Here is a 114834-nt window from a genome sequence, read left to right on the forward strand (position 1 = left end):
CTGTTGAAAAAGATCGGGATGAGGTGTGCCTAGGGGTGAAAGGCCAATCAAACTCGGAGATAGCTGGTTCTCTGCGAAATCTATTTAGGTAGAGCGTCATCCGAATACCCCGGGGGGTAGAGCACTGGATGGGTAATGGGGACTCACCGTCTTACTGATCCTAACCAAACTCCGAATACCCGGGAGTACTAGATGGCAGACACACTGCGGATGCTAACGTCCGTAGTGGAGAGGGAAACAACCCTAACCTACAGCTAAGGCCCCTAATTCATGGCTAAGTGGGAAAGCAGGTGGGACGACCAAAACAACCAGGAAGTTGGCTTAGAAGCAGCCATCTTTTAAAGATAGCGTAACAGCTCACTGGTCTAAATAAGTTGTCCTGCGGCGAAGATGTAACGGGGCTCAAGCCATGAGCCGAAGCTTAGGATGCACATAGTGCATGGTAGCAGAGCGTAGTGTGAAATAATTCCATGCGTCCTTAACTTCCTTCGGGAAGTATTGGACGCAAGGAATTTTCGATGAAGCCGGCCTGTGAGGGATCCGGTGGAGAGATCACTAGTGAGAATGATGACATGAGTAGCGACAAACAGGGTGAGAGACCCTGTCGCCGAAAGTCCAAGGGTTCCTGCTTAAAGCTAATCTGAGCAGGGTAAGCCGACCCCTAAGGCGAGGCCGAAAGGCGTAGTCGATGGGAACCTGGTTAATATTCCAGGGCCAGATGGTAGTGACGGATCTCGAGGGTAGTTCTTCCTTATTGGATTGAAAGGGCTGCTTAGAGGTTCCAGGAAATAGCTCCATCATTAGATCGTACCCTAAACCGACACAGGTGGACTGGTAGAGAATACCAAGGCGCTTGAGAGAACGATGTTGAAGGAACTCGGCAAAATACCTCCGTAAGTTCGCGAGAAGGAGGCCCAGTTTCTACGCAAGTATTGACTGGGGGCACAAACCAGGGGGTGGCGACTGTTTACTAAAAACACAGGGCTCTGCGAAGTCGCAAGACGACGTATAGGGTCTGACGCCTGCCCGGTGCCTGAAGGTTAAAAGGAGGAGTGCAAGCTCCGAATTGAAGCCCAGGTAAACGGCGGCCGTAACTATAACGGTCCTAAGGTAGCGAAATTCCTTGTCGGGTAAGTTCCGACCTGCACGAATGGCGTAACGACTTCCCCGCTGTCTCCAACATCGACTCAGCGAAATTGAATTACCTGTCAAGATGCAGGTTTCCCGCGGTTAGACGGAAAGACCCCGTGCACCTTTACTACAGCTTCGCATTGGTATTAGACACAACATGTGCAGAATAGGTGGTAGGCTTTGAAGCAGTAACGCTAGTTATTGTGGAGCCTCCTTTGAGATACCACCCTTGTTTTGTTTGATATCTAACCGCGGTCCGTTATCCGGATCCGGGACCCTGCGTGGTGGGTAGTTTGACTGGGGCGGTCGCCTCCTAAATAGTAACGGAGGCGCGCGAAGGTTGGCTCAGACCGGTCGGAAATCGGTCGTTGAGTGCAATGGCAGAAGCCAGCCTGACTGCGAGACTGACAAGTCGAGCAGAGACGAAAGTCGGTCATAGTGATCCGGTGGTCCCGAGTGGAAGGGCCATCGCTCAACGGATAAAAGGTACGCCGGGGATAACAGGCTGATACTGCCCAAGAGTCCATATCGACGGCAGTGTTTGGCACCTCGATGTCGGCTCATCTCATCCTGGGGCTGGAGCAGGTCCCAAGGGTATGGCTGTTCGCCATTTAAAGAGGTACGTGAGCTGGGTTTAGAACGTCGTGAGACAGTTCGGTCCCTATCTTCCGTGGGTGTAGGATATTTGAGAGGAGTTGCCCCTAGTACGAGAGGACCGGGGTGAACGTTCCACTGGTGGACCAGTTGTCGTGCCAACGGCAGTGCTGGGTAGCTATGAACGGACAGGATAACCGCTGAAGGCATCTAAGCGGGAAGCCCCCCTCAAAACAAGATATCCCTGAGGACCGAGGTAGACTACCTCGTCGATAGGCCAGAGATGTAAGTGCAGCAATGCATTCAGTTGACTGGTACTAATGGTCCGATAGGCTTGATTTGATCCAGTAGAAGCAAGGCATGCCTTGTCATACAGATTGATGAAAGTCACACATTACACACACAATAGTTCAGCGTACGCTGACTTGGACAACACTTGATTGTATCGAATTCCTTTTTTGGTTTGGTGGTCATAGCACGAGTGAAACACCTGGCTCCATTCCGAACCCAGCCGTTAAGCACCGTTGCGCTGATGGTACTGCGTCTTAAGGCGTGGGAGAGTAAGTCACTGCCAAACCTAATAAGGAATTCGCTCTATTGAGTGTATGTATCTCTCTTCGATGACAAAATTACGATTAGGTAGCGCGGGATGGAGCAGCCCGGTAGCTCGTCAGGCTCATAACCTGAAGGTCGTAGGTTCAAATCCTACTCCCGCAACCACTGACAACGAACGCCCCGCAGTTAACCTTGCGGGGCGTCGGTCGTTTTTACCTACCACTTCCATGATCGCACCCAATTCACCGTGCAATTCAATGTAAGCGTTGCATCTGACCCCTTATTTTGGGTGTTCCCTTAGTTCTGACCAACGCCCATATTGGCGGTACGCCAATACAAGAACACGAAATGTGGCACTAACGATACCTCGGGTCCTTGCAATTGTTACTATCTGAAAAACCCGAAACTGACGGCTCCTTACCCCAAATCTTGTTGCCCGCTCTTTTGGGGTTTTTCTGAAAATACTCATTTCGCTCAGAAAAATAACGATCTATTGCCGCCTTGGCCTCATCTTTTGAGGCATAGTTGCTGTTATGAATGACTGCGCGGGACATACCGCTGAATACGGCCTCGATGACATTTAGGAACTGTGCTCCCGCTGGCAGTGGTGCCAGTTCTACCTTCGGCCCACCCGCGTTTCGAGGACGCGAGTTTTCATGTTCTATGTTTTCAATCAACTTCTTTGAAACGTGCCAAGATGCAGCATCCCAAGAAAGAAAAATCCGACCAAGGTGGCTGTACTTCACTCTCAATAGGTTCAGCAGCTTGATCATCTCGTCTGTGTTCTTCTTCTTGGAGTAGAAGTGAGTAACTTGGTTAGTCGACAATTCCAAAGCTGCGGTCATTATTAGTGAACCTTTGGACTTCTGAAATTGCGGTACCGTGAACGGTTCACCAGGGGGAACAAGCTTTTTTCCTTGTCGTTGTTTTACAGCGAACGGACCGTATTCATCGATCGAGAAGAACCCCTGATCTCTTTTCAGAGCCCCCAGAATTTTTTGTATTTTTGAGAGCTTCTGACGGTATTCTGGATCATTGCTGGTCAAAACCTTGCGAGCCTTTAACCAACGATAGCCTGCATCTTTAACTATCCGTCGTATCGAATGTTTGCCAACCCGCACACCAGATTTTTCTACGGCTTCCTGAAGTTCGTCCATTTTCCATGTCGTTCGATTGAACCCAAAATTGGATGGGGGAGCATGCATGACCTGAAAGACAACCTTCTTGACGTCCGGCCTGTCCACAACGCAGCAATAGCCGGGTGCTCTCACACAGTTCTGAAGTGTGCCGGTATCGCTTAATTGTCGGACCCATCGGTAGTATGATGACCGAGGGATACCGATACGCTGAAGTGTTGCCCTAACTGAGACTTTTGACGTCCTTGTTAGCTTAATGACGGACATTTTTTCTTTCTCAGACAACCTATTTGGAAAGACATTCAACGCCTCTCGGGTGTTTACAAACAGTGCTTCCAACGCAACGAGTTCGGCGTTTTGACGCCGAACTGCCGACTGCGGTTTTCTTGGAGTTTGCTGACGGAGCGCCTTCCGCTTAAGACCCAATGTTCCCGCAAGAATAAAGCGCTTCCTCCAGTTGTAGTAAGAACTCTCCGGAATGTTCTCTCGTCTACAGAGCTCCGCAACACTGCAGGTGCCTGCTAACCCAGCTATAACAATCTGGGCTTTAAAGTGCGCGGTATGAGATCTCCTCGAATTTGCAATATCTGACATTGATCGCTCCAGCATTATCTCGATCTCTGAGAGCATAGCATACGTCGCCGATTGAGATCGGCATGGCCCAAACGCGTTGCGGAAGATTTCGTCGCTTGCTCCGCCTAAACCGGTGGTAGTTAGAAGCCCCAAGTCTTGAAAAATGGATCAGTAGCAAGAGCGGGGTGATTGCCGGCGATTGCTGAATAGGTTTTTGCAGCGGCTCCATTTTGCTTTGCGCTAAGTATCTGGATTGCCTTTGGAAAGAATACTTTGAGTGGGAAGGACCCATTATCATGTTTTAGATAATTCGAGGACTGCTTCAAAAAAGTTGAGTCGTTCATAAGGGCGAAGTGGTAGTCCAAGACCCGTTCGCATGCCGGACTATTTGCGGACCTCAGCAACTGTACGTATTCTCTCGCCGCATGGCCGGATGCCCCGTGCAATCTCGGATAAAGCCCTGCAATGGCTCGTCCTAGCCAGTAGTCATTCTTCCAAACCGGATACAGCTCCCTTGCGTGTTCCAACAACTGGTCTGGAGTTCCCACTCGCCCCAATAATAGCGAAGCCGCGTACGCACCAATCACGCCTTCTTTTTTTAAAATTGCGACGGCTTCTTCAAAACCAGTCAGCAACTTCGGAGTACGTCTTAGACGAGAATGAACACAGAAATTTGCGAACTCGATATGTGCAACATCATCTACGAACACGCCGCTCTTTAAGACTCGGAGTAACTTATTGAATGCGTCATTGGGTTTGTTCGTGTGCACCAATGTTCGAATGGCAGTCGCCCGCATACCCGGCTGCTGCTTAGTAAGCCAAATTAGGTCGTCAACTGGAGGATGGACATCGCATTTACGCATGAGCGTGAAAATGCGTTTTTGGATCTTTGATCCATTGCCTTGCACAAATGGGGAATTGTTCGAAGGTCCACCAGTAGCTCTGCGACTAAGCCAGCGCTCGTACAAGGCGGTGAGGGAAAGACCTATGCGCGGCTTAAGTACGTCAAAGAAAGATGTCAGTTCCATTAGTTTTGCATAACGATCCAGGTCGCTATTTTCTTTGACACAGAAGTGCTTAAACGCCTCGCGTTGCGTCAAGATTTTCGTCTTGGCCGAGTTCAGCCGGAGTTGCCGTGCTTGCAGCGTTAAGTCGATATCCCGGACAGCTTGCTTTGCTTCAACAATGGTTCGAACTCCGAAGTCAATGTCGTCCATAAAGCGAGCATAGTTGCGGTATGAGTGTTTCTCGACAACTCGGTCCAGCTCAAAAAGCATGGCGTTTGCAAGCACTCGTGGAGCCTCCGTTTCGATCTGGGGCATGCCCATTTCCTGTCTGGGCATATAATCAGGAACCCATGCAAGTTCGTTTAGAAGATAGATCAGAATGTCCAATACCGCCTCATCAACGTCGTCGCAAAGTGAAGCAACAATGTTGCGTAGGTGCTTGAAATTTATGAAGTCATAAAAATTTGCGACATCAGTAATTACGACGAATTTGTTCTCTCGTGAAAATTTGAGTACCTGCTTCTGAAATCGCTTCCAAGAAGCCACGGCACCATAGTCGTCATCGGAGATCGTCATCTTGCCAGCGGACCACTCCATGTCGCCAGGTTGAAAGAAGGCTGCCTTGGACGGGGAGTTGCGAATGATCTGAGAGTGTAATCGGGAGGATAGACACTGCAATATGATCAAGTCTTGCGGCCTCACTAGCGTCATCTGCCGGCACAACCCTCGAGATTTTTCCACAAGGTAAGTCTTTGGCTTGCTTACTTGATAGGCAGCCTCTGAAATCTCCTGAGACATTTGATGACTAAGCGTGCCGATGTCGTGATCGACGTCCCTGAATTCTATTAGATCCCAGAGTACCTGTTTTCGCAGTTGCGGCTTCACCTTCTTTTTCCATGCGGAAATCAGTTGGCTTGGGCCTGTGCAGCTTTTTATGCTTGGCTCAGAGAAAACAAACTTCGGGGACCGCATTTACTGGGCCTTTGCAAAAAAATCATTTCGGCACCTTGGCTTATAGTGCTCAATAGAATTTCACGATATCGGCAGAGATTAGTATTGGGAAGCTGTTCTTCTGCCGATATTGCAATGCATACAACCAGCTTAGCGTTGCGAACGTTGGTCCAGAAGAAACTGATGCAAGAAGCGGCGAGATGTTTGGTTTTCGCCCCCTCACCCACACAGCAGTAAGATACGAATGTTGCCCGCCCGGTAACTGCCGGACGAGGATTTGGAAACAATACGTCAGTTTCTATTCGATTCCAAAGCAACCACTTGGACAGTTCCAGGGAAGCAACTCGTCATACCGAGAACGGGGATGCCCTTTGGCCATCTGCTCGAAGACCCAGGTTAGATAAGCATACGGTTCCGCGCAGGCAGACTGGATTTCTTGCATTGGTTAGTTTCATCCCATGTTGTCCGCGAACGCGGCTTCATTGGTCGCGTCCGATTCATCAGACGCGTTTTCACTTGATTTCTTGGTGGTGTGATGGGATGAAGATAAGGAGATCGTAATACACAACGATTTTGAGGCCTTTGAGGATCGCCAAAATCCTCGAGGCCTTACTTATATCAAAGCCCAGCCGTCTTTAGTTCATTGCGCCTCCTGAGATGCTTCAGTTTGAGGATACCTATCTGGCCAAAGTGCCTCGGGGGTTGTTCCAAGTATCTCTGCAATGGCTGACTGTATTTTGTGAGATCGACGGTAACCTTGAGAAACAGTGCTCACCGAACTCTGCGCAACGCCGATGGACTTGCTGAGCGCGCTTAGGGACCATCCAGCAATCTCTAAGCGTGCTTTGATGAGAGCATGGCGCTCCAAATCAACCCGGAGTTCGCGTTTCTGTGTTCGGCTATGATTATCGACTATCACTTTCGAGAACCCGCATCTTGTCAATCTGACGATTCCCTCAAGAGGTTTCAGATTTTTGAGAACATTGCAATACCGGTATTTATATAAGTAATTGATGTGGAACGATAATTCTAACACATTTGCTAACAGGCGGGTTAACATTCGAGTGTTAGCTTGGGATTATCGGAGCTCTTTCAACGAATTACCCGACCGACTAGAAATTCGAAAACTTTGGCAAATGGCAGAAAACAATTTTGATTTATTTGCTGCGCTCTATGATGAGCCCATATTTCTATTAGAAATTTGGAGACAGAATGCGGTTTGTCGAACACGGCCCAAATATTCCTGATCAGCTTTTGGAAGCTAGAGATCGTGGTGAGGTGGTTTTTTTGTGTGGTGCTGGGGCTTCATACCCTGCAGGCATGCCAACATTCAGAGGACTCACTCAACATGTTCTTGATGAGTTAGGGACGCCGGAAGACGCGAAATCACGGCAACTCTTTAGTAAATGGTTGTTACCCAATGCAGACGAAAATTCTGCTCCCTCATTCGATGGTATTTTTAACCAACTTTATTCGGAATATCCTCATGGGGAAGTGGATTATTGCGTCGCACAGAAACTGAAGAGTAACCCAAAAGCCAACTTGAGCGCGCACGAGTGTCTGTTGAAACTTGCGACCGGGCCAGACGACAAGGTGAGGCTAGTCACAACCAACTTTGACCTACTTTTTGAAAAAGCCGCTTCTGGCAAGGTAGAAACACATATTGCACCCAAACTTCCTGACTTGGGTTTCGAAGAGAGCTTTTCCGGGATTGTATATCTTCATGGACGTCTCAACTATCGCATAAGGCGTCATGAGGGCAGACATGGGCTAGTTCTTTCCAGCTCAGATTTTGGCAGGGCATATTTGTCCCAGGGTTGGGCAACACGCTTTTTTCGCGGAATTCTTGAGAAATACACCGTTGTTTTGGTGGGTTACTCAGCAAGTGATCCGCCGGTTAAATATCTGCTGCAAGGCCTGCGCGCCGCTGATGGAACCAATACTGGGCGACTGTACGCCTTTGACTCTGGCGAACACCATGAGGTCGATGCCAAATGGAGGGACACGGGCGCAATACCGATTTCATATGTCACAAATAATCGAGAACACTCGGAACTTTGGGATTCGCTTAAAGGATGGTCCATTCGAGCTGAAGATCCCGGCAAGTGGTCCGCAGATGTCCTCAAATTAGCGTCACAGAGGCCGCAGGATTTGGATCCTATACAACGTGGCAATGTCGTTGCCCTTGTGAACACAGACCCTGGGGCGAAGCTATTCGCCGCCATGGAACCTCCCGCTCCGGCAGACTGGCTTTGCGTGTTTGATCGCGGACTACGTTTAGCGGACAAGGTTGTCAGCTACGACGGAAAAGAAGTCTTCGATCCTTGGGAGAACTTTCGCCTTGATGGTGATGTACGAAAAGACCCTGATGCGGCCAACAACGCTCCTATCATCGGTGATGACATTCTGTCTCAAGAGACAGGCACTTCAGACGGATCAGTGACACGTGTCGCAGGTTTCGATTTTGGAAGAACCATCCCTACACCCGCAAGAGTTATTCACCTTTCGAATTGGATTGGAAAACAGGTCGATAACCCAGTGACTGCATGGTGGGCTTCGAAATACCCAGCACTTCATCCAAATTTGCTGCATCAAGTCGAGTGGCAATTGCTTCGCGACAATTCGGTCCCAAACGAACGGGGTAAGAAAACATGGGAGAATTTACTAGATGTTTTTAGGGCTCGGCCAGTCGATGATCATGATGGTAGCTGGTTTGACTATCAGAGGGAGCTCAAGGCATTTGGCTGGTCACAGCGGATTGTCAAACTTTTCAAATCTTCAACAAAGCCAAAGTTGAAGGCGTCTTCTCAGTTGGGTATCGAAGCGATACGGCCACCAACTGATGTCTGGGATGATTACCCCAACGGCGTCGTTCGGTTTGAAGTGAAATTCGTTCAACGCCATGGCGTAGATGAAAGTATCCCTTCGGAATTCCTTCTTCCCGTCTATAGAGCCTTTCGGCAAAATTTGGAACTGGCAGCCAATCTGCTTAACCAAGTTGATACAAAATACTGGAAGACCAAATCGCTTTACCCTGATGAACACGAAGCGGATAGATACCTTGATGAGGCAGACAGCTACCTGCTTTGGTTCGTCGAGTACTTGGATATCGTGTGCGCTGAACATGCGGCCTATCTGATGGAGGATTTGAAGAATTGGCCTCAGAATGACCCCTATTTTTTTGACAAGCTCCGTCTTTATGTTTGGGCAAAGCCTGATCTAATTGAGCCGCTTGAAACCTTAGATGGAATACAACAACTGACTGATGAGTCTTTTTGGAATCCCTATCACCGTCGTGAATTACTACATCTGTTCAGGTTGCGATGGTCAGGGTTCCCAATAGATCGTCGAATGGCGTTAGAAGAGAGAATTGCCAAAGGATCGACACGCTTGTCGGCTGATCCGGAAGGGCAACGAGTCAGAGCCGTTACTTCAGCGTCGATGTTGGACTGGCTGCACCAAAATGGCTGCGATCTTGATGAGGCAACTCATCGAAAACTGTTGGCGCTTCGAGAAGCGGATAAGCGGTATAGACCCGAATGGGCCGCAGATGCTGACGATAGCCACGAAGGGCGATCCGGCATGGTTGTGACCAAAACTGACCCATCGGCGATCAAAGATTTGCCTGCAGCGAGTGTCATACAAGCAGCTACTGCATTGTCAGGACGACATTTCGAAGACTTCACAGAGTTGAGGCCATTTGCAGGACTTGTTGAAGAAAACCCGTTGAAAGCAATCACCGCGTTAAATCTGTCTGCGCGCGCTGAAGAGTTCCCCGAAGAGCATTGGCGAACAGCGATAGGTTCGTTCCCCAAGGAAGCGTCACTTCGACTACAGTTCCTATTTGTCGGTCGTCTAACCAAACTGCCTCCAGAGACGCTCTTTTCACTACGGCATGAGCTTTTCAGCTTTGTTGAGAACAGGTTCGTGCCGCTGATTGCCGAAAACGCTGATCGGACTTTTACACTTCTTGATCAGCTTTTGGATGTCCTGTTGCTCAACGGGCCCGCAGCTACCGAGAGTGCAATCGGAGAGGTCTCTGTCGCGGGGAGGACGGTAAAACGATCCCGTAGGACAACGGATCACGCAATCAACAGTCCAACTGGCAAGGTTACGGAGCTCCTATTCGCCTATCTGGATAGTCTCAAGTTGGGAAGAGCGGCGGGTATTCCTGACTGCATCAAGACAAGGTTAGAAAGGCTTTATGCGTCGCCAGGCGAGGGGTCTGACTACGCCGTTTGTGTTACAACGCGCAGATTGCGCTGGTTGTATTATCTTGATCCAAACTGGATTGAGAAACGAGTTATACCCTGGTTCAATCTCCAAAATCCGGCAGCTGAGCCCAGTTGGAACGGTTATCTCTATGATAACACATTGCCGGCACCAAACCTGTTCGCCCTCATCAAGGATAGTTTTTTGGAAGCCGCAGTTCACGTACACAGGTGGAATTGGGGAGATCGATTGCCGACCAAGATACATGAATTCTTGATCTTGGCTTGCTTCCGTCATGGTCGGCAACCTGCATACATTACGTTTGCAGAAGCTCGAGCCGTCCTTCAAAAGACCGATGATGCGGGACGATCCCATTCCATTTGGTTCCTGGCTCGATTGGTCAAGGACAAGAAGAAGTGGCGAACTCGGGGGAAGCCTTTTCTCGACAAAGCTTGGCCAAGGGAGGCTATCTGCCAAACGTCTGAAACTTCGCAGAGATTTTTGTCGTTGGCAGAAGAGGCCAGGGACAATTTTGACGAAATTGTCTATGCAATCTTGCCGTTTCTGGTGTCAATCAAACGTCTTGATATGCACCTCTATACTCTGAAGAAAGATGACACCGATAACCACTCGAACTTACCGGCGGTATACCCCGTGGCAACTCTTGATCTGCTGGACCGTGTCGTGCCAAGCGAGGCAGAATTTGCGCCATATGACCGTCAAAGTCTTTCCAGCGTTCTTGAAATGATAGGCACAGCAAAGCCAAATCTGCGTCAGACAGAAAAGTGGAGGCGTTTGAACCGGATAGCAATCCAAGTATAACGTTGTTCCCGCCGCCCTTAGATATAGGTGAAGCGGATCTTACGGCTTAGCGGGAACACCGGCGGGTAGGCATGAACCAATACAGGAAGGTTAAGCGTTGAGAACTATTAATGACATACTTAAAAAATACCGCCAGCCTCAGGTCATGACCGTGAGGTTCGACGATCAAAGTGGCTGGCTCACACCGTTCGCCGAGGAAGCTCAGGCCATATGTCAGGCCAATGGAGCAACTTTCGTTGTGTTGGAAAGTGGAGGCATGAATGCAGTCGCGATCCAAGATGAAATCGAAATCGTCGGTATGTATGCGGGGATGTTTTGGGTTTTATGCCGCGTTGCAGCGGTAGCGGCGGAACGCGGGGTTTTTCCTGCGATGAAAGGGGAAGCCGAACCAATCTGGGCCCCTGATCCTATGCGAACGAAACAAGCGCCGCGTAGACTTCTCCAGGAGTCCGATCCTTTCGTTTGGGCTATAGAAAGTGCCGGCTGGAGAGACGCTCCCGAGCGTCAGATGCTCTTCTATTTGGTGCTGAAGCTCTTGTTTAGGTTTGTTGTTTTCCATGAAGTTGGGCACCTGAGAAACGATCATGGTCGACGAAAACAATCAGCCATTTCAAGCCCATTGCTTATGGATCGCCGCGCACCTCCTTTGATCGATCCTAAGAAAGCAATTCCTTCTCAAGCGCGTGAAATTATCGCCGACGGCTATGCGTTCCAGAACACATTCACCACGCTTGAGACGATGTTGTCAAAAGCTGGTGAATTCGACCTGATTAAAACCTATAAGAAACGCCTTTTCAAAAGCGAAAGCGACACGATCACATTTGTCCTAACGATCATTAATCTATATTTTAGAATTTCAGATAGATCTGACTGGCGTAATCAACCGATCGATCGCTTGTCACACCCGCCTGCACCTTTTCGCATGAAGGCAATATTGGCACTTTTGATCGAAGATAAAAGTTTTGGTATCGACGAGAGAACATCAATGAATGCAATTCAAGGTGCGGTTATGAGTGGCGATGCGCTGATGAGCGTTATGCTTGATGTTTACCCCAATCCAAATTGGTTGAAAGAAATTGATACGCCTGCTTACGATCGCCACTTCAAGCGGCTTTTCTATGAGTTCCCGCGTTGGTGTGGTCGGTTGACGCACTAGCCTTCGGATAAATGACACCTCATAAATTGTTACGGTGTTCGACATCTGACCAGTGTCTATTAACTGGTAGTTGCCGAGCTCGCCTAGCAATTCTCTCGTATGTAGTTGGCATGAAATCCCAAACATCGACGCCAACGTTCACTGAATTCCGAGAGCCACGCCAGTTATTGTGAACGTGGCCAAACAGCTGCAAGGCCTCTCGTCTCGCATGATTCCATGTAATCATAGGGTAATGGCAAAGTGTGTTGCGCTGTAGTTTAGGTCCATCCGGCACTTCCGCTAAGTGAGAAACTGACGCCCAATCCAATGCCTGCGTCAAGGCACCGTCGTGATTGCCGATAATCAAGTGCCGCCGAGCCCCGGGCAGCTGGCAGAAGATCTGTTGAAGATAGTTAGAGTCTTTAGCCGGTGTGCCAAATGCGAAGTCCCCAATGATCCAAAGATCATCTTCTGGTTTCACAACCTTCCACATATTTTCCAAGAGGACACCATCCATATGGGACGCTGATTTGAAAGGCCTATTACAAAAGGCGATTACGTTTTCGTGTCCGAAATGGGTGTCTGCTGTATACCAATGCGTCATAGTTTTAACTCGTTGTCCTTGATCTATCCATTCTCAGGCAGCGACTGGACGTCGCGTTCCCCTGGGGGTGACGCGCTTCCAGTCTAATCCTTCAAAAAGTGCTTCAAATTGAGCTCTCGTTAGGTCGATGACGCCGTCCGTCATTCGCGGCCATTCAAAGCCTTTCCCTTCGATGCGCTTGTAAGTCATGATCAACCCGGTTCCATCCCAGACTATAAGCTTCAAGCGATCAGCACGTTTAGAACGAAAGATGAAGACTGCACCGCTGAAAGGGTCGAGGTCAAACTCGTTCAAGATGATCGCAGCCAACCCATCCATACCTTTGCGGAAGTCGACTGGCTTGGTCGCAACATAGAATTTGAAATTGCCTGTTGGTGTGATCATTGCTTCACCCGAAAGGTCCGAATGATCTTAATAATGCCGTCTACCGGATAGTCGACGGGCAATGTCAGCTCAATTCCCTCAAACTTTAGCCGTAGCTCGCCAATAGTATTGTCGTTAGACAGGGGCGTTTCTTGAATCTGGATTTCCGCGAATGCTGGTTCTTGGTCTGCTTCGATCTGCTTTAGGACGTGGTGTGCATTTGCGCTTTTCCAATCGTAAACCATTGGAAGGGGGATCTTACAACCGGTGGCGACTTGGTTGGCCGTCAACTCATTAGTCATCAACTTGTAGACGATGGCCCTCTTAAAGAGCGCGGGCCAAAGCTTCTTTCCGGTTTTCGAAACCGGGATGGAATATCCAAAGGCGTAGAAGACATCTCCTATCTTCTTGTCGCTCGAAAGCTCGTTTCGGGTGTGTGCGTTCATGATGCTCGTGTCCTCTTGGACGCATCATAAAATCAGGACGTTCTTGAGGTAAGTTGCTATCTAGGGGGTCAGATGCAACGCTTACAATTCAATGTCAAAGTCAGTGTTTGTTGGGTAAGCGTTGCATCTGACCCCCAGATTGCCATCTTACGCTAACTCGGTCGAACCAATACGATACCCAAAAGGATAGCGCCGTGTGATGAACGGGCGTGATCTGCTCAACTGACGACCGGATAGATGCAACGCTTACAACAAACTCGAACGCATATGAGAAGAGCACTCCATAGAAATTGCTACGATTGGTCATTATGATGACGTGGTCGTTGATGGAGCAATAATCTGTACGCGTGGCGACCGTCGCAATTTCCCGAAAAGCTGGGAGATTTGATCTGCGGAACCCATCAGGGCAAGGATCAAAGCCGCGCAAACAAGCCAGACACATGACCGCTTCTGACAAATGAACATATCAGATCAAATTGATCCTGAAGTGCACGATCTAACCACACCGAATTTTCGCGGCGGTTGCATACGAATACAATTGCCGCCACCATCACTTTCATTTGCGGAATGGCACTATAGCCAGGAAAAATTAGGGGGAGAATGGCGCTGTCTGGACTTGATTTTCGACACGGTGACCAAATCGCCATCCGATCTGCAAAAGGTGATTTTAGCTTTAGTGATTTGCATCGGTTGCGACCGCTCCTGCACCTTACTTTGGCAAACCATACATCGATGCCCCCCAGCCGGATTCTCGGCTGCCTGAACGATGATGTAGACGCGCTATTTGCACTTCTGTTTCTGACCGAGCTATCGGACTACATGCCGATCAATCCGGCGCTATCAGACATGGAAACGGCAGAGCTACTCCGGTCTTCGAAGGCAGAGCTTTGTATCGTGTCGAGTTCTTTGGTGGCAACCAAATCACAAGCGCTTTCGGCAAGCCCGATAGTCGTGTGGGAGGACCTCCTCGATGAGGCAATGAAGGCTATGGGCACTGTTTCGCATCGTCCGAGTGGTCCCGATTGGCCGATGCATGGCCGATTGATCCTACATACGTCCGGATCTACTGGAACGCCTAAACGCGTACCTATCACGCTGGAGGCGATGAATGCTTCCGCCCGTAACATCGCGGTCGGACACGAATTGCGGGAGGATGATCACGCGTTGAATGTCCTTCCCACGTTTCACATCGGGGCGCTGGTTGACGTGATGCTAGCACCATTCGCGGTGGGCGGGTCTGTCTCGATTACAGACCAGCGCTCGCCCGAAGGTTTGATCAAAGCCCTCATTGAGCAACGTCCAACTTGGGTACAAGTTGTTCCGACGTTGCTACGGCGTCTGGTTGAGGATGTCGCACCGGACCAATTGGCTGAGGCAGGCCGCTCACTGCGCTTTATACGATCTATTTCCGCGCCTGTTCCCGTAGATTTGAAGGCCCAAGTTGAAAAGGCCTTTGGCTGTAGCGTGATCGAAATGTACGGCATGACGGAAACCGCCGGTCAGATATCGACGAGACCGCGGGCGACCCATGGGGCCAAAGCCGGCGGCGTCGGGTCGGCGGTGGGTGTCAACGTTGCGATTATGGATCGCTACGGCAACATCCAGAAAACCGGTGAACCCGGAGAAGTCTGTGTTCAGGGGCCGACCGTGTTTGCCGGCTACGAAGGCATTCCAAAAGAAGACGTGTTTTTTGAAGACTGGTTTCGCACCGGCGACTTGGGCGCACTTGATGAGGACGGTGTCCTGTTTCTTCGGGGGCGATTAAAGGAAATGGTGAACGTTGGCGGTGAAAAAGTCTCTCCGTATGAGGTGGAATCCGCTGTTCTCGAGCTCTCTGACGTTGTCGAGGCGGCGGCCTATGCACTGCCCCATCCGACATTAGGTGAACAGGTGGGGTTAACGATTGCGGCGCGTGGCGATGTTGAGGAAGCACGGGTCAAGTCTTTTCTGGAGAGCCGCATTGCGGTGTTTAAGTGCCCCAATTCAATCACTGTCGTCGAACAGTTGCCACGGCTGGCCAATGCGAAGGTGGATCGCCTTTTGCTCAAACGCACAGCGGAGGTTGAATGGCGGGAGCGCCAATCTTCGTTGCGTGGTTCACGAAACACTTTGAATGACACGGCTGAAGCCCGTCTGGTCGCCAAACATTGGGTTCGTCTTTTGAATTGCCGTCCACCGTCAGGGGATGACGACTTTTTTGATATGGGTGGGGACAGTCTCAGTGCGACCCAGTTGTTAATAACCTTGGAAAAGGCGCTGAACCGGCAGATTTCACCTAGTCAGTTGTTTGACGCCCCAACTTTTTCTGGTCTCGTCTCAGCCTTATCAAATGATAGTGGGACCACCAAGGAACGTCTTTCAAGGCCCCTCCGGTTCATTCAAGAAAAAACGGCAGGCTGGCCGGGGCAGGTGCTGGCACCCAACGGGATTCTGCGGTCGTTGGGTACGCTAAAACGCGGTCATCCTTTGTTCTGGTCGTCACAAGCGCACGTCGAGATTGATGCGATTCTCGCCACCATTGGAAAAAACCGCCCTTTACACGTCACTGGGTCGTTGCGACGTTTTCCAAGGCGAACTGAGCAGGACTTCAGGGTACTCGGGGAACATCTCGCTGATGAAATCTCGAATATCCAACCGAAGGGTCCAATTGTGCTCGGGGGGTTTTGCGGCGGTGCTTGGGTTATGCATCATGCGGCAGAGATATTGCGCGCACGCGGGCGCAATATCCGCGCGTTCATCAGCTTTGATTATTGGCCTGCGCGCGAAATTCAGTATCCAATGGTCCATTGTATGTCCCACTGCGAGATCAATTCGGCACGTGTGCATTTTGCGCAGCACCATTTGACAGAAAACCTACTCCACCGGGGGGGAACTATGACGTTAGAAGTGGACAGCAAACATCGTTTTGACGCCGAAGATATCGCGCCGCATCTGTCTGTCCTAAATGGGATCATAGAAGGCACGGATCACGTTCCATCTGCTGAACCCATCGACACGGGTATTTGGTCTTTGAAGCGGCGTCTGGACCCACCGAAAGCCCGCGTCAAACTCATCAAGTCACCCAAGATTTACACTCCATCCCAGAACGCACAGATCGAGGTTGAGGTCACAAACATGTCGGATGTGGATTGGGCAGCGACCGAAATCAGCGGCTTGTCGATTCAGGTCGATCTAATCAATCTGGACGGACATGTGCGCAAAGCCAAACTGGCCTATGGCAGGTTATCCGAGGTGGTTCCGGCGGGGGGGCGTGTTAGGTTCTCCTTTGATGTGATGTTTCCGGAAAAACGGATACCGATGTGGCTGTCGTGCAGCCTGGTCAGCCAAGGCTTGAAGCATTTTTCAACGCGGGCATCGGGGCGGCGGCGGTCAATGATCTTTCCCAATCTGGTCAAAGCCAGCCGTCTTATCGCGTCAAAGTCACCGTAATGCCTCGCGGCCATTTGTGCCCGAACATAGCGCGGTATGTCAGTTTATCTGAATTGATATCCGGCACCTTGTCCGCCAGTTGGGCACATAGTTCCGTCACCATTGTTACGGCGAGGTTTTCTCCGAGGCATTTGTGCCGCCCGCGCCCAAAAGTAAAATCGTCGCCAGTCGCGCTTCCGTCGTTCGCGCTGGAAAGGGACAAAAACACTGGCGTGCCTGCAGTTAATGTCTCTCCGCCTATGGCTATATCTTCGGAAGCGATCCGTGCAATTGCTTGTCCGGGCGTGTCCGCGGTGATTGCCGTGCGCACAAATTCTTCTGCGAGAGCCTGCGGTTCTTGGGCGTAGCGCATCATGACAATACCCACAGCCGCTTCGACGTTTTCCACGCCATCTGCAAGAAAGAGCAACGCGTTATCAATGATTTGTAGGTCGCGTTCGTCCTGCCCAAGTTCGTCTGGATACGTCGCATCCAATGCGTTCAGCAAACAGGGCGCTAGATCCTGGCGTCGTGCCTCAAGGGCCTCGCCCAAATGATTGCGCGCCAGCGCTAGCGCTTCATTGGTCTCGGCAAAGGTCTCCGCATCAAAGGCTGGGGCGAAAAGCCGGAACAGGGCAGAAGTACAGCGTTTCAAATCTGACGCACAAAGGTCAATTCCGATAAATGCCCCCATGACTTCAACGACAAACCTTCGTGCTACATCTTCAACCAAGTGGTAGGACTGCCCCACGTCCATGGTGCGGCAATGCCGCGTGGCGATGTCATGGATCTGCCCCTTAAAGTCGCGTAGATGACGAAAGAACGCGCGGCTTGCCCATTGTCGTGTTGTTACGTGAAGTGGGCCATCAAGAAACGGTAGAATATGGGACGCGACAGAAGCAGCAATATACTTGTCCTTGTTTTTGGCAGCCAGTGCGGAAAACCGTGATGGTTGGTTGGACAAGGCGGAGCTGGAAAATGCGTGCTTTACGTCCTCCGGTTCGAGCAACAAGACGCCGCCGCTTGAAAGGGGGCAAACGGGCCTACGCGCCCGCAATTCGCGGGACAGGTCACGGAACCCCGCAATGGTCGCGGGATCCGTCAAAGTTAGCACGTCAACTGGTGACGGGTCCCCATCGACGTATCGCTTTAGCCGCTTCCAAATGGTCTTCATCCAAGTGCTTTCTGATCGTTTCGCGATCTGCCTGTGACAGTACGACGCCACAGGCCAGTTTTGCCAGAATCTCGATGTTGTAAAACCGCATTGCAGCAGACAGCATGAAGACTTCGCTCGTCAAATCTGCGGTTGTAGATGGGGACAACATGTCGGCCAGATTATCTGAGCCAAGTCGCACCTGGAGACCTGCGGCGCACAGATCTAGAACCCGTGCGATAGAATTTCCGGTCGGGGCTACAATCGCCCGCAATTGCCGCATGCCGAGCGCCGCTGAGGGACAGCAGATGACGCCAACGTGTGACGCGCGAAGCCGCTCAACTAGCTCTTCCCATCTTGATTGCGGATAGGCGCTCGGCGAGATCATGTGTACTGCCCAGATTTTGGGCGCATCAGCGGCCCCAAATGCCAGACGCTCATTTTCGATCACGTCTAGCAGGCGTTCGGTCCCATTTTCATTAGGATGATTGACCTGATCGACATGCACCTGAAGGTCCAAATCCCGCTGATTGGCAAGGTCGAGCATACGGCGGCAATTCTCTTCATAACCGATATGGTCAGGGTAATCTGTTTGGTCGTCCCGTTCTGGTAGGCATCCGATAAAATCCGCAAGCTCCACACCACGTTCGAAAAGCGCCCAGCGGTCCGGTTCGTCATCACGAAACCCTAGCGGCGAATAGACCGCGCGCCTGAAGTCAATCTGCCTCTTGCGCGCATTTGCTATGTCTTGGGTTTGCTCCAAAACCCGCAGTCCGAGACCATCAGCGGTCACATCAATGACGCTGTCCGCCCGCCGCGTGTTACAGGCGACCATCTCGTCTAAACTTTGGTTCAACCTCGTCGATAAACGGCTTGGTTCATACTCGGCACCATTGTGGAGACCCGAAATCAACCCATGTTTTTGCTGCAACGACAAATGGGCGGTGTGGGCGTCTGCTCCAAGTGTATGTGATCGGTCCAGATGTAGATGCGCATTAAGGTAGCCGCCGAGATCGGCGACCTGCGCTTTGAGGTCGGAGTAGAAAGTGGTTTGAAACAAATTCAGTCTGTCCAAATTGGAAATCTATGCAAAGCAATAGTATTTGATCGATACTCCCATAAGCTTCCTGAATGTCCAGTTAGTATTTCCGCTGCAATGCAGCAGAGGGACTAACCGAATAGCAGCTTTGGGCCTTCCTCCCTAACGGCACTGTTGATGTAGGTTTCAAAAGCTTCAAAAATCGCTGCTGTGTTTCTGTCCAAAACGAAACGTCATCGCATCACAAACGGATCTGGAATTGGGTCGTCACTGGTGCGCAACCAAACGGCTTTGACTTTGGTGTAGTCGAGCGCAGCTTGCAGCCCACCTTCGCGTCCATGGCCGCTAAGGCCGTGGCCTCCAAACGGGGCAATCGGACTTACTGCGCGATAGGTGTTAATCCAGACGATACCAGCCCTGAGTTTGCGGATCATTCGGTGCGCGCGGGTTAGATCGCGGGTGAATACCCCTGACGCCAGACCAAATTCGGTGTGATTTGCGAGCGCCAACGCCTCGGCTTCGGTGTCAAACCCTAGGACAGATAGAACTGGGCCAAAAAATTCATGGGTTAGGCATGGCGCGCCGTGTGCGTTTGAGCAATCGAGGATTGTCGGCGCGAAGAATATGCCATCACGCTTCAGCGGCGCGCCACCCGCGACAACGACCGCCCCAGCTTCGACAGATTGTTCGATTAGGTTCACCGCAGTATCGCGTTGCGCAATCGTGCAAAGTGGACCGACTTCGGTGGCCATGTCATCAGGGGCGCCGATCACTACTGCGGCGGCCTTTTCCGCAAGTTTTTCCAGAAATACATTTTTAATCTTGTTGGAAATAATCAGCCGCGACCCCGCAACACAACTTTGCCCTGTCGCCGCGAAAATGCCCGACACCTGGGCGTTTACAGCTGAATCAATGTCCGCGTCTTCGAACACGATAAACGGTGATTTGCCGCCAAGCTCTAATGAGGTCGAAGCAAGGTTTTCAGCCGAATTGCGCACAACATGTTTCGCGGTCTCGGGTCCGCCAGTGAACGCGATATGGTCAACTTTAGGATGACTCGTCAGAACTGCGCCGCATTCGGCGGCAAAACCCGTGATGACATTCAGAACGCCCTTTGGAAAACCAGCCTGATCAAAAATGCGCGCGTATTCCAACATTGGGGCGGGGGCTTCCTCGGAGGCTTTCAGAACCACAGTGCAACCAGCTGCAAGGGCAGGGCCGATCTTCACCGCAGACAAGAATAGCTGCGAGTTCCAAGGTACAATTGCTGCGACAACGCCAATAGGTTCGCGGCGCAACCAGACTTCCATGTCGGGTTTGTCGATTGGCAGATGTGACCCTTCGATCTTATCGGCCAAACCCGCGTAATAACGGTAGTAGTCGGCGACATAGGCAATCTGCGCAGATGTTTCGCGAATGATTTTCCCAGTATCCCGCGTTTCCAGCTTTGCCAAAACCCCGGCGTTTTCGGCGATCAAATCGGCCAATCGCATCAACAGCTTACCACGTGCAGTCGCGGTCATGTCTGCCCATTCAGGCGAATTGAAGGCTCGCTCAGCCGCCTCGATGGCGTTATTTACATCGTCTCTTCGGGCTTCGGGCATCAGCGCCCAAACCTGCCCTGTAGCCGGATCACGGCTTTCAAACTGCGCGGCACCATCAGAGAAGCCGCCGTCGATATACTGCTGGAATTTCTGCATCGGTCTTCCTTTAGGCAAACGCGGGCATAACGTCGTTGATGAACCGTTGAAGCGAGGCTTTCTTACGCTCAAAACTCATTCCGCTGTCGATCCAGAACGAGTATTCATCATAACCCATTTCTTCAAAGGCCTTGATCCGCTTGATTGCACCTTCTGGGGGGGCGATCACATTATCGCGCAACATGGCCTCGGCGGTGTAAAAAGGATGCGCGGCGATGTCTTTCGGTGTCAACGGGTCTATCCGGCCCTGGCTGACCTTGCGCTCGTTCTTAAACCACGCGCCGAAGTTACAGTAGAAGCCGTTGATTTCCTCGGCGGCCTGCTGCGCGTCTTCTGTATCTGTTGCGATGTAAGTGTGGTTGAGTAGCATGATCTCGGGGCGCTTTACGTTTGGAAACTTGGCGCATGCGGCGTTGAACGTATCCATCAACTTTGCAATCTCGCCGTCGCCTTGCCAAAGCGGCGTCACCTGAACATTGCAGCCGTTCGACACGGCGAATTCATGGCTGTTCGGATCACGCGCGGCGACCCAGATTGGTGGCCCGTTTGCTTGCATCGGTTTGGGCGACGATGTTGTCGTGGGAAACGAATGATATGTACCCTTTTGGGCGTAATCACCCTGCCAAAGCCCCTGTATGGCGGGGATAAGTTCACGCATGCGTTGACCCGCATCCCATGCGTCCATACCGGGAACCAGGCGTTCATATTCATAAGAATACGCGCCCCGTGCGATGCCAAGGTCCAGTCGGCCGTTGGTGATAATATCGCTCATTGCCGCTTCCCCAGCCAAGCGGATTGGATGCCAAAACGGTGCAATTATTGTACCGGTGCCAAGGCGGACATTCTTGGTTTGATGCGCCAAATCGACAAGGTTGAGAAACGGGTTCGGTGCAACCGTAAAATCCATACCGTGATGTTCGCCCGTCCAGACAGCGTACATGCCACCGGCGTCCGCGATCTTAGCCAGCTCAACGAATTCGTTATATAGCTGTCTTTGGTCCTGATCTGGTGACAGGCGCTCCATATGAGCAAAGAGGGAAAACCGCATCTGCCTACTTCTCCTTTAGAACTGGGCGCACTTCGCCGCTGTATTGATCGCCGTAATACATGCCAAAATTGCCTAGCGGACTTTCGGTGGCGAACCTCTTCAGCATCGACAAGATTGCAGGATCGGAAATGCCCGCAAATCCAGTAGCTGTCATTGGAACGAAGGCGCCCTTTGTCGGCTCGCCCTCTGCGGTTTGGCACATAAACGAGATATGCTGATGCTTCACATCTTCAAACACCGAATAGACAAACCCAGGCTCAGCCATCAATCCAGTCGATGCAATAAGCTTCGCTAAAGCGGTCGATACGCCTTCGGACGTCACCTGTTGTTCAGGGAGTGCCAAGCCACCTTTGCCGTCATCAAGCAGTAAAACTTCTCCGTTCCGCTCAATCAACGCGGACACGACCAAGTTCGCGCTGGGCTCGATAGCCTCTGCTGTTGTGGATGGCGTCACATAGGCCCCACGGACATAGCCAAGACCGGGTGTCGCAGTCGTTTCGAACTCTTCGACTTGGCCGATCAGAATTGTGTGGTCACCTGCAATGACGGTCTTATGCATACTGCAATCGAACCATGCCGTGACACCCGCCAAAATCGGTGTGCCGTAAGACCCCTTGTGCCAGTTAACAGATGCAAACCTATCCTCAACCGGCCGAGCGAACGTGTTGGAGACATCGATTTGATCTTCAGCGAGGATGTTAACGGCAAAGCCTGTCGCCTTTACCAGCGTGTCCAGATTTCGTGACGTATTCGCGACGCAGACAAGCACCATTGGCGGGTCGAGCGATACTGACGTAAACGAGTTCGCGGTAAAGCCAATTGGCGTGCCGTTCACATCACGGGACGTCACGACGGTAACGCCTGTCATGAACGTTCCAAAAGCATTTCGAAGGGCGCGGGGGTCGAACTTCGTCACAGCTTTTCCAATCTGGTTTCTGGCCTTTTGAGCCACGCGATCAGCTGCGCATTCACTTGCGCTGGCGCTGTGAGGTTCACCATATGTCTGTGCCCTTCTTCGATCACGACCGCCCGACCGTCTTGCGCTTGTGCTGCCATCGCTTGGGACATCTCAGGGGTCGAGTTGCGATCGCCGTCGCCTGTAAGTGCGAGGAAGGGGCAGGCAATCTGCGATAGCTTGTCTGCGTAGGTCCTGTCGCCAGAGGCAAATGCCGAATAGGCCGTGCCATATGCTTCAGGATCGACAGCATTGAGCCATTCTGAACCCTTGGCACGAGCCGTAACATCCGTTGCTGAGGTGCCAAACCAGCGTGTTAGAGGCGTTTCGATATCGATCTTGCCGTGACAAATTTCGGCTGCACGGGCAACGACAGCGGCATGGGCTGCCGCATCACGGCGATAAACCCCGTTCAAAAGTGCGACGCGGCGGGTCATTTCCGGGAAGGAAACAGCATATCCCGCTGCGATGAGCGCACCCATGGAATGCCCCGCGAGATTGATTGGCCCAAGGTCAAACGTTGAGACAACATCATCCAACCACTCGACATAGGCGGGCAACGCGCTGGTCGGGGGCAAAGGATCACTGTCGCCATGTCCGGGCAGGTCGACAGCTAGAACGCGATAGTCGCTTTGCAACGCGTCTATCTGCGGCCCCCAAGCTGCTGACTGCATACCGACACCGTGCAGCAAAACCACGGGCTCGCCTGCGCCGTGATCGCTATGCGCAATAGTCGTTCCCGACTTAGACAGACGCAGGGTTGTCAACGTCATGGCCTAGTTCCTTTAGGTCTTGATAGCGATCACCGATCCTGTGATGCGGGCGACCACCAATTGATGCGCCTAGGGCGACTAGAATCTCGTCAGCTGCAGGCGCGTCAGCCACGGACGTTTGGATCGTCAAATAATGTGACCTACGGCCTCCATCGTTTTTGTCCATTAGCGGTATCATGAGCGGCGCGTTTGCTGGACCACGTGTATTGCAAAACGACAGGTAGGACTTTGCCCCAACGGCGTTGCGATAGTGGTTTCCAAAACGCAGTGTGTGGATCAGCGCCGACGCATGCTCAATCTCGCCATTGAGTCCGACAATCGCTGATTTACCATACCCTTCGACTTTTTCACCGCCGCCAGCGGCGTCAAGCACCATACTGGTTAGCAATTCGCCAAGGCCAGAGGCGCAATCATGGATGGCTGGCGAAAGATCTTCAACAAACCCCTGACCCGCCCATGGGTTGCGGATAACGGCCATCGCCGCGATCAGAACCAGCGGCTGTTCAGCCACCTTACCACCTTCGATAAGTGTGTTCTCAACATGAAGAAGTGTCTTTCTGATTTCTGCGGGCATCGGTGGCTTCCCTTAAGTGATCTGGTTTTTCAATATTGTGGTATACCATCATACCATATGTCAATATTGCTTGAGGCCCCGACAACGGCGGACTATAAAAACCCGATGAACATCGAAAAGTCCGACCTGCCCAAGATCGAACATGCCCCGCAAACACTGCGCGACATCGTGCAAGAGCGGATGCGCACCGCCATCATCGAAGGGCATTTCGCGCCCGGCGAAAGGTTGGTTGAGAGGCCACTTTGTGATCAGCTTGGCGTAAGTCGTACCGTCATTCGCGAGACGATCCGTTATCTGGAAGCTGAGGGATTGGTCGAGATCATCCCAAACCGCGGACCGATTGTTGCGTTGCTTGATTGGGATCAAGCGGAACAGATCTATGATATACGCAAACAGCTTGAGGGCTCTGCTGCTGCCGTTTGTGCGCAGTGTTACGGCGGGGATTTTGCCGCGCAGCTAAGAGAGGCGTTGGCGACGCTCAATGCCTCAATGAACGATTCTGAATGGATCGGCGTCATGCGTGCGACCACGCGGTTTTATGAAGTTATTTTTTACGAAGCCGGACATGCGATTGCTTGGGATATCGTGCAACGCTTGAATGGTCGGATCAGCAGATTGCGTGTTCTCACGCTATCCGCAAAAGACCGGCCAAAGCCAGGTTTCAGCCATATGACTGCGATTTATGACGCAATTCTCAGCCGCGATGCGCAGGCTGCGCAGGCCGCGGTGCAAGCGCATATCCTCGATGCCTCCGCTATTGCGCAACGCTTCTTACGCAAGGAAACGACTAAAGTAGAAAATGATGGCTAAGGGATATTGGATAGCTTTTGTCACGGTAAGTGATCCCGAGGCATACGCTGGCTATCAAAGCTTGGCACCCGAAGCCTTCGCTAAATATGGCGCGCGTTTTCTTGTGCGTGGTGGTGATGCGACACCGCTTGAGGGTGAAGATTGGCAGCGGCACGTTATCATAGAGTTCGAAAGCAAAGCACAGGCATTGGCATGCTACAATTCGCCGGAATATCAAGCCGCTCGCAGCCATCGCTCCGGCGCATGCACCGCCAACATTGTTATTGTTGACGGAATGCCCGTCACATAGTTTCCCCCAAAAAGAAGCCTCTCGAAGTGCGCATCTAAGGTCGAACGCGATCCCATTGCGCTCTTGGTTGCTTGGTAGAAAGGCGACTTTTTCCTTAACGCTTCAAATGGTTACTCGCCAACTTGGCACAGTTCGATCGCCCGAAATGGTGCGGTACCGCGCGAAACGCATTGTTTCCAGTTCGGGGACAAACTTTCGCCCATTTTCACGAGTATCTCTCGCAAAACATTGTTCGGAGAGTACCTATGGTTGAGGAAACAACACAACTTGCAGAGAAGCCGCGCTGGTTGACGCCTGTATTGTTCAGCTCGACAATTTTCCTGTCAGCGTCGTTGCTTTTCTTTGTTCAGCCATTGTTTACGAAAATTGTGTTGCCGCATGTTGGGGGGGCGCCAGCTGTTTGGACGACGGCGATGCTGTTTTTCCAAACCGTGCTGATCGCCGGGTATCTTTATGCGCATTTGGTTACGCGGCATTTGTCTGTTCGCGCACAAATTGCGCTGCATTTGACGCTTTGGGCTCTTGCATTGTTGTTCCTACCGCTCGCAGTCAGCGCTGGCTGGAGCTATGACGCTGAGAAATCAACAGCAGGCCAGACGCTTCTTTTGTTTGCTGCGGGTGTTGGTCTTCCATTTGCGGTTCTGTCGGCGAACGCGCCACTTATCCAAACTTGGTACGCGCGAACTGGTGGCTATTCTGCAGATGATCCGTATTTCCTTTATGGCGCCTCTAACCTTGGCTCGCTGATTGCTTTGCTCGGCTTTCCACTGATTGCAGAACCGTTGTTTGGGGCGACGCAAATCGGATGGGGCTGGACGGCAGGATTTTGGGTGTTGGGTGCTCTTCTGCTGACTTCAGGACTAATGGCGCGTGGGCGCGCTGTGCCAGCCACCAGCGACGTCCAAACTCAGCCTGCACCTAGCCTGAAAACACGCTTACACTGGGCCTTAATCGCGTTTGTTCCGTCTTCTATGATGTTGGCGGTTACGACTAAACTAACGACCGATATCGGGTCCGTTCCACTGATTTGGGTGATTCCGTTGGCGCTGTTCTTGCTGACTTTTGTGTTAGTTTTCACCAACCGACCTATCGCGTCCCTGGCGACACTCCGTTTGGGTTACCTTATTGGACTTGGTGTGCTTGCGGTTGTGTTCTCAAATCTGTTGAGCATTCACGTCACTGTCTGGTCCGCCGTTTTGACGGTCGCCGCGTTCTTTTTAACGGCGCTGTACGCGCACGCCCTACTTTATGCTGAACGACCTGCAGCAGAACATCTGACGACGTTCTACGTGACCATGTCTGTCGGCGGCGCCTTTGGCGGGTTCTTCAATTCAATCATCGCACCCAGCCTGTTTAACGAACTCCATGAGGGCGCAATCACTGTGGCCGTCGCCGGAATGCTCTTGCTGATCCGTGCAGTACGCCCTTCGCAGATAGCAATATTTTGTGCGTTAGCGCTGGTTGTTTTGATCATCGTGAAAGCACCGCTGATCGACGCCTTTGGAGTGATCGCATTTGGCGTCGCTGCAATTGTACTTTTCCTCACAGTAGCGACCACAATCCGCCAAACAGCACAGGCCCATGCCTGGGTGATTGTGGGGTTTTTGGTCGCGGGGCAGGTGTTCGTGGATCATGGTTCGCCGCTTTTGACGGATCGTAGTTTCTTTGGAACCCATAAGATCGTCGAACGAGACGGTTTGCGTATCTATGGAAACGGCACCACAACGCACGGCGCGCAGCGGATCGTAGATTTGACGGCGGACCGCCCCGAGCCGCAGCTCTATTATCACCGCAACGGCCCGATGGCGCAGGTTCTTACGTCTGCGAAAGCGGATGCGTCGGAAACGGTAGGCATCGTTGGATTGGGTATCGGAGCGCTGGCTTGTTACGGGCAGCCGCATCAAGACTGGCATTTCTATGAGATCGACGCATTGGTTTCCGACATTGCCCATGACTCAAACCATTTCACCTTTATGAGCCGCTGTGCACCGGATTCTCCGACACATCTAGGCGATGCGCGAATGGTTCTGGAAGAACAAGATGGGCTGAGTTTTGATGTTCTTGTGATCGATGCCTATTCATCGGATTCCGTGCCGGTGCATTTGACGACGGTCGAAGCCTTCGATATTTACCTAGATCGTCTCAACGACGATGGCGTGTTAGTGTTCCATATTTCTAATCGTTACTACGACATCAGCCGCCCACTGGGGCGTCTGGCCGAAACCATGGGGCTAGCGGCGCGTATTCAGGATTACGCGGGCAACACGTCTGAAGACCCCGGTGATGTAGGTTCGCGCGTTGTAGTCCTCTCGCGTAACTTTGAAAGTCTGGGTGATCTGAACGCCGATCCACGATGGGTCCCGTTAGCACCTGATGGTGGTCGTGTTTGGACTGATGATTTCGCGAACGTTCTAGAAGTGTTGAACCGCTGACTCAGTTAAAGTTTGGGCAACCTAGTCAGGAAAACGCTAACTATCCGCTTGATTGAGAACCGCCAAAAGGTCTGAGATCTTTTGGGCATTGTTAGAAGCTACGGTTCCGTCGCTAAGCACCAAAGAATTCTCAAACCCTACGCGGCACTTGCCTCCGCAAGCGACGGCTTTCGCAAGGCAGGCCACCTCTGCCGGGCCAAACGCGCAAACAGCCCAATCCGGAGAAACTTCTCGTTTGTTCATCCAGGATGTGAAGATATCCAGATCGCCAAGCGTAGCGTCCTTTGCCCCACCATAAGAGCCTAGAACAAAGATGACCTCCAAACGAGGGTCTGTAACGGATTCACGGCCAATCGTGTCTTCCAGTAGGTTGCAATCTTCTAGGCTGTATAGGATGTGTTGAACGGCGATGCCGTTGGTCTGCGCCTGCTGATAAAAAGCGCGCGCTTTTGATGCCCCCGCACCACTGATTTCCTTGATAGATGCAGACACCATGTCTGCACCTGATGTTAGTGCAATGCGCATCTGTGCGTCCGGATCGTAGATGCCTACCGCTTCCGTGGTGATTTGAATTGCCATTTCTGGAACCACTTCGCGAACGCGCGAGATGAGGTGCCGGTACTTATCGGCATCCAAAAGGTGCCCGCCTGCGCTATCGCGAATATGGGCATGTAGTCCATCAGCCCCCGCGGCATAGCATTCCTTTGCGCAGGCGGCGATTTCATCGACCGTAATGGGCAAAGCAGGATGATCTGCTTTGGTCCGCCGTGCGCCGTTGGGAGCTACCATTATTCGCGGCAGTTGCCTCATAGGATGGATGCCAAGCTGGCGGAAAGTTTGTCGACCAGCTCGTCGATTTGCGCATTCGTGCAGATGAACGGTGGAGCGAGAAGCACATGATCGCCGCGCACCCCGTCTATTGTTCCATTCATGGGATAACAGATCAAACCGTTGTCCATTGCTGCGGCCTTAAGGCGGGACGCGATTTTCAGGTTCGGATCAAAAGGTGATTTGCTGTCGCGATCAGCAACGAACTCGAGGCCGCGGAACATGCCGCGCCCACGGATATCGCCGACATTGGGGTGTTGGCCAAATTCAGCCTGTAGCGCGTCGTTTAGGTAGTTGCCCATCGTCGCGGCTTGATTTGAATATCCTCCGTCGGTCAGTTTTGTAACGACTGCATTGGCGGCAGCGCAGGCAATTGGGTGGCCCATATAGGTGTGGCCATGCTGAAAGAAGCCCGTTCCATTTTCAATTGCTCGATAGATTTCACCAGAGCAAATCATCGCCCCGATCGGCTGGTAGCCCGCGCCGAGGCCCTTAGCAATTGTGACGATATCGGGGCGAACGTCGTCCTGTTCGCAAGCGAACAGTGTACCGGTTCGGCCCATGCCGCACATGACCTCATCAAGGATAAGAAGCACGCCGTACTTGTCACATATCTCGCGAATGCGGCGGAAGTACCCTTTGACTGCTGGCACCGCACCGGACGTAGCTCCGACCACTGGTTCTGCCAAAAAACCAATGACGGTTTCTGGCCCGACACGCAGCAGTTCTTCTTCGAGTTCGTTCGCGACCCGTTGGCCGTAGTCTTCAACGCTCTCCCCGTCAGCCCGATCGCGGTATTCATAACAAGGTGCGATATGGCTGGCAGAGACCATAACAGGATCGAAAGGTTCGCGACGCCAAAGGTTACCACCCGTACCCAAAGCACCCAGTGTGTTTCCGTGATAGCTTTGCCGACGAGCGATAAAGCGGGTGCGTTCTGGTTGGCCGATTTCCAGCATATATTGACGTGAAAGTTTCAGTGCGGCTTCGACCGCTTCGGAGCCGCCGGAAACCAGATAAACACGTTCTAGACCAGTTGGCGCATGGGCAATTAGTTTAGATGCGAGCGATTCTGCCGGTTCAGATGTCAAGAATCCGGTGTGTGCAAAGTCTAAAGAATCGAGCTGTGACTTGATCGCCTGGATGACGTCCACGTCACTATGGCCTAAGCAAGAAACTGCAGCGCCACCCGACCCGTCGAGGTAGGATTTACCATTAGAATCAAATATGTAAATTCCATCACCACGCACAGCAACTGGCAAGTTCGCCTTGGTGTGGCGACCAAATACTTGAGACATAGCGTTCCTCATCCTCCCGACGTAGCAAGACTCAATGAAACAGATGAATCAGTTATTGACAACTAGTGAAACAATACGGACATTCGTTTAAATCAAAGAGGGGTGGATGTGAGTCTGTCATTTGAAATGCGGCTGACCGAGAAATACAGCGACCTAAGTGGGACGCTGCGGCAGGCTGCGGACTATTTGGCAGAGAACCCTGTGGACACAGCGACACGCACGTTGAGAACCGTTTCACGCGACAGCGGCATTTCACCAGCTGCGTTCTCCCGCTTGGCGCGGGCATTGGACTACGATGGTTTTGAAGAGTTGCGCGAAGAGATGCGTACTAAAATCGGCCGGCGGGTGAATGATTTTGCCGACCGCGCCGAACGTTTGCACAAAGACCATCGTGAAAACAAAGCCAGCTTTTTGGACGCCCACTTTGCAGCGTGTCAGGCGAATATGCAGAGCTTCGTGGACACTGTTGATCGCGAAACGTTGGATGGTGCGGTCGACCGAATTGCGGTGGCGCGCAAAGTCCTTCTTCTGGGCGCGCTGGGCTCAACGGGTGTCGTCGAATACTTGTCCTATATGGCAAATTTTTGCGCTGACAACTGGGTCATGGCTAGTCGCATGGGGTCGTCTTTGGGAGCAGGTATCGCTGGCTTGGACGAACGCGATGTATTGATCATTGTCACCAAGCCTCCGTTTTCGGACCGTGCCATCAGGGCAGCGGCACTGGCACAAAAACAGGGCGTTTATGTCGTCCTAATTACCGACACGCATAGCTGTCCGGCACTGAAGCACGCGGCCGCGCGTTTCATCGTTCCGACGGACAGCCCGCATTTCTATTCCTCCTACGTCGTCACGATGTTCCTTGTTGAATCCCTGATAGGGGTTCTGGTGAGCCGGTCAGGACCGGCCGCACGCGCAAGGATCGCCGAGGTGGAAAGTGCAACCCGGGTCCTGGCTGAAGTCTGGGACTTATGAACGACCAAAGAACATGCAATCAAGGGAGATGAATATGTTCGCTAAACTTAAACTTACCGCAGTTGCTGCAGTAACAACCGCAATGATGGCTCCTGCTGCTTATGCAGAAGAGTTCATCACAATCGGCACCGGCGGTGTTACGGGCGTGTATTACCCAACAGGTGGCGCTATTTGTCGTCTGGTCAACAAAGGCCGTCGCGATCACGGCGTTCGTTGCTCGGTCGAATCCACAGGTGGTTCGGTCTACAACATCAACACCATTCGCGAAGGCGAACTGGAATTTGGTGTTGCCCAGTCTGACTGGCAGTACCACGCATATAACGGTACATCCCGCTTCGAAGAGGGCGGCGCTTTTGAAGGTCTTCGGGCCGTGTTCTCTGTGCACCCAGAGCCATTTACCGTTGTTGCACGTGCTGACAGCGGCATCACCACAATCGCTGATCTTGAAGGCAAGCGTGTAAACATCGGTAACCCTGGTTCCGGTCAGCGCGGCACGATGGAAGTTCTAATGGAAGCCCTTGGTTGGACAACAGATGACTTCGCACTCGCAACTGAGCTGAAAGCATCCGAGCAGTCCGCTGCCCTTTGCGACAACCAGATTGACGCGATGGTTTACACAGTTGGCCACCCATCCGGTTCCATTCAGGAAGCAACGACAGCCTGTGATTCCGTTCTGGTTGAAGTGTCTGGCGATGTTGTTACTGGTCTAGTTGACGACAACTCGTTCTACCGTACGGCTACCATCCCAGGCGGCATGTACCGTGGTAACGACGAAGACACGATGACCTTCGGTGTTGGCGCGACCTTCGTAACATCTGCGGATGTATCCGAAGATGTGGTCTACACACTTGTCAGCTCTGTGTTCGAAAACTTCGATGATTTCACTGGCTTGCACCCAGCGTTCGCCAACCTCGTTCCTGAGGAAATGGCATCTGCTGGTCTGTCCGCACCGCTGCACCCTGGTGCAGAGCGTTACTACCGCGAACAGGGCTGGATCGAATAAGCGATCTGGTATGAACTGATACCGTAATACTGTCGGGGGCGAACTACGCCCTCGACGACTGCGTTTCAGCCCAAATAGCGGAACGCTCAGTTAAACAGAAAAGCCGGAGAATCGGCTGTAGGGGGACAAATGTCACAGAAAGAACGCACCGCGCTCAGCGAGGAAGAGCTACAGGAACTGGTTGCGGCCAGTGACAGTGGCGCGCGTAGCCCGACCGGGGCTGTTGGCCTTTTCATTGCCGCTGTGGCCTTGATCTGGTCCATTTTTCAGGTCCTGCTGGCTTCACCCGTTGCGCCCTACTTGCTGCCCGGAGATCTCATTAATAACTCGCGTCAGATCCATTTGGCGTTTGCGGTGTTCCTTGCGGCGATGGCCTATCCGCTGTTCAAGTCGAGCCCGCGTGACCGCATTCCGTATTACGACTGGGCCTTGGGGATCGCCGGTGCGTTTCTGGCGCTCTATGGCTATTTCTTCTATGAAAAGATCGTCCAGAATGGTGGCTTGGCCGACGCGACCGATGCATACTTCGCGCTCGCCGGCCTAATCCTCCTCTTCATCGCCTCCTACCGCGTGTTGGGTCCGGTGATGGTGCTCCTTGCTGTAGTTTTCCTGTTCTACGTCTTCTTCGGTTCATCTGAGGCAGTGCCTGACCAGATCCGTTGGGCCGGCGCATCGCTGCGCAAAGCCATGAGCCACATGTGGATCACGTCCGAAGGGGTCTTTGGCATCGCGCTCGGGGTCTCGACGAAGTTTGTATTCCTCTTCGTGTTGTTCGGCGCGCTTTTGGATAAAGCAGGCGCGGGCAACTACTTTATTAAGATGGCGTTCGGCGCGCTTGGTCACCTACGCGGTGGCCCTGCGAAGGCAGCGGTTGTCGGTTCTGCCGCAACGGGCCTGATTTCCGGTTCCTCCATCGCGAACGTTGTGACAACGGGTACATTCACCATCCCGTTGATGAAGCGTGTTGGTTTCAGCGCCGAGAAAGCTGGTTCGGTCGAAGTTGCATCCTCCGTTAACGGCCAAATCATGCCACCGGTAATGGGTGCTGCAGCGTTCCTGATGGTTGAATATGTCGGCATTTCATATGTCGAAGTGATCACCCATGCGTTCCTGCCCGCGATCATTTCATACATCGCTCTGGTCTACATCGTTCACCTAGAAGCGGTGAAGAACAACATGCCAACAATCGGCAACAAAGTGGTGAACCTGTTCAACACTGTGCTGGGAATGTTCGGCTTCTTCGCTGGTTTTGCGCTGCTGTGCTACGCAACGCAATATCCTGTTGGATGGATCGTATCGCTCTTCCCAGCAGGCTCTGGTCTGATCCTGTCTATCCTGCTTGGTGTGATCTACATCGGGTTGGTGTACCTCGCGGCGCAAATTCCTGATCTGGAACCAGATGATCCAAACGCCGAAGTTGTCGAACTTCCTGACGTGGCGAAGATCTACAAGTCCGGCCTTTATTACCTGCTGCCGATTATCGTGTTGGTCTATTTCCTGATGATCGAACGCAAGTCACCGGGTCTGTCTGCTTTCTGGGCCACCTTCCTGCTGTTCGGCATCCTTCTGACGCAAAAGTCACTGAAGGCTATGTTCCGCGGCGAAGCCAATCCGATCAGCCGTCTACGTGACGGTTTGATGGATCTTGTCGAAGGCATGATCGACGGCGCGCGCAACATGATCGGCATCGGCCTTGCGACAGCAACCGCCGGTATTATCGTGGGCACGGTATCCCTGACTGGTATCGGGCAAGTGATGGCGGATTTCGTTGAATATCTATCCGGCGGCAACCTGATCCTGATGCTGATCTTCGTAGCGATCTTGTCATTGATCCTTGGTATGGGGCTACCGACAACGGCGAACTACATCGTTGTATCCTCGCTCATGGTGGCCGTTGTGGTGGAACTGGGCGCGCAAAGCGGCCTTGTTGTGCCATTGATCGCCGTTCACCTATTTGTGTTCTACTTTGGCATCATGGCGGATGTGACACCGCCCGTGGGCTTGGCCAGTTTCGCGGCTGCCGCTGTGTCCGGTGGTGACGCCATCCGCACTGGTTTCACCGCGTTCTTCTACAGCCTGCGGACCGTCGCCCTGCCCTTCGTGTTCATCTTCAACACTGATTTGTTGCTGATTGATGTGACCGTCACCCAAGGCATCATCGTCTTTATCACCGCGACCATCGGTATTCTGGTGTTCACGGCGGCAACGATGAACTGGTTCCTGACGCGTAACCGCATTTGGGAAACGGTAGCCTTGTTGGCAATTGCTTTCGCACTGTTCCGGCCGGGCTTCTTCATGAACCAAATCCAGCCGCCGTTCGACTTTATTGAACCGGCTGCCTTCTCAGAGGCGTTGGGTTCAGCGGAACCTGGCAGCCAGCTAAGAACAGTTATCTCTGGCCCTGACTTCGACACGCTCGCAGTTAAGGAGCTGACCGTGCCGCTGACTGTGCCGGATGTTGAAGGCGCCGATGCGCGCCTTGATGCGCTTGGTTTCATGATCGTACCTGAAGGCGAGGTGCAACGTCTGGACGAGCCAATGTTCGGGACTGAACTTGGTGACGCACTGGCTTCGTTCGACTTCTATGGCGACGATCCTGTTCAAATCGCTAGCGTCCAAGCGACGGCAGATCAACTTCCTAAGGAACTGATCTTCATTCCGGCGCTCTTGTTGCTGGCCCTAATCGCGCTGCTGCAATCACGCCGCGCAACCCCTGTTCGTGAAGGAGAAACAGCATGACTTCGACTGTCCTATGTGCCGTTGATATCAACCGCCCCGACGATGAAGCCAAAGTGCTGAAGGCGGCCAAGAAATTGGCCGATCTGGAAAATGCGCAACTGGATGTCATTACAGTGGTTCCGGATTTCGGGGCCTCTATGGTCGGCGCGTATTTCGAAGAGCATCACGTGAAAACCGCACGGGATGGTGCTGCGAAACTATTGAGCGACTCCGTGGCAATAGTGATTGGGGAAGAGGCCAACAAGTCTGTCCGTCATATCGTTGCTGTGGGCTCCGCGTACGAAGAAGTTCTGAAAGCTGCAAAACTCGCGGGTGCGGACCTCATCGTGATCGGCGCACACCGCCCAGACTTCAAGGACTACCTTCTTGGGCCAAATGCTGCGCGCGTTGTTCGGCATTCAACGTCCTCAGTCTATGTCGTTCGTTAATAACGGCATCGACGGATCAAATAGGCTAAGGTGAAAATCACCTCAACTCGGGCGGTGGCGTTACTCTGTTAACTCTTTGTTGAGTTGACAGAGTAACGCCATTATCGCGGCCTCTTCGGTAATAATTCCGTTCGTGTTACTTCGTCAGCTCTCGAATATAGGCTACTTACTCAAACAAGAGTTTTATCAAAGAGTGGCCCATGATCAAAAGTCAGATCACCCTGAAGCAGTTAGAGGCGTTCGCCTTTGTCGTTGATACAGGTACTTTTCGTGCTGCGGCTTCGGCGCTTGGAACCACACAGCCCAACATTTCTGCACGCATCCATACGCTGGAAACGGCGTTGAATGAGACATTACTGATCCGCGATGCCGGCTCTGTTCGTTTGACCGTTAGCGGCGAAAGGCTGCTCATCAAGGCCCGTGAGGTTTTGTGGGCGGCTGAGGCGCTCATCGAGGATGCTGGTCGCCAAGAGTTGATTGAAGAGACATTGCGACTTGGTGTGACCGAACTCATCGCTTGCACTTGGCTGCAGAGTTTCCTGAGGTTGATGCGGGAGGCCTATCCCAAGCTGCGAATTCAATTGGAAGTGGACCTGTCGAGTGAGATTGATGCGCGCCTAAGGGAAGGGCACATTGATCTGGCGCTGCAGACTGGACCGTTTAAATCGAAGTCCTTCAAGTGCGATGTCTTAGGACAGGAAAACTATTGTTGGGTTGCTTGTTCGGAACTGGCTCAAAATGCCGGCGGCAGGCTGTCCCTACCCGAATTATTCGACCTTACAATTCTGACCCATGCAAAACACACACAGGCTTGTGCGGCCCTGCATGAGCACGCGAAAAGGTTAGGGTTGCGGGGTGACCGAATTGTTCACTCTAGCGCGTTGTCGGCTTGTGTCCCGATGGTTCTCGAAGGCTTAGGCGTTGCGTTGCTGCCCGAGCGGATGGTTAAAGACGAACTTGATGCTGGGGTACTTCACAAGATTGAGGCCGACTGGTTGCCCGATCCTTTATCGTTCTATGCGCGCTACGCACCGGAGCGTTCTGCATTGTATGTTGAGAAAGCTGCACAAATCGCAAAAACCGCAATGCGAGACCAGTAGATCAAAAAAAATGATTGGGGTGAGAAATTTAATCGATTTGATTATTTCACGCTTTTAAGGCCACCTGCGTAAGAAACCCTTTGCAGGAGCCTCAAGATGGCAGCACATTCCGTCCGCCTTGGCGTCGATATCGGCGGCACATTTACCGACGTTGTTCTAGAAAAAGGCGAAGAGTCGTTTTCGACTAAGGTCCTTACGACCTATGCCGCCCCAGAGAACGCGATTATCGACGGGATGCATCAGGTTTGCAAAAAAGCCGGCGTGTCGACATCGCAGATTGATCAGATCATTCACGGCACGACCCTTGCAACCAACGCGTTGATTGAACGCCGCGGGGCAAAGACTGCGTTGATCACAACTGAAGGCTTTCGTGACGTTATCGAAATGCGCACGGAATCGCGTTTCGAGCAGTATGACCTGAACTTGAACCTACCCGACCCATTGTTGCCGAGGCAAATGCGGTTCACGGTAGCGGGGCGTGTTGATGCCAATGGTCAGATCCTCGTGGATATTGACCGCGCGGAGGTCGAAGCGGTCGTCGGTCAGATTGCGAAAGCAGGCTTTGAAAGCGTCGCAGTCGGGTTGATCCACTCATACCTCAACCCAGCGCATGAAGAATTGGTGCGCGAAGTGTTGGCTGAAAAATTGCCCGATGTCGCGGTGTCGATCTCATCCGAGGTATCGCCACAGATGCGCGAATACGAGCGGTTCAATACCGTCGTAGCCAACGCCTATATCAAACCTTTGATGGCGTCTTACTTGGGGCGACTTGAGGATCGGTTGAAAGACGAAGGTGTGTCTTGCCGTATCTTCCTGATGCATTCCGGTGGCGGCATTATTTCGATCCAGAATGCGGCGGATTTCCCTGTGCGCTTGGTTGAATCAGGCCCAGCCGGTGGTGCGGTTTTTGCGGCCCATATCGCAGCGCGGTACGGGCTTGATAAGGTTCTGTCCTTTGACATGGGAGGCACCACCGCCAAGATTTGCTTGATCAAGAACCAGACACCAAAAACGTCTCGCGTCTTTGAGGTCGCGCGTACGTATCGTTTCAAAAAAGGGTCCGGCATGCCGATTTCGATCCCTGTGATCGACATGGTTGAGATTGGCGCAGGCGGGGGGTCATTGGCCCATGTAGATTCGCTGCGCCAAATCCGTGTAGGCCCAGAAAGTGCAGGGTCTGAACCGGGTCCCGCATGTTATGGTAGGGGCGGTGAACGGCCTGGCGTGACGGATGCGGACCTCGTGTTGGGAAAACTTGACCCCGAGAATTTCGCAGGTGGGTCGATCAAATTGCATCCAGAAGATTCCAAGTCCGCATTGGCTAACCATGTAGGCAACATTCTGGAAATGGATGCTGTAGAGGCCGCGTTCGGTGTGGCTGAAGTGGTTGATGAAAACATGGCAAATGCGGCCCGCGTTCATGCTGTCGAAAATGGCGAGGACCTGTCCGAGTATACGATGATTGCTTTCGGTGGTGCGGCTCCGCTTCATGCTGGGCGCCTTTGCGAAAAACTAGGAGTTGACCGCTTGTTAGTCCCACCGGGCGCTGGCGTTGGATCGGCTATCGGTTTCTTGCGTGCGCCATTCAGTTTTGAGGCGAACCGCTCTGTTTACATGAAGCTAAGTGATTTCGACGGTGATAGGATCAAGTCCTTACTAACCGACCTGAAAACCGAGGCGACAGGGTTCGTGCGTACTTGTGATGAAATCAGCCCGATCCTGTCGGAGTTCAAAGTCTATATGCGCTACACCGGTCAGGGCTGGGAGATCCCGATTGAGCTGACCGAAGAACAGGCGATGAACCCTGACGTGGCCACGTTTGAAGCACGCTTTATCGAAGATTATTCGAAGCTTTTTGGTCGTCCGGTCGAAGGAATGGATGTCGAGATCACGGTTTGGTCTGTTAACGCAACAACACCTCAAGAAAAGGTCGCGCGCATTGAGGAAACCGATGGAGGTGAGGCTGCCAAACCAATCGGTGAACGCGCGCTCTTTGATGCTGCTTCAGTAAAGTATCTAGACGCAAAGGTCGTAAATCGTTTCGACATGGATACCGGAGAACGGGCCATTGGTCCGGTCGTTGTGATTGAGGACGAAACGACAATCATTGTGCCGGCAAGTCGTGATGCAATCCGTCAGCCTGACGGTTGTATCGACGTTGTGGCGAAAGGATAAGACCATGACTCAAGAACATTCAAAAGTCGCTTATCAAGTCATGTGGAACCGCCTGATCTCAGTGGTTGAAGAGCAGGCTCAGGCGTTGGTGCGCACGGCCTTCTCTACGTCGGTTCGTGAAGCAGGTGATTTGTCCGCTGGGATCTACGATACACAAGGCCGGATGCTAGCTCAGGCGGTCACTGGGACGCCTGGCCACGTCAACGCGATGGCTGACGCTGTTGCGCATTTCATCCGTCGTATTGGGCGTCAGAACCTTCTCGAAGGTGATGTCTATATAACCAACGATCCGTGGGAAGGGACCGGCCACCTGCACGACATCACGATGGTTACGCCGTCGTTTCACAAAGGTGTTCTCGTCGGCTTCTTCGCCTGCACGGCGCACATTGTGGACATCGGGGGGCGTGGTTTCGGGGCGGATGCGCAATCGGTTTATGAGGAAGGCCTTTATATCCCGATTATGAAATTCGCCGACAAGGGCGAAGTGGACAAGACGTTGGTCAGCATCATTCGCGGTAACGTGCGCGAACCGGATCAGTTGATTGGCGACATCTATGCGCTTGTGACCTGCAACGAGATCGGCCACCGCCGCTTGATCGACATGATGGAGGAATTTGACCTCGACCATCTCGACGGGATCGCGGATTTCATCTTGGATAATTCGCGTCGCGCGACGATCGAACGGATCGCAGCATTGCCGCAAAAGTCCGCTGAAGGTGAGATGACCATGGATGGGTTTGCAAAGCCGATTACGCTTAAGGTCAAAGTCAGTGTTGAGGGCGACAAAATCGTTTCGAACTTCGCAGGTTCCTCGGGCCTCGATAAAAAAGGTATCAACTGCCCATTGGTCTACGCCAAGGCCTATGCCTGCTATGCTTTGAAGGTTGCCATTGCGCCGGAGATTCCAAACAACGCAGCCTCGCTTGCGCCGTTCGAGATCGAAGCGCCTGAGAACTCAATCGTTAACGCCTTGCACCCAGCCCCTGTCGCCTTGCGTCACATTGTCGGGCATTTCGTGCCTGACGCAGTGTTTGACGCGTTCGACAAAATCGTGCCGGGGCTTGTGCCTGCTGAAGGTGCTGGCTGTTTGTGCAATTTCCAAGTTTCATTGCGCCCTCGGACGGACGCACCTGCGCCAGAAAACGCGCGACGTTCTGAGGTGTTGACGTTTAACTCTGGTGGCTCAGGTGCGCGACCTGAACACGATGGGCTGAACGCGACAGCATTCCCATCAGGTGTGATGACGATGCCTATCGAGGCCACAGAACATGCAGGCCCTGTGATTATTTGGCGCAAAGAACTGCGGCCCGATTCTGGTGGCGCAGGAAAGACACGTGGTGGCCTTGGTCAGTATATGGAAGTCGGGGCACAAGAAGGCCACGAATTTGACATTCAAGCTATGTTCGATCGTGGCGATCACCCTGCACGCGGGCGCCGAGGTGGCCGCAACGGCGCGAACACAACCATTGTTCGCAGTGACGGCACCAAGATGCATGTGAAAGGTAAACAGTTCGTACCGCAAGGAGAGCGTGTGATCATGGCTTTTCCGGGTGGTGCCGGTTACGGCGCCCCATCTGAGCGACCTACCGAGCTAGTAAAACGGGACCTTGCGCGCGGTTACATCAGTACCGAAACCGCAATGGATGACTACAATCTTTCCGAGGCTGACATCGCGGAGGTTGAAGCCGCAGTCGCACGGGGTGACGCGATATGAAAATGCAAGTGCCGCAAAGCACATTCAATAATGTTGTTATTACTGGGGCGCGGCGGAAACGATTGTGAATAGGAAATACCACTCCCTCGAAATGGCGTAGTTCCAATTTGGCCGCATTACAGTCGGTCGGAAAACTATTGAAAAGGCGATCACCTAATGAAACTTGCGAAGAATCCGTTCACTCACGCCATTGCGGCTGGGAAGAAACAAGTCGGTCTTTGGATTAGTCTGTGCAGCAACTTTGTCGCTGAAGTCACAGCGCCAGCTGGTTATGACTGGGCGCTGATTGATATGGAGCACAGCCCCAACGACTATTTCAGCGTTTTGGGGCAATTGCAGGTGTTCGCTTCAAGTCAGACCACCGCGATTGTGCGCGTAGAGTGGAACAATGCTGTCGCTGTAAAACGCTTGCTCGACTTGGGTGCGCAAGGGGTGTTGTTTCCGATGGTCCAATCCGTGAAGGAGGCTGAACAGGCCGTCGCCGCCACCCGTTATCCACCTCACGGTGTGCGAGGCGTATCAGGCGCGACGCGGGCAACCAAGTTTGGGCGGGTTGCAGACTATGTTGAGCGCGTAGTGGAAGAAACGACGGTTCTACTGCAGCTCGAAACCCGCGCGGCAGTAGAACAAGCCGAAGCGATCGCAGCGGTTGAAGGCGTGAATGGTATTTTCTTCGGCCCTGCGGATATCGCTGCTGACATTGGTAAGCTTGGCAAACCTATGGACCCTGAGGTTTGGGATTTGATTAAACCAGCGGCGCAAAAACTGATCGCTAAAGGTGTGCCAGTTGGCACTTTGGTCCTAGATCCGGAATTTGCGACGGAACTACTGAACGAAGGCTTTACTTTCGTCGCTTGTGGTACCGATGCATCCTTGTTGGCAAAAGCATCGGATGCCTTGTTGGAGCAGGTCAAAGGCGGCTTGAAGTAAAGTTTGTTTCACTGGTGAATATTGCCTCGAGTTTAAGTTTTGAGCTAAGCATACCCCAAAATTGACCGCAATCCGTGGTTGTGGTCGCCTGATCGGTGTGGCGTTATTCGCAACACGTTTGATAGGCCTTGCGCATTGGCGGATAGAGGACGAAAGCCCAAGGAATCTTAAACCAAATAAAGATTTGCACCAAGGAGATGCCCGTGAAAGTGCTTATCAGGATCGCAATGCTTATGGCCGCCGCCGTCATGCCAATGGCTTCACAGGCTGAAACACGGATCGTCAAAATCGAGACGGTAACGTTAGCGAATGACCAAGAGCAGCGCATTTTTTGTAGCCGGGTCGTTGCACGCGAAACGCCGGACCTTGCTTTTCAGATTGGTGGACAGATCATTGAGATGCCGATCGAGGAAGGCGCGTTTATGTCGGCGGGGGTCTGGTTGCGATGATGGATCAAGAACCTTTCGGATTGGCTTTGGAAAGCGCGTAAGCCCAACAAGCCCAAACGTCTCGTCTTGTGGATCGCTATCAACAGCTTGTCGGGAGTGCTGTCGCTGAGAGCAACTTAGAGGACGCGGAAACGCAGTTGGAATTAAGCGGGATCGCTTTGCGCGACGCTGAGCGAGAACTTTCAAACGCGACGATTCATGCTCCGTTCGACGCAATAGTTGCTGCATGTCTTGTACCGAACTTTTCAACGGTTTCTGCTGGCACTCCGGTGGTCCGTCTGAATGAAATGTCGGACCTTCGCATTGAAATCGATGTTCCCGAGCAGCTATTTCAGCGCGCTGGCCAAGACGCGAAGGTGGCGTTGTTCGCTGAATTTACCGCGAATGAAGAGCAGTGGCGGGCCGCAGTCGACGTTGGCACCACGTTGTTCCTGACGGTTCTGGGCACGCTGTTCTTTATGGTGCTGGGCTCAATCGAGATGGAGCGCATTTCCCTAGGTGTGTTGATTATCGCGATGGGGATGCTGGTGGATAACGCCATCGTTGTCTCAGAGGGCATGCAGATTGCCATGTACCGCGGCCGTAATTCAAGTGATGCGGCGACTGAGGCTGCAAAACCCAAATAGCTTTGCTTGGCGCTACGGTCATTGGGATTATGGCCTTTGCAAGCATTGGTCTTAGCCCAGACGCGACGGGTGAGTTCTAGTTCTCCCTGTTCGCGGTTATCGCGATCTCGCTTTTGCTGCCTTGGGTGCTTGGTATTACGGCGACGCCTCTGCTAGGCCATTTCCTGTTCAAGCAGGGCGATGATCTGCAAAGTGGTGGTTACGATGGGGCGTTGTTCCGCTTCTATTCCGCGGTCCTGCGGGCCTGTATCAAGCTGCGGTGGATTGTCATTGCGGCACTTATCGCGACCACAGCCGTTTGTTTCGTTATGTTCGGATCAATCAACCAACAGTTTTTTCCTGACTGCAACACGCCGCTTTATTTCGTCCACTACAAACTGCCGCAGGGTGCGTCTATTCATCAGACATCTGAGGATATGCAGGTTCTCGAAAGCTGGCTTTAAGAGCGTGAAGACGTCACTGCAACGACTGCTTACATGGGAATGGGTGCATCGCGGTTCATGCTGACATACGACAGCGAAGATCCGAACCCGGGGTATGGACACCTCATTGTGCGTGTCACTTCGCTCGGCGTGATCGACGAGGAAATGAACGCGCTTGAGGCCTATGCCTTGTCCGCCGTGCCTCAAGGTGAATTCCGGGTTAAACGCTTGGCCTTCGGCCCCGGCGGAGGTGCTCCGATTGCACGTCTCAGTGATACATCTGAAAATATCGTCGCCCCGCGTCACGACTGGCGTGAACGCGAGCTTGTGCTGCGTCCTGTATATGCCAAGGACCGTGCGCAAGATGCAGGTATTTCACGCTCCGATATCACGCAGACATTGCAGTTCGCCGTAGAGGGGCTTGCTTAAGGGACATTCCGCGAAGGGGATCGGCAACTTTCGATTACAGTTCGCGTGCCGTGGGACAGCGATCTGTCCCTAACGGACCATGTGATCTACTCTGCAAGTGGCGGCGGTTTTGTATCGATGGTGCAAGTAACAGACGGTTTCGTTCTTGAGCCTCAAGACACGTTGTTGCTGCGTCGAGACCGTGCAGATGTGATCACTGTTGGCGCGGATATCCCACGCGATATGACTGCGTCAGAAGTTCTGGCTGAGGTGCGTGATGTTATTGAAGAAATGGACCTTCCGAGTGGCTACACGAAGGAACGGGGTGGTGAGTTGGAAAGTTCGACCGATGCGCAAGCATCCCTAGCTAGTCAGCACCCGTTCAGTATCATCACCATGGTTCTGATTTCAGTTCTGTTGTTCAATGCGCCACGTCAGCCGATCATCATTTGGATGCTGATTCCGATGGCGGTCAATGGGGTTAGCCTTGGGCTGCTTGGCACTGGTTACCTTTACGGCGCTCCTTGGTCTTTTGTCGTTGTCGGGGATGTTGATTAAAAACGGGATTGTGTTGATCGAGGAAATAGATTTGACGCGCGAAGCACACCCGGAACAGAAATTGGTGGATTCTATTGTAGCTGCATCGATGTCGCGATTGCGGCCGGTGTTTTCGGCGGCGGCAACGACGATCCTTGGTATGCTACCACTCATCAGTGATGCGTTCTTCCCGTCGATGGCAATTACTATCATGGGCGGCTTGGCATTCGCATCGATCCTCACTTTGATCGCTGCGCCGGTGTTGTACTTCATTTTCTTCAAGCGATCCGATCAACTTGCGCGAAAGGTGACGGCAGGCACTTAGTTCAGGCTTGTGATTCAACGTCGCTTACGAAAACTAGCGCTAAACGCATTTATTTGAAGGGGTAACTTGTGGCGTCAATTGCGCCGAGAATGTCGCAACTCGACTCTGCACGCGTCGCATTTATTTGGTCTTCTTACATGTGAAACTCAAATTGGAACCACATTCTATGGCAAAGCCCAAAGCGCCAATGGACCACCGTTATTTGGATGGTGTCGCATTGAAGAAAAAGATCATTTCGGACGTCAAAGCATATGCGGACGGGTTTACGTCATTACCCCGCCTGGTTTCGATATTGATTGGGGATGTGCCAGAGGCTGCAGTCTATGTTCGTAACCAAGCACGTGGCGCTGAGCAGGCAGGGCTTCCGTTTGAACAGGTGAACTGGGCGGGCGACATAACCCAAGAGGAATGCAAGGCACGCATCCTAGAAATGAACGATGATCCGTCCGTTCTGGGTGTTATCCTGCAACGTCCAGTGCCTGCACATATCAATGTGCGAACGCTGCAGTCAGCCATTCACCCGTTGAAAGACGTTGAGGGTATGAACCCGGCGTCTATCGGGAACATCGTTTATTCTGATGTTGCTTTGGCGCCTTGTACGGCTGCGGCGAGCGTTGCGTTGATTAAAGAAACGGGGCTCGATCTTGAGGGGCTCGAGGTCGTTATGATTGGCCACTCCGAGATTGTCGGCAAACCTGCAGCGATGATGCTTATGGCTGAAGGGTGCACTGTAACGGTCTGTCATCATATGACGCGGTCTGTTCCGATGCACTCACGCCGTGCGGATGTTGTCGTGGTTGCGGTGGGCAAGGCGCATCTTGTTGGACCGGATATGATCAAACCCGGTGCAGCGGTGATTGATATCGGGATCAACCAGATTGAAGTCGATGGTGTGACTAAGATCGTCGGTGATGTGGACACGGATGCAGTGTTGGATGTGGCTGGATGGATCACACCTGTACCGGGTGGAGTCGGCCCTGTAACGGTGGCTATTTTGATGCGCAACGCAAAGGTTGCGCATGAACGTCAGATCGCCGCGGGTTGGCTCTAAAGTGCGAGAACACCAACACCAACAAAGGCAACGACACAGCCTGCCCATTGAGGAACGGTCATGCGTTCCTTGAGGAGTATCCACGCGAGAACAATCGTCACGAGGCCGAACATAGAAGACGTTACTGCGGCGATTTCAGGGGATGGTAATGCACCTGCGGACATTACGACGTAAAGCGCGACGCCATCCGCGATACCCATGGCAATTAACCACGGCAGTGCAGATTTTCCTGGCCAGAACGGTTTCTTGAACAACAGTAAAATAGCAATCACCAACGCCACTGCCATGATGCGAGTGACAAGGGTCGTGGAAAGCTCTCCGCTAAGGTCAGCAGCCATTTGACCAAGCGCGAAGGTCCCGGCAAAGCCGCATGCAGATATCAAAGAGAAAAGTACTGTGGGGCCGTAAGCGGGCACTTCATCGGGGTTGTCCTCGGACAAGGCCGCGACGAGGCCAACACCCACGACGATCGCCAATACGGCCACCCATTGCAGTGCGGTCGCTGTGGATCCTTGCAATGTGGCGAGCAGTACTGAGAGGATCGGGTAGCTTGCGATCAATGGGGCGACGAGCCGTACTGGGCCGCGTTCGAATGCGAAGTACAAGCCAAAGGTCGCAATCACAAAACAGAACCCGGCAGCAATAGAAGACCAGAAAGATCGGGGGGTAAGTGCGTGCACTTCTTGGGTGAACCCCATCAGTCCAAGGTGAAAAACCAATCCCGTAACCAGCACTATGAAAATGCAGCTTGTTAATGGTGTTTTTTGACTGAGGAAGCGTACGCAAATGTCATGAAACCCCCAGCACATTGCGGCGATCAACCCAAGGACGAGAGCGTTCATTGCGCGACTCGAGTAGGGGGAATCACGAAAGCCAGACAAATGTACAAGGAAGCTACTGAGTCGATCATGGCCCAGAAACTCCTTAGGGTCGTTATGACTGTATCGATGGCAGACACGACAAATAGGATCCAGTCAAGAAAAGTAATCTGAAGATTGCTCATGATGTCCGATTTTGTTTGCTGGAACGTGTGGTGTGTGTATTCTTTAGGTTAAATAAATATTCCGCTCATGCAACATGAGGTCAGGGAGGGACTATGTTAGACGATTATCCCAAGGTTCAATCGGGGCCGCCAAAACCAAGTTCGATCATTAGGCCGCAGGTGTTTTCAATGCCTCCGGGGACGGAACGCTATGTTGTCGAAGGGCAGGGTGCCGTTCTTATTCCGATTGAAACTGGCGATCAAATTACCATCGTCAATGATGAGGGCGGGCAACGGTGTGAGATTGTAGCTTGTGACCCTAAGGGCAAAGTGGATGCTGGCATAATTGGCGCAACGACCCATGGCGATGCGGGCGGATTGAAGGCGTTGTTGGATAGCGACAACCAGTCACTGCGTGGGTTGCGGATGGGATTGGATGCGCGTGGCATTGATGTGGCGACTGCGCAGGCGACCCATTTGTTCGAAGCGACGACACCAGCCAAGACCGAAGCCAGCTTTACCGCGTCCCGTGATGGATCCGTCATCATTGCAGCGCCAGCCGGTGTGATGGATTTTGAAAGCCAGAACACAGCGACTCCTTTAACAGTGATGATCAAACGCGCGGTGCTGAAGAGCCACGCGCGATTTGAACTGCCCGACCCATTGGCAGACCCCTTGGCCGACATTCGCGTGCACTCGCAAACGGCGGAAGCGTACTTCGTGAAGGCGGGTGACTACATTCAAATCCTCGACGTAGATGGGCGGCAGTGTACTGACTTTGAATGCTTTTCTGCGCGAAAGCTCGATAAAGGAATTGAGCATGCGTTGGATGTCACGACCACGCGAACGCTTATGGGGCATGCCTATCCGATGCCCGGCCTTCACGCGAAATATTACGATCAGGAAATGGTGCCTTTGGTCGAGGTGGTTCAGGACACTTGCGGGCGACATGATGCCTTCGCATTGGCCTGTTCAGCCAAGTATTATGACGATATCGGCTACCCCGGTCATGTGAACTGTTCTGAGAATTTTAACAAAGCGCTGGGCGAATTTGGCGTCACAGGCCGGCCCGGTTGGATGGCGATTAATTTCTTCTTCAACACGTTCCTCGATGAACATGGCGTCATGTATTCTGACGAACCGTGGTCCCGCCCAGGCGACTACGTTTTGCTGCGTGCGTTAACGGATATCGTTTGTGTCTCGAGCGCCTGTCCAGATGACACCACGGCCGCAAATGGCTGGAACCCTACCGACATTCACGTCCGCACATATAGCGGCAAAGAAACTTTTCAGCGGGCCGTTGCGATCCGCACGACCCCAGACTCGGAGCCGAAAATGACTAAACAAACTGGCTTCCACGATAGCTTTGCCAAGCACACGCGGAATTTCATTGAATACAAAGGGTATTGGTTGGCGAACTGTTTTGCCGCCGCTGGCCCGATCGAAGAGTATCATGCCTGCCGTGAGAAGGCCGTGATCATGGACCTCTCCCCTTTGCGTAAGTTTGAGATTACGGGTCCAGATGCCGAAGCACTGTGCCAATATGCGTTTACGCGCAACATGAAGACGCTGGCGATTGGTGGCGTTGTCTATACGGCGATGTGTTACGAACATGGCGGGATGATTGATGACGGAACCGTGTTCCGCCTTGGCAAAGACAACTTCCGCTGGATCGGTGGTGATGACTACGGTGGCGAATGGCTGCGCGAGTTGGCTGAAAAGCTCGGTCTTAAGGTGCTTGTCCGCTCATCTACTGACCAGTTGCACAACGTTGCAGTGCAGGGGCCAGAAAGCCGTGATTTGTTGCGTAAAATCACATGGACCGCACCGCATAACCCAGAGTTCGACCAACTGGATTGGTTCCGCTTTACGCCTGCACGTTTGCACAACGAAAGTGGCACGCCATTTGTGTTGTCGCGCACAGGTTATACAGGCGAACTCGGGTACGAGGTTATGTGTCATCCCAAGGATTGCCCCGAGATTTTCGATGCCATTTGGGAAGCAGGGCAAGACCACGGACTTAAGCCGATGGGGCTTGAGGCGTTGGACATGGTACGTGTCGAGGCGGGATTGATCTTCGCAGGATATGATTTCAGCGACCAAACTGATCCGTTCGAAGCAGGCATCGGGTTTACTTGCCCGCTAAAGTCCAAGACCGATGATTTCATTGGGCGGGATGCGTTGATCCGGCGCAAAGAGAACCCGATGAAAAAGCTTGTTGGGCTTGAGATCGACAGTAACGTGGATGTAGGCCATGGTGACTGCATCCACATTGGGCGGGCGCAGATTGGCGAAGTTACGTCAGCTATGCGGTCCCCGTTGTTGAAAAAGAACATCGCACTGGCCCGAATTGATGTGGCCCATGCAGATGTCGGAACGGAGGTTGAAATCGGGAAACTTGATGGGCATCAAATGCGCCTTCCAGCCAAGATCGCCGAAACCTTGGCTGCCTATGACCCGAAAAAGGAAAAGCCGCGTTCGTGATGCGGTTGGAAATCGCTGCGGAGTGAGCAGATGACAGCGCTTGATGATCTTGGAGGAGAAGCGCCCCTTAGAGCGCTCGTAGAAACATTTTATGATCTGGTTGAGACGTTGCCAGAAGGGTCAAACCTGCGCCGCTTGCACAGCCGTGGTCATGGCATCGACAACGCGCGCGTAGAGCAGTTCAATTTCCTATCGGGCTTTATGGGTGGGCGTCACTACTACAAAGAAAAGCACGGACATATGGATGTGAAGCTGATGCATGCGCATGTTCCAATTCGTCTGGCTGATGCTGAAAACTGGTTGCACTGCATGAACAAAGCCTTGGACGATGAAGGGCACGTTGGGCCGCATGTGGAAAAGCTAAAACAGGTGTTCGCTCGGGTTGCGACGATACTCATCAATAATGTGCCCGATTGGGAAGATGACCTTGATCGAACGGTGCCAGATACCTAATCAGTTTGGTTGGCCAGTCGCCCATAAAAAATGCAAGGGCGCGTTGCCGCGAACCCTTGCACTCGATCGTGTATTTTTGACGCTAGTTTTGCAGGTAAACTTCTAGACTGTCGTCCAGCGCGTCTTTCCAAGGCGTGTGGTGTTTCGGCGCCATGGTGCCCGTCAGAACAGATTTATGACCATGGTTGCGGAAGGTCATAATGCCCTTCTTCTTGTTGGCCTTCCACTCCTTGAACGCCATGCATGCGCCTTCGACGTCGAATGTTGGGTAGTCGGTCTCTTCGATCAGTTCTTTGATGTAATCACCCTGATACCAGATCGCGTCGTAGTCGTCCTCACCCGCGTCTTCACGCGCAATGCGGTCCTCTACGTCTGCTTTCATGGCTGCGCGATCGGGGATACCGATGCGACCCATGATGACGTCGCGCGCCCACCATGCTTGGGCATCAAACATGTTGAAAGTGAACCACTGATCCTGCATCCCAATGTAGAACAAATCAGGGTTATCCACCCAAGCGACCCCTTTATATAGATCAGCGGTTGCCAAGCGGTTCGCGGTGCGTAGGCGCAGCTTTTCTTCCATGAACGGGAAATGATGCTGATAGCCGGTGCACAAAATAATCGCGTCGACTTCACGGCTGGTTCCGTCTTTGAAGTGCGCGGTCTTGCCATCCATGTGCGTCAACAGCGGTACCTCGGCCCAATTGTCTGGCCAGTCAAAACCCATCGCTGCGGTGCGGTGGCTAACGGTGATAGATTTCGCGCCGTATTTCCAACACTGGGAACCGATGTCTTCTGCAGAGTAGGATGTGCCAATGATTAGAACGTCTTGGTCTTTGAACTCAACCGCATCGCGGAAATCATGCGCGTGCAGAACGCGGCCCGGGAATTTATCGAACCCTTCAAAGTGTGGCACGTTGGGAGTGCTAAAGTGGCCTGAGCAAACGATCACGTGGTCAAACGTTTCGGTCGAGACGCTGTCGTTCGGGAGGTCTTTGACGGTGACATGGAAGTGTCCGTCATCAAATGTAACGTTCTTTACAGAGTGGCTGAACTTGATCCAATCACGCACGTTTGCCCGCTTAACGCGGCCTTCGATGTAGTCGAACAAAACCGCACGCGGCGGGTAGGATGCGATTTGTTTGCCGAAGTGTTCTTCAAACGAATAATCGGCGAATTCCAACCCTTCTTTCGGGCCATTGGACCAGAGGTAGCGATACATCGATCCGTGTACCGGTTCACCATATTCATCGAGACCTGTACGCCATGTGTAGTTCCACAGACCGCCCCAGTCGGATTGTTTTTCGTAGCAAACAATTTCAGGAATCTCTGCGCCCTTGGCGGCAGCGGATTGAAAAGCGCGCAGTTGTGCAAGACCAGATGGGCCGGCGCCGATAATTGCAATTCGTTTGGTCATTTTCTAATCTCTCTCCTTAAATTCGCGGGTTGTCTGATTCGACCCAAGTGCGCCTTTAAAGTCAACAAATTTTCCTTACAGTAAAATCAAATATCCCGAGACTCGCGCATAAACTGGGACGCACGAGGGCGTTGGGCCGAAATGAGGATGCAAAGATGAACAAACCACATTTTACTTTTTGGGTAGCGGCGGCAGCAGGGCTGCTTTGGAACCTTGCGGGGTGCATGAATTTCATCATGCAAACGAATCCGGAGACCGTGGCGCAGATGCCAGACGTCTATCAACTCGTGATCAACGGCAGGCCAGCATGGGCGACCGTGGCATTCATGGTCGCTGTGTTTGGGGGCGCCGTGGGTTGCATCTTGTTGCTCTTACGACGCTCAGAAGCAGTCTTGATTCTGTTGGTGTCGTTGTTGAGCGTTCTTGGGACGGCATTCTTTACAGTGAAGGTCGTTGGCTTTGTCGCGTCTTTGGCGATGTCGGTTCTCGTTGCAGGCGCATTGTATTGGTACGCCAATCTCGCGCGGCGATTTGGTTGGCTGTACTGAAACGAAAAACCGCGCCTCCAATTGGGGCGCGGAATAATTGGTTTGAGGGTGGACTTAGATGTCCAAGGTGTTGGCTTTTTCCCAGTCCGAGAAGTGACCGCAGAAGTCGTTCCATTCCTGCATTTTCATCTTCAAGTAAGCTGCTGAGAACTCTTCGCCCATCGCCGCTTTGAGGCCTTTGTCTTTGTCGTATTCACGCAGCGCGTCGAGCATGTTCAATGGCAACTTCGGGGCGCCACGAACCTTATGGCCTTCCGCGTACATATCAATGTCGTGGCGTTTGCCTGGATCGGCTTTGGAACGCACACCAGATAAGCCCGCAGCGATGATAATCGCTTGCAGCAGATACGGGTTAACCGCGCCATCAGGCAGGCGAAGCTCAAAACGACCAGGGCCCGGGACGCGCACCATGTGCGTGCGGTTGTTGCCTGTCCAAGTGACAGTATTCGGGGCCCATGTTGCACCTGACGTCGTGCGTGGCGCGTTGATCCGTTTGTAGCTGTTTACCGTTGGGTTGGTGATCGCAGCCAAGGCCGATGCGTGCTTCATGATTCCGCCGAGGAAGTGGCGACCCTTCTCAGACAGACCCAGCTCTGCGGTTTGGGAGCTGTCATTGGCCTCCATCGCGAAAACGTTGGTTTTTGCGTCCTTACCAGGTGCATCCCAAACAGAGATGTGTGCGTGGCAGCCGTTGCCAGTAAGACCTTCAACAGGCTTTGGCATAAATGTTGCGCGGTAGCCGTGCTTTTCGGCGACGCATTTGGTCATGAACTTGAAGAAGGAATGCTTGTCGGCCGTGGCCAAAGCATCATCAAAGTCCCAATTCATCTCCCACTGGCCGTTCGCGTCTTCGTGGTCGTTCTGATACGCGCCCCAACCGAGTTCGAGCATGTAGTCGCTGATCTCGCGGATTACATCAAGACGACGCATGAATGCCTGCTGGTCATAACATGGTTTGGCAGCAGTATCGAATTCGTCTGAAATCTGATCACCCGCGGGTGTCAGAAGGAAGAACTCGGCCTCGATGCCGGTCTTAATGTGCATTCCCTCTTCGGCGGCTTCCGCGATCAATTTTCGTAGTACGTTACGCGGTGCCTGCTCGACGTCTTTGTTTTCCATCACACAGTTGCCGGGCACCCAAGCGATCTCTTTGTTCCATGGCAGGATGATTGCGGCATCAGGGTCTGGTACTGCCAACATGTCAGGGTGCGCCGGTGTCAGATCAAGCCATGTGGCAAACCCTGCAAACCCTGCTCCGTCTTCTTGCATATCTGCAATCGCGCGGGCTGGTACCAGTTTTGCGCGTTGTCCACCGAATAGATCGGTAAATGAAATCATGAAGTATTTGATGCTGTTTTCTTCAGCAAATCTGGCGAGGTCTCTGGCCATGGTGATGTTCCCTATCTTGGTAGAATTGGGGCGCGATCTGTTGCCAGCCGCGCCCTCGTTTTGTCGATCAGTATGATGTGTTTGGCTTGCCCGGATACCAGTCAGTTCCTGCCAGTGGCACTTTGGCCATCGCCGCAGCTTCCATTGTCAGGGCAACCAGATCTTCAGGCTCAAGGTTGTGGAGATGATTTTTACCACAAGCTCGTGCAATCGTTTGCGCCTCAAGTGTCATAACCTTGAGGTAGTTGCTCAGGCGGCGACCACCTTCAATCGGGTCAAAGCGCTTCATTAGTTCAGGGTCTTGCGTCGTGATGCCTGCGGGGTCTTGGCCTTCGTGCCAGTCGTCATAAGCACCAGCCGTTGTTCCAAGCTCGTTGTATTCTTTTTCCCACTTCGGGTCATTGTCCCCGAGCGCGATCAAAGCTGCGGTTCCGATTGCAACGGCATCCGCACCAAGCGCCATCGCCTTCGCGACGTCTGCACCAGACCGAATACCGCCAGACAAGATGAGCTGTACCTTGCGGTGCATGCCGAGGTCTTGGAGGGCTTGAACCGCTGGTCGCACAATCGCGAGCGTTGGCTGACCAACGTGTTCGATGAACACATCTTGGGTCGCGGCTGTGCCGCCTTGCATGCCGTCCAGAACGACAGCATCGGCACCCGCTTTGATGGCAAGAGTCGTGTCATAGTAAGGACGAGCGCCCGCAACTTTGACGTAGATTGGCACTTTCCAACCTGTGATTTCGCGCAGTTCTAGGATTTTAATTTCCAGATCGTCCGGGCCCGTCCAATCGGGGTGACGACAGGCGGAACGCTGGTCGATGCCTTTGGGCAAGTTACGCATTTCCGCCACACGGTCGCTGATCTTCTGGCCAAGCAGCATACCGCCGCCTCCAGGTTTCGCGCCTTGGCCGACAACGATTTCAATAGCGTCGGCCTTGCGCAGATCATCAGGGTTCATGCCGTATCGGGACGGCAGGTATTGATAAACGAGCTTGTTAGAATGACCGCGTTCTTCGGGTGTCATGCCGCCATCACCCGTCGTCGTGGAGGTTCCTGCGGCAGATGCGCCGCGCCCCAACGCTTCCTTCGCTGGGCCGGAAAGGGCACCGAATGACATGCCTGCAATTGTAATCGGAATGTCGAGCTCAATCGGGTTGGAGGCGTTCAAACCACCAATAGTCACGTTGGTTTCGCACTTCTCGCGGTAGCCTTCCAACGGGTAGCGAGAAATGGAAGCGCCCATAAACAACAGGTCGTCAAAAGACGGTACTTTGCGTTTCGCACCACCGCCGCGGATGTCATAAATGCCCGTCGCAGCAGCGCGGCGGATATCGGAATTGATATCTTGGGTGAACGTCGCAGATTGGCGCGGCGTTGTGTGGGGGATACCCTTGGAATCGTGTTTGTTCATCTTCGGGTTTCCTTAGTAAGCGCCAGCATTATCGACGTCGAAGTTATAAAGCGTACGGGCAGAACCGTAGCGCGTGAAGTTATTTGGATCAGCGTCGATTCCTGCTTCGTCCAGCAAGCCCTGAAGAAGGGTCAGGTGTTCGTCACGCATCTCTTTCCTCTCACAGTCAGCACCGAGAGATTTGACGCTACCTTGAACGAAGAACTGTGCTTCGTAACAGCTGTCGCCCAATGCATCGCCCGCGTCACCGCAGACAACAAGGTTCCCGGACTGCCCCATGAACGCGGACATGTGGCCGATATTGCCTTGAACGACGATGTTCACGCCTTTCATGGAAATGCCACAACGCGAGGATGCGTTTCCTTTGACGACAATCAAGCCACCATGACCTGTTGCACCGAGATACTGGCTCGCGTCACCTTCGATGACGATCTTTCCGGACATGATGTTTTCACCAGTCCCGGGGCCGGCTGAACCCTGAATATTAACAGTCGCTTGTTGGTTCATGCCGGCACAGTAGTACCCAGTGGATCCTTTGACCGTCACCTCAATCGGGGCATTCAGACCACAGGCAATCGCATGACTACCGCGCGGGTTTACGATTTCCCATTCGGTTTGGTTGGTGTTGTCGGCTTGCGCGTGCAAGGTTTGGTTGGTCTCGCGTAGACCAACTTCTGTTAGATCGATTGTTTGCATCTTAAGCGGCCTTTTCGGTCGATGTTGGGGCGTCGTTGTGGCTCCAGAAGTAGACGGTCGCAGGTTCGGGTTCCCAGACACGGGCGTCTTCAATTCCGGGTAGATCAACCAAGGCGCGGTATTCTGATCCGAACGCCACATACTGATCTGTTTCAGCCATTACTGCTGGTTTGCATGCAATTGGGTCGCGCACGACGCCAAAGCCGTCTTTGGTTCCGACAACAAAAGTGAAGAACCCATCAAGGTCATTAAGACTGCTCTCAAGGGCTTCGCCCAATGTCGCACCATTCTGCATCTGCCATGTCAGGTAGGCAGCACCGACTTCGGTGTCATTTTCGGTTTCGATGTGGATGCCTTCGCGGCGTAGGCGACGGCGCAACGAGTTGTGATTGGACAACGAACCGTTGTGCACGAGGCATTGATCGTCTCCGGTGTTGAACGGGTGCGCGCCCATTGTTGTCACGGCGGATTCGGTGGCCATACGTGTGTGCCCAATCCCGTGGGACCCAGACATTGAGGAGATATCAAATCGCGCTGCGACGTCTTTTGGGAGGCCGACTTCTTTGAAAATCTCTAGCGAGTCGCCGCAGCTCATTACACGTAAACCGCAATTCATTTCTTCGAGGGCAGCACGTGCCGCTGAGGTTGTTCCCTCCGGGATATCAAGGATCGCATGGGTGCTTTTCACGGACATCTTCACGGTCCCGCCGATCGCTTTCCCGAGCGCCTTGTCGAGCCCGTCGAACGCGTTTTCGGGGTCATCGGATTGCACTGTCATCTTTGTGCGTCCCTTTGATTCTCCGCTATAAATTGCGATGCCAGCACTGTCCGGACCACGGTCCGTCATCGTGATGAGCATAGAGGTCAACATCTCACCCAGCTTTGGCTCAAGTGACTTGTCTTTAAGGAACAACCCTACAATTCCGCACATGATTTTTTCTCCGACTCAGTGCGACCGAAATGAGCCGCACACTTTCGTCAAAAGCTTTCACCAAAAAAAATCAAAACTCAACCGTGAGGAAACTTTTTTTCACATAAGGCAAAAAAGACTAGGCGGATGCGACATTTCGTGCTTTTTTTCCGACAAGGCTCGTCTGCAAAACGGCGGAGCTTTGTCTATGCAAGCAAAAGGGGACAAACTGTGGAAGAGCAATTAGCCGAGCTGGCCGCTCAAGTCGCGGCACTGGAAGCCGCAAGTGGAGGTAGTGTGACGAACACTATGTTCGCAGAAACGTTCTATTACCTTACCATTCCATTGATGATCATCATTCATGCTGGCTTCCTGGCCTACGAAATGGGCGCGTCACGACTAAAGAATGTCCTGAGTTCTGGTGTTAAGAATATTCTCGCTTTCGCGTTTATGATCCCAACTTTCTACTTCTTTGGTTGGTGGGTTTATTGGGGCTTTCCAACAGGTATCCCTGGCGCTCCGGGGCCGGCAGGTATCTCTGGCATTGAATATGCCAACGCGATCGCGCTCGGTTGGGGTGACGGTGCCCAATACATGGGGCCAAACATTGCTGACAACGCATCCGGCGTGTTCTTTGGCGCATTCGCATTGTTTGCCGCGACCACTGCATCGATTATGTCGGGTGCTGTGATTGAGCGGATCCAAACCGTTGGCTTTATCATCCTCGCTATTGTGCTCGGCTCGTTCGCTTGGGTCGTTGCTGCGGCTTGGGGTTGGCATGCTGATGGCTGGTTGGTGACGAACTTTGGTGTGCATGACTATGGTGCAGCGGGACTTGTTCACGCGGTCGCCGGTTTCTTCGCATTGGGTGTGTTGATCAACCTTGGGCCACGGATCGGCAAGTTCAACGCCGACGGGTCTGCAAACCACATTCCAGGACACAACATGCCGCTAACGGTTGTTGGCTTGATGCTGATTATTGTCGGTTTCTGGGGCTTCTTGATGGCTTGTGTGATTGTGCCGGGCGAAGCTTGGAGCTGGTTTGGCGACAAGATGTCGACGATCTACGGCACACCTATCACGCTTTCGGCGCTGTCCTTTAACATCCTGATGGGGATTGCGGGCGGTATCATCGGTTCTTGGTTGTTCACACGTGATCCGTTCTGGATGATGTCGGGCGCTCTGGCTGGTATCATTTCTACAGCCTCTGGTCTGGATATCTACTTCCCAGCACATGCGTTCATCATCGCGTTCTCTGCGGGTCTGATCCTGAAGCCTTGCGCGGATTGGTTGGAAAATCGCGGTATCGATGATGCGGTTGGCGCTGTCACAGTGCACGGCACGATCGGCCTTTACGGTGTCGTGATGCTGGGCATCTGGGGCGCGGGTTATCCGGCGCTGCAAGGCGCAGCTGGTGAAGTTCCAACAGTTAGCCTGATGGGGCAGATCATCGGTGCGGTTGTGTTCTTCTTGCTAGGTTTCGTGCCGGGCTATGTGGTGTCTTACATCCTCAAGATGTTCGGCATGCTGCGTATCCGTGAAGGTGCGGAACTTGCGGGTATGGATCTCGTGAAGGTTCCTGCTGCGGGCTATCCGGAATGGGGCGGCGACGCACCTGTTACACCTGCTCATCCAGCTGAATAACATTAGAAAAGGAGAAACTTATGTTGTTTCCGTATGAAGAAGCGAGTTGGTCGGCCGTTGATGGCGCCATGTTTATGGGGTGGGGCACGTCCTTACCGGGCCTTACGACAGCTATAGCGATGGCGATTTGTGTTGTTGTGCTGGTTATCGGTCAACGATCTGAAACCGCGAAAGCCAAGGCGTTCGATAAGCTATAGATCGAATATACAAACGAATGAGAGGGCCGCCAGTTTGGTGGCCCTTTTTGCATAAAATTGCCTGACAGTAAAAAAAGTTGCATAGGAATGTTGCTTTTTCGGGCACTGTGGGGCTGAATACTTATGAATACAAAAGACTCGCAAATAGGGAATATGCACATGGCCATTCTATGGAGAGCCTCAGCGCTCGCGCACCGACACGCCGAAATCGGCGGAGAACTTGAGGACTGGAACGGGATGGGCACCGCTTGGTTTTATGACCACACGCCTGAGCGCGCCAAAGCTGACTATGAAGCGATCCGCACCAAGTCGGGTCTTATGGATGTTTCCGGTCTGAAGAAAGTTCATGTTGTGGGCGCAGATGCCGCCTATGTCATCGACCGTGTAACCACCCGCAATGTTGAGAAGATTGCGCCGGGCCGCTCGACCTATGCGTCCATCCTTAACTCTGAAGGTAAGTTTATTGATGATTGCATCATCTACCACATTGCCGTGAATTCGTGGCTTGTGGTGCATGGTACAGGAACCGGCATGGAGCAGTTGGCGTCCGTTGCCGCGGGTAAGAACTGCGAAATCCTGTTTGATGATGATCTACATGACATGTCGCTTCAGGGGCCAAAGTCGGTAGATATCCTTGCAAAGGAAATTCCGGCAATCCGTGATTTGGCTTACTTTGGGTTGATGCAAACGCGCCTGTATGGCCGTGACGTGATGATTTCGCGGACGGGTTACACGGGTGAGCGCGGATATGAGATATTCTGCCGTGCTAAAGATGCCGTACATATCTGGGACAGTGTTCTTGCGGCTGGTGGCGACGATGTCCGCCCGACTCAATTCAGCACGCTCGATATGCTTCGAATCGAAAGCTACCTGCTGTTCTACCCCGGCGATAACTCCGAAACCTTCCCGTTTGATGATGAAACCTGCGGCGATACGCTGTGGGAACTTGGTCTCGACTTTACTGTGTCGCCTGACAAAGAAGGCTTTATCGGTGCGGAAAACCATTATGCGTCCAAAGGCAAAGAGCGCTTCAAGATCTTTGGTGTGAAACTGTCAGACAGTATGGATCAGATGGAAATGTTCGCGCGCGTTATGTCGGGTGGCAAAGACGTGGGGGTCATTACCTATGGTCTGTCGTCTGAACTGAACAAGTATTCTGTTGCGATTGCACGACTTGATCCTTCGGTCGCCAAAGCAGGCACCAAGCTAACGGTTGTGCAGCCTGATGGGACGGAGCTCGCGGCAACGGCGGAAGAGATGCCGTTCTATGATCAAGATAAATCAATCCGCACTGCAAAAGGCTGATCTAAAACAAGGGCACGGCGGAAATTTCGTCGCGCCCGATTTATGTTTGAAGGACCATCATGACGAAGTTTACCTTTCCTGAAAGCATCCGAAGCCGGCCAGTCTATGGTACGCTTGAGGCCCGCAAAGGGGCGGCGCATTTGTTGATTGCGGATGCGCATGGCGCTGAGGCCATTCTGGATGTTGCAACGCCCGAGATGATGGCAAAGGCACACATTATCTATATTCCTAAAGGCGAGGCGTTCGAGGGTAAATTGCGGGCATTGAAGCCCGCGCAGTTCTACGCAGGCCCAAGTTACGAGGCCGCTGAAAGCCGCATCCAAAAAGCGTTTGAGGATGCCAAGATGGGCTTGCAAGTCTATCTGACGGGCACCGAAGGATTGATGGGACAAGCACAACATGCCGCCATGCAGGCCGGTATTCCACACACTGCTATCCAGACAGAACATCGCGGGTCTGTCGCGCGACGTATGCAATGTGTGCATTGCAAAGGCATCACTGAAGACGTGGAAACGGACCCGTTCGTTTGTGCCCATTGCGGATTGAACCTGTTTGTACGCGATCACTATTCGCGCCGTTTGGCGGCGTACCAAGGTGTGTGCATTGACGCAGAAGACCCGGGCAATGTGCCCGAAGCCAAGGGGATTTACGAATGAGCGGGGCCGAAAAGATCGCCGTCACTGTGACGGACATTGTGCCACTCAACGCGTTGGTCACACGGTTTGAATTCAAACGCGCGGACGGTGGGCTGCTGCCTACATTTTCGGGCGGCGCGCACACAGTCGTTGAAATGGAGGACGGGGCGATCACGCGCCTGAATCCGTATTCATTGATGTCTGACCCGATGGACCAAACGGCCTACACGATTTCCGTGCGTCGTGATGATGAGGGCCGCGGTGGTTCCATGTTTATGCACCAATCCGTTAAGGTTGGTGATGAGATGACGATCTCTTATCCGGTGAACTTATTCAGCCTCGACCTTCGCGCGAAAAAGCATCTGTTTCTTGCCGGCGGCATCGGCATCACACCGTTCCTTGCGCAGATCAAACAGCTGGAGCGATTTAACGGGAATTGGGAACTGCATTATGCCTGCCGGAGTGAGGCGCTTGGATCATATGTAGACGAGTTGACCAGCCACCACCCCAATGAAACCCACATTTATTATGACGACCAGAATCAAGCGATCGATCTTGTGAACCTGCTCGACGGGCAGCCACTTGGTACGCACGTATACGTTTGTGGACCAAAAGGAATGATCGAATGGGTTCGCAAAACGGCGGATGGCGAAGGCTGGCCACGTGAAGCAGTTCACTACGAAGAGTTCTTGGCACCGCAGCCCGGCAAGCCGTTTGAAGTTAAACTGGCAGTGTCTAACAAAGTCATCCAAGTGGGCGAGCAAGAAAGCCTATTGGAAGCAATGGAGCGTGAGGGCGTTGATGCGCCGTATTTGTGCCGTGGTGGTGCATGCGGGCAATGCGAAACCCGCGTGATCGACTACACAGGTAACTTCATTCACCGCGATCACTGGCTTGAGGATGACGAACATGCCTCGGGCGAGAAAATCATGCCTTGCGTGTCCCGCTTTGAGGGCAAAACTTTAGTATTGGACCGATAACATGACCATCCAGTTCAACGACGAAACCTTCCGTGACGACTATTCGTTCCGCAACTCTGATTGGGCAATCAAGCGGTTCCCATTCCCGTTTCACGAAGACAGCTACATGTATTCCGTGAACATGGAACAACACCGTGGTGGCCCTGAAGGATCGATCTACGAAAACCGCTTTGACGTGGACGAACACTACGTGTCAGAGATGCGAGATCGTGCGATGGTTTTGGCCGATGATCCGCTGCGCTGCCAGTCAATGCCGCATATGACGTTGGCAGGCTGGGATTTGCTGGAGCTGATTATGGTCAGCAAGTCCGAGGATTATCCTGACCTGTTTGAGCTACACCGCGATGGCAACAACTGGCGCTGGGTGAATAAGCCGCTGGGCATCGATGATAGCTTTGTTTTCCTTGATGAGACCACGCTGCCTTATGGCCCGATGGAATACATCACGCGCCAAGCGCAGGGTGATTTCTGTGTGCTGGATCAACGCGACGACAACCTGTGGATGGACGCAGGTATGGTTACAACACAGGCTGACTGGTCGCTGGACTTCGACATTGGTATGAACTTCTTTGAGTGGCATGCACCTGTTCCGCTGGCCCATGAAAAAGGCATTTTTGTGCGGGCTTTGAAATTCTTGCTCAACATTCAACAAGGTGCCCCTGCACGGCGTTTGAATTGGACGATGACGGTAAATCCGTTGCTCGATACGTCGCCGGAAAACTACCACAAGTGGGGCATTCAGAAGACCACGTTGTCACCGGAAAACATTGGCAGCAAACAGCACCTTCGCGTGGAGCTACAAACGTTCTTCCGTCTGCCACGTTCCAACGCATTGGTCTTTCCGATCCGTTGCTATTTGTGCAGCTTTCAAGACCTGATGACCGTTCCTAAATGGGGCCGCCGATTGCACCGCGTTATCCGTGATCTTCCCGAAGAGCTTGCGACCTATAAAGGTTTCATCGACAATCGGCCGATGATGTTGGACTACCTATCTTCGTTTGATGATGGACAGGCGACCTCCGATGGGATCTGGCCTGATCTCGAGTCAGAGCCCCCATTGAAGGCGTAGTGCCTTAGGTGTCTTGCGGGTAGCTGATGATCGACAAATATCGAGCAGGAAGCTTCACAAGAACCTCTGGCCCATGCGGTGAATTGGCATCAAAGAACAGCGTATCACCTGGCTTGAGCGAGTGGACCTTGTCGCCGTGGCGGTAGTTGACCTCACCTTCGAGCATATAGATGGTTTCGATACCGCCGTGTTGGAAAGTCGGGAACACGTCTGATTGGTCGGACAAGGTGATAAGGTAGGGTTCCACGATAACGCCACTTGAGTTGGAACCGATATGACCAAGCAAGTTATACTGGTGATTGGCGCGCGTACCTTCGCGTTCCATTTCGACGCCCTCACCGGCCTTGGTGTGGATCGCGACCCGCTTTTCCTCAAAACCTTTAAAAAACGTGGTAAGCGGAACAGCCAAAGCATGAGACAACGTCTGCAGTGTAGTCAATGAAGGGGAGGTATTCCCGTTCTCGATTTTGGACAGCATTCCGATTGATAAACCAGTTGTCGCCGCTAGTTCCGAAACGGTTATTTCCTGCTTTCGACGGTGCGCGCGCACCTCTCGCCCGATCGCGACCTCAAGTACTTTTTCGCGGGTTTCGCGGATGCGATGTGGATCTTGGTTCAATGGAAGCGCAGTCATGGAATCGTCCGTTGGCTGTTTCGCGACGTCTAATACGCCTTTGTTAGTAGGCATCAAGTGCGCGAAGTGTAGAAATGATCGCATCTGAGGCTAGTCTAGCACGATTTTTTCTTGTTAGTGTAATTTTATGACTGTGAATAAAAACATCCAATTCGGATTTCTGATTTTCCCTGGTTTTCCGATGTCCTGTCTGACGTCGATGATTGAACCTTTGCGTGCTGCCAATGAAATCAGCGGGCATGAGCTGTTCACGTGGAAGCTGGTGTCTGAGGATGGTGAACGCGTCCAAGCTAGCGCGCATGTTTGGTTTGAGCCCGACCAAGCGCTCGCGGAGTGCGACAAGCTGGATCGACTGTTCATTTTAAGTGGTCCAATGGCAAAATTTGAAGCCCCACAAAGCTCAAATGGGGTTCTACGCAAACTGTCCCGCCATGGCGTGGCGCTAGGAGCGATCAGTGGTGGGGTGTTCCCGCTTGCCCGCGCCGGGCTGCTCGACGGGCATGTTACGTCGGTTCATTGGTGCTATGAAGCAGCGTTCGCGGCTGAGTTTCCAGATATCGAAGCAACCGAGAATGTGATTGTTCTCGCGGATAATCGGCAAACGGCGTCCGGCGCGGCTGCTGCGTTCGATCTGGCGTTGCACCTAATCGAAGAAGCTATGTCTGCGGATGTAGCGACGGAAGTAGCGTGTTGGTTCCAGCATCCTTTGCTTCGAGGGCAGGGCGTAACACAACGTAAGCCAACATTTGTTGCAGAGATTTCGAATGACATGCTGCCACCAATGGTGCGCAAAGCTGTAGATATATTTGCGGCCAACATTGAGGATACCCTACCGATTTCAGAGGTCGCAAAGGAGGCAGGGGTCTCCGTGCGTCAGTTGGAACGGTTGTTCGTTCAAACGACTGGGAAGACTCCGCTTGGCTACTACAAATCACTACGGATGCATAAAGCGCGGCAATTGCTGCATTACAGTAAGGATACAATGATCCAGATCGCACTGGCCGTCGGCTATTCCAGCACCGCATCCATGAGTAGGACTTACGTCGAGGTGTTTGGCATCCCCCCTAAAGACGACCGCAAGAAGATCAACATGTTCCGCGTAAACGAGAACGCGATCTTGCCACAAGCCTAGGCTGTAGACAGTGCTGCGGTCAGGATCGCGTGATGTAGGGTTTCGGCAGACGCGCGTGGCCCTAAAATACGCAAATGGTCGGCGTCAGCGCGTCGGATCGTAAAACAGCCTAGCTGATGGATCACTGTGCGGCGCACATCACCCGAAATCATACTGCGGATTGGAATGTTACAAAGGCGTTCACTCATGTCTTCCATGGCAGGGCCACGCAGATCAAAACAAACCCAAGCGCCGGACTGTTCTGTGATGGATGCATTGTCACCAAAGAGATCTTTCAGTTGATCCGCCAATAGCTCGTGGGTGTCCTTTGGCGCACCGATCATCCATTGGTCCGGCCCCATGCAAAACCCGGCTTCGGGATCATGCAATACCGCGCGGCCTGTTTCAGGAACCGCGCCGAGCAGTTTCTTGAGCACTTTATGGCATGCAGCTTCCCTGCCTATTCGCGCCGCGACAGAGGCCAACGCAACACCATCATTTTCCGTGATTTTTATATGATCAAAGGTATCAATACGTGGTTCGGTGCCGCCCAATGCGGTTACGGATGTGAGGCTATGCACGAAGACGCTCCCCGTCTGGATCAATGAAATGAGCGCTCACAATTTCGACTTCTGTTTCGACACCTGTGAGTGGGCTAACCAGACGCATGCGTTCACCCATGCGCTCAGAGCCGTTTTTGAGGAACCCGATTGCGATAGAATGGCCGAGGTTCGGTGAATAGCATGCAGATGTCGCATACCCTTGATCGTGGGTGGCATCGACTGGACCATCCGCGTTCATCAAATGTGCCCCCGCAGGAACCGGGTCGGCGGGATCAACAGGTTTAATACCAACTTGGCGCAGATCGCCGTCGGCGTTGAGGCCGTCGCGTTGAGACAGGACTTTACCGATGCTATCCTTCAGACTGCTGACCATGTGGCCCATGCCAAGGTTGGCGGCCGTGGTCGTTCCATTAAGTTCGTTACCGGCTGCGTGGCCTTTTTCAATGCGCATAACACCAAGGGCCTCGGTGCCGTATGGCGTGATGTTGAATTCTTCGCCGACCTCCATGATCTTGCGCATAAGCGCGTCACCATAGGCTGTCGGAACGGCGATTTCATAGGCGAGCTCGCCAGAAAACGAGATGCGGAACAAACGCGCACGTAACCCACCGCAGATCGTAATATTGGCGCAGGCCATGAAGGGGAACGCGTCGTTAGAGATGTCTACGTCGACGATCTTTTCCAACAACTTCCGCGCATTCGGGCCTGCGACCGCATATTGCGCCCATGCTTCGGTGGTTGAGATCAACTGAACGTCCATGTCCGGCGCAAGGCATTGGCGCACAAACTCCATATGGCGATAGACGGGCAGGGCGTTGGCCGTGGTGGTCGTGACGACGAAGTGATCCTCGGCAAGGCGCGCGGCGGTGCCGTCATCCATCGCAATGCCGTCTTCACGCAGCATCAGCCCGTAGCGGGTTTTGCCGACGGCGAGTTTCGCAAAGCCATTGCAGTATACCATGTTCAGGAACTGGGCTGCATCTGGGCCCTGCACGTCGACTTTGCCCAAGGTGGTCACGTCACAGACGCCAACGGATTTCCGCGTCGCGAGAACCTCGCGGTCAACGCTTTCGCGCCAATGTGTTTCACCAGCAATGGGGAACCACTGGGCGCGCAGCCAGTTGCCGACCTCAACAAAGACGGCACCGCGTTCTTCGGCCCACTTGTGGGACGGGGTCAGGCGTTTGGGGTGAAAGTCTTGTCCAGTATGACGGCCCGCCAGAACCCCGATAGCTGTCGGCGTGTAAGGCGGGCGGAAGATAGTCGTGCCGACTTCGGGAATGGTCTTGCCAGCCAGTTCCGCCATGATCGCGAGACCACCCATATTGGATGTCTTTCCCTGATCGGTCGCCATGCCCAACGTCGTATAGCGCTTGAGGTGCTCAACGCTGCGGAACCCTTCTTGGTGGCTGAGTTTGACGTCTTTGACGGTCACATCGTTCTGCTGATCGATCCATGCACGGCTCGCGCCTTCTACGTACCAGAACGGAGTGACGTTGACTGGGGCGTCTTCGGTTTCTGGCAGTTTCGGCAGACGGCCCTTAATGCCAAGCAATGACTTTGCCGCCTGTGCGCCACCCAGCAATGCGCCGTGGGTGGATAGATCGCCGTTGGCAGCCCCTGCAACGACCATTCCCATTGGTAAATCAGCACCGGGAACAAACGCAGCGAGGTCGCTGTTCCACGTAGGACGACCACGTTGATGGCACGTCATATGAACGTTCGGGTTCCAGCCGCCAGAAACGCCAAGTGCGCCGGCCTCAAGCGTACGGGTGCTTCCATCTGCGAGTTTCACCTCGGCAAAACTCAATCCAAGACGGCCTTTGGTGTTTACGACTTCGCCGTGAAGCACTTCGTAATCCATTGAGCTTGGCGCGTCAGCGCGAACATCAACGACAGCTGCAATTTTCACGCCTTTGGCGTGCAGGTCTGCGGCGGTCCGGTGTCCGTCATCGTTGTTTGTAAAGATCGCGACACGTTGATCAGCCGTGACTGCAAATCGGTTCGCATAGGTTCGCATAGCAGAGGCGAGCATGATGCCCGGACGATCATTGTTCTCAAACGCGATTGGCCGTTCGGTGGCGCCTGCTGCCAGAACAGTATGCTTTGTGTAGATACGCCAAAGGATTTGACGGGGTTTGCCCGCCTCTGGCGTCGCGAGGTGGTCGCTTACCCGTTCCACGGCACCGTAAATACCATGATCAAACGCACCGATGACGGTGGTTCGTGTCATGATCCGCACGTTCGGCAATGCAGAAAGTTCTGCCATCGTTGCGGCAGCCCATTGTGCGCCCGAAGTGCCACCGATTTCATGTGTCTCGGAATTCAGACGCCCGCCCATGCGAAAATCTTCATCCGCAAGGATCACCTGTGCGCCCGATCGTCCGGCAGTCAGCGCGGCGGACAGGCCCGCAGGTCCACTGCCAATGATCAGGAGATCGCAGTGCAAGAAACCTTTGTCATAGACATCAGGGTCATCTTCTAGCGAGAGCGATCCAAGGCCAGCGGCCTTACGGATGATCGGCTCATACACCTTTTCCCAGAATGCCTTGGGCCACATGAAGGTTTTGTAATAAAAGCCCGCCGTTAAGAAATTCGAAAAGCGGTCATTGATCGCCATCGCGTCAAAACGCAGGGAACCCAACCGGTTCTGGCTTTTCGCAACCAACCCGTCGAATAGCTCAGCAGTTGTGGCGCGGGTGTTCGGTTCTTGGCGCGCGCCTGTGCGCAGTTCGACCAAGGCGTTGGGCTCTTCGGAACCTGCAGTCAGAACACCGCGTGGGCGGTGGTATTTGAACGACCGACCCATAAGGCGGACGCCATTGGCGAGTAACGCAGAGGCAAGTGTGTCGCCCTTGTGCCCTTGGTAGGATTTACCGTCGAACTTGAAGGAAAAGGTTTCGTTGGGGTCAATTTGCCCCCCGCTTAGCCGGTTCTTTTGGGTCATTTGCTGCGCCCCCGTGCACGGGCCACGTCGCGGGCCAATTCCACTTTGGAAATCTCATGGGTAAGTGTGTTTCGCGTCACCACAAGCCAGCTTCGGTCGCCTTGTTCATGAAACCAAAGTTCGTCGTGCCATCCCGCCGGATTGTCACGCAAGTAGCCGTACTCATAAAAATCACGGGCCGCTGTTTCCGCCTCGGGGTCAGGACGGTCGATCAGTTTGGCGTCACCCATGTAGGTGAATTCCGACGAGTCGCGGGGGCCAAGAAGGGGGTGTTCGATAATCATCAGTGCAAATTGGGCTGATTGCCCATCCCTTTTTCATCGATCATGTGACCGGTCTCGAAACGGTTGAAACGATAGGCCGTGGCGGTTGGATGTGGCTCATCCCGCGCCAATAGATGCGCAAAACAGAACCCCGACGCTGGCGTGGCTTTGAACCCGCCGTAGCACCAGCCGCCGTTGAAATAGAGCCCATCAATTGGAGTGCGATCGATGATTGGTGAACCGTCCATCGACATGTCCATGATCCCGCCCCACATGCGCAACAAGCGCGCGCGGCCAAAGGCCGGGAAGATCGCCATTCCACCTTCGCACACGTCTTCGACCACGGGCAGGTTGCCGCGCTGGGCGTAAGAGTTGTAGCCATCCAAATCGCCGCCAAAGACAAGGCCGCCTTTGTCGGATTGGCTACAGTAGAAGTGGCCCGCACCAAATGTCACAACACCGGGCATAACCGGCTTGAGGCCCTCGGAAACGAACGCCTGCAATACGTGGCTTTCCATAGGAAGACGCATGTCGACTTTAGACATCAACCGACTAGAGGATCCGGCGACTGCGCAGCCGATCTTGCCAGCACCTATATACCCGCGAGAGGTTTCAACGCCGACGCATCTTCCATTTTCTTGCCTGAAACCAGTGACTTCACAGTTCTGGATAATATCAACGCCAAGCTTATCTGCTCCACGGGCGTACCCCCAAGCCACAGCATCGTGGCGCACGGTGCCACCGCGATGTTGGGCGAGGCCACCTTTTATTGGGAAGCGGGCGTCTTCTGTGTTTAGATACGGGTAGCGTGCTTTGATTTGCTCGGTCGTAAGCATCTCAGCGTCCGCTCCGTTCAAGAGCATCGCATTGCCCCGGCGGATGAACGCGTCGCGCTGCGCGTCGGAGTGAATCAGGTTCAAAATCCCGCGCTGGGAGATCATAGCATTGTAGTTGAAATCCTGCTCCAGCCCTTCCCAGAGCTTGAGCGAGAATTCATAGAACGGTTCGTTCCCGTCCAGCAGGTAATTGGAGCGGATAATCGTTGTGTTGCGGCCAACGTTGCCGCCGCCGATCCAACCCTTTTCCAATACAGCGATGCGTTTCTGGCCGAATTCTTTTGCAAGATAGTAAGCCGTCGCTAGGCCGTGCCCGCCACCACCGATGATAATAATATCATAGTTCGGTTTTGGTTCCGGATCACGCCACGCGGGCTTCCAGCCTTTGTGACCCGTCAAGGCTTGCTTGATAACCTGAAGACCTGAATAGCGCATAGACACCTCTCTCTAGGTGTAGACTCCACAATATCGCCCAACATTGCTGCAGTGAGTTTGGACATTAGGTTGTCCAAAAACGACATTCGTTTCGGGGCGTTGCTTAGCGTTCAAGTTCCCCAAGGAGAAAAAAACTTGATTGGTAGGAAAAAAATGCGAGACTGAATGCGGATGTATGCAAGCGCAACAAAAAGAATCGCGCAGCAATGATCTAGCCCCTGATGCGTCAGGGCGAAAATAGCGCTGCTTTAAATGGCGTTACAATAAAGGGAGAACTACATGAAGAAAATGACAAAAGCTTTGACGGCTGGTGTGCTCGCATGTGCACCGTTCGCTGTAATGGCGGAAGACAGCAGCGACCCGATCGTTATTCCAATCCACAACTGGTCAAGCCAGATCGTGATGTCCAACGTCGTTGGGCAGATACTCGAAGAGCAAGGCCACGCGGTTGAATATGTCACTACAGATAGTCAGGCGGTTTATGAATCGATCCGTTTGGGCGATGTGACGTTTGAACTCGAAGTCTGGGAAGGCGCGTTTGGCGCATCATTCCGTGCGGCTATGGAAAAGGGTGGCATTGTTGACGTCCGAGACCACGACGCTGTGACACGGGAAGACTGGTGGTACCCAATGTGGACCAAAGATGCTTGCCCAGGTCTGCCTGATTGGGAAGCCTTGAACGACTGCGCAGCATTGTTTGCAACCGCCGAAACCGGCGACATGGGACGTTACCTTGATGGCCCAGTTGACTGGCTAAAGCATGGTCAGGAACGTGTTGAATCGCTTGGAATGGACTTCGTTGTTGTGAACGCGGGCTCTGCGGCTGCACTCTGGGCTGAAATCGGCGCTGCCGAAGCTGAACGGCGTCCAGTCGTTGTGTTTAATTGGACGCCAAACTTTGCCGAAGCCGTCTGGCCAGGTGAGTTCGTTGAATTCCCAGAATGGGAAGATGGGTGTGACACCGATCCAGCCGTCGGGCCAAACCCTGACGCTCTCTATGATTGCGGTAACCCAGCGACCGGTTACCTAAAGATAGCTGCTTGGGAAGGTATGGAGGCCAAATGGCCGTCTGCTTACGCTGTGTTGGAGCAGATCAACTTTACCAACCCACAGATCGCGGAAATGGCGAAGCTCGTCGATATCGACGAAATGGAACCTGATGAGGCGGCCGAAGTTTGGCTTGAAGCAAACCCGGACGTTTGGAGTTCTTGGGTTAACTAATCTCATGCTCTGACTATTTTGCTTTTTATCCCCGTCCGGACTTTCTGGGCGGGGACATTTCTCACAAGGATCGCCATGTCAGCTGATACCCCTGTTATTTCCTGCAAAAACGTGTGGAAAATTTTTGGTTCCAGACCCAAAGCCTTTTACGAGACGTTGACCCCAGAAATGAGTTTCGAAGACATCCGCCAAGCAGGATATATTGCTGGCGTCAGAGATGTTTCAATCGACGTCCACAAAGGCGAAATGCTGGTGATTATGGGGTTATCCGGCTCCGGTAAATCGACGTTGGTACGCTGTTTCTCTCGTCTTCATGATATCACGGCCGGAACGATTTCCGTTGAAGGGCAAGACATCATGTCCCTCTCGGAGCAAGACTTGATTGAATTGCGTCGATCCAAAATGGGCATGGTCTTCCAGTCCTTTGGACTACTGCCGCACCGTACAGTTCTTGAAAACGTGGCCTTTCCGTTGGAGATGCGAGGCCAAGATAAACACACACGACGTGAACGCGCGCTAGAGGTGATCAAACTTGTCGGGCTTGAAGGGCGCGAAGAGTATTTCCCTCGTGAGCTGTCAGGTGGACAGCAGCAGCGAGTAGGCATCGCCCGTTCATTGGCGATAGAACCTGATATTTGGTTCCTTGACGAACCATTTTCCGCATTGGACCCGTTGATCCGACGGGAGATGCAGGACGAATTCCTCCGCCTACAAAACATGCTGAACAAAACGATTGTTTTTATCACGCATGATTTCGATGAGGCTCTACGCCTCGCGGATCGAATTGCGATCATGAAAGACGGCGCAGTCGAGCAATGTGACACGCCAGATCAGATCGTGCTGCACCCTGCCACTGAATACGTGCGCAAGTTCACCGAAGAGATCGATAAGGCCCAAGTGGTGTCTGCGCGGGTAATGGCGAACAAGGCGGCGAAAGGTTCTGGTGATCCGGTCGATCATGCGGCAACGATCAAGGAATTGGCGAAAGTTCTGATTCAGGATAAACGCAAGGTTATCCCAGTTGCAAAAGATGGTGAAATCATCGGCGGATTGGACCGCGCAGAAGCACTGTCCGTGCTTTTAGGGGATGATTGATGGCTGAAGCTGCAACCAACGTTACCAGCTCAAGATTGACACCCAAAAAAGCTGTCACCGGATTACTTGGGTTCGCTGTAGCACTGACATTGATGCAATATGTTGGGTTGCTTCCCGCGTGGTTGCACCGTTTGCCGGAACAATTCGTGCCACCACTTGCGGATTGGCTGGATGCTATCTTCAACTTTATCAAGGATGACCTGCATCTCTTGGACCTAACGCGTTTTCTAACTGGCGGGTTACAATGGCTGATTGATGTCTCTTCAAACATCTTGTTTGGAAAACGTCGTTGGCCGAATTTTGAGCCGATACCATGGACGGCGATCGCCGCAGTTGCAGGCATTGTAGGTTACTACCTTGGTGGCTGGCGTTTGGCTGCATTGGGTGCCGGAACGTTCATCTGGACCGCCCTAATCGGCCAATGGGAAATCGCGATGGAGACAATGTCAGTCTTAGTCGTCGCAGCGCCGCTGGCTTTTGTGATCGGCCTGTTGCTCGGAATTTGGAGCTGGAAAAGCAAAGCAGTTGAAAACGCACTTATGCCCATTCTTTCGCTTCTCCAGACGATCCCGTTCTTCACCTATCTTTTGCCAGCTGTGATCTTCTTCAAGGTTGGTCCTACAGCTGGCGCGGTAGCCACGACCATCTATGCAATTCCGCCTATGATTTTGATGACCTCGCTTGGCCTTAAAAAGGTCAGCCCCGAGGTTGTTGAGGCGGGCAAAATGTCTGGCTGCTCACGCTGGCAAATGCTGCGTTACGTTTACATTCCTTCCGCCCGCACCGAGATATTGGTTGGTGTGAACCAAGTTATCATGTTGTCGCTTGCGATGGTCGTTCTTACGGCCTTCATCGGAATGCCCGGCTTGGGTGCGAAGTTGCTGTCTATGATGGGTAGTTTCAAATTGGGCCGCAGTTTGGAAATTGGTATCACAATTGTTCTGCTGGCTGTCATGCTGGACCGTTTGTCAAAAGCGTGGGTCGTTAAGCAGCCTGTCCATCATGAAAAAGGCACTGGCTGGCTTGAACGCCACAAGTTTTTTGCAATGTCGGTGGTGGCATTCATTGGCTGTGTGATCTTGGCGCAGTTCGTGCCTGTCGCAGGTGAGCTAGGTCGCGGACAAGACTTCAGTCAAGGTCGCGAACTGGACCGGTTTGTCAAAGACGATTTGCTGCAGAACCCAGTGCTAAAGGCTGTGACCAATGGGTTGCGAGTGTTCATGAACAACTACGTTCTGATCCCGTTCCGCAATTTCCTCCTCTCTATTCCAACGCCTGCGTTTATTGCGATTGTCGTTGCGATGGCGTGGGGGATGGCGGGACGCAAACAAGCGCTGATCGCATTTCTCTTCTTCTTGTGGGTCATGTTTTCTGGCTGGTGGGATCGCTCGGTAATCACGATCTACTACGTGCTGACGTCAACAGCCGTGGCAGCATTGGTTGCTATTCCCTTGGCCGTTTGGGGCGCCAGCCCGCCTGCCGAAAAGATCGATTTTTCCAAAGGGGTTTCACTTTCAGTCGTCACTGGCATCATTTCGCTTCTGTTCCGCCGCAGCATCATATTCTCCGGCGCACTCATCGCGGCAGGTGTGTTGCGATATATTCTTTGGTCCCTCGGCGTGTTTGGTGAAGAACCGAACGCAACGACCTACAGCATCGTGTATTGGACAATCTTCGGGGCGAGTTTCTATGTGATTTGGAAGATTGCCGGTCAAATGTTGCGGGACGTTTTTTTGCTGCTTGCTGCGGACACGGCCCAGACCTTCCCGAGCTTTGTGTATCTTTTGCCCGCAATTATGCTTTTTTCAATTACGCCGATCGCGGTTTTGTTCGCAATTATGATTTTCGCAATGGTTCCGCTGATCCGTTACACGATTGAAGGCCTGCGCGCTGTTCCCGAGGAAATGACAGAAGCTGCTGACATGTCGGGGGCAACGCGGTTGCAAAAGCTTTGGACGGTGCAGTTTCCACTCGCGCTGCCAACGATGGCAGTAGGGTTTAACCAAGCGCTGATGTTCGCATTCTTCATGACTATGATTGCGGCCTATATTGGCACTGTTGATTTGGGGCAGGAACTGCAGCGCACATTGGCTGGTACCGATCTTGGTAAGAACTTTGTACTCGGTCTGAACGTGGCTTTCATGGCGCTGAGCTTTGATCTCGTCATTAACCGCTGGGCATCGCACAAGAAACGCATCCTAGGTCTTAAGTAATCGCGTGATAGTGGGCGAACGCCTCCGGACGCTGCGTTAGTGACGAAAAAGTCACCCAGTCGGGCACATGCAATCTTCATTGACAGCGAATACCCTGACAAAACCTCGTCAGAGGTGGGTGGGGTCTTGGTTGTTCCCATCTTCCCACTATGTCGGAAATATTCCGACCCGACGTTTAAGATGGAAATTGACCCGACATGAACGCACGCATTTTGAACTATCTTACCTTCGGGCCTGTCTAACAAACGGAACAGTGCATATGCGCGCTAGAATGGCACTGGAAGACAGCGACATCGAAAACGGCCAAATATTAACCAGCCAATCGTTCCCGACGTCTAAACAGATCGACGTCGACTATGACACTTAGCCTTGCTCAATCGAGCGTAAGAAAAGCCGACATGCTTTTGTGACACATTGCCAACGTGCCCTTTGGCAACAGGCTGATGTGCGCCCATGTTCCCGGGCGCAAAGCAAGTCTGCGCCATTGGTGCACAAGCAACAGACGCAAGCATTTCGCGTCTAAAGGCTGCAATGCTTGATCGCTTTTCGAAACGGCGTGCCCAACGTCAACAATCGCGTTCGCAATCTGCAATAGGTGATGTGGCACAAGGCGTTCTTCTATCCATGAAGGCATGTCTTGCGGTTGGGACGTAAGGGCAAAACAACCACCAAGTTCGTCTGAAACCTGAATGGGCGCGGCCAGAACTTCTTTGGTGATCGCGACCGCTTGTTCATGCTCGACCTCATCATCATGCAGATAGAACTGCCAGCCCTGCGGAAACTTCGGATCGGTTCGATACACGTCCTTGGCAGCAGCGGCGGTTTCGGTCCGCCCTTTGGGTGTAAGCGCGTAGATCGCACCCCGCCCTTGTTTTTCAGCGCGGATCCAACCATCCGCTTTGAGTCTATGAAGCGCAACGCGGATTGCTTCGGGCTTAATTCCCAAATTACCGAGAATTTCTCTGATCTGGCTTCCCGTCAGGTGATCACCTTCATAGTCGCCAAACAGGGTAACGATCACAGACCAAGTCTTTAGGACCTCAAGATCCAAAAGGCTTTTTACGAGAGGATGAAGAGGCGGCACGGTATTCCTGATACATTAAGTCAAGCAGACCCTAACATATTGTATCTCGGCGTGCCTATGCCTTCGACATAACTCAGTAAGCGTTCATGGTCAGCAGTTCATACTCAGCGACAAGCTCGTCGTCTTGGTTTGTCAATGTGACGTGCCAGCGAACTTCACCGTACTCTTCATTGCGCGGAGTCTTGTGCTTAACGCTGAGGTGCACCTTAATGCTGTCGCCAGCTTCAACTGGCTTCGTAAACCGTAAGTTGTCCAGACCCGTATTCGCCAATACTGGCCCTTCATTCGGTTCAACGAACAGTCCGGCTGCGAAGCTCAGCAAGAGGTATCCATGCGCAACGCGGCCGGGGAAGAATGGATTCCGTTTGGCTGCTGCGTCGTCCATGTGCGCATAGAAAGTGTCGCCAGTGAATTCCGCGAAGTGTTCGATGTCTGCCAGACTGATCTGACGTTCTTTGGTTTTGTAAGTCTCGCCGATCTCAAGCTCATGAAAACTGCGCGTGAAGGGGTGGTCTGCGTGGTCAATTTCGCGTGCGCCGGGCACCCATTTGTTACCGATCGCCGCGAGGATATCCGGGCTACCTTGAATGGCGGTACGTTGCATATAATGCATCACGCCTCGTATGCCCCCCATTTCCTCACCGCCGCCTGCACGCCCTGGCCCACCATGTACCATATGCGGCAAAGGGGAACCGTGGCCGGTGCTTTCCTTCATGCTGTCACGGTTGTTGAAGTACAGCCGCCCATGGAATGCACCAGCGCCCAAAGCCACCAGACGCGCGACCTGCGCGTCATGGGTAATAACGGACGCAACCAGACTGCCTTGGCCTTTGTTCACAAGCTCAACTGCATGATCCAAATCGCGATAAGGCATAACTGTGGATACCGGCCCAAATGCCTCGACTTCATGCACATTGACCGCAGTATCTGGCGTGGCACAGTGGAACAACATCGGGGGGAGGAATGCACCTTTCTCCGCGCTCGCGCCATGGACGGTAAAGTTATCTGGATCGCCAAATACGCGCTCGGCCTCTTTGCCTAAGGTAGCGGCCTTTGCCAAGACATCGGCACGTTGAGACGGAGAGACAAGCGCACCCATACGTGTGGCGTCGTCGGCCGGATCACCGATCGTCACCTTGGACAGGCTTTCCTGAAGTGCCTCGAGCACCGCAGGCACAAGCACGTCGGGTGCAAAAACCCGACGGATTGCGGTGCATTTTTGCCCCGCCTTTGTTGTCATCTCGCGGGTAACTTCTTTGATGAACAGACCAAATTCCGGCGTGTCTGGGCTGGCATCGGGGCCAAGAATTGACGCGTTCAGGCTGTCTTGCTCAGCGACAAAACGAATGGAGTTCGCGAGAATATGTTTCTGTGAGCGAAGCATAAGCGCGGTGTCCGCTGAGCCCGTAAAGCTAACCACATCCTGATTGGTCAACTGGCCCAGCATACCGCCCAGACCACCAGCAACCATTTGCAACGCACCCTTAGGCAGGATGCCGCTATCAATCATGATCTGGACGGCCAGTTCTGTTACATAGCAGCTAGCCGTTGCAGGTTTGACAATCGCAGGTACTCCGGCGAGCAAGGTCGGTGCCAGCTTTTCCAACATACCCCAAACGGGGAAGTTAAACGCATTGATATGAACCGCGACACCGCGCAAAGGTGTACAGATATGTTGGCCTAGGAACGTTCCGTTCCGTGACAGCTGTTCGACTGCACCATCAAGGTAGACAACGTCGTCGGGCATTTCGCGGCGCCCTTTGGACGCGAAAACCAGCATCGTGCCGATGCCACCATCAATATCAATCAAGTGGTCATTCTGCGTCGCGCCAGTTGCAAACGAGATATCGTAAAGCCGCTGCTTGTGCTTGCTAAGGTCGAGTGCGAGCGCTTTGAGCATCTTGGCGCGTTGGTGAAACGTCATTTCCCGTAGGGCAGGGCCGCCAACATTTCGCGCGTAGTCCAGCATCTCGTCGGTATCAAGCGAGGCATTTCCCGCTTGCGCTATAACTTTTCCGGTAACGGCCGAATGGATAACACGCGCGCTATCGTCTGTGCCTATCCAGCGTCCTGCAGCGAAACTTTGTACGTTTTGGAGTGTCATCGTGTCACCTTTGTTTAATTTTTCGAGGTCGCGAAACGGTCCGCAGCGACCCAAGAGTTGGGGCTGGACGTCTGCATTTCGCCAAGCGTCTGGCGCAGTTTTTCATCGCCGACAGTGTTGGCCCAATGCATCGGCCCGCCCCGCCAGCGCGGAAAGCCGTAGCCAGCTGTTTTAACGACATCGACTGTGGCGTCGCTGTCTGCGATGCCTTCTTGGACGATCCGCGCCCCTTCATTGGCCATGGCCGTAAGAAGTTGGGTTTGAATGTCGGCGTCAGTGAACGACTTGCGCTGAATGCCGATTTCATTGCTGTAATCCGCGATCAGTGTTTCCACCCATGGATCGCGCTGCGGAGCCTTCTTTTCGGGCGAATACGTGTACCAACCTGCGCCGCTGCGTTTGCCAAACCGTTCTTCAGCGCAAAGACGATCAGAAATGTGAACATAGCGTTCATTCGGGTCGCGAGTTGCGTCTTGGCGTCTGCGATTGGCCTCAGCGATTTGTAGGCCCGATTGATCTTGCGCCTCAAACGGCCCCATCGCCATTCCAAAGGAACGCATTGCGGCATCAACTTGGTAAGGCAATGCGCCATCCGCCAGTAAATATTCGGCTGCTCGTCGATAGGCGGCAAGTATGCGGTTGCCGATAAATCCGTCACAAACGCCCGCCAAAACAGGCGTCTTGCGCAGACCTTTGGCAAACGAAAATCCCGTCGCCAAAGTCGCTTTGCTCGTGTTTTCGCCTTGTACAACTTCAACCAGTTTCATGATGTGAGCTGGTGAAAAGAAATGAAGACCAAAGCAGCGTTCAGGATTTGGGATATCAGCGAAGATATCGTTGGGGTCTAAGTAGGACGTGTTCGTCGCAAGCAATGCATCCGGTCGCATCACTTCGGAAAGTTTAGTGAAAACCGCGCGCTTGGCGTCCAAGTTTTCAAAGACAGCTTCGATTGCCAGATCTGCATTCGCTGCATCATGGTAGTTATCAGAAGCGCTAAATGCCTGCAGGCGATTATCGTATTGCGTTTGCGTTGCCTTGCCGCGATCCAATGCCCCTTTCAGCAGTGCGCGAACGGTCTGGGTCGCTTTCTGGGACGCGTCTTCGTTTTGCTCGATGAGGTTTACTTGATGTCCGGCGTTCAGGCACGCCGCTGCGATGCCGCACCCCATCAATCCGCCACCAACGATAGCAACTTGGGTGACTGCGTTCGGCGTGGTGTCACGCAACGCGGCTGGGCTCATTGCCGCGCGTTCGGCGAAAAAGATATGACGCAACGCGCGGCTTTCGTCCGATTGGCGCAGTTTCAAATGAAGCGCGCGTTCCTTTGGCTGCGAATCTGCGTATGGCGCGTTTGCCCATTGCAACGCAGTCAAATTATGAAGCGGTGCAGCACGGCCCTTTGCAAAGCGTTTTACCTGCTCGCTCAACGCATCCCAGTCCGGAGAAGCTGGCGTGCGCCGTTCAGAAACAGGCTCGAACGGACGGTCAACGTGGTTTTCTACTTCCGCTTCTGGATTATCTGAAATTGCGTTAATGACGCCGAGCTCGAGTAGATTCTCAGCCGATTTCAATTGCCCAAGGCAGGCCATTTCGACCGCTGTTTGCCAACCTACAAGACGCGGTGCGCGTTGGGTTCCGCCTGCACCGGGGATTAATCCCATGTTTACCTCGGGCAACCCAAACCGGGTGCCTGGTTTCGCAATTCGGTACGCACACGCCATGGCGATTTCAAAGCCACCACCCAGAACGGTTCCGTGCATGATGGCTAAAAACGGCACGCGACTTTTCTCAATCGCATCTACAACATCCGGCAGGTGCGGCGGCTGTGGTGGGGCATCGAATTCTGACATGTCACCGCCCGCGACAAAGGTTTTTCCCGTGCATTGCAGCACGGCCAAGTCGCACCCTTTGACTGCATCAACGGCTTGCATCAAGCCTGCGCGAACCGCTGTTGAAGTTGCGTTTACAGGGGGATTGTCGATCGTCACCCAAGCAATTGGGCCTTTGATTTCTACTGAAACAGGGGATGTCATAGCGCTGCAAGATCCTACAGTCATTATTGACCAACCGGTCGGTTTATGTATCTTTGGGTAAATTGATGTTTGAATAAATGCAAGGGAGTCGTTCATGTCGGATACGATTTTGACAGAAGATCACGGCCATTGGGTGGAGGTCACGCTCAACCGTCCCGACAAGTTGAACAGCTTTAACGACGAGATGCATTTGGCCCTGAGGGCTGCGTTAGAAGGTGCAATCGCGGGTCAAGCGCGGGCGATCCTTTTGACCGGAGCAGGGCGTGGTTTCTGCGCTGGGCAAGACTTAGGGGATCGTGATCCTTCGAAAATGGACGGCCCACCTGACCTTAGCAAAACCCTGACAACGTTCTATAACCCGCTTGTACGTTTGATCCGGGATGCCGAGATGCCCGTAATTTGCGCGGTGAATGGTGTCGCTGCGGGGGCCGGGGCAAATTTAGCGATGGCTTGCGATATCGTTCTGGCTTCGGACAAAGCGAAGTTCATCCAATCGTTCGCCAATGTCGGACTTGTCCCTGACGCTGGTGGAACGTGGAGTTTGACGCGGCTCTTGGGACCTGCGCGCGCAAAGGCGCTGGCGATGACCGGAGAGCCCGTGACCGCCGAACAGGCTGCGGAGTGGGGTATGATTTGGAAAGCCTGCGCTGCGGATGACCTGATGACAGAGGCTCGCACATTGGCCGAAAAGCTGGCGTCTGGCCCGACGACGGGTTTCGCGCATATCAAAAAGGCGGTCCATGCGGCGGGAACGAATTCGTTTGAGGATCAGCTCGCGTTAGAGGCCGAGTATCAAAAGACATGCGGTGCATCCAATGACTATGCCGAAGGCGTCTCGGCATTTTTGCAAAAGCGTAAACCGAATTTCAAAGGCTCATGACCATGACACCCAAAGCCCGTGCCGAAAAATCGGCAGAAATTATGTGGTCAAACGACCATGCTAGCCCTTGGTTGGGCATGTCGCTTGATCAGGTCGACGAAGGCAGTGCTGTTTTGTCACTGACGGTGGCTAAGCATCACACGAACGGCCTTGGGAATTGCCATGGTGGAATCATATTCGCCCTGGCCGATAGCGCCTTTGCGTTTGCCTGTAACAGCCGCAATCAAGCGACAGTCGCGCAGCACAATTCGATCACCTATATCGTACCAGGCAAACTTGGCGATACGTTAATTGCCACCGCGCATGAAGTTAGCTTGAGCGGACGTAGTGGCATTTACGATGTGAGTGTGAAAACGGAACAGGGCACGTTGGTTGCCGAATTTAGAGGGGGCTCGCGCACAGTGCGAGGCACCTTGTTTGAGGAATAAGACATGAAAGACCTGACCCCTAACCAATCCAGCCTTGATCCAATTGAAATTGCATCACTGGACGAGATCCGCGCGCTTCAACTGAAGCGTATGAAATGGTCGCTGAAGCATGCCTATGACAATGTGCCGATGTACCGTGAACGGTTTGAAGCCGCGGGCGTGCACCCAGATGATCTAAAGGATTTGGCTGATCTTTCGAAGTTCCCGTTCACATACAAAAACGATTTGCGCGATAACTATCCATTCGGACTATTCGCGGTACCGCGCGAACAAGTCGTTCGATTGCATGCTTCATCAGGGACGACAGGCAAGCCGACGGTTGTCGGCTATACCGAGAACGACATTGATATGTGGGCCAACATGGTTGCGCGGTCGATGCGCGCTGGTGGAACACGGCCCGGAGATGTGGCCCATATCGCTTATGGCTATGGCTTGTTTACCGGCGGGTTAGGGGCACACTACGGGGCCGAACGGCTTGGTTGTACGGTTGTTCCTGTGTCTGGCGGAATGACCGAACGACAGGTCACTTTGATCGAAGACTTTAAGCCGAAGACCATCATGGTGACGCCGTCCTATATGCTGAATATTATGGAACAGTATCGGAAAGCGGGAATTGATCCGCGCGAATCTTCTTTGGAAGTTGGAATTTTCGGGGCCGAGCCTTGGACAAATGCGATGCGCGCCGAGGTAGAAGAGGCCTTCGACATGCATGCCGTCGACATTTACGGGCTTTCCGAAGTTTTGGGGCCAGGTGTTGCGAGTGAATGTGTTGAAACCAAAGATGGGCTGCACATTTGGGAAGACCATTTCTACCCTGAGATCATCGATCCCGAGACCGGCGAAGTTCTGCCTGATGGTGAAATGGGGGAATTGGTGTTCACAACGATCACCAAAGAAGGCCTGCCGATGATCCGCTATCGTACCCGCGATTTGACTCGTTTGTTGCCAGGATCAGCCAGATCAATGCGGCGAATGGAAAAAATCACGGGCCGGTCAGATGACATGATCATTCTACGTGGCGTGAACGTCTTTCCTACTCAGGTAGAGGAACAGGTGCTTTCCATCCCTGAACTTGCGCCTCATTTCCAGATCACTTTGTTCCGCGAAGGCCGCATGGACGCGATGGCAATTAATGTCGAAGCTGCGACAGGTGCCGAGGGCGATGCCACACGTGAGATGGCAGGCAAGCTCTTGTCTAAGAAGATCAAAGATGTTGTAGGGATTTCGACAAAAGTTACGGTCGGTGAGACGGGAACGGTTGAGCGCAGCCAAGGTAAAGCTCGGCGCGTCGTTGATAACCGCCCCAAGGAGTAAACTGGATGGTCAGATCCAAAGCAAAAGATCACGACAGCAAGCGCCAACATATCCTCACGGTGGCTGCGGAAGTCTTTGCACGTGAAGGAATTGCTCGTGCCTCGATGAGTGAAGTGGCGCGCGCCAGCGGCATTTCCAAAGCGAATATCTATCACTACTACGATAGCAAAGATGAGCTGATCTTTGACATTCTGGACACCCACTTGTCGCAACTTCGGAACTGGGTTTGTGGCATTGACCTGTCTGGCCAAACCCCTGCCGAACGTCTGCATACCCTGACGCGCGAGTTTTTGCTGGCCTATGATGGTATGGACAATGAACACAAAATTCAAAGTGAAGGTCTGCCGCACTTAGAGGAAAGAAAACAAGGTATCCTCAAGGGGTATCAACACGATCTTGTTGATCTGGTGAAGCAAGTGCTACGCGATTGCGCCCCTGAAACATTGGGGCAAGACGAGACCAAGTGCCGCGATGTTACTATGTCCGTCTTTGGGATGCTGAACTGGCTCTACATGTGGAATCCTGATGCAACGAAAGACGACCGGATAGCCTATGCGGCGACAGTTGCCGATCTCGCGCTTTATGGATTGCAATCGCCTGCATCTGCTTGATCACAAGATAAAGCGTAACAGGCTAATCACATAATTGACTGACCGGTCGGTTTATGTAGACTTGAGAAAGTGCAGGGCGAGTCGGCCCCGCAACAAGGGAGGATATTATGAATACGAAATCAGGAATGCTCGCGGCGATTGCTGTGACACTTGCAAGCGCGACAACTGCGTTGGCCGAAAAAGAGATGGTCATCTCATCTTGGTTGCCACCATCACACATTATGAACGACACTGTTTGGCCTGAGTTCATCAGCCGGATCGAAGAAGCGACTGAAGGTCGCGTGACAGGCAAGGTTGAGTATCAACTTGCGTCACCTCCGTCCCAGGCTGATTTGATCGAAGATGGCGGTGCCGATGCCGCGTGGATCTTCCACGGCTACAACCCTGGTCGTTTCGTTACAACAAAGATGATCGAAATTCCGGGCCTTGTAGGTGACTCTGCTGCGGCATCCGCTGCACATTGGCGTGCACACGAAGAAGTTCTTGGCGCGGCCAATGAGCATGACGGTGTTGTACCTGTTGCTATGATGGTTCACGCGCCTGGCATGCTGCACCTGTCTTCAGAAATCAGTTCCCTTGACGATGTTACGGGCCTGAAGATCCGTTCAGGTGGCGGCGTAATGGGTGACGTTCTTGCCGGTCTTGAAATGGCTGGCGTTCAGGTGTCTGCACCGAATGTTTACGAGACTGTTTCGAACGGTGTCGCAGACGGTACGTTCTTTCCGGGTGACACGATCGCGATCCTGCGTTTGACTGAAGTACTTCCTTACACCTACCGTGTTCCTGGCGGCTTCTACCGTGGATCATTCTCGATTGTCATGAGCGAAGAGTTCTTGGAAGAAATTGGTGAAGAAGATGCTGCCGCAATCCAAGCCGTCCTCGGCGAAGACTTCTCAGCATTTGCTGGCGCAGCTTGGGATGAGGGCAACGAACGTGGTCTCAACGCTCAGATGGAATCCGGTCAGGTCGTTGACCTTGAGGGTGACGCTGCAGCACGGTTCACAGCGCTTGTTCCTCAAATTCAAGCGTCAGTTCTTGAAGAAGTGACTGCCAAAGGCGTGGACGCAGAAGCTGCGCTTACGATTATTCGCGACACTATGGCCGAATACAGCAGCAAATAAATGAAGCATACATTGCAGCGGGCAAGCCATTGGCTTGCCCGCATTTGTCTAATCCTCAGTGCAACGTCGTTGATGTTGCTCATGTTTCTGACGGTTGCCGAAGTGATCGCCAGATACGGCTTTAACGCGCCAATTTTCGGACGTCAGGATTTGGCGCAAATTCTGCTGGCCTGTTCGATTTTCTTTGCGGTTCCGGTCGTAACCCTGCGCAATCAGCAGATCGATGTGGATTTGTTGGACTTCCTTTTTTCATCACGGTTCGCGTTCTGGCGCGATCGCGCGATTCAGGCGCTGACGGCGACGTCTCTTTTGACGATGGGCGTATGGTTGTTTGAGCGTACAGAAAAAGCGCTTAGCCGTGGCTCCGCAACTGAGCTGTTGTTTCTACCAAAGTATCCCATCATCGGATTCATCGCCTTCATGGTGTTTGTGACCGGATTGCTCGTTGCATTGCGGTGCGTGTACCAAATCTTCCAAGCCCGACGAGGTGACTACGAATGACTTTTGCGCTGATTGCTTTCGTTATTGTTATCGGCCTCGTTTTAATACGGGTTCCAATTGGCATCGCCATGGGGTCAGTCGGCGCGATTGGTTTTGTCATCTTGCGGGACGGGCGCTGGTCTGCGGGGCTGGGCCCAGCTGCGGATTCCATTTTGGATGTCGCCCAAAACGATGCGCTGTCGGTGATCCCATTGTTCATTCTGATGGGCATGATCATCGCACAGAGCGGCATGGCCCACGATCTTTACCGCGCCGCCTATGTCTTGGTTGGTCGCTTGCCGGGTGGGCTGGCTATGTCGACGATTTTGGCATGCGGTGGCTTTTCTGCAGTATCTGGATCGTCTCTGGCAACAGCGGCGACAATGTCAAAGGTCGCCCTGCCGTCGATGCGTAAATTTGGCTATCACGATAGCCTGTCCACGGCCTCAGTTGCGGCTGGTGGGACATTGGGCATTCTGATCCCGCCGAGCATTATCCTAATTATCTACGGGTTCCTAACAGGCCAATCGATCGGCAAGTTGTTCCTTGCGGGTATCCTTCCGGGTCTTCTCGGTATTCTGCTTTATCTGGGCGCTGTTGCCTTCGTTGTTTGGCGTAAGCCGGAAGCGGGACCCGCAGGTGAACGCATGGAATGGGCGGAGGCGAAGGGCTGCATTTACCGCGTTATTCCAATCCTTGTTCTTTTCGTGATCATTATCGGTGGCATCTACGGGCAGGTCTTTACCGCAGATGAGGCTGCCGGTGTGGGCGCGTTCGGCGCGATTGTTATTTCGGTTATGATTGGGCGGTTCTCTTGGAAAGGTCTGATTGAGGCCCTGTCGCAAACCGTGCGTACATCGGTTGGCCTATTCGTGCTTCTGATCGGGGCGGACATCTTTAACCGCCTTATCACGCGCGCGGGTTTGACGGATGATCTTTTGAACTTTCTGCAGAACGCAGGATTGGAACCCTTCGCAGTGCTTGGCGTAATTGTACTGATCTATTTGGTGTTGGGTGCTGTCTTTGAAAGTCTGTCGATGATTACTTTGACGGTGCCGGTCTTTGCGCCGTTGATCGCATCGCTTGGATTCTTCGAAGCGGACCCGAGCGGTGAGATGGCCCTCATCTGGTTTGGTATCATCGTTGTGGTCGTGACCGAGATTTCGTTGATCACACCGCCAATTGGATTGAACGTATTTGTGTTGCGATCAGTGGTCACCGATGTGTCCGCAGCAACGATCTTTAAAGGCGTTACACCCTTCTGGGTCGCTGACATCATCCGGTTGATCTTGTTGATCGCACTACCGTTCTTCGCCCTCGTATTGCCCATGGGCATTTGGGGATTTGGGTAGGCTAAACCGGATCTAGTTAGTGAGGTCGGCCCTGTTAGTGGCCAGCCTCATCATAGTCCCAGACGACCTTTTTGCTTGAAACCGGATAGCACTGGCACGTCAGCACAAAGCCTGCGTCGACTTCGTAGTCTTCCAGTGCATGGTTGGCGACCATCTCGACATCGCCCTCAAGCACTTTGGCTTTGCAGGTTGAACACACGCCCGCCTTACATGCGAATGGCGCATCGATGTTGTTGGCAATTGCTGCTTCCAAAAGGCTGGTCTTAGGCGGAATGACAAACGACCGCGCCTCCCCACCAATGGTAACACGACCAGCAACACCATCTTCCATTTTGGAATCGTCCGCGATGGGTTCTGGCAAACGGCCAGGCTGAGAGGAGGCAAAAAGCTCAAACCGGATTTGATCTTTCGAAAGCCCATGCGCTTCCAACGCTTCGGAGATCGCCAACATCATCGGCTCAGGTCCGCAGATGAAGGCCATGTCGACGGTTGTGATATCGATCCAGTTCTTAAACAGCGCCGCGCATTTGTCGCCATCAACACGGCCATGGAATAGGTCAATGTCTTGGCTGTCATCTTCTAGAACGTGGATCAAGTTGAAGCGGCCTAAGTATTGGTTCTTCAGATCTTCCAGCTCCTCGCGGAACATGATCGTGTTGGGATTGCGGTTGGCATAGACCAGTGTGAACTGCGCATCGGGTTCTTCTTTCAAACCTGTCCGTATGATCGACAGAACTGGTGTGATGCCAGACCCGCCTGCAAACGCCAGATAGTGCGGGTCATCGCATTTGGCTTCGGCAAAGAAATTGCCCATTGGCGGCATTGCTTCGACTGTATCGCCAATCGCCAGATCCGTGTTTGCCCACGTAGAAAAAGCCCCGCCGGACACGCGCTTGATCCCGATTTGCAGCACGTCGTCTTGCTGCCCGGCACAGATCGAATAAGACCTTCGAAGTTCTTGCCCGTCAAAAGCACGTCGGAAGGTCAAATACTGGCCTTGGGTGAAGTCGAACGCGGCCCCTTCCACAGGTTGCAGCGTGACGACAACCGCATCGCGGATCGTTTTTTCAATTTGCGTGACGGTGAGCGGTTGGAACTGAGTCATGTCGTGTACCTTAGATACATTTGAAATAGTCGAAGGGTTCTAGGCATTCAGCGCAGCGCCATTGCGCCTTACAGGGGGTCGAACCGAATTGGCTGACGCGCTCCACCGCCTCTGATTTACAGCGGGGACAGCGTTCTGGTCCGCCCGCGGCTCGAGGTGGTGCGATACCGTAGCTTTCCAGCCGCGCACGCCCCTTTTCCGAAAGCCAATCTGTCGTCCAAGCTGGTGCGATCTGGGTTTTCAAACTGATTTTCTTGATGCCTTGTTTGGCGAGTGCGGTCTCAATGTCCATCGAGATCACTGCCATCGCAGGGCAACCTGAATACGTTGGCGTGACTGTCACCTCGACGGCATTGCTGTCCATGACGTTCACCGCCCGCACAACACCCAGATCAACGACAGAGATCACAGGAATCTCTGGGTCTGGTACATCTTCAAGCCAATCCCAGACTTGCGCCTCTGAAATACTGGCCAGTGCCATTACCAAGCCGCGCCCGGATATGAACGTTGCAAGGTCTGCATGGTCGCTAGCATGTGCCCAAGGTGCTCGGTGTGCCGGAACCCAGTCCGCCCACCCGAATGCGCGAACTTGCTATCAGGCAGCGTCAGACAGGCCTGTGAAAGTGTGCTGTTCACCGTGGTCTCCCAGTCGCCGCGCAATGTCGCGGGCATAGGGGCGACGCCAGCTTCGTGCATCGCTTTATCCACGTCATCTTCGCCAAAAAGCTCCCCGACATATGGCCAGAGGTAGTCCAAGGCAGATTGCATACGTGCGTTGCTCTCTTCAGTCCCATCCCCCAAGGCGATCACTGTCTCGGTAGAGCGATCGAGGTGATAGATCGCTTCTTTGACGGACTTAGCCGCGATATCTGCGACATTCTGATTTGAAGACGCACAAAGCGCTGTCAGCCATGGTACTTGGAAGGCATCAAACAAGAACTGACGCATCAAAGTGCGCCCGAAGTCTTCGTTTGGAACTTCTAGCATCAAGACATTTCGAAAGTCATAAACGTCGCGAAGGAAAGCCAGATCATTGGCGCTACGGCCTTTGCCCTCGACTTCACCGGCATAGCCGAGCCAAAGCTGTGTTTGCCCGATCAAATCAAGTGCCGTGTTCGTCAGCGCAATATCTTCTTCAAGGGCGGGGGCCACACCGCACCATTCGGATGTCCGGTGACCTAGAACAAGAACATTGTCGCCTTGCCGCAAGAGGAATTCAAAGAGCTGGCCGTCAATTTGAGTGGGGTTAGACGTGCCTGCCATTACATTTTCCCAACTTCGTCAGGGATGTCGTAAAACGTTGGGTGGCGATACACCTTGTCCCGGGCAGGGTCGTACATCGGGCCCTTATCAGACGGGCTGGATGCTGTGATTTGCTCGGCTTCAACGACCCAGATGCTCACACCTTCATTGCGTCGCGTGTAAACGTCGCGCGCGTTCTTGATCGCGTGTTCGGAGTCGGCAGCATGAAGCGATCCAACGTGTCTGTGGCTCATGCCATGCTGACCACGAATAAACACTTCCCAGAGAGGCCATTCTTTACTCATTTTCTTACTCTGCAGCCAAGTTACGCGTGGCTTTTTTCGCGGCATGGGCGGTCATTGCGTCGCGCAACCATGCGCCGTCGTCCCAAGCTTTTTGCCGGGCAGACAGTCGATCAACATTGCAGGGACCATTCCCAGAGATCACATCAAAGAACTCGTTCCAATCAGGTTCGGTGTAGTCGTAGTGGCCGGTTTCTTCATTCCATGTCAGCCCCTCATCCGGGATCGTTAGGCCGAGATACTCCGCCTGAGGAACTGTCTCATCGACAAACTTTTGTCGCAGCTCGTCATTGGTGTTTATCTTGATTTTCCAAGCCATAGATTGCGACGAATGCACGCTGTCTTTGTCCGACGGTCCGAACATCATCAACGCAGGATACCAAGTCCGATTAAGTGCATCTTGCGCCATACGCTTTTGCTCGGCATTGCCATTCACCATCGCCATCATGATGTGGAAACCTTGGCGTTGGTGGAAGCTTTCTTCTTTGCAAACGCGCACCATCGCACGGGCATACGGGCCATAAGATGTACGCTGTAGTGGAACTTGGTTCATGATCGCCGCGCCATCAACCAGCCAGCCGACTGCGCCCATGTCTGCCCAAGTCAGCGTCGGGTAGTTGAAGATCGAGGAATACTTCATCCGTCCATCGAGCAGCATTTCGGTCATCTCGTCACGCGACACGCCAAGCGTTTCGGCGGCGCAGTACAAATACAGGCCGTGACCAGCCTCGTCTTGTACCTTGGCCAAAAGGTTGGCTTTGCGTTCCAACGTGGGCGCACGTGTGATCCAGTTGCCCTCAGGCAATTGGCCTACGATTTCCGAGTGGGCGTGCTGACCGACTTGTCTGATCAAAGTCTTGCGATAGCCTTCAGGCATCCAGTCCTTGGGTTCGATCTTTTCTCCGGCATCGATGCGAACCTGAAACGCGGCTAGCTTGGCGGGATCGTCCTTCGTCGCTTCGGACTTAACCATTTGTGCATACATCGTGTCGCTCCTATGTCCGTTCCAAAATCAGGGCAGTGCCTTGGCCGACACCCACGCACATCGTGCAAAGTGCGTATCGCCCGCCAGTACGTTTCAGCTGGTACGCTGCGGTCATGATCAAACGTGCGCCTGACATGCCCAATGGATGACCTAGCGCGATTGCACCCCCGTTGGGATTCACGTGCGGCGCATCATCGGCCAAGCCCAGTTCACGTAATACCGCAAGACCCTGGCTTGCGAATGCTTCGTTCAGTTCTATCACATCCATCTGATCAAGGGTCAGCCCTGTGCGTTCCAGAACCTTTTTCACTGCGGGTACCGGACCAATCCCCATAACGCGCGGCGCGACGCCAGCGGCGGTCATGCCAACGACACGTGCTAATGGTTGCTTTTTGGCCGCGGCTGCTTCGTCACCTAGGAGCAACGCGGCAGCCCCGTCATTCACACCGGACGCATTGCCGGCAGTAACGGTCTTATCCGGTCCATTCACACCTCGGAGCTTGCCGAGCTTGGTAACATCGACACCGGGGCGTGGGTGTTCGTCCGCTTCAAATACAATTGGGTCGCCTTTACGCTGCGGGATACTAACACGCATCAGCTCATCCGCAAAAAGACCCGCCTCAGCCGCTGCCGCATACTTCGCTTGCGAGCGTGCTGCAAAGGCATCCTGATCTGCACGCGAAACGCCATAGTCTTCTGCCACGTTGTCCGCCGTTTCAGGCATTGAATCTGTGCCGAACTCTTCGTGCATTTTGGGGTTCACGAAACGCCAGCCAATGGTCGTATCATAGACTGCATTGGCGCGTGAAAATGCGGTGTGGGCCTTTGGCATCACGAAGGGTGCACGGCTCATACTTTCAACGCCGCCCGCAATGGCCAACCCGTAGTCGCCAGCTTTGATCCCGCGCGCGGCCATGCCAACAGCATCCATGCCTGAGGCGCAAAGGCGGTTGATCGTTGTTCCAGGTACCGTTTCGGGCAAACCCGCTAACAGTGCCGCCATACGTGCTACATTGCGATTGTCTTCGCCGGCTTGGTTTGCATCGCCAAGGATCACATCATCGACAGCCCCAAAATCCACGTCGGGATTCCGGCGCTTCAATTCTGCGATTGGCAAAGCTGCAAGGTCATCCGTGCGCATTGAGGATAATGTGCCGCTGTAGCCGCCAATTGGTGTTCTTACTGCGTCGAGAATATATGCGGTCATTTGTACTTCCGTGAAATCATCCGACGACACTAACACGTTACAAAATCTTTTCAAAATAGAAAATGTGTAACATTTTGAAGGCCTCATAAGGACTCTCCACTCCTTGCGGAACAAATTGATCCTCTTGCCTGCCGCAATTTCTGCCGATTGAAGTTCTCCTTGCAACCGGTTGCAAAACTGCGCAGTCTGTCAATGTCGGGAATCAAAATTGGAATCATTTCATGTTGAACATTGGGCTTTTGGGGGCTGGTCGCATTGCTATCGTACATGCGCGCGCGATCTCTGCGCACTCAGGCTCACGGCTGGTTTCTGTTGCGGACGTAATGCCGAAAGCTGCGCAAGAATTGGCGCAGGCTTACGGTGCGAAGGCACAGACCAGCGATGAGATCCTTTCTGACCCATCGATTGACGCCGTATTGATTGCGACATCGACGGACACCCATTCAGGATTTATCGAGGCGGCGACCAAGGCAGGTAAGGCTGTGCTTTGCGAAAAGCCCGTGGATTTAAGCCTTGATAGAGCGCGCGCTTGCCAAAAAGCGGTTCAGGCGCACGGCAAACCGGTAATGATCGGTTTTAACCGCCGCTTTGATCCAAATTTCGCAGCGATGAAAGCGGCCATCGATGCCGGTGAAATTGGCAAAACAGAAATGCTTACGGTCACGTCATTTGACCCTGCGCCCCCACCTGTAAGCTACGTAAAGGTATCTGGCGGAATCTTCCGTGACATGATGATCCATGATTTTGACATGGCCCAATTTATCATGGGCGGTTTGCCTAAAACGATCATGGCGACGGGCAGCTGCCTCGTTGATCCGGAGATCGGTGCTGCAGGCGACTTTGACACAGCAACCGTTACCATGACCTATGAAGATGGCCGTATTGCCGTTATCAATAATTCGCGCCGTGCTGTTTATGGATACGACCAACGTGTCGAGGTTCTCGGCGCGGACGGGCTGCTTCAGGCCGGAAATATGTTGGAGAACACCGTGGTGAAATCCACCACCCAAGGTGTTGTCAGCGCAAAGCCGATGCATTTTTTCTTGGAACGCTACATGCCTGCCTATGAGGCTGAGTGGTCCGCATTCGTTGAGGCGCTTTCTTTGGGAGAAGAAATGCCTGCGACCTTGGCAGACGGAATTGCCTCGCTCGCGATGGCGGAAGCCGCGAACCTATCGGTCGCGCAGTCGCGGCCATTAAATTTGGCGGAGGTGCTAGAAAGCTAAGCTGCCAAATAAACAATTGGTCGGGTTTCCCCGGCCATCATCGAGTTCGACGTATGTCGAATATGCGTAACGCCATGCGCTCTGATTGGCGGAAACTCTAGGGAGGAGTTACTATGAAGAAGATCCTTTTGGCCGCTGGCCTTGTAACACTAATGGGTACAACCAGCGTTATGGCGCAGCAGATCGGTGTTTCCGTTGCTCGCTTTGACGACAACGGTTTGACCGTCATGCGGAATGGTATGACAGCGTTCGACGAAGCAAATGACGATGTGTCCTTGCAGATTGAAGATGCGACTGACGACGTTGCCAAGCAACTCGACCAGATCAACAACTTCATCGCGTCTGGCGTTGATGCGATCATCGTGAACGCAGTAGACACAAACGCAACTGAAGCGATGTCTAACGCTGCAGCAGCTGCTGGCGTTCCACTGGTATACGTGAACCGTCAGCCTATCAACATGGATACTCTACCAGAAGGCCAAGCTTTCGTCGCGTCTAACGAAATCGAATCCGGTACATTGGCTGCGTTCCAGATGTGTCGCGATCTGCGCGCAGCTGGTAAGTCCGGTGGCGCGACTGCGTACATGCTGATGGGTCAGCTGTCTAACCAAGCGGCTGTTCAGCGCTCCAAGGACTTCCATGACGTTATTGGCATGGACATGTGTAACTTCATCACGCTGATCGACGAGCAGACAGCAAACTGGTCCCGCGATGAAGCGAACGATCTGATGACAAACTGGATTTCTTCCGGTGAGCCATTCGACGCTGTTTTCGGCAACAACGATGAAATGGCACTGGGTGCAATTCAGGCGATGAAAGCTGCAGGCATTTCCATGGACGACGTTGTCGTTGGTGGTGTTGATGCGACTTCTGACGCTCTGCTGTCCATGCAGGCTGGCGAAATGGACGTCACAGTGTTCCAAGACCTCGCGGGTCAGGGCGCAGGTTCCATCGAGACAGCGATCGCACTGATCAACGGCGAAGAGGTCGACCGCACCGTCTTCATCCCGTTCAAGCTGGTGACACCAGACAACATTGGCGACTTCTTGCAGTAAGCTGCCACGTTTCTAATGACCGGGGCGTTTTTGCGCCCCGGTCAACATAATCTTTACGAACAAACTGACGCATCAGGGGGGACCGACTAGATGTCAGATTCAAGTGAAGGCACGGGTGGCCTTACATATGACAAATCAAAGCGGCAGTGGCCGAACGAACTGAACGTTCTCGCCGCCCTTATCCTGATTATCATAATCTTCGAAATTCTCGGCGCGATTTTCATGCAGCAGAGTCTGCTATTTGATACGCGCGACCGGTTCGACAGCATCTTCAACGAAGCACGGCTGCGGATCATTATTATTCAAGTCGCGATCATCGGCATTATTGCATTGGGCGTTACACAGGTGATTATCACCGCGGGTATCGACCTGTCATCTGGGTCCGTGGTGGGCGCCACTGCGATGATCGCGATGAGTTTCGCGCAAGTCGCAGAAGTGAGCGGCGCACCGAACCCAAAGGCGATCTTTGGCGAATGGGCGCTTGATCTGCCGGTGATTGTACCCGTAATGGTTGGCCTTGGGGTCGGTATGATCGCGGGTTTGATCAACGGCTTCCTGATCGCTTACTCGCGTATTCCACCCTTTATCGCGACGCTTGGCATGATGCTGTTTGCGCGTGGCGTGGCGCAGTGGTGGTCACTTGGAAACCCTGTGTCTTTCCCGACGGACGCTTATGCTGTGATCGGCTCGGGCATGAACCCTGTGATCATCTTCCTTGGCCTTGCCCTGCTGTTCCACTTCATCATGAACTACACGGTCTACGGCAAGCACACATACGCGATCGGCTCGAACGAAGCGGCAGCGCGGATGTCTGGTATCAACGTGCCGCGCCATTTGCTGCTGGTTTATGTGATTGCAGGTGCCTTGGCTGGTCTGGCCGCGGTGATCCTCACGTCAAAGAACCTTACGGCGCAGTCAGGTATGGGTCTGTCATACGAACTCGAAGCGATTGCGATGGCGGTCATTGGTGGTGTGTCCCTGTTTGGTGGGCGCGGGTCCATTATCGGTACAGTGATTGGTGCGCTCATCATTGGTGTCATCACATCTGGCTTCACGTTCTTGCGCCTTGGAGCATACTATCAGGAAATGGTGCTGGGGATGATTATCGTTGGCGCGGTTGCGCTTGATCAATGGCAACAAAAACGCGCTGCGGCGCGGGCTTAGGGAGGGCTGAAAGATGTCAGAGTATATTCTGGAAACCAAAGGCCTGACCAAACACTACGGTGGTGTGCATGCCTTGGAAGACGCAAACTTCACCCTTGAGCGCGGCGAGCACGTCGCGATCATGGGTGACAACGGGGCAGGTAAGTCAACGTTCGTGCGCCAGATCACCGGTGTTGAACAACGCACCCGTGGCACTGTGGTTTTTGACGGTGAAGAAGTCAGCTTTGCGGGGCCACTAGACGCGCGTGAAGCGGGCATTGAAACCGTGTTCCAAACTCTTGCGTTGGCAGATGATTTGAACGTGCCTGACAATCTGTTCTTGGGTCGTGAGAAGACGAAATGGAACTGGCTCGGCCCGTTCCGTCGGCTGGACTACAAGGCGATGCGCGATGATACGATGGCGGGCTTGGTGAAGACGGGCGTTAAAATTCCTAACATCAAGAACACTATCGCCAATATGTCGGGCGGGCAGCGCCAGTGTGTTGCGATTGCGCGCACCGCGACGTTCGCATCCAAACTGACGATCATGGACGAACCGACTGCGGCCTTGGGTGTGCAGGAAACCGCACAGGTGGAAAACATCATACGCACGCTGAAGGAACAGGGCGAAAGCTTGATCCTCGTGTCACACAACATGCGGCAAGTGTTTGATCTGGTGGACCGTATCATCGTGTTCCGCCGCGGACGCATGGTTGCGAACCTGCGGGTTGAGGACACAAACGGCGAAGATGTCGTGTCCTACATCACCGGCGCCAAGACGGGCGCTGAATTTGAAGGCGCAGCATAACTTGGCACGCCGCAGCATGTTCGATGTCGATGTTCCGTTCTTCCTTCCGGTTTGGCGGCGCATCGCGGTTGTTGCGGTGGCCGTTCTCTGGGGGCTGTTTGAGGTATCCACCGGGGCGATGTTTTGGGGGCTCATCTTTATTGGCATGGGCGCGATCGTTGGTTGGCGGTTCACAATTGCAGACTGGGACGCCGTAGCCAAAGAAGAGCAAGACCTCGAATAGGCGATCATCATTGTGAGGGATTAGATGCCAAACCTTCTAAGAAAACCTGTCGGAAAGCACGGGCCCGTTCACAATATCACGCCACAAAACGCGGGCTGGACCTTTGTTGGCTTCGCACTTCACAGCCTCAAGGAAGGCGAAACGGTCGCCGACGTTACGGGTGATCGAGAAGTGATCCTTGTGATGGTCGAAGGTAAGGCGCAGATCAGTGGCGCTGGTGAAGATTGGGGCATTCTGGGTGACCGGATGAACGTCTTTGAAAAGTCACCGCCACATTGTCTGTATCTTCCTGACGGCTCGGACTGGTCCGCCACGGCTATGACGGATTGCAAAATCGCAGTCTGCTCTGCGCCCGGATTATCCGGCCACAAGGCGCGCCGTATCGGGCCGGATGGCATTACCCTGACCGAACGCGGTAAGGGCACCAACACCCGCTACATCAACAACATTGCGATGGAGAACGAGGACTATTGCGACAGCCTTTTGGTGACCGAGGTCTTTACGCCAGCGGGGCACTGGTCCTCTTACCCAAGCCACCGTCACGACGAAGATGATTACCCGCGTATCACCCAGCTAGAAGAAACCTATTACCACCGTCTGAACCCAGCCAATGGATTTGGCATTCAACGTGTCTATACAGACGACGGTGATCTAGACGAAACGATGGCCGTTGCAGATGGCGACGTTGTTTTGGTGCCGCGCGGTCATCATCCATGTGGTGCGCCCTATGGATTTGAAATGTACTACCTGAACGTCATGGCCGGACCGCTGCGAAAATGGCGCTTTGTGGTGGCGCCGGAAGTTGAATGGATCATGGAGCGGGACGCATGAGCGAGCCTAAGTTTGCAAATTACCCTTCGCTAAAGGGTAATACAGTTTTCATCACTGGTGGGGCGTCCGGTATTGGCGCGGATACCGTGCGTAGCTTTGCCGCCCAAGGAGCGAATGTGGGCTTCGTTGATCTGGATGAAAGCGCGTTCTAGGCCCTTGTAGATTCTACGGATGGAAACGTCGTGTGCACCACCTGTAATTTGCGCGACATCGATGCACTTGAGACTGCCTTTACAGAGCTGGTCGAAAAGATCGGTCCGGCTCAGGTTTTGGTGAACAACGCGGCCCGCGATGATCGCCATGACTGAAAAGACGTGACACCTGAATACTGGGATGAACGTTTCCACACGAACCTGCGCCACATGTTCTTTGCGATCCAATCGGTCGCGCCAGAGATGATAAAGGCAGGGGCAGGGTCCATCATCAACATCGGGTCCAATTCTTGGTGGGAAACCGGTGGTGGGTTTGCGGCATATGCAACGTCCAAATCTGCCGTGCACGGCCTAACGCGAACAATGGCGCGTGAACTGGGAAAGAACCGAATCCGCGTAAACACCATCGTCCCTGGCTGAATTATGACCGAGCGGCAAAAGGACCTCTGGGTCACGCCCGAAACATTGGCCAAGCAAGTCGATAGACAGGTTCTGCATGATCCGATCGACCCGATCTATGTCGCATGCATGGTCGTTTTCCTCGCCTCCGATGATGCGGGATGTGCAGTGCGCAGAACTTCATGGTCAAAGCAGGTTCGATCTAGAAATTAACTCCAAATTTTGAATGCCTTGCAGGCGCCATTGAACCGTGGCCTAATCCGCGACCACGCGAAAGTAACCGGAGAGAAAGCATGGAGTCGGACGACGTTTATCTTGGCGGTGCTTTGCCTTTCCAACAGCGGTTTGAAAAGTCCAGACGACCCTTTGTTAACCCGGGCAAATACCTCCCTGCAGTGGACTGCGATCTCGATATGATCATTTCAATAGTCGTGCCTGCCCCTGAAGTTGACTATGAAACAATAAAGCGGGCCAGCATTGAACGGCGGTACGCTGAATTTCAGGCTGAGTTTGAAGGGCGAAGCGAACTACTGCTTCTTCACTCGATGCTTGTAGCGATGTTGCGGCGTAATGATCCGCCCCGAGAAGCCCTAAAGCTGTTCGTTAGACTTTGGGAGGAGAAGGGCGACTATCTAGCGAATGAATTAAGCATGCGTTGGAAAGTTTCCGCAGCGACAACGTTTGGGGATTGCGGCGAAACATTGGAACAACGTGCCGTAGGAATGGGGCTGTCGATCCTTTTCGACAGCATTAAATTGCACGAAAGTGAACGGCGCTTATCTGGCCAGCGAAGCGAACTACCGTTTCCAACTGTTTCGCGCAAAGAACGTCACGCCATCGCGTTTGATGTAAAACCTTTTTCGGTTGCACGTGGTGACATGGATCGAAATTTGCTTGCTCGGCTGTCTCTTATGGCGAGGAAAGACGAAGCGATTTATCCGCTCGCATATTCGATGTTGTCAGAAATCATGACCGACCAGCGTACTGTTTTTGCGCGCCTCCAAAAACTTCGAATTGCGGAATGGATCGAGAAGGCATGACGGCTTTACCTTTACTTAGGGTCGACCGTCTTTCCCTTTCGCGTTCCGCCAACTAGTGTGCCGGTCAAAGGATTCATGACATGAAAAATATCGTTGAGGTGCGCAGCCTTACCAAGACATATGATGGCGGATTTGAGGCGCTGAAGTCCGTTGATCTGGATATCAAACAGGGTGAAATTATTGCGCTGCTTGGGCCGAATGGTGCAGGGAAGACTACACTGATCTCGAGTATTTGTGGTATCACGCGTGCCACAAGCGGGACGATTAGCATTGGTGGGCATGATAATGTCACCGCGTTTCGTGCAGCACGCAATCTTGTCGGTCTGGTGCCGCAGGAAATTAACCTTGAACCATTCGAGAAGGTCATCAACACCGTGCGGTTTTCACGCGGGTTGTTTGGGAAGGCACCCAGCGATGCCTACATCGAGTCCGTTCTGAAATCGCTGTCTTTGTGGGACAAGAAAGACTCGAAGGTCATGGCGCTGTCTGGCGGTATGAAGCGGCGCGTTCTGATCGCGAAGGCACTTGCTCATGAGCCGCGTGTTCTATTCCTTGATGAGCCGACCGCGGGTGTTGATGTCGAATTGCGCAAGGATATGTGGGAGGTTGTCGCGAAGCTCAAGGAAGACGGCGTTACGATCATCCTTACCACGCATTACATCGAAGAAGCCGAAGCGATTGCCGACCGAATTGGCGTGATCGCCAGCGGTGAAATCTTGCTGGTTGAGGATAAGGCGGACCTGATGACCCGTATGGGGCAAAAGACCCTAAAGGTGGATTTGGCTGAACCGATTTCCGAAATCCCGAAAGGTCTGTCAGCGTATGACCTCACGATTGAGGGCGAAGGACTGCTTTATTCGTATGACACCAAGACGGACCGCACCGGCATCACCAGTTTGCTGGCGGACCTGCAAAAAGCAGGGCTAAAGATGACAGACTTGCAAACGCGCCAGTCATCATTGGAAGAAATCTTCGTGTCCCTGGTGGCCGATAAGGAGGGCGCGGCATGAACTTCCAAGCTATTAAGTCTATATATATCTTTGAGATGGCGCGGTTTTTCCGCACGCTGATGCAGAGTTTCATTAGCCCCGTGATTTCCACGTCCCTTTACTTCGTAGTCTTCGGCACAGCCATCGGATCGCGTATCGAAAGTGTCGAAGGCGTCGGCTACGGCGCGTTCATTGTGCCCGGGTTGATCATGTTGTCGGTGATGACACAGGCAACAAGCAACGCGTCGTTCGGCATCTATTTTCCGAAATTCATCGGCACGATCTACGAACTATTGTCGGCCCCCGTCAGCTTTTTCGAGATTACGGTTGGTTACGTTGGGGCAGCAGCAACCAAGGCGATGTTCATCGGCTTGGTGATCCTTGCCACATCGTTCCTGTTCGTTGATTTCACCATTGAGCACCCCATCGCGATGATCGCGTTCCTGACACTAACATGTCTTTCGTTCAGCTTGCTGGGTTTCATCATCGGTATTTGGGCGGGTAATTTTGAGCAGCTCCAGCTGATCCCGCTGCTGATTATCACGCCATTGGTGTTCCTTGGTGGGTCGTTTTACTCGGTCACGATGCTGCCGCCGATCTGGCAAACCATCACGATGTTCAATCCGGTTGTGTATCTGATTTCCGGTTTCCGCTGGTCGTTCTTTGGCACCGCTGATGTCTCAATTGGGCTAAGCTTATTTGCGATTGGGCTGTTCACTTGTATCTGTTTGGGCATCATTGCTTGGATATTCCGCACAGGCTGGCGCATTCGACAATGACGGGTGACCTTGTTTCCAAACGGTATGCGGCCTAAATGGACGACATGAAACGCTGGATACCCTTTATCAAGTCAGACCCGCATGTGGCTGTCGTTCGCCTGCAAGGGACGATTGCAGCATCAAGCCGTTCGTTGAATGACCGTGGGCTGACAGATTCTATCGAAAAGGCGTTTCGCAGCAATCCTGCGGCAGTGGCGCTGGAAATCAGCTCTCCGGGCGGATCGCCTGTGCAGTCCTCATTGATCGCCGCGCGTATTCGCCGCCTGGCCGAGGAAAAAGACATTCCTGTTTACGCCTTCGTTGAAGACGTCGCCGCGTCAGGTGGCTATTGGCTTGCGACAGCAGCGGATGAGATCTGGGTTGATCGTGGGTCTATTGTTGGCTCCATCGGTGTGATTTCCGCGGGCTTTGGCCTGACCGGAACACTGGAGAAAATCGGTGCAGAGCGCCGTGTTTACACCGCGGGTAAATCCAAAAGCATGCTCGACCCGTTTCAGGCTGAAAAGCCAGCGGACGTGAAGCGCCTCAAGGGTTTGCTTGAAGACATGCACGAGTTCTTTAAGGATCACGTGAACGCGCGCCGTGCTGGAAAACTGGCCGATCAGGACTTGTTCACAGGTGATATCTGGGTCGGTGAAAAGTCTATCGAAGTGGGGTTGGCCGACCACGTTGGCCACCTCGTCCCAACGATGAAAGACCGCTTTGGCGACAAGGTGAAGCTCCGCCGTTTCGGGCAGAAGAAATCCTTTATGTCGCGTTTCGGGATGCAGATCGTAGATGACACGGTCGCAGGCATCGAAGAACGCGCAGCCTATGCGCGGTTTGGACTGTAAATGATTTTTAAAATTGTCTCTCTGTTTCTGGTTGGCATGGGCGTGCTTGCGATGTTTGGCAAGCTTACGGTGCCGGGTGCGAAACGATTTGCTGACGCGAAGTGCCGGTCCTGCGGGAAGTTCACTTTTGGAAAACCCTGTACCTGCAAGGAACGCAATTAAATGCTCAATTGGCTATCTATTCCCGCTGGTCCCGTGACGGATTGGGCCTTCACAATTGTTGGCTTGGTTCTGCTGCTTTTGGCGGGTGACAGCCTTGTAAAGGGTGCGGTGAATATGTCGCTGCGCCTTGGCGTTCCTGCGCTGATTGTGTCGCTGACAGTTGTTGCCTTTGGTACCTCTGCACCTGAACTGTTGATCGCGATCCAAGCGATTGTTGATGGCATACCGGACTTGGCGCTGGGCAATGTTGTCGGCTCGAACACGGCGAACGTGCTGTTGGTCTTGGGTGTGCCTGCGATGATGGCCGTGATGCACACGAGCGGATGCGACTCTCGCAACAGTTATTTGCAGATGCTTGGTGGGTCGTTGCTGTTTATCGCACTGGCCTATCGAGGTGTGTTTGATTGGATTGCAGGCATTGTGTTGCTAGCAGCATTGGCGGCCATGTTGGTCACGGCGGCGCTGGCAGCGCAACGTCACCGCAAGGAAGATCAAGCTTGTGAAGAGGATGAACTGGAGGATCTTGATGGCGCTGATCCGGATCTTCCGTGGTCCAAGATCATTTTGTTTCTCGTACTTGGGCTAATTGGTTTGCCGCTTGGTGCGAATTTGCTAGTTGAAGGTGCGTCTAACATCGCGCGTGACTATGGCATTTCTGACGCTGTAATTGGTTTGACGCTTGTCGCGGTTGGAACGTCTTTGCCGGAACTGGCGACCACAGTTATGGCGGCTTTGCGTCGTCAAGCAGATGTCGCGATCGGTAACGTCATTGGGTCCAACATGTTTAACCTGTTAGGGATCATCGGTGTCGCGTCGCTTGTTGGGCAGATCCCTGTGAAAGACATCTTCTTTGAACGTGATTTTTGGATCATGTTGGGCGCGACGCTTGTGTTGATCCCGTTTGTGTTTTTCAAACTCGACCTGACGCGCATCTGGGGTATCGTCCTGACGGCGCTGTACGTCACCTACTTGTTCATGGTGCTCTGATGCCTGCTGCGCTGATCACAGGTGGCGGTGCGCGGCTTGGTAAGGCGATGGCGCTTTATCTTGGGCAGCGCGGCTATGATGTGGCGGTGCATTACAATTCTAGCGCTAAGGGTGCTGAGGACGTTGCTGCAACGTGTGGCGGGAAATCTGTCGCGTTGCAGGCTGACCTTTTAGACGAAGCCCAAATACATGACCTGCTGCCAGAGGCAGCACAGCAGCTTGGGCAGCCAGTCAACGTTTTGGTGAACAACGCGTCGATTTTTGAATACGACACCATCGAAACCGCGACCAAAGACAGCTGGGACCGTCATATGGGGTCCAACCTGCGGGCACCGTTTGTTTTGACGCAGGCGTTTGCAAAGCAAGCTCCCGAAGCGGGAACAGACGAAAACGGTGAAAGCATAGCGAATGCTTTGGTCGTCAACATGCTCGACCAACGGGTTCGGAAAATGACGCCGGAGTTCATGACTTATACTTTGGCAAAGATGGGGCTTTGGGCGTTCACACAAACCGCAGCAATGGGCCTCGCGCCGCACGTGCGGGTGAATGCGATTGGGCCAGGGCCGACGTTGCAGGGGCTTCGCCAATCGGATGCGCACTTTGAAGGTCAGCGAAGCAACACTGTTTTGAAGCGCGGAGCGAACCCGTCAGACATAACTGCGGCGTTAGGTTACTTTCTTGATGCGCCAGCGGTTACTGGGCAATTGTTGTGTGTTGATGGTGGCCAGCATATCGGTTGGAAAACGCAGGATATTCTGGGTGTTGAGTGACGCCTTCTGGTAGACTCCGCGACAACTTGTGCACCGCTAGTTTAATTCGTCATAAATCGGTTACTTTTCTTTAATGTTTTCAGGTATTTGTCGCGATAAAAATTAATTCCTGTTTTGTTTCAATGAGTTATAGGAATGCCTAAAAAATAGGCAGTCCCACTAAGGGGTAAGAAAACAAGGAATTTTTCGACGTCAGGCGGATTTGCCCACGAGGTTATCCACAGATTCCGTGGGTATGTTTCGCCTTGCAAGGGGTGCTTTGCCATTGCAGCGCGACACGAGAATCATAGGTTAGGGATATGAGCAGCGAAACCAGTGACATTCAGACCGGACATGACGTCATTCAGGGCTATCTACGCACACTGGATAGCTCTCCGGGAGTATACCGTATGCTCGATAGCGAAAGCCGTGTGCTTTACGTTGGTAAGGCGCGCAACCTGAAGAACCGTGTTAGCAACTACGCACGTCCGGCGGGGCATTCCGCGCGCATCGCAACTATGATTTCACACACCGCAACGATGATGTTCCTGACAACGAAAACGGAAACCGAAGCGTTGTTGTTGGAACAGAACCTGATCAAGCAGCTGAAGCCCAAATACAACGTGCTGCTGCGCGACGATAAATCGTTCCCGAATATTCTGATCTCTGGCGATCACGATTTCCCGCGTATCGAAAAGCACCGCGGCGCGAAAAAGAAAAAGGGTAACTACTTTGGACCCTTCGCCAGCGCGGGCGCAGTGAACCGCACGCTCAACACGATGCAACGAGCGTTCCTGCTGCGAAATTGCACCGACAGCGATTATGAAAGCCGCACGCGGCCCTGTTTGCAGTACCAGATCAAACGTTGTTCTGCGCCGTGCGTCGGAAAAATTGGCGAAGATGACTATAAGCAGCTTGTGAAGGATGCTGAGCGGTTCTTGTCGGGTAAGTCCACTGAGATGCAGGCCAGTTTAGCCGAGCGGATGGCCAAGGCGTCCGAGGAGTTGGAGTTCGAACGCGCCGCCGCATTGCGGGATCGCATCAAAGCTCTGACACAAGTGCAGACATCTCAAGGAATTAACCCGCGTGGTGTGACCGAAGCCGACGTAATTGCGCTGCACACGGATGGCGGCCAAGCTTGCGTGCAGGTGTTTTTTATTAGGGCCAATCAGAACTGGGGCAACAAAGACTACTATCCGCGTATCTCAGGGGATGAGGACGCAAGCGAAGTCATGCAGGCCTTCGTTGGGCAGTTCTATTCTGACCGCGAACCTCCGCGCATGTTGTTGTTGTCGCACGGGCTCGACGATGAAGACTTGGTGATCGAGGCCTTGGCGGAAAAGGCAGGTCGTAAGGTTGAGGTGATCGTGCCGCAACGGGGCGAAAAGGCCGAGCTGGTCAGCAATGCTGCGCGTAATGCGCGCGAAAGTCTGGGTCGTAAGATGTCAGAAACCGCAACGCAGGCGCGTTTGCTGCGCGGACTTAAGGACGCGTTTGATTTGCCAGAGGTGCCGCAAAGGGTTGAGGTTTACGATAACTCGCACATTCAAGGGGCGTTCGCAGTTGGCGCGATGATTGTCGCTGGGCCTGAAGGGTTCGACAAAAACCAATACCGTAAGTTCAACATCAAAGGCGAAGATCTGACACCCGGCGATGACTTCGGGATGATGAAGGAAGTCCTGACGCGGCGTTTCAAGCGTTTGTTGAAAGAAGATCCCGACCGCAAGCTGGGCACGTGGCCTGGGTTGTTGTTGATTGACGGTGGCGCTGGGCAAGTCAGTGCCGTTCGCGAAATCATGTCCGAGTTGGGCGTTGGCGATGTGCCTATGGTCGGTGTGGCCAAAGGCGTGGATCGTGACCACGGCAAGGAAGAGTTCTACCGTACGGGCAAGCCCGTCTTTGCACTGCAACGCAACGACCCTGTTTTGTATTTCGTACAGCGGATGCGCGATGAAGCACACCGGTTTGCGATTGGAACCCACCGTGCGAAAAGAGCCAAGGCGATTGGGGCGACACCGCTTGATGATGTGCAAGGCGTGGGTGCGAAGCGCAAACGCGCGTTGTTGCAGCATTTTGGATCGGCAAAGGCTGTGGGCCGCGCGGCTCTGGCCGACTTGAAAGCCGTAGACGGGATTTCGGACAGCATTGCCGAGACGATTTATGGGTACTTCCATGAAAAAGGATAGAATTGGTTCGAATTGGCTTCGCCAATCCGACAGGCCTCGGCTTCGCCTCGGATAAGTTGAGTATTTATGAGCCAAAGAAGCTTGGAGTGGCGTGTGAATTGGAAAGGGCATAGACAGATCGTATGACGTGGAACATTCCCAATATCCTGACGCTTTTGCGTCTGCTGGCCGCCCCCGGTGTGGCCATCATGTTTTTGTATTTTGCGCGGCCCTATGCGGACTGGTTTGCGCTAATCTTGTTTGTTGTGGCCGCGACGACCGATTGGGTCGATGGGTATCTTGCTCGTGCATGGAACCAACAAACCAAATTTGGCGCAATGCTGGACCCGATTGCTGATAAAGCGATGGTTGTCATTGCGCTGCTGGTCATATGTGGCTTTTCGGGGATGAACCCTTGGATATTGTTGCCTGCAATCCTGATCATGTTTCGTGAGACATTTGTGTCTGGTTTGCGGGAGTTCTTGGGGGATACGGCAGGAACATTGAAAGTGACACCGTTGGCCAAATGGAAAACTGCAACGCAGATGACGGCGATCGCAGTTCTGTTTTCTACCGGCGCATTCGAGCACTATTTTGGGATGCAGACGCTCGGAATGGACGCTGGGATCGTTGAAGACGTGCTATTTGGTGATGCTCCGGATGAGTTGGGGTTGATCTGGAAGTATAAGGGTATGATTTGGAGCTGGTGGGTTGGGATCGTCCTGTTGTGGATCGCAATGGTTTTGACAGTCATCACAGGCGCGGACTATTTGCTCAAAGCTATGCCGTTCCTAAAGGAGGAGTGATGCAGGTTCTCTATTTTGCATGGGTGCGTGAGCGCATTGGCGTGCCGCGCGAGGAGGTTGAGACCTCCGCTGTGACAGTGAATGATTTGGTTGTTGAACTACGTGCCCGTGAAGAACGTTATGATGCTGCATTTGCGGATACTTCGGCGTTGCGCGTTGCACTTGATCAAGAACTGGCGGAGTTTGACGCACCCCTTTCCGGCGTTCGGGAAGTGGCATTCTTCCCGCCGATGACCGGCGGATGATCCGCGTCCAATCAGAGGCGTTTGACGCCGGCGCGGAGCTTAACGCGTTTTCAACCCAAGCTGCCGGTGCAGGCGCTGTTGTCAGCTTCACAGGCGTCGTGCGTGACGTGACGGGCGGGTTGTCCGGCATGGAGATCGAGCACTACGAGGGCATGACCGAAAAAGCGCTGGGCGCAATTCGCGCGGACGCGATGCAACGGTGGGAGCTAGCGGACTCCCTGGTTATTCACCGGTTTGGGCGTCTTGAGGTTGGTGAGGTTATCATGATGGTCGCAACGGCCTCAAAACACCGCAAGGACGCATTTGAGGCAGCGGAGTTTTTGATGGACTACCTCAAGTCCCGCGCACCGTTCTGGAAGAAAGAAATTACCGCTGATGGGGCTGATTGGGTCGCGTCAAAAGATGAAGACGAAGACGCCTTATCGCGGTGGTGAGGCCAGCGCCTTGCACGGTTCGTGTTGTGGGCAGGTTGTCAGGTGGTCGTTGACTAAACCACAGGCCTGCATCCACGCATAGACGATTGTCGGGCCGCAGAATTTGAAACCCATTTTCTTTAAGTCTTTGGAAAACTGCGTTGAAATATCCGTATAACCGGGAACGTCCACAAGGGTCTCGCGGTTTGTTTGGAGCGGCTTTCCGTCAACATAAGACCAGCACAGCGCCGAGAAATCGTCTATCTTCAGATACGCTTGCGCGTTGCCGATAGTCGCTTGGATTTTACCGCGGTGGCGGATGATGCCATCGTTTTGCAACAGCCGTTCAACGTCTTCTTCGCCCCATGCAGCGATGATTTCAGGGTCAAAACCTGCGAACGCTTCGCGGAAATTATCGCGTTTTTTCAGGATAGTGATCCAGCTTAACCCTGCCTGAAACCCGTCAAGAATAAGCTTTTCCCAAAGCGCGCGGCTGTCCCACTCCGGCACACCCCATTCGGTGTCGTGATAGTCCGTGTAGATAGGTTCTGAACCGGCCCAGCCGCAACGTTCTGACATCGTTTCCTCCCAGAATATCCGTCCAATTGAATTCAAATGCGCGCCCTTTACCAGCCCTTAAAGGTGCGTGTGCAAATAGGGGGATGAAGGGATCTGGGTATGGGATTGAAAAGGCCGACAAACGCTTGGGACGACCAAACACCGCGTGATCCGTTGGAATACGCGATCAGTGTGCGTGATCGGGATGTTTTGTCGATGGTGCGCACCGCGCTCGCTACGAATAATTGCCAGCTCGCCTTGCAGCCCGTGCGTACAACGGCCGCCGGATTTCCTGTCGCGTTTCATGAGTGCTTGATCCGGGTGATGGATGAAACGGGCCGCATTATTCCCGCAGCCCAATTCATGGGGCAGATTGAGGAAACCAGCCTCGGACGAGACATTGATGCCGCGAGTTTGCGGCTCGCGTTTCAGCTTCTCAAGCATCATCCCAATCGTCGTCTTTCCGTGAATGTCTCGGCGCGGTCTCTCGGAGATGCTGCGTGGCGTCGCGTTCTTGAGGAAGAGTTGGCAAGCGGGACAATAAACGCAGAGCGTATGATCCTTGAGATCTCTGAAAACAGCGCGATGCAATTACCGGAAGTCGTGATCCGTTTCATGGAAGAAATGCAACCGCATGGTTTAGCGTTTGCGTTGGACGATTTTGGTGCTGGCCTGACAGCGTTCCGGCACCTAAAAGATTTCTTCTTTGATCTCGTGAAAGTCGATGGTCACTTCACCCGCAACATTGATCAAGATCCAGACAATCAGGTCCTGGCTGAAGCGCTTATTGCTGTCGCACATCAGTTTGAAATGTACGCAGTCGCCGAAAGTGTCGAATCACAGGCCGAGGCAGATTTCTTGATTTCGGTCGGGGTGGATTGCGTTCAGGGGTACCATTTTGGCGTCCCGAAATTCTCTTTTTAACGTTAAACATCATGCGCGTTGCCGCAGTGCGGCGATGTGAACACCGCGTCTCCGTTGCGGAAATTGACTTCACGTCATATGCAAGGCTAACGGCAGCAGTAGGGCAATGCGTAACTTTCATGTTTCGAAATGTCTTGTTGCACCGTCGCTTAATGCCGGAATTATAGGGAACACCTTCAATGACCAACGTAGTTATCGCATCTGCAGCCCGCACAGCCGTGGGCAGCTTTGGTGGCGCATTCGCCAACACTCCAGCCCACGATTTGGGTGCAGCCGTTCTTACAGAAGTGGCCGCACGTGCGGGTGTTGACCCGTCAGAAGTTTCCGAAACGATTCTCGGTCAGGTGCTGACAGCGGGCCAGGGCCAAAACCCTGCGCGCCAAGCACACGTCAATGCGGGCTTTTCTAAAGAAGCGTCTGCTTGGTCGTTGAACCAGGTTTGTGGTTCCGGCCTTCGCGCCGTTGCGCTGGGCGCGCAACACATCATGCTCGGCGATGCGTCCATCGTCGCAGCGGGTGGTCAAGAAAACATGACAATGTCGCCTCACGCACAAGCGATGCGTGCTGGTCAGAAGATGGGCGACATGAAGCTCGTCGATACCATGATCAAGGACGGCCTTTGGGATGCGTTCAACCAGTACCATATGGGTCAAACCGCTGAAAACGTGGCTGAGCAGTGGCAGATTTCCCGCGACATGCAGGACGAATTCGCAGCTGGTTCGCAGAACAAAGCTGAGGCTGCGCAGAAGGCTGGCAAGTTCGCGGATGAAATCGCAGCGTTCACAATCAAGACCCGCAAGGGCGACATCGTTGTGGACCAAGACGAATACATCCGCCACGGCGCGACGCTTGAGGCAATGGCGAAGATGCGCCCTGCGTTCACCAAAGAGGGCACCGTAACAGCCGCCAACGCATCTGGCCTGAACGACGGCGCTGCCGCGACGTTGCTGATGTCCGCTGATGATGCTGAAAAGCGCGGGATTGAGCCACTGGCCCGCATCGCATCTTATGCAACTGCTGGTTTGGACCCGTCCATCATGGGTGTCGGCCCGATCTATGCATCCCGCAAGGCATTGGACAAGGCGGGTTGGTCCGTTGATGACCTCGATCTTGTTGAAGCAAACGAAGCCTTCGCGGCACAAGCCTGTGCTGTGAACAAGGACATGGGTTGGGACCCAGCCATCGTAAACGTCAACGGCGGCGCGATCGCAATTGGCCACCCGATCGGTGCGTCTGGCTGTCGTGTTTTGAATACGCTGTTGTTCGAAATGAAGCGCCGCGATGCGAAGAAAGGTCTCGCGACCTTGTGCATCGGTGGTGGTATGGGCGTCGCTCTTTGCGTTGAGCGTCCTTGATTTATTTTGCATCCGCAGCGTAATATTATTGCGCTGCGGAAAACATGCAGGTAACAACATTACCGAACAGATTCCTTGGAGGAGATTATTATGGGACGTGTTGCACTCGTAACAGGCGGCTCGCGCGGCATCGGCGAAGCTATTTCTAAGAAACTACAAGCGGACGGTTACACCGTTGCGGCAACTTATGCCGGCAACGATGAGGCGGCCGCGAAATTTACCGAAGCCACAGGTATCAAAACTTACAAGTGGAACGTTGCTGACTATGAAAGCTCAAAAGCGGGCCTCGCACAGGTTGAGGCTGACCTTGGTCCAATCGAAGTTGTTGTCGCAAACGCGGGTATCACCCGCGACGCACCATTCCACAAAATGACACCTGAGCAGTGGAACGAAGTCATCGACACGAACCTCACAGGTGTTTTCAACACGGTCCACCCGATCTGGCCTGGCATGCGTGAGCGTAAGTTCGGCCGCGTTATCGTGATTTCTTCGATCAACGGCCAAAAGGGGCAGTTCGCGCAAGTTAACTACGCTGCGACGAAGTCTGGCGACCTCGGAATCGTGAAATCCTTGGCCCAAGAAGGCGCTCGCGCAGGCATCACAGCAAACGCTGTTTGCCCGGGTTACATCGGCACCGAAATGGTGATGGCGGTTCCTGAAAAGGTTCGCGAAAGCATCATCGGTCAAATCCCGGCGGGCCGCTTGGGTGAGCCAGAAGAAATCGCTCGTTGCGTAGCATTTCTTGCATCTGACGATTCAGGTTTCATCAACGGTTCAACGATTTCTGCAAACGGTGCGCAGTTCTTCGTCTAAGAAACGTTCTTTCGGAAAAACAAAAGGGCGGGGTTATCCCCGCCCTTTTTGTATTCAGAGCTTTTCCACGCCAAGCGACTAGGAAAGATCAGTAGGCCATTGGCCTAACGCTCTCGCCGCTTTGGTTGACGCAGGCGCTGGCGTTTCACCGCCAGCACCGAGTTCGGTTATGCGGGCGTGAGCCTGTTAATTTCTTCTTTAAGGTGGAGTTTTTCTTTCTTGAGGCGCGACACTTCAAGATCGTCGCTGCCCGGGCTTCGCTGGGCTTTTTCGACGGCATCCGAAAGGCTATCGTGCTTCTTCTTGAGTTCCTGCAGGTGGGACGTCAAGCTCATGTTATTCCTCCGATACTGGTTGAGTAGTCCTGAAATTTGACCATAGAATTGTGCATCTGTCACGCCGCGCGGCAGCATTCCGACACAATCGGTAGAACACCGCCAAATCATTGCGAAAAAGTTAATCGGGCAACGAGAACGCAAAGCCCTGGCGCAAAACATCTGCGACCTCGGAGCGGTAATCCGGCTGATCATTCACGTGAATTTCGCCTTCGTGCAACGCGATTGGAGCGTGAAGTTTGAAAGGCCCACGCGTTCCTTTTCGCGTGCGCAGAATAAAACGATCGGCGGGGCGGTTGATACGCCCTGAAATCGGATAAACCGCGACGTCACCCAAACGCGTATCAATCGCATTCAGAACGTCGGGTAAACGGTCCGCCTTCTGGATCATGGAAAGCCAACCTTTGGGCTTCAGGCGACGGGTGGCCGCATCCAGCCAGTCCTTCATCGACGTATCCCCAGCAAAAGCGATGTCACGGTCTGCACGTGGGCTCGCCTTACCTGCAGTGCGCTCAAAATAGGGCGGGTTGGTGATGACATGGTCAAATGTGCGCGCGGTGATGTCTTGCGGCAATGCACGCAGATCAGCAGTCGATATTTGCGCGTCGATGCCGTTGGCCGCTGCGTTCTTGCGGCAAAGCTCAGCGTAGTGAGGTTGAATTTCCGCGCCAAAAAGGGTCAGCCCCTGCACACGCTTGCCGAGGCAAAGCATCGCTGCACCCGTTCCGCACCCGAGTTCCAAAACAGATTGCCCTTCAATCGCAGGCACACTTGCCGCCAGTAACACGGGATCAATGCCCGCGCGGTAACCTTTAGCGGGTTGTTCCAGCATCACCTGACCGCCAAGGAACGCATCGACGGTTGTGTTGAAACCCTCGCTCACAGGCCTAAATCAATATCGTTGGCCTTCAAAACCGAGGTGGCGATGAAGTGATCCTCACGACGCACCATCAGGCGGCGTGGCAATATGCCCAAAGATCCATCAAGGATGCTCATATTTACGTCCAACTCGAACACCTCTATATCCTCACCCTGTAAAAGGGCTTTGGCGAAAGCGATGATTGTGATGTCATTTGTGCGCAAGAGTTCTTTCATACCCATGACTTAAGGTGCTAGCCGTACCTTTGTCGAGTAACAGACGGAGCAGGTGCATGAGCTTGGACAACGCCGCGACAAAACCACACGAACGTCTGGCTGCTGCTTTGGCGGATGAGATGGATGCGGTGAACGTCCTGATCCGCGAGCGCATGGCGTCTGAGCACGCGCCGCGTATCCCCGAAGTCACCGCCCATTTGGTTGAGGCAGGTGGCAAACGCCTGCGCCCGATGTTGACCTTGGCTGCGGCGAAAATGTGCGGCTATGAAGGCCCGTATCACGTGCACTTGGCTGCAACGGTTGAGTTTATCCACACAGCGACCCTGTTGCATGATGATGTCGTTGACGAAAGCGCACAGCGACGTGGGCGACCAACTGCGAACCTGCTGTGGGACAATACCAGCAGCGTGTTGGTCGGCGACTATCTGTTCGCGCGGTCGTTCCAGTTGATGACGGAAACTGGCTCGCTCGATGTGCTGCGTATTCTTTCCAACGCGTCCGCGACGATTGCCGAAGGTGAAGTGCTGCAACTGACCGCGGCGAGTGATCTGGCGACGACTGAAGACATTTACCTTCAGGTCGTGCGTGGCAAAACGGCAGCACTGTTTTCAGCGGCGATGGAAGTCGGCGGCGTGATCGCTGGTCGCGATGATGCGACTGTCAAAGCGTTGTTTGATTACGGCGACGCGCTAGGCGTTGGATTCCAGATTGTGGATGATTTGCTCGATTATGCGGGCACGGACGCAATTGGCAAAAACATCGGCGATGACTTCCGTGAACGCAAACTGACCTTGCCAGTGATCAAAGCGATCGCATTGGCTGATGCTGACGAACGCGCTTTTTGGGAACGTACGATAGCGAAGGGCCGCCAAGAAGACGGCGACTTGGAAGTAGCGTTAGAAATATTGGCCAAACACGGCACACTTGAAGCGACCAGACAAGAAGCTTTGGCGTGGATGGAAAAGGCGAAGGCGGCATTGGCACCATTGCCGGATCACGCCATCAAGCCGATGCTTCTGGACCTCGCGGATTACGTTGTCGCTCGCGTTAAGTAGGGGCTTCATCCGTTTCGGCGACCCACCATTCAGGATGGGATACGCGCAGTGCCTTCGCCGCATCGCTTTGTGCATCACTATCTTCAAACAACGCAAAACAGGTCGCACCTGAGCCGGACATCCGTGCCAGAGTGCACCCCTGCTGGGCCGACAGCGCCGCAAGAACATCAGCGATCACCGGTGCGGCAGTAAGGGCAGGGGGCTGTAAGTCGTTGCGCTGGTGCGCGATCCAGCCAACCCAATTATCTGTATCGAACGGGTCGGGCATGTCAGCGGGCATTGGCGTGTTTGACTTGCTTTCGAGCTCGTTGAAAACACTCGCTGTGGAAACGCCAATTTTAGGGTTTACCAAAACGATATCCAGCATCGGGGCAGGGCCGAGCCTTTCCAACTCATTGCCAATACCGCTCATTTTGGTCAGCTCAGTCGTCATGCAAACAGGGACGTCCGCGCCAAGCGAAAGAATTGTCTTAGCGTTTGGCAAAGGAACATCCCAAAGCCGCGCTAGTGCCCGAAGTGTTGCCGCTGCATCCGCAGAGCCGCCGCCAATCCCTGAAGCCACCGGCAGGTTCTTGTGCAACGTGATAGCTGCCCCATCTGGCACCCCAAATGACCGCGCGGCACGAAGGACGAGGTTGTCGTCGTCAACCCGCAAATCATCGGCAAAAGGGCCCTCGATCGTCAGCGATAGTGTGCCGGCGGGCGCAACGTGAATTTCGTCTCCAAGGCTTGTGAACATCACCAAACTGTCGAGCAGATGATAGCCGTCGGGCCTGACCCCGGTCACATGCAGTGACAAGTTTACCTTGGCAGACGCGCGTTCAACGATCGTGCCATCAGTCACCGTTTGCGACCTCGACAGCTGGAGCAGGGGAAACGCCCTCTTCGGCGTAAACCGCATGAAGACCAATTTGAAGCTTGCGGCGAATGCGTTCGGCCTCGATTTCTTCGGGTTCGAACGATAATGCACGACGCCATTGAAAACGCGCCTCAACATCACGTCCGACCATCCAGTAAACATCCCCAAGATGGTCGCTGATGATCGGGTCATTTGGTTCCAGTTCAGCAGCGCGTTCCATCGGGGTGACTGCTTCTTGGTAACGCCCGAGCTTATAGTAGACCCAAGCAAGGCTATCGACGATTGCGCCGCTGTCTGGGCGGGCAGCAATCGCTTTTTCGATCATGGTTAGGGCTTCATCGTAGTTTTCAGTAAGCCCGCGATCGACCATCGAGTAGCCGAGGTAATTCAAAACTGAAGGCTCATTCGAGTTTATGGCAAGGGCTGCGCGAAAATCTGTTTCTGCGGCGTCCCAATTATCAAGTCGTTCATTGGAAATACCCCGCGAGTACAACAACCACCAACGGATGGTGGCCGTTTCAGGGTATCCATCAAGTGCGGCGGTATAGGACGCGCGTGCTTCGGTGTACTGTTCTTCGCGGCGATAGATATCGCCAAGGGACGCGTGGGATAGCGGCAATTCGGGATGGCTGCGTGTTAGTTGGGTTAATACCTCGATGGCTTGCTCGGATCTTTCAGCTAGTCGTAACGCCTCGGCGCGTCCGATTTCGGCGCTGTGGTATGCTGGGTCTTCAGTTGAAACCTGCGCAAATGTTTGGGCGGCGGCATCATGTTGGTCAAGCGCGTTCAACAGGCGCGCAGCGGCGATATGGGCGTCTGCATCATGAGGTGCAATATAACGTGCGGCCTGTGCGTATAGCAGCAGATAGCTTTCGTTTGCTTCCCCAGCGAGGATTTCGGACAGGCCCATGAACGCGAAAGAGATGCCCGCGCCTGGCGTTGAAATTACCCGCTCAAGATCTGGGACCTCGCCCGCTTCGATCGCATTTCGCAGTGCAGCTATCTCAGGTTCCGGATCATTTCCAAAGGCGCGGTCGGAAATGTCGGCGGCGCGCTCGAACTGTTCGAGTTGGCACAGGATTTGGAGATGCGCCACCACGGAGGCACGGGTTGGAACGACACCGACATTTGGGGGTAAATCATAAATCGCATTCGCGCCTTCCAGATCGCCCGACATGGCAAGCGCTAGGGCTTTGTGTTGCTGCCCAAAACTGCGCAGGCCAGGGGTGTCTATAACCTCATCAAAGCGCATCAGGGCGTGATCCAAGTCACCGTTACCCACATAGGCCCACGCCTGACTTAGTCCATCGATAAGTGGGCCAACTTCATGTCCGGCTTCGATTAATTCAAAAATGGCACCCCAATCTTGCGCACGCGCCGCTTGCGCCATCAACGCGATATTGGCGATCTGGCTCTCGCCGCCAGCCTCAAGGAATGGGCGGGCAATACCCGCGGCTGATTGAATTTCGCCTGTGCCGACAAAGGCGGTGATGGTTTGCTCCATCAAAGACAGATTGTTGGCATCTGATAGAAGAGCGTCGTGAAAATAGTCAGAGGCAGCAGAGTAGTCGCCAATCATCCCCGCTTGACGCGCTGCGAGGTAGGCGCCTGCGTTTGGATCAGCCGTAACCGGGTACGCGAGGGCGAATGTTGCGGCAATTGTCGAGAAGTTAAATACCGTGGAAAGGCGTGAAGGCAAGGTCAGCTCCGACATTGTGGGTTGCCGCAGCCTAAGGCCGTGGAATCGCAGGAGCAAACAACATTTCCGCTATCTTGGTGAGTGCGCGGTATCTCGCAGGGACTGAAACGAAAAAGGCCCCGCGAAAGCGAGGCCTTTTTGAATTTAATTCCGAAGTTACATGTTCGGGTAATTAGGCCCGTCGCCACCCTGTGGAACCGTCCATGTAATGTTCTGGCTCGGGTCCTTGATGTCGCACGTTTTGCAGTGAACGCAGTTCTGGAAGTTGATCTGGAACTTGCGGTCCGCTCCCTCGCCGATGAACTCATAAACACCTGCCGGGCAATAGCGTGCAGATGGCCCCGCAAAGTCAGGGAAGTTCACGGATGTCGGGATGTTCTCATCCGTCAGCTTCAAGTGCGCAGGCTGGCTTTCCTCGTGGTTGGTGAAGGAAAACGCCACGTTTGTAAGGCGGTCAAAGCTCAGCTTGCCGTCTGGCTTTGGATAATCAATTGGCTGGTGCTTCGCGGCCTTTTCAGTCGCCTCAGCATCGGACTTGCCGTGCTTGATCGTACCAAACAGTGAGAACCCGAACGTGTTTGTCCACATGTCCAAGCCACCACCGATAAGCGATGCAACCATGCCCCAGCGCGACCACATCGGTTTAACGTTGCGCACCTTCTTCAGGTCTTTGCCGATCGCACCGGTCCGTACTTCGGTTTCGTAATCTGTCAGCTCATCAGAACTACGGCCAGCACCGATAGCAGCATGTGCAGCTTCGGCTGCGGCCATGCCGGACAGCATGGCGTTATGGTTGCCCTTAATGCGCGGCACGTTGACCATGCCAACAGAACAGCCAAGCAGCGCGACGCCTGGGGCCGTCATCTTAGGCATGGACTGATAGCCGCCCTCAGTGATGGCACGCGCGCCGTAGGCAATACGTTTGCCGCCTTCCAACAGGTCCGCAACCATCGGGTGGTGCTTGAAACGCTGGAATTCCATGTATGGAAACAGGTGCGGGTTTTTGTAGTTCAGGTGAACCACGAAGCCGACGTAAACCTGATTGTTCTCAAGGTGGTAGATAAACGACCCGCCGCCCGCGTTACTGCCCAACGGCCAGCCGCTGGTGTGGGTGACTGTGCCTTCTTTGTGCTTAGCTGGGTCGATTTCCCAGATTTCTTTCATGCCGATGCCAAATTTCTGCACATCAGAATCCGCCGCAAGGTCGTATTTCGCGATGACTTCTTTGGACAGCGACCCGCGAACACCCTCAGACAGGAACACGTACTTGCCGTGCAGCTCCATGCCGGGCTCGGAATCGGGGCCGATTGTGCCGTCAGCCTCTAGGCCAAACACACCCGCAACGACACCTTTAACTTCGCCGTTGTTACCGTAAACCAGTTCGGAACACGCCATGCCCGGGAAGATTTCAACGCCAAGTTCTTCGGCCTGTTCAGCCATCCAGCGGCAAACGTTGCCCATGGAAACGATGTAGTTACCGTGGTTGTTCATCAGGGGCGGCATCGGGAAATTCGGAATGCGAATTTTGCCGGCCTCACCGAGAAGGTAGAAATTATCCTTTTTAACCGGTGTGTTAAGAGGTGCACCTTTGGCTTTCCAATCAGGAATCAATGCATCAAGCCCGCATGGATCAAGAACGGCACCAGACAAGATATGCGCCCCAACCTCAGAGCCCTTTTCAAGCACAACCACGGACAAATCCGCATCAAGTTGCTTAAGTCGGATTGCAGCGGAAAGGCCTGCTGGCCCCGCGCCTACAATCACAACGTCATATTCCATAGATTCGCGTTCTATCTCGGCCATATTGGGCCTCCCTGCGGTAAGCGTCTAAAGTTGAAAAACTGGATATAGGAGGACAAGCTTGGCGGCAATCTCGCTGCGACATAAAATTGCGTCTGGACGACCCAAACGTAACGTCTGCAAATAAAGCGGTCTGCGATGTCGATGCCCCTTGAGGCGATACCCACGTGCGGGTTAAGCATATGCACTTGTAAAACCGAAGTTACGGAATGGTTGAAATGGAAAAAATACCGCTTACACGCGCAGGCTTTGACAAGCTGGATGCTGAACTCAAGCACCTAAAGACTGTTGAACGCCCCACGATCATTCGTGCCATTTCTGATGCGCGCGAACACGGCGACCTTTCCGAGAACGCGGAATATCATTCGGCCAAGGAAAAGCAGTCCTTTATCGAAGGGCGTGTTAAGGAACTTGAAGGCGTAATTTCGCTCGCGGATGTCATTGACGTAAGCAAGCTGAGTGGCGCGATCAAGTTCGGGGCACATGTAACCTTGGTGGATGAAGATACCGATGTTGAGACGACATATCAGGTCGTCGGTGAATATGAGGCCGACATTGAAAATGGTCGCCTCAATATGAAATCCCCAATCGCGCGTGCGTTGATCGGGAAGGAAGAGGGCGACAGCGTCGAAGTACGCACGCCAGGTGGTGTTAAGTCTTACGAGATCCTTTCGATCGTTTTCAACTAAACCCCCAACTATTGGGCCATTTAAATAAGGCACTTGGCGCATGACGGACGGTCCGAACAAAGCAGATGTATCGCTCAGGGCGAGTACGCGTTCTGACGGCGTTCGTGTGACTGCGATTGAAATCATCGCGATTGTTATCAGCCTGATCTGGCTTGTTGGCGTTGCGGTGTTTTTCTTGGTTTTGCCGGGGGAAGAAGAAAGTGCAGCGCAGGTTGATAGCCTTCGGTTCGTAATGACATTGAT

104 protein-coding genes, 1 tRNA gene, 2 rRNA genes and 1 pseudogene (2 of these 108 cut by a window edge) are annotated in these 114834 nt (G+C 53.3%); 66 read left to right on the forward strand and 42 right to left on the reverse strand.

All coding sequences use genetic code 11. The features are described 5' to 3' along the window. The 3 genes from OCA8868_RS13410 to OCA8868_RS13420 all read left to right on the forward strand — a co-directional run. Positions 1 to 2067 (forward strand): 23S ribosomal RNA (locus OCA8868_RS13410) (it extends 767 nt beyond the left edge of the window). Between the two features lie 120 nt (positions 2068 to 2187). Continuing rightward, positions 2188 to 2302: ribosomal RNA gene (rrf, locus tag OCA8868_RS13415) — 5S ribosomal RNA — on the forward strand. 66 nt (positions 2303 to 2368) lie between these two features. Continuing rightward, a tRNA-Met gene (locus OCA8868_RS13420) sits at positions 2369 to 2445 on the forward strand. A 191-nt stretch (positions 2446 to 2636) separates the two neighbouring features. On the opposite strand, the gene OCA8868_RS13425 is transcribed toward OCA8868_RS13420, so the two are convergent. From OCA8868_RS13425 to OCA8868_RS17050, 4 genes are all read right to left on the reverse strand, one after another. Beyond that, entirely contained in the window at positions 2637 to 4010 is a 1374-nt protein-coding gene (locus tag OCA8868_RS13425) for an IS630 family transposase (RefSeq protein ID WP_179214859.1), read from the reverse strand. A 119-nt stretch (positions 4011 to 4129) separates the two neighbouring features. Beyond that, positions 4130 to 5968 (reverse strand): RNA-directed DNA polymerase, encoded by a 1839-nt coding sequence (locus OCA8868_RS13430; protein ID WP_093997081.1) that lies wholly within the window; start codon positions 5966 to 5968, stop codon positions 4130 to 4132. Positions 5969 to 6245: 277 nt separating this feature from the next. Further along, on the reverse strand, positions 6246 to 6389 hold the full coding sequence (locus OCA8868_RS17045; protein WP_093997082.1) for a transposase domain-containing protein: 144 nt from the start codon (positions 6387 to 6389) through the stop codon (positions 6246 to 6248). A 198-nt stretch (positions 6390 to 6587) separates the two neighbouring features. Further along, positions 6588 to 7007, reverse strand: a complete 420-nt coding sequence (locus tag OCA8868_RS17050) for a helix-turn-helix domain-containing protein (RefSeq protein WP_093997083.1) — start codon at positions 7005 to 7007, stop codon at positions 6588 to 6590. A gap of 152 nt (positions 7008 to 7159) precedes the next feature. Between OCA8868_RS17050 and OCA8868_RS13445 the strand changes: the two genes are divergently transcribed. After that, positions 7160 to 10981 carry an SIR2 family protein gene (locus OCA8868_RS13445; RefSeq protein WP_093997084.1) on the forward strand — a complete coding sequence of 1274 codons (3822 nt, stop codon included), beginning with the start codon at positions 7160 to 7162 and terminating at the stop codon, positions 10979 to 10981. Positions 10982 to 11078: 97 nt separating this feature from the next. Further along, positions 11079 to 12137 carry a M48 family metalloprotease gene (locus tag OCA8868_RS13450; RefSeq protein ID WP_143849631.1) on the forward strand — a complete coding sequence of 353 codons (1059 nt, stop codon included), beginning with the start codon at positions 11079 to 11081 and terminating at the stop codon, positions 12135 to 12137. 616 nt (positions 12138 to 12753) lie between these two features. Here OCA8868_RS13450 and tnpB read toward each other — a convergent pair. Together tnpB and OCA8868_RS13465 are read right to left on the reverse strand one after the other, a co-directional pair. After that, the gene (gene tnpB, locus OCA8868_RS13460; protein ID WP_093997087.1) at positions 12754 to 13104 is read right to left on the reverse strand and encodes an IS66 family insertion sequence element accessory protein TnpB; all 351 of its coding nucleotides are present in this window, start codon (positions 13102 to 13104) and stop codon (positions 12754 to 12756) included. Further along, positions 13101 to 13529 carry a hypothetical protein gene (locus OCA8868_RS13465; protein ID WP_093997088.1) on the reverse strand — a complete coding sequence of 143 codons (429 nt, stop codon included), beginning with the start codon at positions 13527 to 13529 and terminating at the stop codon, positions 13101 to 13103. The genes tnpB and OCA8868_RS13465 overlap by 4 nt, the downstream gene beginning before the upstream one ends. A gap of 600 nt (positions 13530 to 14129) precedes the next feature. Here OCA8868_RS13465 and OCA8868_RS13470 point away from each other — a divergent pair. Beyond that, positions 14130 to 16958: an AMP-binding protein gene (locus tag OCA8868_RS13470; protein ID WP_093997089.1), complete on the forward strand. Its 2829-nt coding sequence runs from the start codon at positions 14130 to 14132 to the stop codon at positions 16956 to 16958. On the opposite strand, the gene OCA8868_RS13475 is transcribed toward OCA8868_RS13470, so the two are convergent. The 7 genes from OCA8868_RS13475 to OCA8868_RS13505 all read right to left on the reverse strand — a co-directional run bounded on the left by OCA8868_RS13475 (position 16936) and on the right by OCA8868_RS13505 (position 24179). Beyond that, positions 16936 to 18111 (reverse strand): cytochrome P450, encoded by a 1176-nt coding sequence (locus OCA8868_RS13475; protein ID WP_143849633.1) that lies wholly within the window; start codon positions 18109 to 18111, stop codon positions 16936 to 16938. The genes OCA8868_RS13470 and OCA8868_RS13475 overlap by 23 nt on opposite strands. Beyond that, on the reverse strand, positions 18053 to 19165 hold the full coding sequence (locus OCA8868_RS13480; protein ID WP_245848248.1) for an amidohydrolase family protein: 1113 nt from the start codon (positions 19163 to 19165) through the stop codon (positions 18053 to 18055). Before OCA8868_RS13480 ends, OCA8868_RS13475 begins: the two co-directional genes overlap by 59 nt. A 197-nt stretch (positions 19166 to 19362) precedes the next feature. After that, the gene (locus OCA8868_RS13485; protein WP_093997091.1) at positions 19363 to 20829 is read right to left on the reverse strand and encodes an aldehyde dehydrogenase; all 1467 of its coding nucleotides are present in this window, start codon (positions 20827 to 20829) and stop codon (positions 19363 to 19365) included. A 10-nt stretch (positions 20830 to 20839) separates the two neighbouring features. Then, positions 20840 to 21877 carry an LLM class flavin-dependent oxidoreductase gene (locus OCA8868_RS13490; protein ID WP_093997092.1) on the reverse strand — a complete coding sequence of 346 codons (1038 nt, stop codon included), beginning with the start codon at positions 21875 to 21877 and terminating at the stop codon, positions 20840 to 20842. Between the two features lie 4 nt (positions 21878 to 21881). Further along, positions 21882 to 22745, reverse strand: a complete 864-nt coding sequence (locus OCA8868_RS13495) for a flavin reductase (protein ID WP_245848255.1) — start codon at positions 22743 to 22745, stop codon at positions 21882 to 21884. 44 nt (positions 22746 to 22789) lie between these two features. Continuing rightward, positions 22790 to 23605: an alpha/beta fold hydrolase gene (locus OCA8868_RS13500; protein WP_093997094.1), complete on the reverse strand. Its 816-nt coding sequence runs from the start codon at positions 23603 to 23605 to the stop codon at positions 22790 to 22792. Beyond that, complete coding sequence (locus tag OCA8868_RS13505; RefSeq protein WP_093997095.1) at positions 23577 to 24179, reverse strand: amino acid synthesis family protein; 603 nt, start codon at positions 24177 to 24179, stop codon at positions 23577 to 23579. The genes OCA8868_RS13500 and OCA8868_RS13505 overlap by 29 nt, the downstream gene beginning before the upstream one ends. A 57-nt stretch (positions 24180 to 24236) precedes the next feature. Between OCA8868_RS13505 and OCA8868_RS13510 the strand changes: the two genes are divergently transcribed. The 3 genes from OCA8868_RS13510 to OCA8868_RS13520 all read left to right on the forward strand — a co-directional run bounded on the left by OCA8868_RS13510 (position 24237) and on the right by OCA8868_RS13520 (position 27710). Then, positions 24237 to 24989, forward strand: a complete 753-nt coding sequence (locus OCA8868_RS13510) for a GntR family transcriptional regulator (RefSeq protein ID WP_306456137.1) — start codon at positions 24237 to 24239, stop codon at positions 24987 to 24989. Next, positions 24982 to 25278 (forward strand): DUF1330 domain-containing protein, encoded by a 297-nt coding sequence (locus tag OCA8868_RS13515; protein WP_093997228.1) that lies wholly within the window; start codon positions 24982 to 24984, stop codon positions 25276 to 25278. Before OCA8868_RS13510 ends, OCA8868_RS13515 begins: the two co-directional genes overlap by 8 nt. Before the next feature lie 245 nt (positions 25279 to 25523). After that, positions 25524 to 27710 carry a transporter gene (locus OCA8868_RS13520; protein ID WP_093997096.1) on the forward strand — a complete coding sequence of 729 codons (2187 nt, stop codon included), beginning with the start codon at positions 25524 to 25526 and terminating at the stop codon, positions 27708 to 27710. Positions 27711 to 27746: 36 nt separating this feature from the next. Here OCA8868_RS13520 and OCA8868_RS13525 read toward each other — a convergent pair whose 3' ends face one another. Both OCA8868_RS13525 and OCA8868_RS13530 read right to left on the reverse strand, forming a co-directional pair. Further along, a complete protein-coding gene (locus tag OCA8868_RS13525) occupies positions 27747 to 28499 on the reverse strand; it encodes a beta-keto acid cleavage family enzyme (RefSeq protein ID WP_245848260.1) in 753 nt (250 codons plus the stop codon). Positions 28500 to 28516: 17 nt separating this feature from the next. Continuing rightward, a complete protein-coding gene (locus OCA8868_RS13530; RefSeq protein WP_093997098.1) occupies positions 28517 to 29836 on the reverse strand; it encodes an aspartate aminotransferase family protein in 1320 nt (439 codons plus the stop codon). 108 nt (positions 29837 to 29944) lie between these two features. Here OCA8868_RS13530 and OCA8868_RS13535 point away from each other — a divergent pair, with 108 nt between their 5' ends. From OCA8868_RS13535 to OCA8868_RS13585, 11 genes and pseudogenes are all read left to right on the forward strand, one after another. Continuing rightward, positions 29945 to 30808, forward strand: a complete 864-nt coding sequence (locus OCA8868_RS13535; protein WP_245848263.1) for a MurR/RpiR family transcriptional regulator — start codon at positions 29945 to 29947, stop codon at positions 30806 to 30808. A gap of 34 nt (positions 30809 to 30842) precedes the next feature. Continuing rightward, a complete protein-coding gene (locus OCA8868_RS13540) occupies positions 30843 to 31811 on the forward strand; it encodes a TAXI family TRAP transporter solute-binding subunit (protein WP_093997229.1) in 969 nt (322 codons plus the stop codon). 129 nt (positions 31812 to 31940) lie between these two features. After that, positions 31941 to 34550: a TRAP transporter permease gene (locus tag OCA8868_RS13545; RefSeq protein WP_093997100.1), complete on the forward strand. Its 2610-nt coding sequence runs from the start codon at positions 31941 to 31943 to the stop codon at positions 34548 to 34550. Beyond that, the gene (locus tag OCA8868_RS13550; RefSeq protein ID WP_093997101.1) at positions 34547 to 34978 is read left to right on the forward strand and encodes a universal stress protein; all 432 of its coding nucleotides are present in this window, start codon (positions 34547 to 34549) and stop codon (positions 34976 to 34978) included. The genes OCA8868_RS13545 and OCA8868_RS13550 overlap by 4 nt, the downstream gene beginning before the upstream one ends. 200 nt (positions 34979 to 35178) lie before the next feature. After that, on the forward strand, positions 35179 to 36078 hold the full coding sequence (locus OCA8868_RS13555) for a LysR family transcriptional regulator (RefSeq protein WP_093997102.1): 900 nt from the start codon (positions 35179 to 35181) through the stop codon (positions 36076 to 36078). Between the two features lie 96 nt (positions 36079 to 36174). Beyond that, a complete protein-coding gene (locus OCA8868_RS13560) occupies positions 36175 to 38253 on the forward strand; it encodes a hydantoinase/oxoprolinase family protein (protein WP_093997103.1) in 2079 nt (692 codons plus the stop codon). Between the two features lie 4 nt (positions 38254 to 38257). Beyond that, positions 38258 to 39967 carry a hydantoinase B/oxoprolinase family protein gene (locus tag OCA8868_RS13565; RefSeq protein ID WP_093997230.1) on the forward strand — a complete coding sequence of 570 codons (1710 nt, stop codon included), beginning with the start codon at positions 38258 to 38260 and terminating at the stop codon, positions 39965 to 39967. Between the two features lie 156 nt (positions 39968 to 40123). Next, on the forward strand, positions 40124 to 40897 hold the full coding sequence (locus OCA8868_RS13570) for an HpcH/HpaI aldolase family protein (RefSeq protein WP_093997104.1): 774 nt from the start codon (positions 40124 to 40126) through the stop codon (positions 40895 to 40897). Positions 40898 to 41100: 203 nt separating this feature from the next. Beyond that, on the forward strand, positions 41101 to 41346 hold the full coding sequence (locus OCA8868_RS13575) for a hypothetical protein (RefSeq protein WP_143849635.1): 246 nt from the start codon (positions 41101 to 41103) through the stop codon (positions 41344 to 41346). A gap of 395 nt (positions 41347 to 41741) precedes the next feature. After that, positions 41742 to 43664: pseudogene (locus OCA8868_RS13580) on the forward strand (efflux RND transporter permease subunit); the annotation flags it as partial. A gap of 166 nt (positions 43665 to 43830) precedes the next feature. Then, entirely contained in the window at positions 43831 to 44715 is an 885-nt protein-coding gene (locus tag OCA8868_RS13585) for a bifunctional 5,10-methylenetetrahydrofolate dehydrogenase/5,10-methenyltetrahydrofolate cyclohydrolase (RefSeq protein WP_093997106.1), read from the forward strand. Here OCA8868_RS13585 and OCA8868_RS13590 read toward each other — a convergent pair. After that, entirely contained in the window at positions 44712 to 45557 is an 846-nt protein-coding gene (locus OCA8868_RS13590) for a DMT family transporter (protein ID WP_093997107.1), read from the reverse strand. The genes OCA8868_RS13585 and OCA8868_RS13590 overlap by 4 nt on opposite strands. Positions 45558 to 45811: 254 nt before the next feature. Here OCA8868_RS13590 and OCA8868_RS13595 point away from each other — a divergent pair, with 254 nt between their 5' ends. Further along, on the forward strand, positions 45812 to 48181 hold the full coding sequence (locus tag OCA8868_RS13595; RefSeq protein ID WP_093997108.1) for a trimethylamine N-oxide demethylase: 2370 nt from the start codon (positions 45812 to 45814) through the stop codon (positions 48179 to 48181). 30 nt (positions 48182 to 48211) lie between these two features. Then, positions 48212 to 48634, forward strand: a complete 423-nt coding sequence (locus tag OCA8868_RS13600; protein WP_093997109.1) for a group II truncated hemoglobin — start codon at positions 48212 to 48214, stop codon at positions 48632 to 48634. A gap of 82 nt (positions 48635 to 48716) precedes the next feature. On the opposite strand, the gene OCA8868_RS13605 is transcribed toward OCA8868_RS13600, so the two are convergent. After that, positions 48717 to 50051 (reverse strand): trimethylamine monooxygenase, encoded by a 1335-nt coding sequence (locus OCA8868_RS13605; RefSeq protein ID WP_093997110.1) that lies wholly within the window; start codon positions 50049 to 50051, stop codon positions 48717 to 48719. Positions 50052 to 50206: 155 nt separating this feature from the next. Between OCA8868_RS13605 and OCA8868_RS13610 the strand changes: the two genes are divergently transcribed. Further along, positions 50207 to 50599 carry a hypothetical protein gene (locus tag OCA8868_RS13610; RefSeq protein WP_093997111.1) on the forward strand — a complete coding sequence of 131 codons (393 nt, stop codon included), beginning with the start codon at positions 50207 to 50209 and terminating at the stop codon, positions 50597 to 50599. 54 nt (positions 50600 to 50653) lie between these two features. Here the strand turns inward: OCA8868_RS13610 and glnT are convergent, their stop codons facing one another. From glnT to OCA8868_RS13630, 4 genes are all read right to left on the reverse strand, one after another. Further along, positions 50654 to 51988: a type III glutamate--ammonia ligase gene (glnT, locus tag OCA8868_RS13615; protein ID WP_093997112.1), complete on the reverse strand. Its 1335-nt coding sequence runs from the start codon at positions 51986 to 51988 to the stop codon at positions 50654 to 50656. A 67-nt stretch (positions 51989 to 52055) separates the two neighbouring features. Next, positions 52056 to 53402: an FMN-binding glutamate synthase family protein gene (locus OCA8868_RS13620; RefSeq protein ID WP_093997113.1), complete on the reverse strand. Its 1347-nt coding sequence runs from the start codon at positions 53400 to 53402 to the stop codon at positions 52056 to 52058. A gap of 12 nt (positions 53403 to 53414) precedes the next feature. After that, positions 53415 to 54098, reverse strand: a complete 684-nt coding sequence (locus OCA8868_RS13625) for a GltB/FmdC/FwdC-like GXGXG domain-containing protein (RefSeq protein ID WP_093997114.1) — start codon at positions 54096 to 54098, stop codon at positions 53415 to 53417. Position 54099: 1 nt separating this feature from the next. Next, entirely contained in the window at positions 54100 to 55029 is a 930-nt protein-coding gene (locus tag OCA8868_RS13630) for a class II glutamine amidotransferase (protein ID WP_093997115.1), read from the reverse strand. A 210-nt stretch (positions 55030 to 55239) separates the two neighbouring features. Here OCA8868_RS13630 and OCA8868_RS13640 point away from each other — a divergent pair, with 210 nt between their 5' ends. From OCA8868_RS13640 to OCA8868_RS13660, 6 genes are all read left to right on the forward strand, one after another. Further along, on the forward strand, positions 55240 to 56652 hold the full coding sequence (locus OCA8868_RS13640) for an ammonium transporter (protein ID WP_093997117.1): 1413 nt from the start codon (positions 55240 to 55242) through the stop codon (positions 56650 to 56652). Positions 56653 to 56672: 20 nt separating this feature from the next. After that, on the forward strand, positions 56673 to 56849 hold the full coding sequence (locus OCA8868_RS16700) for a hypothetical protein (protein ID WP_179214852.1): 177 nt from the start codon (positions 56673 to 56675) through the stop codon (positions 56847 to 56849). A gap of 159 nt (positions 56850 to 57008) precedes the next feature. After that, positions 57009 to 58154: an aminomethyl transferase family protein gene (locus OCA8868_RS13645; RefSeq protein ID WP_093997118.1), complete on the forward strand. Its 1146-nt coding sequence runs from the start codon at positions 57009 to 57011 to the stop codon at positions 58152 to 58154. 59 nt (positions 58155 to 58213) lie between these two features. Continuing rightward, positions 58214 to 58810 (forward strand): dimethylamine monooxygenase subunit DmmA family protein, encoded by a 597-nt coding sequence (locus OCA8868_RS13650; protein WP_093997119.1) that lies wholly within the window; start codon positions 58214 to 58216, stop codon positions 58808 to 58810. After that, positions 58807 to 59769 carry a PDR/VanB family oxidoreductase gene (locus OCA8868_RS13655; RefSeq protein WP_093997120.1) on the forward strand — a complete coding sequence of 321 codons (963 nt, stop codon included), beginning with the start codon at positions 58807 to 58809 and terminating at the stop codon, positions 59767 to 59769. Before OCA8868_RS13650 ends, OCA8868_RS13655 begins: the two co-directional genes overlap by 4 nt. Before the next feature lies 1 nt (position 59770). Beyond that, entirely contained in the window at positions 59771 to 60838 is a 1068-nt protein-coding gene (locus OCA8868_RS13660; protein ID WP_093997121.1) for a heme-dependent oxidative N-demethylase family protein, read from the forward strand. Between the two features lie 4 nt (positions 60839 to 60842). Here the strand turns inward: OCA8868_RS13660 and OCA8868_RS13665 are convergent, their stop codons facing one another. Further along, positions 60843 to 61472: a helix-turn-helix domain-containing protein gene (locus OCA8868_RS13665; protein WP_093997231.1), complete on the reverse strand. Its 630-nt coding sequence runs from the start codon at positions 61470 to 61472 to the stop codon at positions 60843 to 60845. A 127-nt stretch (positions 61473 to 61599) separates the two neighbouring features. Between OCA8868_RS13665 and OCA8868_RS13670 the strand changes: the two genes are divergently transcribed. After that, entirely contained in the window at positions 61600 to 62604 is a 1005-nt protein-coding gene (locus tag OCA8868_RS13670; RefSeq protein WP_245848265.1) for a GlxA family transcriptional regulator, read from the forward strand. Here the strand turns inward: OCA8868_RS13670 and OCA8868_RS13675 are convergent. Genes OCA8868_RS13675 through OCA8868_RS13690 form a run of 4 tightly spaced genes read right to left on the reverse strand, consistent with a single transcriptional unit; the run spans position 62601 to position 67627 of the window. Then, positions 62601 to 63164, reverse strand: coding sequence for a sarcosine oxidase subunit gamma (locus tag OCA8868_RS13675; protein ID WP_093997122.1), 564 nt, complete (start codon positions 63162 to 63164; stop codon positions 62601 to 62603). The two genes, OCA8868_RS13670 and OCA8868_RS13675, sit on opposite strands and share 4 nt — an antisense overlap. Continuing rightward, positions 63157 to 66093 carry a sarcosine oxidase subunit alpha family protein gene (locus OCA8868_RS13680; protein WP_093997123.1) on the reverse strand — a complete coding sequence of 979 codons (2937 nt, stop codon included), beginning with the start codon at positions 66091 to 66093 and terminating at the stop codon, positions 63157 to 63159. The genes OCA8868_RS13675 and OCA8868_RS13680 overlap by 8 nt, the downstream gene beginning before the upstream one ends. After that, positions 66090 to 66377, reverse strand: coding sequence for a sarcosine oxidase subunit delta (locus tag OCA8868_RS13685; RefSeq protein ID WP_093997124.1), 288 nt, complete (start codon positions 66375 to 66377; stop codon positions 66090 to 66092). The genes OCA8868_RS13680 and OCA8868_RS13685 overlap by 4 nt, the downstream gene beginning before the upstream one ends. Beyond that, on the reverse strand, positions 66377 to 67627 hold the full coding sequence (locus tag OCA8868_RS13690; RefSeq protein ID WP_093997125.1) for a sarcosine oxidase subunit beta family protein: 1251 nt from the start codon (positions 67625 to 67627) through the stop codon (positions 66377 to 66379). The genes OCA8868_RS13685 and OCA8868_RS13690 overlap by 1 nt, the downstream gene beginning before the upstream one ends. A gap of 279 nt (positions 67628 to 67906) precedes the next feature. Between OCA8868_RS13690 and OCA8868_RS13695 the strand changes: the two genes are divergently transcribed. The 3 genes from OCA8868_RS13695 (at position 67907) to OCA8868_RS13705 (ending at position 72156) form a co-directional block, all read left to right on the forward strand. Then, a complete protein-coding gene (locus OCA8868_RS13695; RefSeq protein ID WP_093997126.1) occupies positions 67907 to 68848 on the forward strand; it encodes an ABC transporter substrate-binding protein in 942 nt (313 codons plus the stop codon). 75 nt (positions 68849 to 68923) lie between these two features. Then, the gene (locus OCA8868_RS13700) at positions 68924 to 69943 is read left to right on the forward strand and encodes a quaternary amine ABC transporter ATP-binding protein (protein WP_093997127.1); all 1020 of its coding nucleotides are present in this window, start codon (positions 68924 to 68926) and stop codon (positions 69941 to 69943) included. After that, entirely contained in the window at positions 69943 to 72156 is a 2214-nt protein-coding gene (locus OCA8868_RS13705) for an ABC transporter permease (RefSeq protein ID WP_245848267.1), read from the forward strand. The genes OCA8868_RS13700 and OCA8868_RS13705 overlap by 1 nt, the downstream gene beginning before the upstream one ends. Before the next feature lie 373 nt (positions 72157 to 72529). Here the strand turns inward: OCA8868_RS13705 and OCA8868_RS13710 are convergent, their stop codons facing one another. From OCA8868_RS13710 to OCA8868_RS13720, 3 genes are all read right to left on the reverse strand, one after another. Then, the gene (locus tag OCA8868_RS13710; RefSeq protein WP_179214860.1) at positions 72530 to 73177 is read right to left on the reverse strand and encodes a hypothetical protein; all 648 of its coding nucleotides are present in this window, start codon (positions 73175 to 73177) and stop codon (positions 72530 to 72532) included. Between the two features lie 136 nt (positions 73178 to 73313). Next, the gene (gene paaZ, locus OCA8868_RS13715; protein WP_093997129.1) at positions 73314 to 75344 is read right to left on the reverse strand and encodes a phenylacetic acid degradation bifunctional protein PaaZ; all 2031 of its coding nucleotides are present in this window, start codon (positions 75342 to 75344) and stop codon (positions 73314 to 73316) included. Between the two features lie 14 nt (positions 75345 to 75358). Continuing rightward, the gene (locus OCA8868_RS13720) at positions 75359 to 77377 is read right to left on the reverse strand and encodes an FAD-dependent oxidoreductase (protein WP_093997130.1); all 2019 of its coding nucleotides are present in this window, start codon (positions 77375 to 77377) and stop codon (positions 75359 to 75361) included. Between the two features lie 94 nt (positions 77378 to 77471). Here OCA8868_RS13720 and paaG point away from each other — a divergent pair, with 94 nt between their 5' ends. From paaG to OCA8868_RS13755, 7 genes are all read left to right on the forward strand, one after another. Continuing rightward, positions 77472 to 78257 (forward strand): 2-(1,2-epoxy-1,2-dihydrophenyl)acetyl-CoA isomerase PaaG, encoded by a 786-nt coding sequence (paaG, locus tag OCA8868_RS13725; protein ID WP_093997131.1) that lies wholly within the window; start codon positions 77472 to 77474, stop codon positions 78255 to 78257. A 2-nt stretch (positions 78258 to 78259) separates the two neighbouring features. Continuing rightward, on the forward strand, positions 78260 to 78685 hold the full coding sequence (paaI, locus tag OCA8868_RS13730; protein ID WP_093997234.1) for a hydroxyphenylacetyl-CoA thioesterase PaaI: 426 nt from the start codon (positions 78260 to 78262) through the stop codon (positions 78683 to 78685). A gap of 3 nt (positions 78686 to 78688) precedes the next feature. After that, the gene (gene paaK / locus OCA8868_RS13735) at positions 78689 to 79999 is read left to right on the forward strand and encodes a phenylacetate--CoA ligase PaaK (RefSeq protein WP_093997132.1); all 1311 of its coding nucleotides are present in this window, start codon (positions 78689 to 78691) and stop codon (positions 79997 to 79999) included. Positions 80000 to 80004: 5 nt separating this feature from the next. Then, positions 80005 to 80610, forward strand: coding sequence for a TetR/AcrR family transcriptional regulator (locus OCA8868_RS13740; RefSeq protein WP_093997133.1), 606 nt, complete (start codon positions 80005 to 80007; stop codon positions 80608 to 80610). Between the two features lie 107 nt (positions 80611 to 80717). Further along, on the forward strand, positions 80718 to 81731 hold the full coding sequence (locus tag OCA8868_RS13745; protein WP_093997134.1) for a TRAP transporter substrate-binding protein: 1014 nt from the start codon (positions 80718 to 80720) through the stop codon (positions 81729 to 81731). Next, positions 81732 to 82232: a TRAP transporter small permease gene (locus tag OCA8868_RS13750; protein ID WP_093997135.1), complete on the forward strand. Its 501-nt coding sequence runs from the start codon at positions 81732 to 81734 to the stop codon at positions 82230 to 82232. Beyond that, on the forward strand, positions 82229 to 83563 hold the full coding sequence (locus OCA8868_RS13755; protein WP_093997136.1) for a TRAP transporter large permease: 1335 nt from the start codon (positions 82229 to 82231) through the stop codon (positions 83561 to 83563). Before OCA8868_RS13750 ends, OCA8868_RS13755 begins: the two co-directional genes overlap by 4 nt. A gap of 34 nt (positions 83564 to 83597) precedes the next feature. Here OCA8868_RS13755 and OCA8868_RS13760 read toward each other — a convergent pair whose 3' ends face one another. Genes OCA8868_RS13760 through pcaF form a run of 6 tightly spaced genes read right to left on the reverse strand, consistent with a single transcriptional unit; the run spans position 83598 to position 88404 of the window. Beyond that, entirely contained in the window at positions 83598 to 84668 is a 1071-nt protein-coding gene (locus OCA8868_RS13760; RefSeq protein ID WP_093997137.1) for a 2Fe-2S iron-sulfur cluster-binding protein, read from the reverse strand. Positions 84669 to 84678: 10 nt separating this feature from the next. After that, positions 84679 to 85149, reverse strand: a complete 471-nt coding sequence (gene paaD / locus OCA8868_RS13765) for a 1,2-phenylacetyl-CoA epoxidase subunit PaaD (protein ID WP_179214861.1) — start codon at positions 85147 to 85149, stop codon at positions 84679 to 84681. Continuing rightward, a complete protein-coding gene (paaC, locus tag OCA8868_RS13770; protein WP_093997139.1) occupies positions 85149 to 85931 on the reverse strand; it encodes a 1,2-phenylacetyl-CoA epoxidase subunit PaaC in 783 nt (260 codons plus the stop codon). Before paaC ends, paaD begins: the two co-directional genes overlap by 1 nt. Continuing rightward, positions 85931 to 86215 (reverse strand): 1,2-phenylacetyl-CoA epoxidase subunit PaaB, encoded by a 285-nt coding sequence (gene paaB / locus OCA8868_RS13775; RefSeq protein WP_093997140.1) that lies wholly within the window; start codon positions 86213 to 86215, stop codon positions 85931 to 85933. Before paaB ends, paaC begins: the two co-directional genes overlap by 1 nt. Positions 86216 to 86219: 4 nt before the next feature. Next, positions 86220 to 87197, reverse strand: coding sequence for a 1,2-phenylacetyl-CoA epoxidase subunit PaaA (gene paaA, locus OCA8868_RS13780; RefSeq protein WP_093997141.1), 978 nt, complete (start codon positions 87195 to 87197; stop codon positions 86220 to 86222). A gap of 10 nt (positions 87198 to 87207) precedes the next feature. Further along, entirely contained in the window at positions 87208 to 88404 is a 1197-nt protein-coding gene (gene pcaF, locus OCA8868_RS13785) for a 3-oxoadipyl-CoA thiolase (RefSeq protein WP_093997142.1), read from the reverse strand. Between the two features lie 221 nt (positions 88405 to 88625). Between pcaF and iolG the strand changes: the two genes are divergently transcribed. From iolG to OCA8868_RS13870, 20 genes are all read left to right on the forward strand, one after another. Next, the gene (gene iolG / locus OCA8868_RS13790) at positions 88626 to 89630 is read left to right on the forward strand and encodes an inositol 2-dehydrogenase (RefSeq protein WP_093997143.1); all 1005 of its coding nucleotides are present in this window, start codon (positions 88626 to 88628) and stop codon (positions 89628 to 89630) included. A 113-nt stretch (positions 89631 to 89743) separates the two neighbouring features. After that, positions 89744 to 90685 (forward strand): substrate-binding domain-containing protein, encoded by a 942-nt coding sequence (locus tag OCA8868_RS13795; RefSeq protein ID WP_093997144.1) that lies wholly within the window; start codon positions 89744 to 89746, stop codon positions 90683 to 90685. 90 nt (positions 90686 to 90775) lie between these two features. Next, entirely contained in the window at positions 90776 to 91849 is a 1074-nt protein-coding gene (locus tag OCA8868_RS13800; protein ID WP_093997145.1) for an ABC transporter permease, read from the forward strand. Positions 91850 to 91862: 13 nt separating this feature from the next. Next, complete coding sequence (locus OCA8868_RS13805) at positions 91863 to 92636, forward strand: ATP-binding cassette domain-containing protein (RefSeq protein WP_093997146.1); 774 nt, start codon at positions 91863 to 91865, stop codon at positions 92634 to 92636. Position 92637: 1 nt separating this feature from the next. Further along, the gene (locus OCA8868_RS13810; protein WP_245848270.1) at positions 92638 to 92859 is read left to right on the forward strand and encodes a hypothetical protein; all 222 of its coding nucleotides are present in this window, start codon (positions 92638 to 92640) and stop codon (positions 92857 to 92859) included. 24 nt (positions 92860 to 92883) lie between these two features. Then, complete coding sequence (gene iolB / locus OCA8868_RS13815; protein ID WP_093997148.1) at positions 92884 to 93690, forward strand: 5-deoxy-glucuronate isomerase; 807 nt, start codon at positions 92884 to 92886, stop codon at positions 93688 to 93690. Beyond that, positions 93687 to 93842 carry an SDR family NAD(P)-dependent oxidoreductase gene (locus OCA8868_RS16955; protein WP_306456138.1) on the forward strand — a complete coding sequence of 52 codons (156 nt, stop codon included), beginning with the start codon at positions 93687 to 93689 and terminating at the stop codon, positions 93840 to 93842. Before iolB ends, OCA8868_RS16955 begins: the two co-directional genes overlap by 4 nt. Positions 93843 to 93872: 30 nt before the next feature. Further along, positions 93873 to 93998 carry a hypothetical protein gene (locus OCA8868_RS16960; RefSeq protein WP_306456139.1) on the forward strand — a complete coding sequence of 42 codons (126 nt, stop codon included), beginning with the start codon at positions 93873 to 93875 and terminating at the stop codon, positions 93996 to 93998. 6 nt (positions 93999 to 94004) lie between these two features. Continuing rightward, entirely contained in the window at positions 94005 to 94262 is a 258-nt protein-coding gene (locus tag OCA8868_RS16965; protein ID WP_306456140.1) for an SDR family NAD(P)-dependent oxidoreductase, read from the forward strand. A 3-nt stretch (positions 94263 to 94265) separates the two neighbouring features. Next, positions 94266 to 94454, forward strand: coding sequence for a hypothetical protein (locus OCA8868_RS16970; RefSeq protein WP_306456141.1), 189 nt, complete (start codon positions 94266 to 94268; stop codon positions 94452 to 94454). 80 nt (positions 94455 to 94534) lie between these two features. After that, positions 94535 to 95281 (forward strand): hypothetical protein, encoded by a 747-nt coding sequence (locus OCA8868_RS13825; protein ID WP_093997149.1) that lies wholly within the window; start codon positions 94535 to 94537, stop codon positions 95279 to 95281. 80 nt (positions 95282 to 95361) lie between these two features. After that, complete coding sequence (locus tag OCA8868_RS13830) at positions 95362 to 96291, forward strand: ABC transporter ATP-binding protein (protein WP_093997150.1); 930 nt, start codon at positions 95362 to 95364, stop codon at positions 96289 to 96291. Then, a complete protein-coding gene (locus OCA8868_RS13835) occupies positions 96288 to 97049 on the forward strand; it encodes an ABC transporter permease (protein ID WP_093997151.1) in 762 nt (253 codons plus the stop codon). Before OCA8868_RS13830 ends, OCA8868_RS13835 begins: the two co-directional genes overlap by 4 nt. A gap of 44 nt (positions 97050 to 97093) precedes the next feature. After that, the gene (locus OCA8868_RS13840) at positions 97094 to 97882 is read left to right on the forward strand and encodes a S49 family peptidase (RefSeq protein WP_093997235.1); all 789 of its coding nucleotides are present in this window, start codon (positions 97094 to 97096) and stop codon (positions 97880 to 97882) included. A gap of 162 nt (positions 97883 to 98044) precedes the next feature. Then, the gene (locus OCA8868_RS13845) at positions 98045 to 99031 is read left to right on the forward strand and encodes a calcium/sodium antiporter (RefSeq protein WP_093997152.1); all 987 of its coding nucleotides are present in this window, start codon (positions 98045 to 98047) and stop codon (positions 99029 to 99031) included. Further along, a complete protein-coding gene (locus OCA8868_RS13850) occupies positions 99031 to 99801 on the forward strand; it encodes an SDR family oxidoreductase (protein WP_093997153.1) in 771 nt (256 codons plus the stop codon). Before OCA8868_RS13845 ends, OCA8868_RS13850 begins: the two co-directional genes overlap by 1 nt. A gap of 299 nt (positions 99802 to 100100) precedes the next feature. Beyond that, positions 100101 to 101966, forward strand: coding sequence for an excinuclease ABC subunit UvrC (gene uvrC, locus OCA8868_RS13855; protein ID WP_093997154.1), 1866 nt, complete (start codon positions 100101 to 100103; stop codon positions 101964 to 101966). A 122-nt stretch (positions 101967 to 102088) separates the two neighbouring features. Continuing rightward, complete coding sequence (pgsA, locus tag OCA8868_RS13860; RefSeq protein ID WP_093997155.1) at positions 102089 to 102751, forward strand: CDP-diacylglycerol--glycerol-3-phosphate 3-phosphatidyltransferase; 663 nt, start codon at positions 102089 to 102091, stop codon at positions 102749 to 102751. After that, positions 102751 to 102996 (forward strand): molybdopterin converting factor subunit 1, encoded by a 246-nt coding sequence (moaD, locus tag OCA8868_RS13865; RefSeq protein WP_093997156.1) that lies wholly within the window; start codon positions 102751 to 102753, stop codon positions 102994 to 102996. Before pgsA ends, moaD begins: the two co-directional genes overlap by 1 nt. After that, positions 102993 to 103430 (forward strand): molybdenum cofactor biosynthesis protein MoaE, encoded by a 438-nt coding sequence (locus OCA8868_RS13870; RefSeq protein ID WP_093997157.1) that lies wholly within the window; start codon positions 102993 to 102995, stop codon positions 103428 to 103430. Before moaD ends, OCA8868_RS13870 begins: the two co-directional genes overlap by 4 nt. Here OCA8868_RS13870 and OCA8868_RS13875 read toward each other — a convergent pair. Continuing rightward, on the reverse strand, positions 103416 to 103988 hold the full coding sequence (locus OCA8868_RS13875; RefSeq protein ID WP_093997158.1) for a DNA-3-methyladenine glycosylase I: 573 nt from the start codon (positions 103986 to 103988) through the stop codon (positions 103416 to 103418). The genes OCA8868_RS13870 and OCA8868_RS13875 overlap by 15 nt on opposite strands. Positions 103989 to 104087: 99 nt before the next feature. Between OCA8868_RS13875 and OCA8868_RS13880 the strand changes: the two genes are divergently transcribed. The 3 genes from OCA8868_RS13880 to phbB all read left to right on the forward strand — a co-directional run bounded on the left by OCA8868_RS13880 (position 104088) and on the right by phbB (position 107059). Further along, positions 104088 to 104891: an EAL domain-containing protein gene (locus OCA8868_RS13880; RefSeq protein WP_093997159.1), complete on the forward strand. Its 804-nt coding sequence runs from the start codon at positions 104088 to 104090 to the stop codon at positions 104889 to 104891. Positions 104892 to 105070: 179 nt separating this feature from the next. Further along, a complete protein-coding gene (locus tag OCA8868_RS13885) occupies positions 105071 to 106246 on the forward strand; it encodes an acetyl-CoA C-acetyltransferase (protein ID WP_093997160.1) in 1176 nt (391 codons plus the stop codon). 90 nt (positions 106247 to 106336) lie between these two features. Beyond that, positions 106337 to 107059: an acetoacetyl-CoA reductase gene (gene phbB / locus OCA8868_RS13890; RefSeq protein ID WP_093997161.1), complete on the forward strand. Its 723-nt coding sequence runs from the start codon at positions 106337 to 106339 to the stop codon at positions 107057 to 107059. Positions 107060 to 107226: 167 nt separating this feature from the next. Here the strand turns inward: phbB and OCA8868_RS13895 are convergent, their stop codons facing one another. The 3 genes from OCA8868_RS13895 to OCA8868_RS13905 all read right to left on the reverse strand — a co-directional run bounded on the left by OCA8868_RS13895 (position 107227) and on the right by OCA8868_RS13905 (position 108489). Next, positions 107227 to 107394, reverse strand: a complete 168-nt coding sequence (locus OCA8868_RS13895; RefSeq protein ID WP_093997236.1) for a YdcH family protein — start codon at positions 107392 to 107394, stop codon at positions 107227 to 107229. Between the two features lie 121 nt (positions 107395 to 107515). Continuing rightward, positions 107516 to 108277 (reverse strand): tRNA1(Val) (adenine(37)-N6)-methyltransferase, encoded by a 762-nt coding sequence (locus OCA8868_RS13900; protein WP_093997162.1) that lies wholly within the window; start codon positions 108275 to 108277, stop codon positions 107516 to 107518. Next, a complete protein-coding gene (locus OCA8868_RS13905) occupies positions 108274 to 108489 on the reverse strand; it encodes a putative signal transducing protein (protein WP_093997237.1) in 216 nt (71 codons plus the stop codon). Before OCA8868_RS13905 ends, OCA8868_RS13900 begins: the two co-directional genes overlap by 4 nt. A gap of 56 nt (positions 108490 to 108545) precedes the next feature. On the opposite strand from OCA8868_RS13905, the gene OCA8868_RS13910 reads away from it, so the two are divergent. Continuing rightward, positions 108546 to 109544 carry a polyprenyl synthetase family protein gene (locus OCA8868_RS13910; protein ID WP_093997163.1) on the forward strand — a complete coding sequence of 333 codons (999 nt, stop codon included), beginning with the start codon at positions 108546 to 108548 and terminating at the stop codon, positions 109542 to 109544. Here OCA8868_RS13910 and OCA8868_RS13915 read toward each other — a convergent pair. From OCA8868_RS13915 to OCA8868_RS13925, 3 genes are all read right to left on the reverse strand, one after another. Then, on the reverse strand, positions 109537 to 110388 hold the full coding sequence (locus OCA8868_RS13915) for a 4-(cytidine 5'-diphospho)-2-C-methyl-D-erythritol kinase (RefSeq protein ID WP_245848273.1): 852 nt from the start codon (positions 110386 to 110388) through the stop codon (positions 109537 to 109539). The genes OCA8868_RS13910 and OCA8868_RS13915 overlap by 8 nt on opposite strands. After that, on the reverse strand, positions 110381 to 112117 hold the full coding sequence (locus OCA8868_RS13920) for a tetratricopeptide repeat protein (protein ID WP_093997165.1): 1737 nt from the start codon (positions 112115 to 112117) through the stop codon (positions 110381 to 110383). The genes OCA8868_RS13915 and OCA8868_RS13920 overlap by 8 nt, the downstream gene beginning before the upstream one ends. Positions 112118 to 112258: 141 nt before the next feature. Next, the gene (locus OCA8868_RS13925; RefSeq protein WP_093997166.1) at positions 112259 to 113905 is read right to left on the reverse strand and encodes an electron transfer flavoprotein-ubiquinone oxidoreductase; all 1647 of its coding nucleotides are present in this window, start codon (positions 113903 to 113905) and stop codon (positions 112259 to 112261) included. 215 nt (positions 113906 to 114120) lie between these two features. Between OCA8868_RS13925 and greA the strand changes: the two genes are divergently transcribed. Further along, positions 114121 to 114591, forward strand: a complete 471-nt coding sequence (gene greA / locus OCA8868_RS13930) for a transcription elongation factor GreA (RefSeq protein ID WP_093997238.1) — start codon at positions 114121 to 114123, stop codon at positions 114589 to 114591. Between the two features lie 40 nt (positions 114592 to 114631). Continuing rightward, positions 114632 to 114834 carry the start of a hypothetical protein gene (locus OCA8868_RS13935; RefSeq protein WP_093997167.1) on the forward strand. Its footprint extends 814 nt past the window's final position, so only the first 203 of its 1017 coding nucleotides appear in the window; its start codon is at positions 114632 to 114634; its stop codon lies off the right edge, out of view.

It is taken from the genome of Octadecabacter ascidiaceicola (assembly GCF_900185015.1).
Taxonomy (GTDB): Bacteria; Pseudomonadota; Alphaproteobacteria; order Rhodobacterales; family Rhodobacteraceae; genus Octadecabacter; species Octadecabacter ascidiaceicola.

What these genes read in the sequence shown, in the direction of transcription:
- OCA8868_RS13425 (WP_179214859.1), bottom strand. Translation starts at nt 4,010, where the DNA reads ATGTCAGATATTGCAAATTCGAGGAGATCTCATACCGCGCACTTTAAA.
- OCA8868_RS13430 (WP_093997081.1), bottom strand. Translation starts at nt 5,968, where the DNA reads ATGCGGTCCCCGAAGTTTGTTTTCTCTGAGCCAAGCATAAAAAGCTGC.
- OCA8868_RS17045 (WP_093997082.1), bottom strand. Translation starts at nt 6,389, where the DNA reads ATGCAAGAAATCCAGTCTGCCTGCGCGGAACCGTATGCTTATCTAACC.
- OCA8868_RS17050 (WP_093997083.1), bottom strand. Translation starts at nt 7,007, where the DNA reads ATGTTAACCCGCCTGTTAGCAAATGTGTTAGAATTATCGTTCCACATC.
- OCA8868_RS13445 (WP_093997084.1), top strand. Translation starts at nt 7,160, where the DNA reads ATGCGGTTTGTCGAACACGGCCCAAATATTCCTGATCAGCTTTTGGAA.
- tnpB (WP_093997087.1), bottom strand. Translation starts at nt 13,104, where the DNA reads ATGATCACACCAACAGGCAATTTCAAATTCTATGTTGCGACCAAGCCA.
- OCA8868_RS13465 (WP_093997088.1), bottom strand. Translation starts at nt 13,529, where the DNA reads ATGAACGCACACACCCGAAACGAGCTTTCGAGCGACAAGAAGATAGGA.
- OCA8868_RS13470 (WP_093997089.1), top strand. Translation starts at nt 14,130, where the DNA reads ATGGCGCTGTCTGGACTTGATTTTCGACACGGTGACCAAATCGCCATC.
- OCA8868_RS13475 (WP_143849633.1), bottom strand. Translation starts at nt 18,111, where the DNA reads ATGAAGACCATTTGGAAGCGGCTAAAGCGATACGTCGATGGGGACCCG.
- OCA8868_RS13485 (WP_093997091.1), bottom strand. Translation starts at nt 20,829, where the DNA reads ATGCAGAAATTCCAGCAGTATATCGACGGCGGCTTCTCTGATGGTGCC.
- OCA8868_RS13490 (WP_093997092.1), bottom strand. Translation starts at nt 21,877, where the DNA reads ATGCGGTTTTCCCTCTTTGCTCATATGGAGCGCCTGTCACCAGATCAG.
- OCA8868_RS13495 (WP_245848255.1), bottom strand. Translation starts at nt 22,745, where the DNA reads ATGACAGGCGTTACCGTCGTGACGTCCCGTGATGTGAACGGCACGCCA.
- OCA8868_RS13500 (WP_093997094.1), bottom strand. Translation starts at nt 23,605, where the DNA reads ATGACGTTGACAACCCTGCGTCTGTCTAAGTCGGGAACGACTATTGCG.
- OCA8868_RS13505 (WP_093997095.1), bottom strand. Translation starts at nt 24,179, where the DNA reads ATGCCCGCAGAAATCAGAAAGACACTTCTTCATGTTGAGAACACACTT.
- OCA8868_RS13510 (WP_306456137.1), top strand. Translation starts at nt 24,237, where the DNA reads ATGTCAATATTGCTTGAGGCCCCGACAACGGCGGACTATAAAAACCCG.
- OCA8868_RS13515 (WP_093997228.1), top strand. Translation starts at nt 24,982, where the DNA reads ATGGCTAAGGGATATTGGATAGCTTTTGTCACGGTAAGTGATCCCGAG.
- OCA8868_RS13520 (WP_093997096.1), top strand. Translation starts at nt 25,524, where the DNA reads ATGGTTGAGGAAACAACACAACTTGCAGAGAAGCCGCGCTGGTTGACG.
- OCA8868_RS13525 (WP_245848260.1), bottom strand. Translation starts at nt 28,499, where the DNA reads ATGGTAGCTCCCAACGGCGCACGGCGGACCAAAGCAGATCATCCTGCT.
- OCA8868_RS13530 (WP_093997098.1), bottom strand. Translation starts at nt 29,836, where the DNA reads ATGTCTCAAGTATTTGGTCGCCACACCAAGGCGAACTTGCCAGTTGCT.
- OCA8868_RS13540 (WP_093997229.1), top strand. Translation starts at nt 30,843, where the DNA reads ATGTTCGCTAAACTTAAACTTACCGCAGTTGCTGCAGTAACAACCGCA.
- OCA8868_RS13545 (WP_093997100.1), top strand. Translation starts at nt 31,941, where the DNA reads ATGTCACAGAAAGAACGCACCGCGCTCAGCGAGGAAGAGCTACAGGAA.
- OCA8868_RS13550 (WP_093997101.1), top strand. Translation starts at nt 34,547, where the DNA reads ATGACTTCGACTGTCCTATGTGCCGTTGATATCAACCGCCCCGACGAT.
- OCA8868_RS13555 (WP_093997102.1), top strand. Translation starts at nt 35,179, where the DNA reads ATGATCAAAAGTCAGATCACCCTGAAGCAGTTAGAGGCGTTCGCCTTT.
- OCA8868_RS13560 (WP_093997103.1), top strand. Translation starts at nt 36,175, where the DNA reads ATGGCAGCACATTCCGTCCGCCTTGGCGTCGATATCGGCGGCACATTT.
- OCA8868_RS13565 (WP_093997230.1), top strand. Translation starts at nt 38,258, where the DNA reads ATGACTCAAGAACATTCAAAAGTCGCTTATCAAGTCATGTGGAACCGC.
- OCA8868_RS13570 (WP_093997104.1), top strand. Translation starts at nt 40,124, where the DNA reads ATGAAACTTGCGAAGAATCCGTTCACTCACGCCATTGCGGCTGGGAAG.
- OCA8868_RS13585 (WP_093997106.1), top strand. Translation starts at nt 43,831, where the DNA reads ATGGCAAAGCCCAAAGCGCCAATGGACCACCGTTATTTGGATGGTGTC.
- OCA8868_RS13590 (WP_093997107.1), bottom strand. Translation starts at nt 45,557, where the DNA reads ATGAACGCTCTCGTCCTTGGGTTGATCGCCGCAATGTGCTGGGGGTTT.
- OCA8868_RS13595 (WP_093997108.1), top strand. Translation starts at nt 45,812, where the DNA reads ATGTTAGACGATTATCCCAAGGTTCAATCGGGGCCGCCAAAACCAAGT.
- OCA8868_RS13600 (WP_093997109.1), top strand. Translation starts at nt 48,212, where the DNA reads ATGACAGCGCTTGATGATCTTGGAGGAGAAGCGCCCCTTAGAGCGCTC.
- OCA8868_RS13605 (WP_093997110.1), bottom strand. Translation starts at nt 50,051, where the DNA reads ATGACCAAACGAATTGCAATTATCGGCGCCGGCCCATCTGGTCTTGCA.
- OCA8868_RS13610 (WP_093997111.1), top strand. Translation starts at nt 50,207, where the DNA reads ATGAACAAACCACATTTTACTTTTTGGGTAGCGGCGGCAGCAGGGCTG.
- glnT (WP_093997112.1), bottom strand. Translation starts at nt 51,988, where the DNA reads ATGGCCAGAGACCTCGCCAGATTTGCTGAAGAAAACAGCATCAAATAC.
- OCA8868_RS13620 (WP_093997113.1), bottom strand. Translation starts at nt 53,402, where the DNA reads ATGAACAAACACGATTCCAAGGGTATCCCCCACACAACGCCGCGCCAA.
- OCA8868_RS13625 (WP_093997114.1), bottom strand. Translation starts at nt 54,098, where the DNA reads ATGCAAACAATCGATCTAACAGAAGTTGGTCTACGCGAGACCAACCAA.
- OCA8868_RS13630 (WP_093997115.1), bottom strand. Translation starts at nt 55,029, where the DNA reads ATGTGCGGAATTGTAGGGTTGTTCCTTAAAGACAAGTCACTTGAGCCA.
- OCA8868_RS16700 (WP_179214852.1), top strand. Translation starts at nt 56,673, where the DNA reads ATGTTGTTTCCGTATGAAGAAGCGAGTTGGTCGGCCGTTGATGGCGCC.
- OCA8868_RS13645 (WP_093997118.1), top strand. Translation starts at nt 57,009, where the DNA reads ATGGCCATTCTATGGAGAGCCTCAGCGCTCGCGCACCGACACGCCGAA.
- OCA8868_RS13650 (WP_093997119.1), top strand. Translation starts at nt 58,214, where the DNA reads ATGACGAAGTTTACCTTTCCTGAAAGCATCCGAAGCCGGCCAGTCTAT.
- OCA8868_RS13655 (WP_093997120.1), top strand. Translation starts at nt 58,807, where the DNA reads ATGAGCGGGGCCGAAAAGATCGCCGTCACTGTGACGGACATTGTGCCA.
- OCA8868_RS13660 (WP_093997121.1), top strand. Translation starts at nt 59,771, where the DNA reads ATGACCATCCAGTTCAACGACGAAACCTTCCGTGACGACTATTCGTTC.
- OCA8868_RS13665 (WP_093997231.1), bottom strand. Translation starts at nt 61,472, where the DNA reads ATGACTGCGCTTCCATTGAACCAAGATCCACATCGCATCCGCGAAACC.
- OCA8868_RS13670 (WP_245848265.1), top strand. Translation starts at nt 61,600, where the DNA reads ATGACTGTGAATAAAAACATCCAATTCGGATTTCTGATTTTCCCTGGT.
- OCA8868_RS13680 (WP_093997123.1), bottom strand. Translation starts at nt 66,093, where the DNA reads ATGACCCAAAAGAACCGGCTAAGCGGGGGGCAAATTGACCCCAACGAA.
- OCA8868_RS13685 (WP_093997124.1), bottom strand. Translation starts at nt 66,377, where the DNA reads ATGATTATCGAACACCCCCTTCTTGGCCCCCGCGACTCGTCGGAATTC.
- OCA8868_RS13690 (WP_093997125.1), bottom strand. Translation starts at nt 67,627, where the DNA reads ATGCGCTATTCAGGTCTTCAGGTTATCAAGCAAGCCTTGACGGGTCAC.
- OCA8868_RS13695 (WP_093997126.1), top strand. Translation starts at nt 67,907, where the DNA reads ATGAAGAAAATGACAAAAGCTTTGACGGCTGGTGTGCTCGCATGTGCA.
- OCA8868_RS13700 (WP_093997127.1), top strand. Translation starts at nt 68,924, where the DNA reads ATGTCAGCTGATACCCCTGTTATTTCCTGCAAAAACGTGTGGAAAATT.
- OCA8868_RS13705 (WP_245848267.1), top strand. Translation starts at nt 69,943, where the DNA reads ATGGCTGAAGCTGCAACCAACGTTACCAGCTCAAGATTGACACCCAAA.
- paaZ (WP_093997129.1), bottom strand. Translation starts at nt 75,344, where the DNA reads ATGACACTCCAAAACGTACAAAGTTTCGCTGCAGGACGCTGGATAGGC.
- OCA8868_RS13720 (WP_093997130.1), bottom strand. Translation starts at nt 77,377, where the DNA reads ATGACATCCCCTGTTTCAGTAGAAATCAAAGGCCCAATTGCTTGGGTG.
- paaG (WP_093997131.1), top strand. Translation starts at nt 77,472, where the DNA reads ATGTCGGATACGATTTTGACAGAAGATCACGGCCATTGGGTGGAGGTC.
- paaI (WP_093997234.1), top strand. Translation starts at nt 78,260, where the DNA reads ATGACACCCAAAGCCCGTGCCGAAAAATCGGCAGAAATTATGTGGTCA.
- paaK (WP_093997132.1), top strand. Translation starts at nt 78,689, where the DNA reads ATGAAAGACCTGACCCCTAACCAATCCAGCCTTGATCCAATTGAAATT.
- OCA8868_RS13740 (WP_093997133.1), top strand. Translation starts at nt 80,005, where the DNA reads ATGGTCAGATCCAAAGCAAAAGATCACGACAGCAAGCGCCAACATATC.
- OCA8868_RS13745 (WP_093997134.1), top strand. Translation starts at nt 80,718, where the DNA reads ATGAATACGAAATCAGGAATGCTCGCGGCGATTGCTGTGACACTTGCA.
- OCA8868_RS13750 (WP_093997135.1), top strand. Translation starts at nt 81,732, where the DNA reads ATGAAGCATACATTGCAGCGGGCAAGCCATTGGCTTGCCCGCATTTGT.
- OCA8868_RS13755 (WP_093997136.1), top strand. Translation starts at nt 82,229, where the DNA reads ATGACTTTTGCGCTGATTGCTTTCGTTATTGTTATCGGCCTCGTTTTA.
- OCA8868_RS13760 (WP_093997137.1), bottom strand. Translation starts at nt 84,668, where the DNA reads ATGACTCAGTTCCAACCGCTCACCGTCACGCAAATTGAAAAAACGATC.
- paaD (WP_179214861.1), bottom strand. Translation starts at nt 85,149, where the DNA reads ATGGCACTGGCCAGTATTTCAGAGGCGCAAGTCTGGGATTGGCTTGAA.
- paaC (WP_093997139.1), bottom strand. Translation starts at nt 85,931, where the DNA reads ATGGCAGGCACGTCTAACCCCACTCAAATTGACGGCCAGCTCTTTGAA.
- paaB (WP_093997140.1), bottom strand. Translation starts at nt 86,215, where the DNA reads ATGAGTAAAGAATGGCCTCTCTGGGAAGTGTTTATTCGTGGTCAGCAT.
- paaA (WP_093997141.1), bottom strand. Translation starts at nt 87,197, where the DNA reads ATGTATGCACAAATGGTTAAGTCCGAAGCGACGAAGGACGATCCCGCC.
- pcaF (WP_093997142.1), bottom strand. Translation starts at nt 88,404, where the DNA reads ATGACCGCATATATTCTCGACGCAGTAAGAACACCAATTGGCGGCTAC.
- iolG (WP_093997143.1), top strand. Translation starts at nt 88,626, where the DNA reads ATGTTGAACATTGGGCTTTTGGGGGCTGGTCGCATTGCTATCGTACAT.
- OCA8868_RS13795 (WP_093997144.1), top strand. Translation starts at nt 89,744, where the DNA reads ATGAAGAAGATCCTTTTGGCCGCTGGCCTTGTAACACTAATGGGTACA.
- OCA8868_RS13800 (WP_093997145.1), top strand. Translation starts at nt 90,776, where the DNA reads ATGTCAGATTCAAGTGAAGGCACGGGTGGCCTTACATATGACAAATCA.
- OCA8868_RS13805 (WP_093997146.1), top strand. Translation starts at nt 91,863, where the DNA reads ATGTCAGAGTATATTCTGGAAACCAAAGGCCTGACCAAACACTACGGT.
- iolB (WP_093997148.1), top strand. Translation starts at nt 92,884, where the DNA reads ATGCCAAACCTTCTAAGAAAACCTGTCGGAAAGCACGGGCCCGTTCAC.
- OCA8868_RS16955 (WP_306456138.1), top strand. Translation starts at nt 93,687, where the DNA reads ATGAGCGAGCCTAAGTTTGCAAATTACCCTTCGCTAAAGGGTAATACA.
- OCA8868_RS16970 (WP_306456141.1), top strand. Translation starts at nt 94,266, where the DNA reads ATGACCGAGCGGCAAAAGGACCTCTGGGTCACGCCCGAAACATTGGCC.
- OCA8868_RS13825 (WP_093997149.1), top strand. Translation starts at nt 94,535, where the DNA reads ATGGAGTCGGACGACGTTTATCTTGGCGGTGCTTTGCCTTTCCAACAG.
- OCA8868_RS13830 (WP_093997150.1), top strand. Translation starts at nt 95,362, where the DNA reads ATGAAAAATATCGTTGAGGTGCGCAGCCTTACCAAGACATATGATGGC.
- OCA8868_RS13835 (WP_093997151.1), top strand. Translation starts at nt 96,288, where the DNA reads ATGAACTTCCAAGCTATTAAGTCTATATATATCTTTGAGATGGCGCGG.
- OCA8868_RS13840 (WP_093997235.1), top strand. Translation starts at nt 97,094, where the DNA reads ATGAAACGCTGGATACCCTTTATCAAGTCAGACCCGCATGTGGCTGTC.
- OCA8868_RS13845 (WP_093997152.1), top strand. Translation starts at nt 98,045, where the DNA reads ATGCTCAATTGGCTATCTATTCCCGCTGGTCCCGTGACGGATTGGGCC.
- OCA8868_RS13850 (WP_093997153.1), top strand. Translation starts at nt 99,031, where the DNA reads ATGCCTGCTGCGCTGATCACAGGTGGCGGTGCGCGGCTTGGTAAGGCG.
- uvrC (WP_093997154.1), top strand. Translation starts at nt 100,101, where the DNA reads ATGAGCAGCGAAACCAGTGACATTCAGACCGGACATGACGTCATTCAG.
- pgsA (WP_093997155.1), top strand. Translation starts at nt 102,089, where the DNA reads ATGACGTGGAACATTCCCAATATCCTGACGCTTTTGCGTCTGCTGGCC.
- moaD (WP_093997156.1), top strand. Translation starts at nt 102,751, where the DNA reads ATGCAGGTTCTCTATTTTGCATGGGTGCGTGAGCGCATTGGCGTGCCG.
- OCA8868_RS13870 (WP_093997157.1), top strand. Translation starts at nt 102,993, where the DNA reads ATGATCCGCGTCCAATCAGAGGCGTTTGACGCCGGCGCGGAGCTTAAC.
- OCA8868_RS13875 (WP_093997158.1), bottom strand. Translation starts at nt 103,988, where the DNA reads ATGTCAGAACGTTGCGGCTGGGCCGGTTCAGAACCTATCTACACGGAC.
- OCA8868_RS13880 (WP_093997159.1), top strand. Translation starts at nt 104,088, where the DNA reads ATGGGATTGAAAAGGCCGACAAACGCTTGGGACGACCAAACACCGCGT.
- OCA8868_RS13885 (WP_093997160.1), top strand. Translation starts at nt 105,071, where the DNA reads ATGACCAACGTAGTTATCGCATCTGCAGCCCGCACAGCCGTGGGCAGC.
- phbB (WP_093997161.1), top strand. Translation starts at nt 106,337, where the DNA reads ATGGGACGTGTTGCACTCGTAACAGGCGGCTCGCGCGGCATCGGCGAA.
- OCA8868_RS13895 (WP_093997236.1), bottom strand. Translation starts at nt 107,394, where the DNA reads ATGAGCTTGACGTCCCACCTGCAGGAACTCAAGAAGAAGCACGATAGC.
- OCA8868_RS13905 (WP_093997237.1), bottom strand. Translation starts at nt 108,489, where the DNA reads ATGAAAGAACTCTTGCGCACAAATGACATCACAATCATCGCTTTCGCC.
- OCA8868_RS13910 (WP_093997163.1), top strand. Translation starts at nt 108,546, where the DNA reads ATGAGCTTGGACAACGCCGCGACAAAACCACACGAACGTCTGGCTGCT.
- OCA8868_RS13920 (WP_093997165.1), bottom strand. Translation starts at nt 112,117, where the DNA reads ATGTCGGAGCTGACCTTGCCTTCACGCCTTTCCACGGTATTTAACTTC.
- OCA8868_RS13925 (WP_093997166.1), bottom strand. Translation starts at nt 113,905, where the DNA reads ATGGCCGAGATAGAACGCGAATCTATGGAATATGACGTTGTGATTGTA.
- greA (WP_093997238.1), top strand. Translation starts at nt 114,121, where the DNA reads ATGGAAAAAATACCGCTTACACGCGCAGGCTTTGACAAGCTGGATGCT.